The 83,856-nt window shown below is 52.0% G+C and carries 67 protein-coding genes, 1 tRNA gene and 4 pseudogenes; 44 read left to right on the top strand and 28 right to left on the bottom strand.

Annotated features, from left to right (window positions below; genetic code table 11):
• The 6 genes and pseudogenes from OGX91_RS04755 to OGX91_RS04730 form a co-directional block, all read right to left on the bottom strand.
• The coding region (locus OGX91_RS04755) for a DUF932 domain-containing protein (RefSeq protein ID WP_286625589.1) at positions 1–743 on the bottom strand (743 nt) is incomplete at its 3' end.
• Between the two features lie 115 nt (positions 744–858).
• Positions 859–1,109 (bottom strand): annotated as a pseudogene (locus tag OGX91_RS04750) (DUF905 family protein).
• Between the two features lie 190 nt (positions 1,110–1,299).
• Complete coding sequence (locus OGX91_RS04745) at positions 1,300–1,767, bottom strand: YfjT/YkfB family phage-associated protein (RefSeq protein WP_000727137.1); 468 nt, start codon at positions 1,765–1,767, stop codon at positions 1,300–1,302.
• Positions 1,768–1,863: 96 nt separating this feature from the next.
• The gene (locus tag OGX91_RS04740; protein ID WP_047660999.1) at positions 1,864–2,265 is read right to left on the bottom strand and encodes a hypothetical protein; all 402 of its coding nucleotides are present in this window, start codon (positions 2,263–2,265) and stop codon (positions 1,864–1,866) included.
• 205 nt (positions 2,266–2,470) lie between these two features.
• Positions 2,471–3,358, bottom strand: a complete 888-nt coding sequence (locus OGX91_RS04735; RefSeq protein WP_286625102.1) for a GTPase family protein — start codon at positions 3,356–3,358, stop codon at positions 2,471–2,473.
• Between the two features lie 167 nt (positions 3,359–3,525).
• Positions 3,526–4,629 carry a hypothetical protein gene (locus OGX91_RS04730; RefSeq protein ID WP_181618544.1) on the bottom strand — a complete coding sequence of 368 codons (1,104 nt, stop codon included), beginning with the start codon at positions 4,627–4,629 and terminating at the stop codon, positions 3,526–3,528.
• A 1,195-nt stretch (positions 4,630–5,824) separates the two neighbouring features.
• Here OGX91_RS04730 and OGX91_RS04725 point away from each other — a divergent pair.
• From OGX91_RS04725 to OGX91_RS04675, 12 genes and pseudogenes are all read left to right on the top strand, one after another.
• On the top strand, positions 5,825–6,400 hold the full coding sequence (locus OGX91_RS04725; RefSeq protein WP_181618543.1) for an inovirus-type Gp2 protein: 576 nt from the start codon (positions 5,825–5,827) through the stop codon (positions 6,398–6,400).
• 101 nt (positions 6,401–6,501) lie between these two features.
• Positions 6,502–6,708: a helix-turn-helix transcriptional regulator gene (locus OGX91_RS04720; RefSeq protein ID WP_181618542.1), complete on the top strand. Its 207-nt coding sequence runs from the start codon at positions 6,502–6,504 to the stop codon at positions 6,706–6,708.
• A gap of 302 nt (positions 6,709–7,010) precedes the next feature.
• Positions 7,011–7,268 carry a DUF7828 domain-containing protein gene (locus tag OGX91_RS24165; protein ID WP_502873340.1) on the top strand — a complete coding sequence of 86 codons (258 nt, stop codon included), beginning with the start codon at positions 7,011–7,013 and terminating at the stop codon, positions 7,266–7,268.
• 205 nt (positions 7,269–7,473) lie between these two features.
• Positions 7,474–9,165: a ShlB/FhaC/HecB family hemolysin secretion/activation protein gene (locus OGX91_RS04715; protein WP_181618541.1), complete on the top strand. Its 1,692-nt coding sequence runs from the start codon at positions 7,474–7,476 to the stop codon at positions 9,163–9,165.
• Positions 9,166–9,177: 12 nt separating this feature from the next.
• Positions 9,178–20,145, top strand: a complete 10,968-nt coding sequence (locus tag OGX91_RS04710; RefSeq protein WP_279277318.1) for a hemagglutinin repeat-containing protein — start codon at positions 9,178–9,180, stop codon at positions 20,143–20,145.
• The gene (locus OGX91_RS04705) at positions 20,135–20,515 is read left to right on the top strand and encodes a DUF6911 family protein (protein WP_286625583.1); all 381 of its coding nucleotides are present in this window, start codon (positions 20,135–20,137) and stop codon (positions 20,513–20,515) included. The genes OGX91_RS04710 and OGX91_RS04705 overlap by 11 nt, the downstream gene beginning before the upstream one ends.
• A 482-nt stretch (positions 20,516–20,997) precedes the next feature.
• Positions 20,998–21,353 (top strand): annotated as a pseudogene (locus OGX91_RS04700) (IS110 family transposase); the annotation flags it as partial.
• A 200-nt stretch (positions 21,354–21,553) separates the two neighbouring features.
• Positions 21,554–21,856, top strand: coding sequence for a DUF7828 domain-containing protein (locus OGX91_RS04695; RefSeq protein WP_181618538.1), 303 nt, complete (start codon positions 21,554–21,556; stop codon positions 21,854–21,856).
• Entirely contained in the window at positions 21,847–22,311 is a 465-nt protein-coding gene (locus tag OGX91_RS04690; protein ID WP_128317692.1) for a putative zinc ribbon protein, read from the top strand. The genes OGX91_RS04695 and OGX91_RS04690 overlap by 10 nt, the downstream gene beginning before the upstream one ends.
• 325 nt (positions 22,312–22,636) lie before the next feature.
• Entirely contained in the window at positions 22,637–22,798 is a 162-nt protein-coding gene (locus tag OGX91_RS04685) for a hypothetical protein (RefSeq protein WP_233606188.1), read from the top strand.
• On the top strand, positions 22,795–23,235 hold the full coding sequence (locus tag OGX91_RS04680; RefSeq protein WP_233606189.1) for a UCP030791 family putative phage-derived protein: 441 nt from the start codon (positions 22,795–22,797) through the stop codon (positions 23,233–23,235). Before OGX91_RS04685 ends, OGX91_RS04680 begins: the two co-directional genes overlap by 4 nt.
• A 159-nt stretch (positions 23,236–23,394) precedes the next feature.
• Positions 23,395–24,009, top strand: coding sequence for a DUF2913 family protein (locus OGX91_RS04675; RefSeq protein WP_249417862.1), 615 nt, complete (start codon positions 23,395–23,397; stop codon positions 24,007–24,009).
• 146 nt (positions 24,010–24,155) lie between these two features.
• Here the strand turns inward: OGX91_RS04675 and OGX91_RS04670 are convergent.
• The 3 genes and pseudogenes from OGX91_RS04670 to OGX91_RS04660 form a co-directional block, all read right to left on the bottom strand.
• Positions 24,156–24,413: pseudogene (locus OGX91_RS04670) on the bottom strand (transposase domain-containing protein); the annotation flags it as partial.
• Positions 24,414–24,513: 100 nt separating this feature from the next.
• On the bottom strand, positions 24,514–25,320 hold the full coding sequence (locus OGX91_RS04665) for a GIY-YIG nuclease family protein (protein WP_181618537.1): 807 nt from the start codon (positions 25,318–25,320) through the stop codon (positions 24,514–24,516).
• A gap of 1 nt (position 25,321) precedes the next feature.
• Entirely contained in the window at positions 25,322–26,230 is a 909-nt protein-coding gene (locus OGX91_RS04660; protein ID WP_286625581.1) for a hypothetical protein, read from the bottom strand.
• A gap of 468 nt (positions 26,231–26,698) precedes the next feature.
• On the opposite strand from OGX91_RS04660, the gene OGX91_RS04655 reads away from it, so the two are divergent.
• From OGX91_RS04655 to ubiA, 5 genes are all read left to right on the top strand, one after another.
• A complete protein-coding gene (locus tag OGX91_RS04655; protein ID WP_181618535.1) occupies positions 26,699–29,008 on the top strand; it encodes a tellurite resistance TerB family protein in 2,310 nt (769 codons plus the stop codon).
• Between the two features lie 3 nt (positions 29,009–29,011).
• Positions 29,012–30,328 (top strand): ATP-binding protein, encoded by a 1,317-nt coding sequence (locus OGX91_RS04650; RefSeq protein WP_128317696.1) that lies wholly within the window; start codon positions 29,012–29,014, stop codon positions 30,326–30,328.
• On the top strand, positions 30,325–32,523 hold the full coding sequence (locus OGX91_RS04645) for a DEAD/DEAH box helicase (protein ID WP_181618534.1): 2,199 nt from the start codon (positions 30,325–30,327) through the stop codon (positions 32,521–32,523). Before OGX91_RS04650 ends, OGX91_RS04645 begins: the two co-directional genes overlap by 4 nt.
• Positions 32,524–33,003: 480 nt before the next feature.
• Positions 33,004–34,020 carry a hypothetical protein gene (locus tag OGX91_RS04640; RefSeq protein WP_181618533.1) on the top strand — a complete coding sequence of 339 codons (1,017 nt, stop codon included), beginning with the start codon at positions 33,004–33,006 and terminating at the stop codon, positions 34,018–34,020.
• A gap of 402 nt (positions 34,021–34,422) precedes the next feature.
• Positions 34,423–35,337: a 4-hydroxybenzoate octaprenyltransferase gene (gene ubiA, locus OGX91_RS04635; RefSeq protein WP_286625577.1), complete on the top strand. Its 915-nt coding sequence runs from the start codon at positions 34,423–34,425 to the stop codon at positions 35,335–35,337.
• Between the two features lie 363 nt (positions 35,338–35,700).
• Here the strand turns inward: ubiA and OGX91_RS04630 are convergent, their stop codons facing one another.
• On the bottom strand, positions 35,701–35,937 hold the full coding sequence (locus tag OGX91_RS04630) for a hypothetical protein (RefSeq protein WP_062741039.1): 237 nt from the start codon (positions 35,935–35,937) through the stop codon (positions 35,701–35,703).
• 576 nt (positions 35,938–36,513) lie between these two features.
• Between OGX91_RS04630 and OGX91_RS04625 the strand changes: the two genes are divergently transcribed.
• The gene (locus OGX91_RS04625) at positions 36,514–37,167 is read left to right on the top strand and encodes a hypothetical protein (protein WP_286625573.1); all 654 of its coding nucleotides are present in this window, start codon (positions 36,514–36,516) and stop codon (positions 37,165–37,167) included.
• Between the two features lie 244 nt (positions 37,168–37,411).
• Here OGX91_RS04625 and OGX91_RS04620 read toward each other — a convergent pair whose 3' ends face one another.
• Complete coding sequence (locus OGX91_RS04620) at positions 37,412–39,013, bottom strand: hypothetical protein (RefSeq protein ID WP_181618530.1); 1,602 nt, start codon at positions 39,011–39,013, stop codon at positions 37,412–37,414.
• A gap of 1,106 nt (positions 39,014–40,119) precedes the next feature.
• Here OGX91_RS04620 and OGX91_RS04615 point away from each other — a divergent pair.
• A complete protein-coding gene (locus tag OGX91_RS04615; RefSeq protein WP_233606192.1) occupies positions 40,120–40,329 on the top strand; it encodes a hypothetical protein in 210 nt (69 codons plus the stop codon).
• Between the two features lie 98 nt (positions 40,330–40,427).
• Here the strand turns inward: OGX91_RS04615 and OGX91_RS04610 are convergent.
• From OGX91_RS04610 to OGX91_RS04600, 3 genes and pseudogenes are all read right to left on the bottom strand, one after another.
• Positions 40,428–40,606, bottom strand: a pseudogene (locus OGX91_RS04610) (IS30 family transposase); the annotation flags it as partial.
• A 267-nt stretch (positions 40,607–40,873) separates the two neighbouring features.
• Complete coding sequence (locus OGX91_RS04605; RefSeq protein WP_234662111.1) at positions 40,874–42,127, bottom strand: tyrosine-type recombinase/integrase; 1,254 nt, start codon at positions 42,125–42,127, stop codon at positions 40,874–40,876.
• Positions 42,128–42,313: 186 nt separating this feature from the next.
• A tRNA-Leu gene (locus tag OGX91_RS04600) sits at positions 42,314–42,398 on the bottom strand.
• Positions 42,399–42,628: 230 nt separating this feature from the next.
• Here OGX91_RS04600 and ahr point away from each other — a divergent pair.
• Positions 42,629–43,648, top strand: a complete 1,020-nt coding sequence (ahr, locus tag OGX91_RS04595) for an NADPH-dependent aldehyde reductase Ahr (protein WP_003839634.1) — start codon at positions 42,629–42,631, stop codon at positions 43,646–43,648.
• A gap of 30 nt (positions 43,649–43,678) precedes the next feature.
• Here the strand turns inward: ahr and idnK are convergent, their stop codons facing one another.
• Positions 43,679–44,200: a gluconokinase gene (gene idnK / locus OGX91_RS04590; RefSeq protein WP_040230318.1), complete on the bottom strand. Its 522-nt coding sequence runs from the start codon at positions 44,198–44,200 to the stop codon at positions 43,679–43,681.
• Between the two features lie 217 nt (positions 44,201–44,417).
• Between idnK and idnD the strand changes: the two genes are divergently transcribed.
• The 5 genes from idnD (at position 44,418) to OGX91_RS04565 (ending at position 50,293) form a co-directional block, all read left to right on the top strand.
• The gene (gene idnD / locus OGX91_RS04585; protein ID WP_199947433.1) at positions 44,418–45,461 is read left to right on the top strand and encodes an L-idonate 5-dehydrogenase; all 1,044 of its coding nucleotides are present in this window, start codon (positions 44,418–44,420) and stop codon (positions 45,459–45,461) included.
• 11 nt (positions 45,462–45,472) lie between these two features.
• Positions 45,473–46,237, top strand: a complete 765-nt coding sequence (idnO, locus tag OGX91_RS04580; RefSeq protein ID WP_040230320.1) for a gluconate 5-dehydrogenase — start codon at positions 45,473–45,475, stop codon at positions 46,235–46,237.
• Between the two features lie 104 nt (positions 46,238–46,341).
• Positions 46,342–47,661, top strand: coding sequence for a gnt-II system L-idonate transporter (idnT, locus tag OGX91_RS04575; protein WP_016155581.1), 1,320 nt, complete (start codon positions 46,342–46,344; stop codon positions 47,659–47,661).
• 51 nt (positions 47,662–47,712) lie between these two features.
• Complete coding sequence (gene idnR / locus OGX91_RS04570) at positions 47,713–48,711, top strand: DNA-binding transcriptional regulator IdnR (RefSeq protein WP_040230325.1); 999 nt, start codon at positions 47,713–47,715, stop codon at positions 48,709–48,711.
• A 79-nt stretch (positions 48,712–48,790) separates the two neighbouring features.
• The gene (locus OGX91_RS04565) at positions 48,791–50,293 is read left to right on the top strand and encodes a helicase HerA-like C-terminal domain-containing protein (RefSeq protein WP_121585399.1); all 1,503 of its coding nucleotides are present in this window, start codon (positions 48,791–48,793) and stop codon (positions 50,291–50,293) included.
• Between the two features lie 103 nt (positions 50,294–50,396).
• Here OGX91_RS04565 and lptG read toward each other — a convergent pair whose 3' ends face one another.
• The 3 genes from lptG to OGX91_RS04550 form a co-directional block, all read right to left on the bottom strand.
• Positions 50,397–51,479, bottom strand: a complete 1,083-nt coding sequence (gene lptG, locus OGX91_RS04560; protein ID WP_005134170.1) for an LPS export ABC transporter permease LptG — start codon at positions 51,477–51,479, stop codon at positions 50,397–50,399.
• Positions 51,479–52,579 (bottom strand): LPS export ABC transporter permease LptF, encoded by a 1,101-nt coding sequence (gene lptF / locus OGX91_RS04555; protein ID WP_040230328.1) that lies wholly within the window; start codon positions 52,577–52,579, stop codon positions 51,479–51,481. Before lptF ends, lptG begins: the two co-directional genes overlap by 1 nt.
• 62 nt (positions 52,580–52,641) lie before the next feature.
• Positions 52,642–52,692 carry a hypothetical protein gene (locus OGX91_RS04550; protein WP_212723231.1) on the bottom strand — a complete coding sequence of 17 codons (51 nt, stop codon included), beginning with the start codon at positions 52,690–52,692 and terminating at the stop codon, positions 52,642–52,644.
• A 153-nt stretch (positions 52,693–52,845) separates the two neighbouring features.
• On the opposite strand from OGX91_RS04550, the gene pepA reads away from it, so the two are divergent.
• The 4 genes from pepA (at position 52,846) to OGX91_RS04530 (ending at position 58,538) form a co-directional block, all read left to right on the top strand.
• The gene (gene pepA, locus OGX91_RS04545) at positions 52,846–54,357 is read left to right on the top strand and encodes a leucyl aminopeptidase (RefSeq protein WP_005134172.1); all 1,512 of its coding nucleotides are present in this window, start codon (positions 52,846–52,848) and stop codon (positions 54,355–54,357) included.
• A gap of 170 nt (positions 54,358–54,527) precedes the next feature.
• Entirely contained in the window at positions 54,528–54,971 is a 444-nt protein-coding gene (gene holC, locus OGX91_RS04540) for a DNA polymerase III subunit chi (RefSeq protein WP_182291083.1), read from the top strand.
• The gene (locus OGX91_RS04535) at positions 54,971–57,826 is read left to right on the top strand and encodes a valine--tRNA ligase (RefSeq protein WP_199947432.1); all 2,856 of its coding nucleotides are present in this window, start codon (positions 54,971–54,973) and stop codon (positions 57,824–57,826) included. Before holC ends, OGX91_RS04535 begins: the two co-directional genes overlap by 1 nt.
• Before the next feature lie 208 nt (positions 57,827–58,034).
• Entirely contained in the window at positions 58,035–58,538 is a 504-nt protein-coding gene (locus tag OGX91_RS04530) for a GNAT family N-acetyltransferase (RefSeq protein WP_088902783.1), read from the top strand.
• A gap of 26 nt (positions 58,539–58,564) precedes the next feature.
• On the opposite strand, the gene OGX91_RS04525 is transcribed toward OGX91_RS04530, so the two are convergent.
• The 3 genes from OGX91_RS04525 to rraB all read right to left on the bottom strand — a co-directional run bounded on the left by OGX91_RS04525 (position 58,565) and on the right by rraB (position 60,795).
• Positions 58,565–59,395 (bottom strand): hypothetical protein, encoded by an 831-nt coding sequence (locus OGX91_RS04525; RefSeq protein ID WP_040230335.1) that lies wholly within the window; start codon positions 59,393–59,395, stop codon positions 58,565–58,567.
• 164 nt (positions 59,396–59,559) lie between these two features.
• The gene (gene miaE, locus OGX91_RS04520; RefSeq protein ID WP_005134178.1) at positions 59,560–60,318 is read right to left on the bottom strand and encodes a tRNA isopentenyl-2-thiomethyl-A-37 hydroxylase MiaE; all 759 of its coding nucleotides are present in this window, start codon (positions 60,316–60,318) and stop codon (positions 59,560–59,562) included.
• A 51-nt stretch (positions 60,319–60,369) separates the two neighbouring features.
• Positions 60,370–60,795, bottom strand: coding sequence for a ribonuclease E inhibitor RraB (rraB, locus tag OGX91_RS04515; RefSeq protein WP_005134179.1), 426 nt, complete (start codon positions 60,793–60,795; stop codon positions 60,370–60,372).
• A gap of 163 nt (positions 60,796–60,958) precedes the next feature.
• On the opposite strand from rraB, the gene argF (OGX91_RS04510) reads away from it, so the two are divergent.
• The gene (gene argF / locus OGX91_RS04510) at positions 60,959–61,963 is read left to right on the top strand and encodes an ornithine carbamoyltransferase (RefSeq protein WP_286625565.1); all 1,005 of its coding nucleotides are present in this window, start codon (positions 60,959–60,961) and stop codon (positions 61,961–61,963) included.
• Between the two features lie 106 nt (positions 61,964–62,069).
• Here argF (OGX91_RS04510) and OGX91_RS04505 read toward each other — a convergent pair whose 3' ends face one another.
• Positions 62,070–62,522, bottom strand: coding sequence for a YhcH/YjgK/YiaL family protein (locus OGX91_RS04505; protein WP_005134181.1), 453 nt, complete (start codon positions 62,520–62,522; stop codon positions 62,070–62,072).
• A gap of 673 nt (positions 62,523–63,195) precedes the next feature.
• Between OGX91_RS04505 and arcA the strand changes: the two genes are divergently transcribed.
• From arcA to OGX91_RS04480, 5 genes are all read left to right on the top strand, one after another.
• A complete protein-coding gene (gene arcA, locus OGX91_RS04500) occupies positions 63,196–64,416 on the top strand; it encodes an arginine deiminase (protein WP_003025834.1) in 1,221 nt (406 codons plus the stop codon).
• Positions 64,417–64,425: 9 nt separating this feature from the next.
• Positions 64,426–65,358: a carbamate kinase gene (gene arcC, locus OGX91_RS04495; protein WP_040230342.1), complete on the top strand. Its 933-nt coding sequence runs from the start codon at positions 64,426–64,428 to the stop codon at positions 65,356–65,358.
• A 59-nt stretch (positions 65,359–65,417) separates the two neighbouring features.
• Positions 65,418–66,422: an ornithine carbamoyltransferase gene (gene argF, locus OGX91_RS04490; RefSeq protein ID WP_005134183.1), complete on the top strand. Its 1,005-nt coding sequence runs from the start codon at positions 65,418–65,420 to the stop codon at positions 66,420–66,422.
• A 55-nt stretch (positions 66,423–66,477) separates the two neighbouring features.
• Entirely contained in the window at positions 66,478–67,881 is a 1,404-nt protein-coding gene (locus OGX91_RS04485) for a YfcC family protein (protein WP_005134184.1), read from the top strand.
• Between the two features lie 144 nt (positions 67,882–68,025).
• Positions 68,026–68,505, top strand: a complete 480-nt coding sequence (locus OGX91_RS04480; protein ID WP_003839609.1) for an arginine repressor — start codon at positions 68,026–68,028, stop codon at positions 68,503–68,505.
• Here OGX91_RS04480 and OGX91_RS04475 read toward each other — a convergent pair.
• Positions 68,502–68,624 (bottom strand): hypothetical protein, encoded by a 123-nt coding sequence (locus OGX91_RS04475; RefSeq protein ID WP_085951582.1) that lies wholly within the window; start codon positions 68,622–68,624, stop codon positions 68,502–68,504. The two genes, OGX91_RS04480 and OGX91_RS04475, sit on opposite strands and share 4 nt — an antisense overlap.
• Between OGX91_RS04475 and pyrL the strand changes: the two genes are divergently transcribed.
• The 5 genes from pyrL (at position 68,604) to ridA (ending at position 70,615) form a co-directional block, all read left to right on the top strand.
• Positions 68,604–68,705 carry a pyr operon leader peptide gene (gene pyrL / locus OGX91_RS04470; protein ID WP_016155570.1) on the top strand — a complete coding sequence of 34 codons (102 nt, stop codon included), beginning with the start codon at positions 68,604–68,606 and terminating at the stop codon, positions 68,703–68,705. The genes OGX91_RS04475 and pyrL overlap by 21 nt on opposite strands.
• A complete protein-coding gene (locus tag OGX91_RS24085) occupies positions 68,686–68,739 on the top strand; it encodes a pyrBI operon leader peptide (RefSeq protein ID WP_106875647.1) in 54 nt (17 codons plus the stop codon). The genes pyrL and OGX91_RS24085 overlap by 20 nt, the downstream gene beginning before the upstream one ends.
• Positions 68,740–68,741: 2 nt before the next feature.
• Positions 68,742–69,677 carry an aspartate carbamoyltransferase gene (gene pyrB, locus OGX91_RS04465; RefSeq protein ID WP_003025818.1) on the top strand — a complete coding sequence of 312 codons (936 nt, stop codon included), beginning with the start codon at positions 68,742–68,744 and terminating at the stop codon, positions 69,675–69,677.
• 13 nt (positions 69,678–69,690) lie between these two features.
• Positions 69,691–70,152 (top strand): aspartate carbamoyltransferase regulatory subunit, encoded by a 462-nt coding sequence (gene pyrI / locus OGX91_RS04460; protein ID WP_003025816.1) that lies wholly within the window; start codon positions 69,691–69,693, stop codon positions 70,150–70,152.
• A gap of 76 nt (positions 70,153–70,228) precedes the next feature.
• Positions 70,229–70,615 carry a 2-iminobutanoate/2-iminopropanoate deaminase gene (gene ridA / locus OGX91_RS04455; protein ID WP_000047544.1) on the top strand — a complete coding sequence of 129 codons (387 nt, stop codon included), beginning with the start codon at positions 70,229–70,231 and terminating at the stop codon, positions 70,613–70,615.
• 91 nt (positions 70,616–70,706) lie between these two features.
• Here ridA and OGX91_RS04450 read toward each other — a convergent pair whose 3' ends face one another.
• The 5 genes from OGX91_RS04450 to mgtL all read right to left on the bottom strand — a co-directional run bounded on the left by OGX91_RS04450 (position 70,707) and on the right by mgtL (position 76,858).
• A complete protein-coding gene (locus OGX91_RS04450) occupies positions 70,707–71,993 on the bottom strand; it encodes a TRAP transporter large permease (RefSeq protein ID WP_005134186.1) in 1,287 nt (428 codons plus the stop codon).
• A 30-nt stretch (positions 71,994–72,023) separates the two neighbouring features.
• On the bottom strand, positions 72,024–72,533 hold the full coding sequence (locus OGX91_RS04445) for a TRAP transporter small permease (protein ID WP_005134187.1): 510 nt from the start codon (positions 72,531–72,533) through the stop codon (positions 72,024–72,026).
• A gap of 62 nt (positions 72,534–72,595) precedes the next feature.
• Positions 72,596–73,573, bottom strand: a complete 978-nt coding sequence (locus OGX91_RS04440) for a TRAP transporter substrate-binding protein (RefSeq protein ID WP_286625558.1) — start codon at positions 73,571–73,573, stop codon at positions 72,596–72,598.
• Positions 73,574–73,951: 378 nt separating this feature from the next.
• Positions 73,952–76,660 (bottom strand): magnesium-translocating P-type ATPase, encoded by a 2,709-nt coding sequence (mgtA, locus tag OGX91_RS04435; RefSeq protein ID WP_446715145.1) that lies wholly within the window; start codon positions 76,658–76,660, stop codon positions 73,952–73,954.
• 144 nt (positions 76,661–76,804) lie between these two features.
• Positions 76,805–76,858, bottom strand: coding sequence for a mgtA regulatory leader peptide MgtL (mgtL, locus tag OGX91_RS24080; protein ID WP_223237025.1), 54 nt, complete (start codon positions 76,856–76,858; stop codon positions 76,805–76,807).
• Between the two features lie 191 nt (positions 76,859–77,049).
• Here mgtL and treR point away from each other — a divergent pair, with 191 nt between their 5' ends.
• From treR to nrdD, 4 genes are all read left to right on the top strand, one after another.
• Positions 77,050–77,997, top strand: coding sequence for a trehalose operon repressor TreR (gene treR / locus OGX91_RS04430; RefSeq protein ID WP_155021472.1), 948 nt, complete (start codon positions 77,050–77,052; stop codon positions 77,995–77,997).
• Between the two features lie 156 nt (positions 77,998–78,153).
• Positions 78,154–79,572 carry a PTS trehalose transporter subunit IIBC gene (gene treB, locus OGX91_RS04425; RefSeq protein ID WP_005134195.1) on the top strand — a complete coding sequence of 473 codons (1,419 nt, stop codon included), beginning with the start codon at positions 78,154–78,156 and terminating at the stop codon, positions 79,570–79,572.
• A gap of 49 nt (positions 79,573–79,621) precedes the next feature.
• A complete protein-coding gene (gene treC / locus OGX91_RS04420; RefSeq protein ID WP_155021471.1) occupies positions 79,622–81,274 on the top strand; it encodes an alpha,alpha-phosphotrehalase in 1,653 nt (550 codons plus the stop codon).
• A 408-nt stretch (positions 81,275–81,682) separates the two neighbouring features.
• The gene (gene nrdD, locus OGX91_RS04415; RefSeq protein WP_005134198.1) at positions 81,683–83,821 is read left to right on the top strand and encodes an anaerobic ribonucleoside-triphosphate reductase; all 2,139 of its coding nucleotides are present in this window, start codon (positions 81,683–81,685) and stop codon (positions 83,819–83,821) included.
• Positions 83,822–83,856 lie beyond the last annotated feature (35 nt).

The following is an 83,856-nucleotide window of genomic DNA, read 5'->3' as shown; positions in this document are numbered from 1 at the left end:
TTAACCGCACGGGTGTGGGCCCGTTTACCTTTCGTTGTTCTGCCCGGCAGACCGCCTTTAATCAGGTTTTCCTGGATACGCTGGTAGGTGGTCCACAGGTCGGAACTTTCATCCTGCCAGCGTCGCGCAGACAGAATCTGTGCTTCCGTCACCGGCTGGTGCTCTTCCCCAAAGCGGTACGTCAGGGCGGCTCTGGCAAACGCCTGCTGTGCCGGCGGAGGAAGTAGCAGTGACTGCATGGCATCCCGCTTCTCCTCCACCCGGTCAAATATCCCCAGCACCTCATAAGCCCCTTCAATGACTTTATCCACCACATTCCCCTTGTGCGGTACGCGAACCTCACCAAAGGTTTCGCCACAGACAAGTCCGTTCTGGCAGACAAAGCGAAACAGGCCCGGCAGCATCTGGTATGAGCTGGAGCCGTCGTGGCTGTTAAGCAGGATGATTTCGGGGACCTGTTTACCGGTGATTTGCCCCTCACGCCGCAGACGCAGCATGTGCTTTGTGTGGTCGCGTTTATTCAGGTCGCGAACGCGGGTCTGGCAGGCAAAGAACGGCTGGAAGCCTTCCCGCTGCAGATTATCAAGCAGTGTGATGGTCGGGATATACGTATAACGTTCTGAGCGTGATTCGTGCTTTTCTTCACTGAATACGCTGGGCACATAGTGTGCCAGTTCATCACGGGTCAGTGGGCGGTCGCGGCGTACGAGACTGGCCGCACCAAAACGGCTGGCTAAGCGCATGGTTAATACCTCTGATATCGGGTTAAAGGGCATAAAAGCAGAAAGGCCATGCTCCGGAAGGTGCATGGCCTGTGGGGGACTGTGTTCTGTTGAAAAATGAGCAGGACTTCGCCGCTCAGTGGCTCAGTGGCTGTGGTGACACAGGAATACCGTCGCTGATGAGATAGCGGTTCAGCATCTCTCCGGCCTGCGGGGCAAAATTCCAGTCCCGCCATATCAGCATGCCACGGCAGTCGCGGATGACCAGACGAAAATGGGGCCCTGGTCGTCTTCGACGGTGACGTTGAGATAGCGTGCGGCCATGGCTTCCGCCTGTCGGCGGGTGAAGGGGCCGGGTGGCAGCGACGCATTATCAGTGGTCTGCATATCTGATCCCTGATGAGAAACAAAAGAAAACGCCCCGCTCAAATGAGCAGGGCGTCGGCGGTGTGAAATACTGATGCAGTGGTCAGGGCTGGCGGGTGTGTGCTGCCTGAACCGGGATATGCGTCATGGACTGAGGTTCCTGTTGTCGTGAGCGTGAATGAATTCAGAAAAAAGGCGTTACCTGTCTTTATTACGGCAGGGCATATTTCGGCAGACAGCCGCTGTCCCCGAACGCGGGAAGGACCTTCCCCGCACCGTTAAGCGTAAACACGGCTGCCTTTACGCCCTCCCCGGACACAATGACCCGCTTACCGGTGCGCAGTTTATCCCATGCCCATGCCACGTTGTCTGAGCCCACATGTGACTCGCTGTCACTGACGCTGACAGGCTCCTCATCGTCAATTTTCATGTCCAGCGACTGGCCGTTATCCATCCTGACCTGATGACCGTTTGCGTCGGTGAAGGTCAGGGTGGCCGCTTGTGAGCCGGTGTCTTCGCAGGTCAGGTAAAGCTGTGACTGTCCTTTCCCCAGAATTACAAACTCAGACACGCCCTGACCCCAGCCGCTGGCCCAGGTATCACGGTTACCGAAGGCCTGTGACACTGCCGGAGTCAGAGCAGATATCAGAAGAGTGAAAAGCAGTATTTTCTTTTTCATAGTATTCCCTGAGGGTGATGGTTAAGACGATACGGGTCTCTCCTGAAGACATTGAGACGCGTTAAGAAAGAGGGCTGATAAGTGATACTGGCGATATCACTGGCTGACGGTGAATGTGCCCTGATCGGTGAACACCCGGGCCTCAACAAAATTGCAGGCTTTACCAAAATCCAAAGTGTGACCAAATTTCCAGAAGACACTCTCAGCGAAGGTCATTTTACGGGGTGTGAACGGTTTATCTGTGGGCCACCAGCCGTCCACGTTCCGGCCCCTGTAGGCTATTTTTCGGTGTGTCAGCATCGGACATTTTCCCCGGTTAACATCGATTTTCTTTATCAGAACGGTGTCGGTTTTTGCTGTCACGGTGACATAGACGCAGCCATAGCACTCAGGACCGGCATGGCTGACCTTCACTGTAACGGGCGTATCACTGGCGGCCAGGGAAGGAAGTGAGGTGAACAACAGACTGGTGGTTAGTATCATAAAAAACCTTTTCATTACTTTTCTCCGGACGAATGCGCTCCTGCGATTCATCGCATTGATTTTTAATCAGTAAATGGCTGAATACAGTATCCCTGAGGAATTCTATAACCGGATATTTACCAGGGATAATGAATAAAACCGATCGGGTCGATCGACAAAATCGATCGTGACAGGGCAAAATTATTTATCGAAACGGAAGACAGGCTAATCGATGTGGAAGTCAGCCAAAGAAGAAGGACCAGACGGTCCGGGCCGCTCGGGCCACGGTGTGTGTGACGGTCTGGAGCGCGTAACGTGCAGCCTGTGGCAACGGGGCCAGGTCGATGACTGCGTCAATCACTTCCACCACGGCATCGCCAAAGCTGTTGCGGGCGGTAGTGATAATGCCGGGGGTGTGGTACCCGCTTTGCAGGTGAGGCACCAGCGGGCTGCGGGCCTGCTTTGGGAGACGGGTAATCATCGCCTCCACCAGACGGGGAAGGTGGTACCGTCCCCTGACTGACACCGGAAGAATATTCGTCTCTGCTGTTCCCATCTGACGGGCGACGGCCTGGCGCTTCTGCGTAATATGCTCACTCTGTGATACTGAAGGCTGTGCCGACAGCCAGTTCCACTGTTCAGCCGGTTCGGTTTTATCCACCTGGTTGAGGACCCACAACACTGGTGGCAGCGGTCCGCTGTATTGTGCGAACACCCCCTGATAAAAATGCTCTTCCACCGAGAATGCCCTGTCATCGGCCTTCAGCACCCACAGCACCATATCGAGTTGTGGCATGAGTTCGCGGTACAGCTCACGGTATTCATCGTCGCGGCTGATACTCTCCCCCACACCGGGCAAATCCACCAGCGTCAGGTAATGACTGCCGAAGCGCAGGCGCACACGCTGAGGCTGCCGGGTGCAGGCTTCCACGGCATTCACCGCACAGACTTCACTCCGGAACAACGCATTACACAGCGAGGATTTACCGACGCCGGTCTTGCCCATGATGCCAATCACGGGTTCATACGCGACGAGGCGGCTGAGCTCCCGGAGAAGATGCTGCCGCAGAATACGGGGGTAGCGCCGCAGATGTCGGCGGATCAGGGCATAGCCCGAAGGATGTTTCATATAAGCCTCGGCATAATAAAAGGGCCATCACGGATGGATGGCCTGACTGAAGTAAACGGGAGGGAATTCACTGAGGTGATATATAACTGAAATAAATTATAAAATGGCTGATTTATCAATTAAACAGGATATCGACCAGGACTGAGTGCCCAGGATGATATGTTGATTCAGTTTATGGTACGCATAAAAGGAATTTTGTTGACTTTTTTGGCAATTCTTAAAAAATATTCCCTGTGAATGGCTGGTGTGTTTTTCAGTTTGTCATAACCACTCTTTTTTTTAGTCGCACTGATTTCTGCCTCCCTGTCAGCAAGACGTCGTCGGTGGGGTCTGTTGATGTTATCTTCCCTTTCTGTTCTTCTGACCAGACGGGAAAATAATGTACAGGGCTCATGGTTATTATATCCGGTTGCTGTGACATCAGGGAACGGGTTCAGTATATCGGATATGAAAAAAGTTATTCCTCCTGGCGTGGAAGAACTTTTTTGTTCATTGATGACTTCACGCTGGAAGTTGAGTAAGAAATTAAAGTCAAAACCAGAAACACCCACCAGGCATTCAATGTCTTCAGGGATGAAAGAGTACCAGACCTCAATGATTTCCCTGATAAAGTCATGACTGACAGCCCCGTCCTGAATAAAAAATAACACATGGGTGAAAGGCTCAAAATTCTCGTCCAGCATGCCCAGTCTTACATGTCCGGCTATCCGGCTGTACATTGTGCGATGTTTTATTTTACTCATCATCGAGGAAAAGGCCATGTTAATTATGGTTAAATCTTCGGTGATGTGCTGAAGGAGTCCGTCCGTTTTTTCGTTGAGGTGAAAGCTGATTGGGATTATTGTGATTTTTCCGGATGTTTTATTTTTTATTTTGTCATATTCAGCCTGGATTTTAAGTAACACATCTTCTTTATGAATGAGATTTTTCTTCAGTTCTTCTTTATATTCCGGGGTTGCTTCGTAATGAAGTTTCAAATATTTATGCGTTCCCGCGAGAGAACGGAATGAGCCAGGGCGTAATGAATTCTCATATTTAAGAATGTCCGACAAAAGATTGCATGCGTAGCCGTCTGTTACCTGTGTTTTTCTTTTTTTAGTGGAAATTTCATCAGGCGGTATTTTTTCACATTCTGCATCATTAAAATTGATGAAACTGTATATGTCAGCCAGGTCCGCGTAACGTATGGGTTCCGATGGATACGTGGCATCTATCTCCCTTAGTTTCAGAAAGTTCACTTCATAAAAATCATTGAGTCCGTCTTTTCTCATGTTCTTCTTCCAGGTAACAGTTCTGTTTTTATACCTCTGAATTGTATCGTATAAAGCTCTGAATTAAGAAGTATGAGATCACAAATGTGACATAGTAAAACACAGCCTTTTCAATGTTATTCAGAGCTTATGATTGTTTGTTAATTCATTGTATTAATTGGGTTATAAGTCATAGACTTTCATTTTTTTTGCATTCGTTTTTTTTGGTTGTTTCGGATTGTTATGACATGATTTTAAGGTGAAAACGATTCTGACTGTCTTTTCAGGCGACTGAGGGTGTTCCGTTACTGCCGGTCAGCGTCTTACTGGGAGACTGTTTTTCCGACTGCGTTTACCTGGTCAGGGAGTATCTTATCCTGTCTGCAGTTGCAGAGCATTCTGTGGTCTGATGGTTATCTCCGGGAAGAATGCTGTTTTCCCCTCGAAAATAAATACGTTAGCCCGTCGCGAACTTGCTTTTTTCATGTATTTCCGGCCGCTCATGAAATATTTTTCCGGAGTAACCAAAAATTACTCTCTTACCTCTACATTTTTTCTGTGCCTGAAAACACCGGGGACGTAATCAGGAAGAAAAACCCGTACCGGCATAAATAACGGCAAAATACTATTGCAGTAAATATTACCGTGGCAGGGTGACCCGTTCCGGGAGTCAAACAGTATGCGTATACAAATCTTTCATGAGCACATGCCTGTACAGGTATCAAGTCGGGGAAGACAGAAATGGTGGCTAATATCATTAGAACACCATGGCGTGAATAACTTAAACCTGCGTGGTGAGTGTATTCTCTGGAGGTTACTGATTGTGTGAAAAGAAACATTAAGGTTATTAATGTTATTTTATAAAGAAGTGTTATTTGTCCACTTACTTACACCTTTGTATCCAGGAATACTGACTCTTCAGTAAGTACAACATTTCTTCGTCTACCGGATGATGATTTCTTTTCAGACATCCCGGTACGTTCAATGATTACTAACATCATTGTTTATTCTTTGCCGTAAATCATAATGATTGTCAGACTTTCCTGTGTGATGAACATCCATTCCATTGCACGATAAGAAATTACTGTTACAGCACGTGTGAAAAATGATACTCAAGAAACATACTTTAATGGCTGAAATCCTGAATCGGTATTCTGCATAAAAAATTAATCTCTCCCGTAATCTCATGACCAATAACTGTTATGGGATATTTATCATGGAATACGTAATCAACTCAAACCACAAACCAGACTATTCTCTTCAGTCAGTATTATTTAACCATCAGGACCGGTTATTTGACTGTCATTCGAAATTACTCATGCTTCGGGTGGATTTCGCGTACAGGAAAAACTCTGATTCATACGCGTATGGTGATATTCATCAACTGGCGGCTGAGATGACATGGCTGACTGAACAATGCGCAGAGATATCTGGTCTGGTGGGATATTCCTGGGTAATGGAATATGGGGAAGACCACCGTTACCACATTCATGCTGCGTTTTATATCAATGGTCAGAGCCACCGGAAGGTCTGGTGTTTCTGGGAAGCCATCCAGTCACGATGGGAGGAAATTACGTATGGTGATGGCTATGCGCACCGGTGTGAGCCTAAAGGACATTACCGGGTGCAAGGTGAACGAGTAATCAACTTTTCAGATCGCAGAGGAAGGGAGGGTATGCAGTACATCCTGAGCTATCTGGGTAAACAGTCGCAACGTACAGAGCGGCGGATTTACAGAGTCAGCGCAGTCCCTGCTCCGGCAGTCAGTGGCAGGCGGCGTAAGCGGAGCTGAACCCGACGATAAAAAAATACGTCGGACCGTCATCGTTTGAAGAAGTCTGCACCATTCGAATATCTGACTTCTTCTCCCTTACCATCAACGGAGAACAAACGATGACCACACCAGCCAACCTTCTTACCGATAAGTTTGTCGATATGGCATTCATTACACAGCTCACCGGTTTAACAGACAAATGGTTCTACAAGCTTATTCAGCTCGGCGAATTCCCAAAGCCCATTAAGCTGGGCAGAAGCTCCCGCTGGCTTGAAAGCGAAGTGGAAGCCTGGCTACAGCAACGCATTGCTGAGTCACGGGGTTGAACACTCATGCCGAAGAAACATAACCGTAAGACATGACAGGCACCGGTACGCTGGATTTGCCTGCAGTACCATCGACAATACAGTGGTGAGCGCATGTGTCCGTTCTGTTACAGCACGGTCAATGTTATAGCCGCCACCGCTAGCTGAGTCATCCCCCTCAGCATCACCCACTCATACACTTAAATCTATACCCCGCCTGATACCCAGCATGACGGTGCCCATACCGGGACGGCATATACCTGCGTGTCATATGGCGGAGAGGGCTATTACTATGTATCCAAAATCATTTCTTGCCCTCAATAATGCTGGTCGCCAGAACCGCACTACGCTTTCCTGACGAACGTTACACCTGCCATCACTGCGGCAGTGTCCTGGTGCTGAATTCTGAGTCTGAATGCCCGTGGTTTGCTCATACCGATGAACTGTCAGACCTCCGGTATGCATTATGTTCTGAAGCACAGTTGAATTACGCTGATTTTTTACCCGGTTTAACGCGCCACCACCACTTCGCTGTAGTCAGTTTTATACAGCCGAAAATACCGGATCACGGATCAAGGTAATATCCAGCAATTCTGACTGACAATTGCCTTCAGCACATCTGACGCCTGTCTGTTGTAGCATTACTTTTTTGCCATTTCAGCGGGACGAAAAAACATATTAGCCTTGGTTACCATATGCACAAAATTAATAATGTTATTTACAAAATCTTACTCATCCCTTATTTTCTCGTTCAGTTTTCATACATACCTCCCTTAAGGATAAGCAATGGGCAGGAAGCCAGTACGCGGATTTTCCGTCGTCACGCGCCTCTTCTGTATCTCCATTCTGGCGGTAGCGTGCGTGCGTGCCGCAGCGGCACCGCTCTCTCCGGCTGACCGCGATACCATTCAACAGCAGCAACAACAGTTGCTTGAGCAGAACCAGCGTCAGCGTGATGAACTGGAGCGCAGCACGCCGCTACCCCGCTCATCTGCGCCTGTCGTGCCCCCGACCACAGAAGGCCCGTGCTTTACCATCTCCCGTATTGAAGTGCGCGGTGCCACTCTGCTCTCTCCACGCGACGCCGACACAATTGCCGCACCCTGGCTGAATCAGTGCCTGGATATGACCCGGCTGACGCAGGCCACTAACGCTGTCTCCGACTGGTATATCAGCCAGGGATACATCACCAGTCGCGCTTTTCTGACCGAACAGGACCTCTCCTCCGGCGTGCTGACCCTCACGGTGCTGGAAGGCCGGTTACAGCAAATCCGTCTGGAAGGTGTACCGCAGCGGACGCTCGCCATGACGTTTCCCGGGCTGGAAGGAAAAATCCTTAACCTGCGCGACATTGAACAGGGTATGGAGCAATTAAACCGCGTGCGGCAGGTTCCGATGGAAATTGAAATTCAGCCTGGAGACAAACAGGGCTGGTCAATTGTCAATCTCACCGCCGCCCCGGAATTTCCGCTTATCGGTTCGGTAAGTTTCGACAACAGCGGGCAGAAAAGCACAGGGACCGGCCAGTTCAGCGGTGCACTGACCGGCAATAACCTGCTTGGGCTGGCGGATAAATGGTTCGTCAGCGGCGGGCGCAGCAGCGATTTTTCGGCTTCGCATGATGCGCAGAATTTTGCCGCGGGTGTCAGTGTGCCGTATGGCTACGGTCTGCTTGATTACAGCTACAGCTGGAGCAATTACCTCAACACCATTGATAACTATGGCTGGCCGTGGCGCTCAACCGGCGACAGCGAAACGCACCGGCTTACCGGCTCATGGATGATGTTTCGCAACGGCGATATCAAAACCGGTCTTACAACCGGGATCACCCACCGCATCAGTCGTAATTATCTGGATGACGTGCTGCTGGATTCCAGCAGTCGCAAGCTCTCCAGTGTGATGTTCGGTATAAATCACACGCAAAAAATGTTCGGCGGTGTGGCGACCCTCAACCCGTCTTTTACCCACGGCGTGCCGTGGCTGGGTGCGGAAGACGATCACGATAAACATGGCGATGTGCCGAAAGCGGAGTTCCGCAAATGGAGCCTCAACGGCAGCTTCCAGCGCCCCGTCGCGGCCGATCTCTGGTGGCTCAGCGGCGTCTATTTTCAGTGGTCACCGGACCGGCTATTCGGAGCCGAACAGCTCACTCTTGGTGGAGAAAGCTCTGTCCGCGGTTTTAAAGAACAGTATCTCTCCGGCAACAATGGCGGTTATCTGCGTAATGAGCTGAATTACTCGCTGTTTACCCTGCCGTGGATGGGGCAAATCAGCGTGATGGCGGCGCTGGATGGCGGCTGGCTGAAACACGACGACCAGGAGTACGCCAGCGGCACGCTGTGGGGCGCGGCAGTCGGGCTGACCAGCGCCAATCACTGGTTTTCAACACAGTTTACCGTGGGAACCCCCGTGAAATACCCGGACTGGCTGGCACCGGATCATCTCATTATTTATTACCGCGTGGCGGTGGCGTTTTAAGGGACAAAAACGATGGATAACAATCAGACTCGTTTTTCTCAGCGTGTACTGAGCTGGCTGCTGAGTACCCTGCTGGCAACGCAACCGCTGCTGCCCGCAGTGGCTGAGACCATTACCCCCACCGGTAACACGACGATGGACAAGGCCGGAAACGGTGTACCGGTGGTGAATATTGCCACGCCCAACGGAGCGGGGATATCCCATAACAAATACGGTGAGTATAACGTCGGCAAAGAGGGGTTAATCCTTAACAACGCCACCGGTAAGCTGAACCAGACGCAACTGGGTGGGCTCATTCAGAGTAACCCGAACCTGAAAGCCGGGCAGGAAGCGAAAGGCATTATCAACGAAGTCACCGGCGCTAACCGTTCACAGCTTCAGGGTTATACCGAAGTGGCAGGCAAAGCGGCGAACGTGATGGTTGCCAACCCTTACGGCATTACCTGCAATGGCTGCGGTTTTATCAACACGCCTCAGGCGACACTCACCACGGGTAAACCGGTGATGAACGCCGACGGCAGTCTGCAGGCGCTGGAGGTCACGAAAGGCAGCATTACCATCAATGGCGCTGGTCTGGACGGCAGCCACTCAGATGCCGTATCCATTATTGCCCGTGCAACGGAAGTGAACGCCGCGCTGCACGCGAAAGACCTGACGGTCATCAGCGGGGCTAACCGCGTCACAGCGGGCGGCCGCGTCAGCGCGCTGAACGGTGAAGGGGATGTGCCGAAAGTCGCCATTGATACCGGCGCACTCGGCGGGATGTACGCCAACCGTATCCGCCTGACCTCCACCGAAAGTGGTGTCGGGGTGAACCTCGGCAACCTCAATGCCCGCAGCGGTGATATTACGCTGAACAGCGCCGGTAAGCTGGTCCTGAAAGACAGCCTTGCCAGCGGCAACACAGCGGTCAGCGGGACGGAGGTCATACTGTCCGGGGATAACAAAGCCGGTGGCAATCTTAACGTTACCGGGACAACCGCGCTGACGCTGAATCAGTCCCGTCTGGTGGCGGATAAAAATCTGGCGTTGTCCTCGTCCGGGCAGATTATCCAGAATGGCGGGGAACTGACCGCCGGACAGAATGCCACGCTCAGCGCACAGCGACTGAACCAGACCGCAGGGGCAGTGAATGTCGCCGGAAATGTCACCCTCACCAGCACGGATGACGCCACGCTGAAAGGCCGTACCGTTGCCGGGAAAACGCTTACCGTCAGCACCGGCAGCCTGAACAACAGCGGCACGCTCGCAGCCGGGACAGATGCTGCAGTGAATACCGGTGCGTTGATGAACAGTGGCACCGTCCAGGGTAACAGTCTGAAGGTCACAGCCGCCGACCTGACCAGCACCGGCAATCTCAAAAGTGCCTCAGCGCTGAATATCAACGCCCGTGACATTGTGCTGTCCGGCGAGACCGTTGCGGATGGTACTGTGACCGTGAAAGGCAACGGTCTGACAACCACCTCCACCGCACAGACTCAGGGCAACAGCATCAGCGTGGAGGTACAGAACGCACAGCTTGACGGGATACAGGCCGCGAGAGATGGCTTCACGCTGAAGGCCAGTGACGGTCTGATTCACGGCGGAAAATCGTCCGCCTCCGTGCTTAACACGGAAAGCGGCAGCCTCAGCAACAGCGGCACGCTGACCGCTTCCGCGCTTGCGCTCAACAGCACCACGGTTATCAACAGCGGCCTGCTCCACGGTGAACGGACGCTCACGTTGTTCTCCCGTCTGCTGGATAACCGGGAGAACGGCGTGGCGTACAGCCCGGCCGCGCTCTCCCTTTCAATACCTGAACTGAAAAACGCCGGGATTATCACCAGTGATGCGGCACTTTCGCTGTCAGGCTCTCAACTGACCAACAGTGGAGAGGTAAGTGGTACTTCACTCTCTCTCGATTACGGCACGCTGAACAACGGTGCAGGCGGTCTGCTGCTGGCACAGGGTACAAACCGCATCACAGCGCAGTCACTGTCGAATGCAGGCAGCATCGCAGGTAACACGCTGATGCTGAATGCAGACCGTCTCACCAGTTCTGGCCTGTTACAGGGTGATACCACCCTGTCGCTGGCTGGCGGAATACTGGATTTACTGGCAGGCTCCCGCACACTCACGGGCGGAGATCTCACACTTTCAGGCACCACGCTGATCACTGCAGGGCAGACACAGGGGCAGAACGTCAGCGTTAATGTCCGTGACTGGCAAAACAGCGGCAGCGGGCTTGCAACCGGCAACCTTACCGCTTCGGCAGCCGGGATGCTCAGCAATACCGGCGATCTGATGAGTCAGGGCGACATCGCGCTGAATGCAGCCACAACAGACAACCGGGGCAGCCTGCTTTCGGCAGGCGACCTTTCCCTTTCGGGTCATTCTCTGGATAACCGCGGTACTGTCCAGGGTAACCATGTGACAGTTCGCCAGGACAGTATCACCAACAGCGGAACGCTCACCGGGGTCGCCGCACTCACGCTGGCCTCACGCCTGGAGATGGCGGCACCGTTGCTGACGCTGACAAACAGCAGGGGTGGAAAGTTACTCACGACCGGTGATCTGAACATCACCGCAGGCAGCACCAGTAACGCGGGCCAGTGGCAGGGATGGCGGATACTGATTAACGCCGGAACACTGACTAACAGCGGTGCAATTCAGGCATCAGAGCGGCTGGATGCGCAAATCAGCAACAGCCTCACCGTCCTGTCCGGCAGTAAAATCACCTCAAACGGAGAGCTGGCGTTATCGGCACTGACGCTGAGTAACAGTGGACAGTGGATAGCGCAAAACCTGACGCTGGATGCGGATTCGCTGACCAACAGCGGTGAGATAACCGGCGTGGATACGCTGGCGGTCACCCTGAACCAGACGCTGAACAACCAGGCCAGCGGTAAACTGCTGAGTGCCGGTCATCTGACGCTCAACGCGAGCGATATCACGAACGGCGGGCAGCTCCAGGGCCAGACGACCTCTGTCACCACGGGGCAACTGACCAACAGCGGACGGCTTCATGGGGAAGCGTTGACGCTGGCGGTCTCCGGAGAACTGAACAACAGTTCTGGTGGTGTGTTACTGAGCCAGAATGCACTGAATGTCACCGCAGCGACGCTGAACAACCAGGGCACGATACAGGGCGGTGGCGAGTCTTCCGTGAAGGCCACCACCCGCCTGCAGAACGACGGCAAAATCCTCTCCAGCAGTAAACTCACGCTGACTGCACCGGAACTGGCGAACAACAGCAGCGGACTGGTACAGGCCGTCACGCTGTTGCTGGATGTGGTGAACGCCGTCAATGGCGGACGCGTACTCGCGACCGGCAGTGCTGAACTGAAAGGCACATTGCTTAATAACAGTGGCACGCTTCAGGGCGCGGATCTGCTGATGAATTACAGGAACACGACCAACAGCGGCACGGTGCTCGGGACAACCGCCCTCACCGTTAAGGGAGACTCGCTGGCGCAGACCGACGCCGGTCGTCTGTACAGCGCAGGCAATCTGTTGCTCGACGTGCGGGACTTCAGCGGTCGTGGTCAGGTGGTGGCGCTCGGTGATACGACACTGAAACTGATTACAGCACTCGCTAACACCGGCACGCTGGCGGCAGGAAGAACGCTTTCCGTCACCTCACAGAACGCCGTCACGAATAACGGTGTGATGCAGGGGAATGCAATTACGCTCAGTGCCGGTGGCGCATTTACCAATAACAAAACGCTCACCACGGGTAGTGGCAGCAGTACCTTCAGTGCGCAGAACATCCTGCTGAATGCCTCCGGTTCGCTCCAGGCGGGCGGCGATGTCAGTCTGACAAGCCGGGGCAATATCACTGTAAACGGTTTTACTGGTACTGCAGGCAGTCTGACGATGAGTGCCACAGGGACGCTGCTCAATACTGCGCTGATTTACGCGGGTAACAACCTGAAGCTGTTTGCTGACCGCATTCATAACACGTATGGCGATATCCTGGCCGGAAACAGCCTGTGGATGCAGAAGAATGCCTCCGGTGCTGCGAATACCGAAATCATCAACCGTTCGGGCACCATAGAGACCACTCGCGGTGATATCACCATTCATACCGGGCATTTACTGAATGAGGCCGATGGTCTGACCATCAGTCAGTCTGAACGGGATTACCCGGATGCCATTCCTGCTGCAGACGAATATTACTTCGCTTATGACCTTAATGGCAGACGTTCGGATTTTGTGATTAGTCTCGCGGAATGGACTGACAATCCGGAAAATATTGTCTGGAGCTACTGGGGGGAAACCTGCGCGGGTAACAGTCAGCTTTGCCATGACAATTATAAGCACCGTCTTCTGGGTAACGATGTCCGTCGTTACGTTCTGAGTGAATCCGTAGTTTCAGTCTCTGCCACAGGAACCACTGCCCGAATTGCATCCGGGCGGGATATCACCATTAATGCCGGTACGCTGGATAACCGTGCCAGCCATATTCTTGCGGGTCGTAATGCCATCCTGGAGGGAGGCACCCTGAACAACCTGTCAGCTGAGGGGGGGCGGCGCACCACGTATGTGCAGGCGGAATACCGCTGTGAGTGGTTTTACTCTTCCGGCTGTGATGTCGTACCCGTACGTTATGATGGTTATAAGAAATATGGGGTATGGTACTCGCCAACGAACGTTAATGGTAACGTATATATTCCAGGAAGGGATCGCCTTGATTACCGATGGATCCCCTACGTTCTTGGTGAGCGGACAACCGAATTTGTCGCCGATAGCGGTGTATACCGCTCGGTTATCAGTGCTGGCGGTAATGTCAGTGCGAACTTCACCAGCAATATCAGTAATACCTCCGCCACTGCAAACGCAGGTGGATTCAGCAACACCATTAATGCACCGACGCTGAATACGCTCACTCCGAAGACACCTGGCAGTGGTCTGAATAGTGAGTCATTAACGACGGGTGGTAGTGCAGGTATCAGTGCCCCTGACTGGCCGGGCAATATCACTGACGACCTGAAAGAGATCGCTGGTGGTTCGTCACTTTCCGGTCAGAACGGCAGCGGCGGCAACTATCCCCTGCCCTCAGGCAACAACGGTTATTTCGTGCCCTCCTCCGATCCCGACAGCCCGTATCTGATTACGGTGAACCCGAAGCTCGATGGCCTCGGGAATTTGGACAACAGCCTGTTTGACGGGTTGTATGGACTTCTCGGGATAAACCCCGGTCAGGCACCGCATGCGGATGCGCGCTGGAGTGATGAAAAACAGTTCCTCGGCTCATCGTATTTCCTTGATCGCCTGGGCCTGAAACCGGAGAAAGACTACCGCTTCCTCGGGGATGCAGCCTTTGATACCCGGTACGTGTCAGATGCGACGCTGAACCTGACCGGTTCACGTTATATCAACGGCCTCGGCTCTGACCTCGAACAAATGCAGTACCTGATGGACAGTGCCGCCAGCCAGCAGAAAAATCTCGGACTACAGTTCGGCGTGGCGCTGACCGCTGAGCAGGTGGCACAACTCACGGGCAGTATTCTGTGGTGGGAATCCGCGACCATCAATGGTCAGACCGTGATGGTGCCAAAGCTGTACCTTTCCCCGAAAGATATCACCCTTCATAACGGCAGCGTTATCAGCGGGAACAACGTGCAGCTTGCGGGCGGCAATATCACCAACAGCGCAGGCAGCATCACTGCACAGAACGGTCTATCGCTCGACAGTGCCAGCAGTATCGACAACCTGAATGCGGGGCTGATAAGTGCGGGCGGCAGCCTGGACCTGAGCGCCATCGGGGATATCAACAACACTGGCTCGGCCATCAGTGGTAAAACCGTTTCACTGGAAAGCGTGGCTGGCAGTATCAATAATGTGACCCGCTCACAACAGTGGAATGTGAATGCCGGACGAACCCACCTCAGTGGTACTGATACCGGCCCTGTAGCGACGATTACCGCGTCAGACTCGCTGTCACTGGATGCCAGAAAGGATATCAGCATTGCCGGAGCGGAAATCACCGCCGGTGGTTCACTCGGTATGTCTGCGGGTAATGATATTAATATTGCCGCAAACCCGTTAAGCGAAAGCGACAGCCGCCACGGGGGGCGGTATGAAGCCAGCAACAGCCGCACCACACTGCAGGGCAGTTCGGTCAGTGCGGGCGGAAACCTGCTGATGGTGGCAGACAATAACCTGAATGTAACCGCTTCTTCGGTCTCTGCAGCTGAAAGCGCTCTGCTCTCTGCGGGTAACAACCTTAACCTGAACGCGGCACGTGAAGGTGAGTCCCATCGTAACGGTGGCACTGAAAACCACGAAAGCCATGCAGTGGTCGCCACCGTCACAGCCGGAGATAACCTCACCCTTGCCGCCGGTCGGGATATCACAAGCCAGGCCGCCGGTATTGCAGCCGAAAACAACGTTGCCATCCAGGCCGGACGTGACGTGAACCTGATGGCGGAGTCGGTCAGTGCCGGCGACAGCTATACGTCGAAGAAAAAGAAAGAGATTAACGAATCCGTTCGCCAGCAGGGAACGGAAATTACGTCCGGCGGAAACACCACCATCGTGGCCGGACGCGACGTGACCGCGCAGGCGGCTGACGTGTATGCCTCCGGAAACACGGCCGTGGTGGCCGGACGGGATATCACCCTCACCACCGCCACTGAAAGCGACTATGAGTACCGGGAGAAGAAGAAAACCTCCGGTGGCATGTTCAGTAAAAAGACCACCCACACCATCCATGAGGAAAACCACACCCGTGAGAACGGCACACAGCTTTCAGGGGAAAACGTGGTACTCAGGGCGGGCAATGACCTGACGATACAGGGTTCATCCGTTGCCGCTGAACGCGATGTGGCACTGAAGGCCGGGAATAACGTGACGGTGGAAGCTGCCACCAACACCGATACGTATTACGACATGAAGAAGACGAAGAAATCCGGCATCTTCTCCAGTGGTTCGGGTCTCGGTGTGACCATCGGTTCACAGTCGTCAAAAACCACCCGACAGGGGGCGGAGACCACCCAGAGTGATGCGCGCAGCATGGTGGGCACCTCCGGCGGTAACGTCATTATCAGTGCAGGAAATCAGGTGACACTGAGCGCCGCCGACGTGATTGCCGGACGGGCGAAGGACGACACGTCCCGTGCCACCGGGCATATCGATATCACTGGCAGTGACATTGCCATTATCCCCGGACGGGACACGGTCACCGAATTGGTGAAACAGGAGACAAAATCCTCCGGCGTCACCGTCAGCGTGAAAGCGCCGTTTGAGGACACGGTACGCAATGTGCGCGACACCGTGCGCGGGAAAGACAGCAGCGGTAACAGCACCGTTGATAAGGTGAAGTCACTGGGTGCGGAAGGTGCCGCCCTTGCCCTTGATGGTCCGGGGCAGATGGTCGCTGTCTCCGCTGGCAGCAGTAAATCGTCCTCTGAATCACACTACCAGGGTGAATTTAACAGCGGAAGCCAGCTTGCAGCAGCAGGCAATATCCAGATGACCGCCACCGGCAAACAGGGCGGTAACAGCGGCAATATACTGATTGCAGGCAGTCAGGTGAATGCCGGTGAAGCGGTGATACTGGATGCGAAGCGTGATGTGAACATCACCACTTCCACGGATACCGAAACATACAGCAACAGCAGTAAATCCAGTGGCTGGAACATCAGTTCAGAAATGCCGACCGCAGGCAGTGCCACCCGGGCCACCACCGGGGGCGGCAAACACGGCAGCCAACTTCTGCCGGGCGGGATGAGCCAGTCAGCAAATCACAGCAGCGGCACGCGCACCACGGAAAACGCATCCGTCATTCAGGGTTCGGATATTTACGTCAACAGCCGGGAAGGCAGCGTGAACATCAGCGGTAGTCATCTGACGGCCACAGAAGACCTGATGCTGTCAGCGGTAAAAGGCGACATTAACGTGACCGCCGGACGTGACACGTCTCACAATGAAAACAGCGGCAGCAGTAAAACCATCGGCACGCTGGGGGGAGACGGTTACAGCGCCACGGCAGGTTACAGCCGTGAGAAACACAGCAGCCGTGATGACGCGTCCACTGAAAGCGGGCAGCGCAGCCAGTTAACGAGCACAAACGGCAACATTATTGCCCAGGCCGGAGGCGACCTGTCCCTTTCCGGTACGGATGTCAGAGCCGGTAAATCGGTTTCACTCAGCGGTGAAAACGTGCTGTTTGACGTGAGCCGCGACACCCGTGACGGGGAAGCCCACAGCAGCAGTTCACAGTACGGGGTGACCGCCTCTGCCGGTGGCTGGGCCGTTGATGCGGCGAAGGCGGCTGAAACGGCTGCCCGCAGCGCGGAAAACGGCGACGATGCCCGACTCACTGCTATTAAGGCAGGTCAGGCGGGCACCACTGCCGCACAGGGCATGATGACGGACTCGGCTGTTGTGAAGGGCAAGGTTTCTGTTACGGCGGGCTCGTCCTCGCAGGACAGTTCATACCATGCCACGAATACGCAGGGCACCACCGTCAGCGCCGGTGAGAACGTCATCATTAACGCCCGCAACGATATCATCGGTCAGGGCGTACAGATTGGCGGGAAACAGGTGGTACTGGATGCGGGGCGGGATATTCTGCTGACCGCCTCACAGAACACGCACAACAGCCAGAGTAAAAACAGTGGCAGCCAGGTCAGCGCCGGCGTGGGCGTCAGCCTCATCGGTTCACAGAACGGTATCAGTATTGAGCTGGGGGTCTCACAGCAGAAAGGTAAGGAAAACAGCCAGTCACAGAGCAACAGTAACAGCGTTATCCGTGCGCAGGAGCAGCTGACCGTAAACAGTGGACGCGACACCACGCTGAAAGGGACAGCGCTGGCAGGCAACCATGTGGTGGTCAACACCGGGCGCGACCTGACCATCAGCAGCGTGCAGGATACGGCCTCTTACGACAGCAAGCAGTCCTCCTCCGGTGCGGGTCTGAGCCTGTGCATTCCTCCGCTATGCTATGGCGCGTCTTCCGGCAATGTCAGCACCTCGGGTGAAAACGTCGCTCAGAGTGGTAAGAGCGTCACTGACCAGAGCGGTATTTTCGCCGGAAAAGGCGGCTTTGATATCACGGTCGGAAACCACACCCAGCTTGATGGCGCGGTGATTGCCTCCACGGCAGACAGCGGCAAAAACAAACTGGATACGGGAACGCTTGGCTGGAGCGATATTCACAACGAGAGCAAAACCACCGGTGACAGCCACACCGTCGCAATTTCGGGCAGTATGGGCGGCAGCGGGAGCGGTGAAAACCGCAACGTGGCTCCGGCCATCGGTACCGGTCATGCGGAAGAGAGCAGCAGCGGCACCACGTCGTCTGCCATCAGTAACGGCACCCTCATCATCCGCGACAAGAATAACCAGAAACAGGATATTGCAGACCTGAGCCGTGACACCGACAACGCCCACCATGGCGTGGATGTAAACGGTGATGTGCAGAAGGTGAAGGATAACCTGGCGGTACAGAGTGAAGGTGCGGCGCTGGCGACCTCTGCACTGGACGTATATGGTAAGTATGCAGAGCAGAAGGCGAAGGAATCCAATGCCGCGCTGGAAGCGAAACTGACAGCGGAAGGTAAACTGAACGGCAGCATGACCGCCGGAGAGCGGGAAGCCACGCTGAAGGCGCACCCGGATTATCAGGGGACTGACTACGGTCCGGGGAGTGAGTTCTGGACGAAGGGCAGCGCGGCGGCAGGACTGCTGGCCGGTGCGCTTGGCGGTAATCTGAAGGCTGGCGCTGCTGCCGGAGCAGCTCCCCTGCTGGCTTCGCTGGTTAAGGATGTGAAAAACGACGCCGCCCGTGCGGCGCTGCATGGTATCGTGGCAGCGGCACTGACGCAACTGAGCGGTGGCAGTGGCTCAGATGGGCTTAAGGCGGGCGCGGCAGGGGCGGTCACTGCCTCGCTGACAGGTGAGCGTCTGGTGAAGGCGCTGTACGGCAAGGACAACGCCGGCGAACTGACGGCGGACGAAAAACGTCTGGTGAGCAGTCTGGTGACGATTGCAGGCAGTCTGGCTGGAGCGGCAGGTACAGATGGTGACCTGTCAATGGCCGCGATTGCGTCGAGCACAGCAAAAGTGGAAGTTGAGAATAACTATCTGAGCGTGTCTGAAAAGACAGAGCTTGAGATAGCGAAACAAAAACTCAGCAGTAACGACCCGGCCGAACGTGAAAAAGCACAGCAGACTATCAATGATCTACGTGAAAAAGATATTGCCAGTGATAAGGAAGTTATTGATGCGTGTGGAAATGGTAACGCGGGAAGCTCAGCGTGTGCTGGTGCAAGACTAAAAGCCATTGCGTCAAAAGAGGGGTATGAAGATGGCCCTTATAACTCGAAATATAGCCAACAGTATGCTGATGCGTATGGTCAGATAGTCAATCTCCTCGATATCACCAGTGTTGATGCACAGAATCAGCAGCAGGTGAAAGACGCCATGATTAACTATTTCATGGTCACTAAAGGGGTGGATCGTCATACCGCAGAAAGCTACACCGAAACGAAGCAGGGTCTGGAGATCATTGCTGCTTCGGTGACACCAATTTTGGGTTCTGCTGCGGCAAAACAATTAAGTAAAATCGTTGATGCTAATCTTAAGGTCGTGGCGAAAGGTAATGTTGATGGAGCTAAGTTCACTGATACTAATCAAACAGTAAGACCTTCACAGTTAGCAGACTTTAATAAACCGACCATAATCAATGATGTTGTGCAGGCCAAGATAGATAAGCGACCGGATAAAAACCTTCCCAATGGGAATATGGGAACAGCTCATGCAGAGATAGGTGTAATTCAGCAAGCTTATGAAAAAGGAATGACTAACGGCAAAGATATGCTTATGTCCGTAAGTGGGGAGAAAGTTTGCTCTTATTGTTTGAGTGACATAAAAATTATGGCTGAAAGGTCAGGGCTTAAGTCGTTAACATTATTTGAAGAGGCTACTGGCAGGACTTTATATTGGCAGTCAGGAACAAAGGGCTTCCGCGTAAAAGGAGCTAATGATGAATAGGTTGCTTCTTTCATGGTCGATATCACAAAAAGGTGGTACGAAGAAGCCTGATTGCTGGGAAGACATTGTTAACTTACTAGATAAAGTTCGCTTATTTAGTGGTTGTGTAACTGTCGACAAATTAGACAGCGAAGGTTATTTAATCTCAGAAGTACAAGTAAGAATGGAAAAAGGCTTTTATTTGATTACGTTTTTGAATGAAGATGATGAGGTTATGTCAATTACTGATTTAACACAGTCAGATGAAAAAGTGTTAATTCTCGGAGATTACTGGCCAGCAAGTCAGCTTACAAAAAACTTTGGTCTTGTTGTCAGGATCTTTAAGGAGTTCTTCGATACTGGTAACGTATCAACTGAACTTCTTAATTGAAATATAAATTCCAGACCTCAGCATCCTAAGTGGTGCTGTAGTTTGCTTATATGATGGTGGCGCGATAGACCTTGTGTCACGGCGGGGCGGTAGCGTCTGTGGCCTCAAAAACGCTTAACAGCGCAAAAAGTTGGCGGGCAGGAAGTACAGCAGGGAAAATAGGTTGTAACTCACGGAAATAACAGGGAAAAACTGTTATCGTCACAGCAACCTGCGTCGGAAATAGTTGTTGTTGAGAATAACTCGCTCAGCGCAACCCAGCAGAAAAGCCGTAGCGAAGAACTGGTTGCCTGTGGCAACAACAGTAGCTGTAAAGCCAGTGTTCGTGAGCAATATGCCAAAGAGTTTGACAAAGTTCAGGAACAGCTAAATTCCTGTTTAACTGCCAAGAAATGCGTGGCTGTTGCGAAGGAAATGAAGCAATGGCAGGCAAACATAAGCGCTTGTTCGATAAAGCATTACCCAAACGAAAACAAACTCAGAGTGCTGATATCCGCGGTCTGTTGACCCAGATACATCCGGCTCTGGAGCGTGTTCTCGGCCCGAGACTGGATCACCCGGCCGTGCTCGATCTGCTCCAGTGATATCCTTCGCCCGAAAAACTCGCTTTGCTGGGAGAGACAAAACTGGCGACCCAGCTCAGCTAACTCGCGCCCCGTCTGGGAAAGCGCCTTGCTGCTGACATCACCCAGACTATGACAGAGCAAACCGTCGTCGTTCCCGGCACGAATGCTGCTGTCGTCGTCCTACCGCGCTTGGCACTCCAGCTCATCAACTGCGTAAGCAAAGAGACGAGGTGGCCCTTGAGGTAGAACAGCGGGTTCTTGCTCACCCCCTACTGTTCTCTTAAGGATAAAAACAGTGCTCTTGGTAATCCCCCCATTTTTAATGGAGGCAATAAGTAGAGTCAGGCCATGCGTTGTATATGCTGCATCGGTGTGTAGCCATTCAACGCCATATTTGGTCGTTCGTGATTATTAAACCATTGCCACTGCGTGGCATAGTGATCCTACCCGCGAATAGTGGACACGCGGCTAAGTGAGTTGGACTGGAGCCAGAACCGCATTACGCTCTCCTGAGGAACGTTATAACTGTCATCACTGCGGCAGTGTCCTGGTACTGCATGCTGAGTCTGAACGCCCGTGGTTTGCGCATACCGATGCTGCACTCACTGAACGAGGCAGGCAAGACTGTCCATACATCCAGCCAGACATTGACGAAGTCCTGTTGATACGCCAGCTACAGCGTTACGTACCGGGTGCCATGCCGGTGACGGGACACGCTGTTCATCACTGCCCTGTACGTGTCTGCCACAAGGCCGGGGGGAACTCATGCTTATGATGTCATGCCATCTCGCCCTCAACAGCAAGGGGGCAATTACAGGAGCCAGGAGTGCGGTCAGCCAGCCTGGTGAGAGCTGGACCTGTCTGTCCTGTGGATGCCAGTTGAGACTGCATTCAGGTAACAGCGATACGCCTCCCTGGTTTGAGCATGACCAGCGGTCTGCAAATGTCTCTGCGCTGATGCACTGCCAGTATCGTCAGCACCGTGACGGCTTGCCGGGAGAACGCTTCAGAGTGATGTTGTACTCCGTCCATGAGCAGGACATCCGCCTGGTGATGCAGTCCTGGTACTGTGTCTGGTGTGGACGTCATTACAGGGGAGAGAAACACTGTGCGATATGTAACACGGGCCTGTACAGCGTCGAAGAAACCATCTGGCGGGAGAATTATACCTGTCCTGTAGAGAGTCCTGGTGACCGGCGCTCACTCCCTGCTGTACCAGGAGACTGGTGAAGATGGTTATCAAATTCAGACCAGCAGAACATGTGATTACTGCCGACGGGGAGTGGGTGGCTGTCAATGAACTCACTTTCCTGCATGCCAGACCCCTGCTCTGTGATTGCTGTCATATCCCCGGTGGTTGTTACGAAGAGTGATACAGGCTGGCAACTGATCCACCGTCCACGTTCAGAAGCCGACAGAAAGCGAACGGGGCGTTGTCGCTACAGAGCCTCCTCCCCGTTGTCGAAGGGGATTCAGGGATTTTAAGCGCCTGTGACCTGGCTGGCGTTACCCACCCACATTGACCATTCAGGCAAAATATCAGAGAGCATCCATTATGAATCATCATCCAGCCATCCCGACCATTGATAATGTGGCGGACGGGCTAAATGTACATGCTGTTTTGCAACAGGCTGTAGATCACTATCCCCGACTGGCGGCGTTCAGTTTTACCGTGTTGTTACCGCACAGTGAAACGGTGACCGATAACCGGCATTGATTCTGCGTTTCCATACCGAAGTCTGGCAGCGTATTGGCGAATATTCGTGGCAACGCCAGCAGGCCCGCCGTCATTCACCCCCCGCGGTGCTGCGCTGGCTGTGGGAGGCGGCTGGTAAACAGGAGAGCAGGATGGTGTTGCTAATGAACCTTGATACGACAGGTACAGTGCGAAATACATCGCTTACTGATAGCGTGCTGCAGGAGATGTGTGCGATCCTCAATGATGCATGGCAAGCGGTGGTGAAAGCAGAGAGCCGCATCGGTAACATATCGTCATTCGCTATCAGTCGCTCAGAGAGGGGGGCTTTCGCTACGCCATTTAGCCAGTTGAGGTCTGTCGTTCAGGGAATGACTTCTCCCGTTATGACGGCCAGAACTGGCATTGTTTGCCCGTCAATGCCGGAAATACACAGGCAGATGATAAATGGCGTCTGAGTTATTCCGGGGCAGGCATGCCACTTTAGCTTCGATTGATACGCTGGCGTCAGGGTCAGATCCGTCGATAATATCTCCCAGTAGCGTGTTGCTCATTGAACGAAGAGTGTGCCTGACGTCTCTTAATCCAATTCGACGCGTCCTCTTCTCCGGGGCCCTGTGACCCGATATAATTCCTGCATAAAAAATACTCTCCCCCCGGAACAAACCGTCGCTGAACTTGCTCATTTTGCCTGGTGTGCCCTTGTCGCATTACGCACTGCACAGCAGGATGGCCTGGCACGGTCCCCCCTCAGCATTCACACATTTTTGCTGCGCTGGCTAACGGTCGCATATAAGCAAAAACGGTTTTCGCGGGCCATTGCCTCTGATATTGAGGGATTACTGGCTCTGGGTCGCAATAAAGGTCTTACCGCTGGCTTATTTAGCCGTCTGGAATATTTGTGGTCATCCTGCACAGAGCCTCTGTCCGCGCAGTCGGATTTGTACCGGCTGACTTATGCTATTGAACAGCTTAAATCGCAGGGCTGGTTAAACGCGGTGGTGAGTGATGGGGACTGGAGCTGTGAAACTCTGAGCGAAGAATACAGTGATACTGCTGTACTGCTGGTAAGAAAGTCGGCACTGACCCGTGGGTTTTCGGATGAGGGCAAGCTGATTGCACGAATTGAATTTTTTGTGACTGGTAATCTGCCAGCCTGTATCGCGGTTTTTCAGGCACATGCACTTCCTGTCGCCATGCTAAAACCTGGCCGGATGGCATTATTGCCCTGACAGTAAACCAGGCTCTCCGTCGAAATCTGCAATCGGATTGTCGGAAGTGGTGAACCTGTCGTCAGCATCCCGCGCTTTTTATTTTAAAATAATGAATAACACTTTCTCCGTAAGTGTGCAGCGAGAACCGTATTGACGGGGATGTGTTATTCAGTCGGCAGTGCTACGCTCCAGGGGAGCAGTTCGCTGACCCGGTTTATCGGCCAGTCAGCAATGACGTCAAGGACATAGCGGAGGTAGCTTTCTGGCTCCACTCCGTTCAGTTTACACGTCCCGATCAGGCTGTACAGCAGTGCTCCACGCTCACCACCGTGATCGCCCCCGAAGAAGATATAATTTCTCTTGCCAAGACAGATAGCTTGTAGCGTTCATTCTGCCACGTTGTTGCCTGGCTTTGCCAGACCTGTACTGGCTTAATGGTTACATACGGCACTGGGGTTAAATAATCGATTTTTCAAACCTGTAGATGCGTAGCGCCACGGGCCCTAAAGATACGACCTTATGTCAGATAATGCCGTAAGCTCTTAGGCAGTGGCTCCTGATTGCATAGGTGTTCAGGGTATTGATAAATTCTCGTAATTCATCCGTATAAGAAAACCACTCTCTGCCAAGTCCCTTCTGATCCAACCTGTATTTTTTGAAGAAAAGATGTAATGCAGATTCTGTCTCAATACCCCCTGCAGGTATTATGGAGATAAGACGCAGGCTGGTATTATGTTGTTGCTTCAAGGTATCCACGCGTTGCCTGAGATTTCCTGATATTCCAATCTTGACTCTTTCCTTAGGTTCATCCAGTAAAAAGTACACATCTGTTTCACCATTGAGATAGGGCTCGTAATCCAGCCATGGAGCGGTGAATTCATTGTCATTACTGATATCAGGCGACAGAAGCAGGAGAAGCGCTGCCTGCCAGGACTGCTCCAGACATTTTTCCTGCTGTTTTTGCAAAAAGGGTTGCATCAGAGCAGTACAAACAAAGTGGGTTCCCAGCGGTATGTAAGATCCATGGCGCGAAGGAGCAAACTGTCCTGTTGGCATCCAGGCATGCCGAATTTCCAGCTTATCGCCAACCGTCTCCGGCATACTTCTCAGGCCGATCTCCTTGCCGTGATAGGAGGCCACTAGTTTCTGAGGCAAATACCATTTCAAAAAACTTAAAGGTAGATTGTGGGCATGCTGCTTTTCAGGCTGATGTTTTTTTATAAACGCCTGATATTCGACACTCCCCAGCGCTTGTGCAATAAATCGAATTTTTTCGCTATCGCTCTGTGCCTTTAGCCATGAATACGCTATTTTTCCGGCTTTGTTCATCTCATTTTCTTCCTTTCTTCAATGAGGTCAATGCGGCAAACGGGAGCTCGATACCAAAATCATGTTTATGACCATTTTGACTAAACGGCCACTTTTCTTCTCCCCCGCGATTAAGTAACTCTCTGTATAAGTGATTGAGCCCCACACGACCGTTGGGGGCTGCTTTTTTCTGATGGTAATCCAGCGCGCTGTAATTATTAATGCAACAAATCTTAACGGTACCGTCAAAACCCAATCCGATAAATTGCTTCACGAGGTAGGCCAGATAGCCGATCATATAGTCCTGAAACCATGGGCGTGAAAATACTCTGTCACGTGAATGTGGCAGGTAGGCATCATGAATATCTAAATCCCACTCCCGGCTTAAGATGGTGACTTGCTTGCCATTAAAGTGGTAATAGGCATAAAAGCGCACACCAAATACCCAAGGCTCCAGCCAGGGATTATTGGTCGAGATCTGTTTGTGGCGTCCTGCTAATACCCGGCTGGCCGTTTCATCATAAAATTCAATCAGTTCAATGATGTCTTTAACTGTCGTGGGTGGAGAATCCTCGCATTCACGTATTACAGCCGACATGACTTTACCGGATATTCGGGAAATATGGCCTTCAGCCATCTTACGTATCAAGCTTTCCGGCACATGGCGGTCAGGGTGAATGGCATTTTGCAATTCTGCGATATACGGTGCCAGAAGCTGGCTAAAAACACGCTTTTCTTCATGGCTGGCAAGGCCATAGCACGACATGTACTTATCGCTAAGCTGACCAAATACTGTGCTGAGTTCCGACCAGTTATGGCAGTTATAACGTAATGCCACTGCATCCCGAGCGTAGCTTAGATTGATATTGAGCGACCGTGAAAGGTATTTAGCGTGGGCTTTTGCTTCTGCGCATGTGGGGAGTCGTTTCATGGTTTAAGTCTCTTATCTGTCTTATGTGCTCACGAACCATAAGAATCAAAGACACTTAACCAAAAAGGATTTGATAAGTCTGCGCTGCATTCCGCTTTGGCCGTGAGCTGCCTGGTCGCGCTAACCTTGTGCTTAACGTATTGGAAAGTAGCACCATTGTCAACAGAACCGTTGACCATGCCGGGCTAACAGAGAGGTTAGACATGAAGCGAGGTGCGATACTGGCAGGCATCAGGTGAGGGTCTGGTACCACATTTCAGCCATGGTTTCTATATTATCGATGTTCGATTATGGACATATACGAAATTCATGCTCAGCAGGGGCCGTAGCAAGCGAAAAGCGGAGGTTAGGGAAGGTTGTGATTTGCTTTTAACCTTTGTAATTTAGAAGTATTATTTTGAGATTAATCCACTTCCAATCGCCATTCTTTCGGTGTTTGTGAAAAGCTATTTTTAAGGTTACTGCCTCATGGAGTTATGGATATTTATAGTAGCTATTTATTTGATTTATATTATTTTTTTCAAAAAGAAGAAAACTAAGTCCGCGGGCTCTTATACTTCCGCTCCTGTGAAAGCACCACCTAAAGAATGGCTTGCTAACAACAAAAAAAATCAGTCTGTAATGCAGAACGAGGACAGCGAAGATGACAATCTGACTACGTTTACACTAAGCGGCGGACGGAATGTCGAATACAGCATAACAGCCACTCAACGCCAGAATTTCTCAAAAACTACCGGTGCTTTGGCTCGCTGGATTTTACCGGAGGAGGTGATCACAGTCGGTGGGGTAGAGGTTACCGGTGGCTACTTCTATCTTGGGCAGCGAATGAACCCTGCCGGGCGTAACTCAGGCGGTTATTATGATGATAGTAGCGAGGCATCGCTAATTGACGCCACGCTTAAGATATACCCCACACCTTACATCTACGAAGATAGTTCATTAGGGTACTGGCCCAGCTTTTCCTCACTTTCACCTGAAGCACGTGGCGCGTACCTGAGTTGGCTTGCCAGCGACAGATGTGACACTTCTTGCCCAATTGGTTACGTTTTTATTTATCTGTATGGCCTGGAAAGACGGGCGCTTGTTGACAGCAGGGATAACAATATAGCTGACGATGAGTTCTATTCTCTTTTCAAAGAGATCTGCCATCTCAGATCGGTTTTCAATGAAAACCGATCTTTCCGGAACTACTCGTCCCAGTTACTTGAAGCGATGTCCATTCTTCGTCCGAACGAAAATCTTGCAGCAGCTCTTGGCAACGATTCTGAGTTCAGCAATAGCATGCAGTTCAGGCTAATCCTGGCAAAGACTGTTGAGGCAGGAGCTCCAGTGCCAGCTGAGCTGGCTCTGACGTGGGTGACAAATCATACTGAATACTCATTACGAACCCCCGCCCGCCGCTGCGCGAAAGAATTTGCTGCACTTTTTAAACGGCGTTACACCCTTAAATACGGTGAAGGGATGGTAGTGAAGCCGAATAAAGCGCGTCTGCGTTTAGATTACACGCCTGCGAGTCCCAGTTTGCGAGGTATTCAGCTTCCTGTTCCCGACTTGCCTGATCCAAGTGCATTGAAAGGCCCTGTTCAGAAGCTTATGACTCTTGCCGATATATGCACAGATGAACTGGATGCTTACAGTCGTTACCTTGGTAGAAAAGGCACTTCAGCAAATGATACCGCTGCAATTTTATTGCTACCTTCAGAAATCGTTAACGAAAGCGCAGATAAAATATTAAGTGCATTCAAACACTGGGCTGATGACGCGATCCTCAGTAAGGGTGGAGTAGTTTCAGTTGCTGACTACTGGTCACAGATGAATGCTACCTGTCCGGCGAAGATCAATAAAAAAGAGGCCGACTTGATGCAGGCCTTTGCACAGAAAATGGGGTATTGTCTGGCTCCTGACCCCTATTACCACCACGTAAAAGCAGATATTGATGGTGTTCTTGTTTTATTCCCTGCTGGTGAAGGTGGACGCTTCTCTCCTTCTCCTGAATTTATCACAGCTGTATTGACGCTCCGATTAGGTTCGGTAGTCGCCTTGATTGACAATTCTCTCGATCGAGCCGAACAGAAAGCGCTTGAAAATGCCATCAACAACAATGCCAGCTTCAGCGATGATGAAAAGCGCTCTCTGCACGCATATTTAACGTGGCAGCTTCATACTCCGGCGAATATGACGGGAATGAAAAGCCGGATTGAATTACTTGGTGCTGCGGAAAAATCAGCTGTAGGTAAGGTTATCGTTAGTGTTGCTTGCTCTGATGGCAGAATTACGCCTGCCGAAATCAAACAGCTTGAGAAGATTTATACAAGCCTGGGGCTGGATCCCTCATCCGTATCAAGCAATATCCATCAGCATTCCGCACCTGAAACTGCTCTCGTTTCATCTGTACCAGCTAATCAGTCGACGGCAGGGTTTACACTGGATGCCAACGTACTTGCCCGCCACGAATCTGCCACTGATGATGTTCGTAAATTACTGAACTCGATTTTCACTGAAGGAGAACCAGAACAACCAGAAAGCGCTCCAGCCCCATTAACCGGGGAAGGTGAACTTGACTCCGCTCATAGCCAACTTTATCGCAGGTTGCTGGAGAAAGAACAATGGTCCAGAAAAGAGGCGACAGAGTTGTGCAGTAACTGGAACCTGATGCTCGGCGGTGCGCTTGAGGTGATCAACGATTGGTCCTATGCGGTGGTTGATGCACCAGTGCTGGAAGATGCTGATGATCACATTTGGGTTGACCTGGAAATAGCCAAAGAATTAGAGGGTTAGTGAATGTCTGTAACACGTATAAGAGTGAAAGAGCGCGACGCTATTATTCAGTCACTTAAGTCGGGAGTAACGCCAAGGATAGGTATTCAGCATATCCAGGTTGGCCGCGTGAATGAGATAACCGCCCTCCATCAGGATATTGAACGGATTGCAGATGGCGGGGCAAGCTTCAGACTTATCATTGGTGAGTACGGTTCAGGGAAAACGTTCTTTTTAAGTGTTGTACGGTCTATTGCGTTAGAGAAGAAGCTGGTCACGGTCAGTGCAGACCTTTCTCCCGACAGACGTATTCACTCATCGGGAGGTCAGGCTCGTAATCTCTACTCAGAGCTTATGAAAAATATGTCCACCAGAAACAAACCAGATGGCAATGCGTTACTTAGCGTTGTGGAAAGGTTTGTTACTGAGGCAAGGAAGGAAGCTGATGCGAACGGCTCCCAGGTCTCATCCGTTATTCATAAACGCCTTGCTGCTTTGTCAGATATGGTGGGCGGATATGACTTTGCGAAGGTCATTGACGCATTCTGGCGCGGGCATGAGCAGGATAATGAAACCTTAAAATCCAATGCCATTCGCTGGTTGCGGGGCGAGTACACCACAAAAACTGATGCCCGTAATGATCTTGACGTCCGAACGATTATCTCAGACGCCTCGTTCTATGATTCTTTGAAGTTGATGAGCCTTTTTGTCTGTCAGGCAGGCTATGCCGGACTTTTAGTTAGCCTCGACGAGATGGTGAACCTCTTCAAGTTGAATAATACGCAAGCAAGAACGGCCAACTACGAACAAATTTTGCGGATCCTGAATGACTGCCTGCAAGGCTCCGCCGAAAATATTGGTTTTATCCTCGGGGGGACGCCAGAGTTTCTTTTCGATCCACGTAAGGGGCTCTACAGCTATGAAGCGCTCCAGTCGCGTCTGGCAGAAAACCGATTCGCACAGAAAGCAGGCGTAATTGACTACTCGTCTCCCACACTGCATCTTGCCAGCCTCACTCCTGAGGAACTGTATATTTTACTGAAAAATCTTCGTCATGTTTATGCTGGTGGAGATCCCGCAAATTATCTGGTGCCAGATGATGCTCTGACCGGGTTTCTGCATCACTGCAGCAAAACCATCGGAGATGCTTACTTTCGAACTCCCCGCAATACCATAAAAGGCTTTCTGGATATGCTGGCTGTGCTGGAACAAAACAGAACGATGAACTGGCAAGCGCTCATCGAGGGGGTGGCGATTGAAGAAGACAAGCCCAGCGATATAGATGACGCCATTGTGGAGGAAAGCGATGGCGATGATGGCCTGGCGAATTTCAGACTATGAGCAGCGCCTACAATAGTCTCGATCCCCGTGTCCGTAAGTGGGTTTATAAGCAGGGCTGGTCATCATTAAGGCCCTTGCAGGAAAGTTCTATTCCGGCAATTTTAGCCCGTGATCGTGATGTACTAATTAGTGCAGGTACAGCAGCGGGTAAAACAGAGGCTTTCTTTCTTCCTGCCTGTTCGGCGATTGCAGATCTCACTGGTGGATTTGGCATTATCTATATCAGTCCGTTGAAGGCATTGATTAACGATCAGCACCGTCGTCTTGAGAGCCTGGGTGAAGCCCTGGAAATGCAAGTGACGCCCTGGCACGGGGATGTACCACAAAGCAAAAAGAAGAAAGCACGGACAAGCCCGTCTGGTATCTTACTTATCACACCTGAGTCACTTGAGTCTTTGCTCATAAACTCATTGGGTTGGCTCAAACAGGCGTTTTCTTCAGTGGCATACATTGTTATTGATGAGTTCCACGCTTTTATTGGCTCTGAGCGTGGTATACAACTGCTTTCTCTGCTTAATAGAGTTGACCATGTGCTAGGACGCCAGTTAAATCCAATTCCCCGTGTCGCGTTGAGTGCCACTCTGGGAGAGCTGGAAAAAGTGCCAGAACTATTGCGCCCGGATAAGAGATTACCTTGTGAAACGGTAACAGACAGTAATAGCACAGCCACACTACAGGTTCAGGTTAAAGGTTATCTTGAGCGGGTGCCCGAAAAAGGAGAAGAGCTCCAGATCTCTGCTGAGCAGCTCGTCTGCGCGGATATTTTCAGGCTCTGCCGTGGCGATTCCCACCTAGTCTTTGCTAACAGTCGAAAGCGTACTGAAAGCATAGCGGCAACACTGAGCGACATGTGTGAAGCAAATGTCGTTCCTAATGAATTCTTTCCTCATCATGGTTCCCTTGCCAGGGAGTTACGTGAGACGCTTGAAGCCCGACTGCAGAAAGGGAATTTGCCCACAACCGCTGTTTGTACAATGACGCTGGAGCTGGGTATTGATATTGGTAAGGTGCAGTCTGTCATACAAGTGACACCTCCGCATTCTGTTTCCAGTCTGCGTCAACGCATGGGGCGTTCAGGGCGGCGCGATTCCCCATCGGTGCTGAGAATGTTAATTACTGAACCTGAACTTACCGCAACCAGCAGCATTGTGGATCATTTACGGCTGCAGTTGGTTCAGGCGATGGCAATGATCAGGTTGATGATCTCTAAACGCTGGTTCGAGCCTGCAGATGTCCGGCAGAAACATTACTCCACACTGCTACACCAGATCCTTGCTATTACTGCGCAATGGGGCGGAGTTCGTGCCGATCAGCTCTGGTCACAACTTTGCCAGACAGGTCCGTTCCGGAATGTGGATATAAATGACTTCAAAAGTCTGCTTAAACATATGGGGATATGTGGCCTGCTCACTCAACTTGCCAGCGGTGAAATAGTTGTCGGGGCTGAGGGGGAGAAGCTGACTAATCACTACACGTTTTATGCCGTATTCAATACACCTGAGGAGTTTCGCATTGTAACGGGAAACCGAACTCTTGGCACAGTGCCTGTAGACTCCCCACTTTTGCCTGAGCAGCACATCATCTTCGGCGGACGGCGCTGGAAAGTGACAGAGATCGAGGTTGAAAAAAAGGTTATCTATGTTGAGGCGACTAAAGGCGGGCAGCCACCACTATTCAGTGGTGGCGGGATGTCTGTTCATGATGTTGTTCGCCAGGAGATGCTCGCTATCTACAGGGAAAATGATTACCGTATCGCGGTAGGCAACAAGAGAGTCGATTATGCTGATGCCGCTGCCAGAAGCCTCTTTACGGAAGGAAGTAACAACTTCCAACGCTACAATCTACAAAATGACTGTTTTATTACCAGCGGTCAGAACTGCTACGTGATCCCGTGGATGGGGGATAAAATTGTCAATACAATTACGTCCCTGCTTATACGTTGTGGCTTTAAAGCCAGTTCATTCGCAGGTGTGATAGAGGTAGAAGATTCAAGCGTTGCGTCTGTCCAGCATGCACTTAAGAAAATGCTATTATCGGGGTTACCTTCAGAGTTTGAGCTTGCTGCAGTTGTTCCTGACAAGTATCTGGATAAATATGACGAGTATTTACCAGAGACTTTGCTTGCCAAAGGGTATGGGGCACAGGCGTATGATATAGAAGGAACGTGCATCTGGCTGCAGAAACACCTTCAGTAGACTGGATATTAGTCAGGGTATAAATAAGTGATTTATACCCTGATTTTTTTACTTCCCGGTGGACTTACTTGGCTTTAGTCCCGGAGTGTTGCCTGGAGTATCTTTATTATCTCGTCGGCGTTGATCCGGTTTTCCTGTCGATTTAGCAATTGGTTTTGGACCAGGTTTAAGACCCATGATAGTTATCCTTTTGAGATGTAAGAGGGAAGCCCTCAACATTGGTATATTGGATACTGAGAAATTTTTCAATGGGAGTGATAAACGGCCGAATGATTAACTCAATATTGTGAGCAACGTCTGTTTTTTGCACACTGTAGACTAACTCACGGAGTAGAAGGTTGCTCTGAGTGAGGAATGGACAGTTACACTCAGCACCAACGCCAATAGCCCCATTACGAGTATAAAGCTGTATTAATCAATGGGGAGCAGGTTAATGCGGGATTTTCGACTTATGGACTTGATTCAGGTGTCAAAATTAAAATGAGCAGTATAAAGATAGACAAGTACATTAGGTATGGTTTTTCGGTCGGGGTGATAGTTGCCATACTCATAACTACTTTCACAACCCCCAATCCCACATCTTACCAATATACAGTTTACCGAATAGTTCTGGCTCTGGCTGCTGGATGTATTGGTGCAGTTCTGCCAGGTTTCCTCGAAATAAAATTTAAAGGGTTGTTAAGAGCATCTGGCGCAGCGGCGATCTTCGCCATAGTGTATTTCATAAGCCCAGCTTTGCTTCAACAAAATCCTGAATCTGCAAGTAAACCTGTACCGCCTACATTGATTGATGCATATGCCGTTAATAGTTCCAATCGCGACAGATACCTCGAATTATTTCGAACAGGACAGTTCGGTCAGCGGGACAAGCTGCGCATCGGTTGTGTTGAGTGGAGTGAATCATCGTGCGTGGCTGCTGGTAATTTTTTGCGATTGTTAAGCGAAGCTGGCTGGGAAATCGATTCTGATGCTGTAATCAGAATGCAGCCATCCGTGCCAGTTGAGGGCGTATCGATTGTAAGCAGTGGCGATGATCTGGTCGGTTTGCCGAAAGTACCACCCCACATGGGCCGTTGGAGTCGATCAGACATTAGCTATGAAATTTTGACATCGGCATTTAAATTGATGGGAGTTCCGGTTTATTTTTCCAGTGACCCAACATTACAGCCAGGTACTACCGGAGTGTACTTTGGACCGAAACCGAAACTGGATGTACCAGTCAGGCAAAAAGATGAAATTGTACGACGTGAGCTTCTCCGCTACGTCGGTTTGGGAATGGCTATTCAGCAAGCCTGCTCTCAGCAGTCTGTCGAACATTGTGCGGGTGAACTCTTTACCTGGGAAACGTCTGTATCTTCGTTTCTAAGGCAGCAGCGATTCAACTCCGATGCCGTAAACAGATGGCTTGCCTTACCGCAGGCTAATGCGGCTTCGGCAACTGCAGACATGAAAATAAAACTAGATATGTTAATGCCATTTGTACTGGGCATCGAATAACTTTACCTCATGTGAGGATGAATGAGCGTTTAGTGGGCCGCCTGGCAGTTAGTACGATCTGTTTTCATAAGCCTGCGGAATCCAACTTGTGTTCTACGATGCTTTGTTTGGCGAAGAATCAGTGTTGAAGCATTGGTTTTAGACAACCAAAGCCACGATTTCCTCATGCGTCGAAAATGTAGACGCCTCTTGTATAGCACGAAGGCGATATTCAAACGCTCACACTTGTCAAGCCACTAAAGTCAGTTCTAGGCACAAAGCGGACCTGGTGACGAGCTGATGGTCCGCTTTGAGCGAGGAGCGGACATTCCGCCAGTGCACTTGAATGAAATCGTATGAGATTGGAAGCAGTAAACTATTGCATGTACAGTAACTGCTTTACGTCTACAAGGTATTAACAGTATGACTTCTCCAGGCTCTCCTGATTTGAGCGACATTAAACACGACGACTGGGTCGATCGTTGGTTTTCCCCTGTCTTCAGGCCTTACCTCAGACTGGCGCGTGTCGATCGCCCTGTAGGTATCTGGCTGGTATTATTCCCGTGTGTGGCAGCTTTGTTTCAGGCTTCGAACGGATGGCCTGCACTGAAAGAAACGCTTGTTTTTTGCCTAGGCGCTTTTCTGATGAGAAGCGCCGGCTCGACAGTCAATGATATTGCAGATCGTAACTTTGATGCGCATGTGGAAAGAACCCGTTTCCGTCCTTTGGCAAGCGGACAGATTTCAACACGTAAAGCCCTGTTTTTCTTTGTATCGCAGTTGTTATGTGCCGCATCATTGCTGTATTTCCTGTCACCATTTACACGCATTTTTGCTTTGGCTGTCGTGCCGCTGGTTATCATTTACCCTTTCTGCAAGCGATTTACCTACTGGCCTCAGGCCGTTCTTGGCGCAGCTTTCAACTGGGGCATGCTGATGGCATGGGCAGAGATTCAGGGAGAAATACCTTTCGCCGCGGTTTTAATTTGGCTGGGCGCGGTAGCATGGCAGATCGGGTATGACACTGTCTATGCCTACGTTGATGCAAAAGATGATGTACGGATAGGCATTCGATCGACAGCGTTACTGTTTGGCCAGCACGGAAAAAGCATCATAATGTTTTTCTATGCGGCTACCGTTCTGCTGTGGACATATGGCGGCTGGCTAATGCACATGAAACTCCCTTATGCCTTCTTCATGATGTTGATCACGGTGCATCTGTTCTGGCAGACCTGGCGCCTTGATTTAAAGCAGTCTTCTCTCAGCTTCAATCTTTTTCTTCATAACATTCTTACAGGCGTTTTGCTCGCGGTTGCTGCAATCGCTGGCACAATCTGAAAACTAAGGATAGCAGGCTAAGCTGAACTCACCTTTGATGTATGACGTGTTTGCCTGCTTCTCATAACAATGATGTCTGCTTCTGGCACTCAGGTGACCTACATAACGGCGATCACCGAGGCTCAACTGGACAGTAAGATGTTTTTGTCCAGTTATACCTGCCTGTGGCATTTATCTCAGTAATACCTGAACCACCTTCACGTAGCCACCACTAAATGTAGGGGTGATATTCGTTTTCGTTCTGGTGGATTTTGCGGTGATTCTGTCTATGGCAGTTTGCTCCCCTGCTATCTGACCGGCAGCGATGAGCGAGGAGTGGACACTGATATGTAAGTGGCGCTTAGACTGGCGCTATGTGGATTTTTATTGTTCTGACCTCACTGGCGGGAGAGATGTTTTTGCCACCGAAATCAATTTTTCCACTGCTTCCAGAGGGATGTTCTCTTCGTAGCAGGTCAGAAAGAATTCATGTGTAATGTCAGAGTAGAAGACTTCAGCAACTTGCCGTAATGGAGATGTCCCGCTGATAGATAATTCCAGATACATACCATCACGTATCACATCGCTTCCACGTCTCAGTTCAAACTTAATCTTAGACATATACGAATTCCTTTTTTAAAGACAAAGACATTTTGCGTTAGTGATATCAAAAACAATTTGGTCAGGATATAATTTTTCACCAGAGACTGCGCTACATAAGCGATTCTACGGAGAATACTGAATTAGTCATAACTTAACAACTTCCGCTCTTGGCACGCAGTGGACATTGCTGACTGAGCTGAAGGTCCGCTGTGAGCGAGAAGCGGAAGTTCGCAATTTGATAAAGGCATTACTTAAATTGTGGCGTGTTAAGCAACAGGGAGCAGGTCACATCAGCAACGGGGCTCTTCCGCTTCCTCGCTCATTCGCTAACTCCGTTCGGTCATGAGGCTGCGGCGAGCGTTACCAGCTAATCATGGTGAGAATATCCGCAGTGAATGCGGGAATGACTCACAAGAAATGCCCACCGTATTTCGATGAATTGACCACAAAGCACTGTCATAGAAGGGAACTACGAAAAGGAAGTGCTCTTACAAAGAAGGCTGTTATCTGATATAGGTTTATTTTCAGTCTCACTGCGTACGGATGTATGATAGTGGGGTAAGCTTACTGATACACTTTTATAAAATGGATCAAATGATGAAGTCGAGAGATTTAAAAACAATTCACGACCTGATTGTTACGAACTACCAGAAACATGATTTAGGTAATGGTCGTTATCTACACACATTCCAGCCAGCAACAACAGATACAACCTATCAATTCGAAGCTAACTTTGAAAACGAGCTAGTCCCTGGAGAAAGATACAACATAGGATTTACCGAAGCAGGTGGAGTTAAAATGGTAGATATATCTTGTGTATCGAAGTCCTCTGTAGTTAATCAATATATTAGCTATGAATGTGCAAAATTAGTTTCAAGAGAAAAGCATGATGAAAACAAAGGCAAGAATGATTCAAGAGTAAATTACGCTGTGCAAAATGATTACTATTGGGGGAAAAAATATGCATGGCGCGAGTTTGGATTAGTCATTCCCAAAGATGTATTTTACAAATACTTATTAGATTGTGTTAATCACCCTAATATACCGTGTACAGTTACAACGCCCGGCTATCCAATAGGTGATGACTCAATAGCATTTGCGGATAAAGGGCTCGAAAAAGCAATCGAGGATCTAATAAGTACAGCTACAAGAATTAAAGATGGTCCTTATTTCAAATCCCCTCTATATTTCAATGGTGATAAGAGGTTCACAATAAGGGGGATCAGCGCAATAACAGACAAAAAATAATTCAATGGCATGGGTTTAATGTAAAGAGATGACCTGCCCCCATAAAACTAACATACCATGTGCCAGCAATGTCCGCTGTTGGCACGAAGCGGACGATCTGCTAGAGCCGAAGGTCTGCAATGAGCGAGGAGCGGACGTTGGTAATTGTTATAACCGACTAGGGGACGTTACTAGCATTGCGGAGTGTTAATAAACGGGGAGCAGATCAGCGCACTACTTCATTTGGACCCAGCCCCCATCAATATCACACAAGGGAAGCATCGAGAGCTTGCCTAAATTCTGATGCATCACTTCTCATTACATGGTCAATTTTTTGAAATTCTCTTTTCAAGGCCACACGATATGAGTTCTTGGTCGGCATATCCGAGCCAATGATCACCGCAGTAAGAAATGATGAGGAGACATCCGCTAAATTAGCGTCACGCTGAATATTGATATGGCTACGGACGACGACCTCAAGTAAATATGTCTTGAACTGTGCAGAGATTTTCTCACTTGGAATGATGTCTCTTAGCATTGAGCCAAGCAACTTAGTGGCTTCCTTAGAAATATAGTGCCGATCAAAACCATCACCATCACGGGTAGCCTCAGGTATCTCAGAGTCCTTAATCCGTGCGCCCTGTTCAGCCCAATCTGTGGCAATGCTGACTAGGCGATAGAGAAGAAAGTGAAAAGGTGTCGGCCACTCTTGATAGCTTTCCTCATCCGGCGGCACAGCTATCTGCTTAAGGATCTTCTCCGCGAAGTAGACAAAATAGTGTAACCACATATGGTCTTGAAGACCCTGATGGATACCCTCATGAATCATGATTTCAAAAAGTGTTATTCCCGAATTGATTGGGCAGCGGAACCTGCCTGCGTCATGATAGGAACCTAGCGGTTTGTTAAGTTTCTCGATCAACTTATTATCTTCATCTAGCCGTCTGCATACAGCCTCTCCAATGGCCTTATCCAAACCGTTCTTCAGCGCCATCTCGGCGTCGGCAAAGAAAAATCGAAGCAATCTGTTATTTTCAGGAAGATATAACCTACTACCAACACTCTGGTTTTGATTGTTTTTCAACTCCACGTAGAGACGACTTCCAGGAGCATCGAGCAGTGCATCTATATAGTGGTCAATAAAATCGGAGCGTATAGCTTCATTGGATTGAAGAAGCCTAAGGCAAAAATGTGGATGCGCAACCGCCAGATGGATGGTTAGCTCTGGAGAGGTGACCAGATTCAAGAGGACTTCATGGGCTTGCGTGCTGGCATCATCACGAACCAGACTACACGACTTCAATTTTTGAAGTAAGGAATTCAAACGCTTTCGCCATGCAGGTAATACTATTGGTCTTTCACCTCGCAAAATAGCTGCCATATCAATTTGTTGCCTGTCGAAGCGATCAATCCAGCGCACGAGCAAAGACTGCCGCTTGGTCAAGGAAATTAGTTTCGGCAACTGAGGTTCGACTAATAATACCAACTCGTCATAGCGCCTAGTGAGATGCAAGTTTTCAATCAATTCACGGAATATGTGGACTCTACCTCGAGCAAGAGTAGGAAATCTTGTACGCCAAAAGAAATAGCAGGCAACGGATAATAGAAGCAGGTAAACCGCGCTTGAACTATCAAGCCCCCACTTCCACGCCCCTAAACTATAGTACAGTCCAAGCCTTTCTAAGGTCGGAGCAAAAACTAAATAATGAATGAGGAGAAAAACTCCGCCACCGACAAACCAATCTCTCCAAGTCATGCAGAAGCGAAGGCGAAGCCTGTTAGTAGGGGAAATCAACGCCCAGACGGCAGCGATTACCCCTAATATGGTGAGCAAGCTAGCAGTATCAGTTTGTGTCGGCGTTGTCATATGATCTTCGTTTTTTGTGTTCAGTATTTTTCTGACAAGTTTACATGCGTCAGATAAATTTGTAATACATAGCTCGTTTAAAAAATCATGGGTTGGGGTGCTCCAACATTTTTGTAGATAAAAAAAGGCCAAGCCCCGACCTGTCGAGTTCACTAAGCTCAGGTGTTGAATGTATCAATCCAGCAAACACATCGTATGCATTTTAAATTGATGCTGTCCCAAACAGACATTTTTGTTTTCCTGTCCTGCTTCCGGTAAGCCAACACATCATGATGCAAGCAGCACCCTCTTCTGGCACGAAGCGGACCACCTGAAGAGCCATAAGGTCTACTACGAGCGAGTAACTGACTTCGATTTAAATAAATTATAAGGCTTCAAATGTTATTGGCACAAATTTCTGAGATGCATACAGTCACACTAAGTGTTTAAACAAGGTTCTGGACTATGGCTAACCCATCAGTTAAGTTTGTTTCCAACCTGTCGTTTCCTCCCTGTCAGGAGCCACTTTTTCCGTGTTATTTTTTAAGGATAATTCATGAGTAATGGAGCACAATCATTTCTTAGTCAATTGCTAATTGCCATAACCTCTATATTTTTATGGTCATTTCTTTTTGCTGGGATTCTAGAGAGCTACAAAAAAGACCAAGGTCTTCAGGAGGAGATTATAAAGGATTACTTTAGGCCAATGATGGAATTACAAAGTTCTTGTTCATCTTCACATAATGAACTATTTATAATACCATGGAGAGATATCTGGTTCTTATCAGCTCATGTCTAATGAAATAGTACATATGACAATGACTCCTGATTCAAAATTAGGCCAACATTATGAAGCTCTCCCAATATCTATTATTAAAGCAAATACAGAGTTAAAAAAATAGTTGAAGACCTTGAAATAACGGTAAAAAAAATGCAAGACCGATTTATTCCTCAAGTACGAAGAGCTTGCATTAGTTACTGGTTCATATCCAGAGTTTAGGAGCTTAGCGAAAAATTATACGAATACGATTAACACCATCTATTCAGAAAGACAAAAAAAAGCTAAGGAAAATACAAAAAACATAGACCCTAATCAACTAATTCCATTAATGCGGAAATTTATTGCTATGGATCTATCCACCAATGCAAACAAATCCATGCTTGCCAGTGAAATAGATAACATATCTAAACTAACAACGCAGCATAGTTTGATAATGGCAGAGTATGAGGAGTTAATTTTCAAAGAAGATAATGATTTATTTCTAAGTCTTCATGATCTTTATGCAATCAAAATTAGTGAAAAGTATTCAGGTGGATTTATCAGTTGGATATTTTAAAACATGATAACTCATCAGATACGACGCTTACTATGTAGAACGCGTAAATCTGTTAAGGTTACCAATGTGTTAGGTAATGTCCGCTTCTGGCTGTGAGTTCAACCGATGGATGCAACATACTGATTGAACCTCTCTGCGGGTGGTTCATAGTCTAGCGTTTTTCTCGGCCTTTCGTTGAGCTGTCTGGCAACACTGTTAAGTATTCACTTGCTGTAACCGATAAGTCACTTCCTGTGGGAAGCTATTTTTTGAACAACCCATTCACATTTTCAGCAGATATACTTTTGAATCATAGCGCATTTGGTAATACAACGAATAAAAGCTGTAACATAAACCAACTGTGCCACTATTAGCGCAGCTGGTTCTTTCCAAAGATACCAATTTAACTTATCCAAAGCCCACACATTTCCATCTCCCTAGGCTACCCATATAGATGGCATACCATTGCATCGCCTCTCTAAATACTTCGAATAGTCATGGATGATAAGGCCAAACAACAAATCGCGTTAAATATCTCTCATGATGTGAGCGAATCCATGATCGATCATCGCCCAAGCTTGGCAAAATCAAATGGGCTCACAGCTTTCTCACGATTCGCATCAAGGAAATCTGCCCACCACTGCAACATCAGCCTACGCTCATCCAGATGCTCGGCCTTATGAATATAAGCCGCACGCACAGAGTTACGTTCCATATGGCTCATCTGCCGTTCCACGGCATCCCTCGACCACAATCCAGACTCAATCAATGAACTACAGGCCATTGTTCTGAAACCATGTCCACAAACCTCTACTTTCGTGTCATACCCCATAACGCGCAGAGCCTTGTTCACCGTGTTCTCACTCATCGGTTTGCGATGGTCGTGATCGCCAATGAAAACAAAATCGCGATCGCCACTAAGTTCGTGAACATGTTTAAGGATTGCTAAGGCTTGATTAGAAAGCGGTACCAGATGAGGCGTACGCATTTTTGAGCCACGCTGGGAGTGCTTTACCCCTTCAATCGCTTCTCGCTCCGCTGGGATCGTCCACATTGATGTTTCAAAATCAATCTCAGACCAACGAGCAAAACGCAATTCACTGGAACGGATGAAGACAAGAAGGGTTAGCTCAACAGCAAGGCGAGTCAAAGGTCTGCCGGTATAGTTATCAATACGCTGAAGCAGTTCAGGAATACGTCTCAACTCTAACGCAGGCCTATGCTGCCGGTTACTTGAAGCAACGGCACCGGCCATCTCCTGTGCCGGGTTATAATCAAGCAAACCACTCTGTACCGCATAACGCATAATGGCGGTGGTGCGCTGCTGTAGACGGGAAGCAACTTCAAGACGCCCTGACAACTCTACAGCTTTGATAGGCGCTAAAAGGTCGCGCGTTTTTAGTTCAGCAATATTACGCTTACCTATGGCTGGAAAGAGGTTATCCTCCAGGCTTTTAAGCACGCGTCGGCTATGTTCTTCCGACCACTTTTTATTTGTAGCATGCCACTCAATAGCAAGTTGTTCGAAAGTACGTGCTTCTTCCTGCTCAACCTTATCATTTTTCTTTTTGTCTCCCGGATCGATGCTGTTTGCCAAAAGTTTACGGGCTTCATCACGGCGAGCCCTTGCATCAGCGAGTGACACATCAGGGTAAACACCCAGAGCCAGCATCTTTTGCTTTCCGCCAAATCGGTACTGCAAACGCCAGTATTTAGAGCCATTTGGATGAACAAGAAGGTGCATACCGTTACCATCGGTCAGCTTATATTGCTTATCCGTTGGCTTGGCTGTTCTGACCTTGATATCTGTTAACGCCATGCTTATCCCCTCCCTGTTGGTACAAGCATTATCGAACCGGAAATACCATCATCTGTACCAACATATGTTGGTAGATGTACGTTGATGTCGGTTGACCTTGAGAGAGTTAATATAGCGGGAAAGGTACATAAATACTGGATTTCAGGCACAAAAAAAGACGTCCGTTGACGTCTATTGATGTTCCGATGGTGCCGAAGGCCGGACTCGAACCGGCACGTATTTCTACGGTTGATTTTGAATCAACTGCGTCTACCGATTTCGCCACTCCGGCACGGAAGGGATGCGGAAAACGTTGTGGATTATACCTGTCGTGCGCCGCCATGCAAGCGCCAGCGTGTGTCTGGCCTGCTAAGTGTTGAAAATTTCAGCATTACCTTGCACACGTGCAATCACCATCACAGTTTATCCCCCGCAACAACCACCTTAATCCCCCCTTCTGCGAAGCATCCCGTTTCCCCATGCTCTACACTTCCAGTTCAACACCACACTGAGGGAAACACGATGTCGATGATAAAAAGCTACGCCGCAAAAGCGGCGGGCAGCGAGCTCGAACTCTATGAATATGATGCGGGCGAGCTTAAGCCGGAAGATGTCGAAGTCCAGGTCGATTACTGCGGTATCTGCCATTCCGATTTGTCGATGATCGACAACGAATGGGGATTCTCTCAGTATCCGCTGGTTGCCGGGCATGAGGTGATTGGTCGCGTGGCAGCGCTCGGCAGCGCGGCGCAGGATAAGGGTCTGAAGGTTGGTCAGCGCGTCGGCATTGGCTGGACGGCGCGCAGTTGCGGGCATTGCGACGCCTGTATCAGCGGTAATCAGATTAACTGCCTGGAAGGCTCCGTTCCCACTATTCTCAATCGCGGCGGCTTTGCCGAGAAGCTGCGAGCCGACTGGCAGTGGGTGATCCCGCTGCCGGAGAGTATCGATCTGGCGGCAGCTGGCCCCTTGCTGTGCGGCGGTATCACCGTGTTCAAACCGCTGCTGATGCACCATATCACCGCCACCAGCCGCGTCGGGGTGATCGGTATCGGCGGCCTGGGACATATCGCCATTAAGCTGTTACACGCGATGGGTTGTGAAGTGACCGCATTCAGTTCCAACCCGGCGAAAGAACAGGAGGTGCTGGCGATGGGAGCGGATAAGGTGGTCAACAGCCGCGATCCGGATGCGCTAAAAGCGCTGGCGGGCCAGTTCGATCTCATCATTAACACGGTTAACGTCGATCTCGACTGGCAGCCCTATTTTGAAGCGTTGGCCTACGGCGGTAACTTCCATACCGTCGGCGCAGTGCTGAAGCCGCTGCCGGTACCGGCATTTACCTTAATTGCCGGGGATCGCAGCATCTCCGGTTCGGCGACCGGGACGCCATTCGAGCTGCGCAAGCTGATGAAGTTTGCCGGGCGCAGCAAGGTGTCGCCTACCACCGAGCTGTACCCGATGTCGCAAATAAACGAAGCAATCCAGCACGTGCGTGATGGCAAGGCCCGCTACCGCGTGGTGCTGAAAGCCGACTTCTGATGCCGGGCTCAGTCCCGCAAGGGGCTGGGCTTATTGCCCGTTACGAAACGCGAGCACCGCCTGGCGGCACTGTTCCGTCACATGCTCAATATCATGGTTCACGTCGATGCGGGCAATATCTTTCTCATCGTCCTGCGGACATTCCAGCGCGTCGAACTGACTTTTGAGTAGTCCCACCGGCATAAAATGGCCTGCCCGACGCTGCATGCGTGCCAGAATGGTCTCGTAGTCGCCGTCCAGCCACAGAAAATGCACATTCGGGCTACCCTGACGCAATATATCGCGATACTGTTTTTTTAATGACGAGCAGACAATAAATCCGGTCTCATTCTTTTTAAATAAACTGTATGACGCGTCATTTAATCGCGCCAGCCACGGCAGTCGGTCTTCATCGGTTAATGGAATACCTTCAGACATTTTATCAATATTTTTAGCGGGATGGAGATCGTCGCCATCAATGAATTTAGCCGATAATACAGCGGCAATTTTACTGCCAATTAAAGATTTACCGCTACCCGAAACGCCCATCAAAATATAACTTTCCCCAGCCATTGAAAAAACTCCAGATTCATATTCTATGGCGCGATACTACGCCTTCCACATTGCAGAACTCACCTTTTTTTGCCGCGACTGAGCAGATTTACAGGGCGCATCACGTTATGCGTAACATTGTAGTGTAACAATTTCTCAGCGTGATCTGTATCACAAATAATAACAATTAAAACCGTTTAAATGCTGCCGAGGTTACTACCTGACCAGTGAGGAATTTATGCAAGTCAAAACCCAATCCTGCGTTGTCGCGGGTAAGAAAACTGTTGCCATTACCGACCAAAATATAGAATGGAATAATAAAGGAACGCTGGTACAAATTACCCGCGGGGGAATTTGTGGTTCCGATTTACATTATTATCAGGAAGGCAAAGTCGGTAATTTTACCGTTAAAGCGCCGATGATTTTAGGCCATGAAGTTATTGGTAAAGTAGTGCACAGCGATTCAACAGAATTACATAAAGGTCAGTCGGTGGCGATTAATCCGTCGAAGCCCTGCGGCCACTGTAAATACTGTCTGCAGCATGAAGAAAACCAGTGCACGGAAATGCGCTTTTTTGGCAGCGCCATGTATTTTCCCCACGTCGACGGCGGCTTTACTCAGTTTAAAACTGTCGATACTGCGCAGTGCATCCCCTACCCTCAAGAGGCCGATGAAAAAGTCATGGCCTTTGCCGAACCGTTGGCGGTCGCGATCCACGCCGCGCATGAAGCGGGCGACCTGCAGGGCAAGCGCGTGTTTATCTCCGGCGTCGGGCCTATCGGCTGTCTGATTGTCAGCGCGGTAAAAACGCTCGGCGCGGCAGAAATCGTCTGTGCGGATATCAGCCCGCGCTCGCTCTCGCTGGCGCAACAGATGGGTGCCGATACGCTGATTAACCCGCAGCAGGACTCGCTCGACGCGTGGAAAAAAGAGAAAGGCTACTTCGACGTCAGCTTTGAAGTCTCTGGTCATCCGTCCTCAATCACCACCTGTCTGGAAGTGACCCGCGCGAAAGGCGTGATGGTGCAGGTCGGCATGGGCGGCGCGGTGCCGGACTTCCCGATGATGATGCTGATCGGCAAAGAGATCGCGCTCAAAGGCTCGTTCCGCTTTACCACCGAGTTCAACACCGCGGTGTCGTGGCTGGCGAATAACGTTATCGATCCGCTGCCGTTACTCAGCGCTGAATATCCGTTTACCGAGCTTGAACAGGCGCTGATATTCGCCGGGGATAAAACCCAGGCGGCGAAAGTCCAGCTCGTTTTCGAAGACATAAAATAAGGAATAGCATGATGAACGATCTTTTTTCACTGGACGGCAAAAACATTCTGATCACCGGTTCAGCCCAGGGTATTGGTTATTTACTGGCGACCGGGCTGGGTAAATATGGCGCACAGATTATCGTTAATGACATTACGCCGGAGCGTGCGGAGGCCGCCGTCGCCAAATTGCAGCAGGAAGGGATCCGCGCCGTGGCCGCGCCGTTCAATGTTACGCATAAACAAGACATTGACGCCGCCATCGACCATATCGAAAAAGACATTGGCCCGATCGATGTGCTGGTGAATAACGCCGGTATCCAGCGTCGCCATCCGTTTACCGAGTTCCCGGAGCAGGACTGGAACGATGTGATTGCCGTTAACCAGACGGCGGTATTCCTGGTCTCGCAGGCGGTAACGCGTCGCATGGTGGAACGTCAGGCCGGGAAGGTCATCAACATCTGCTCCATGCAGAGCGAACTGGGCCGCGATACCATCACGCCGTACGCCGCCTCGAAAGGCGCGGTAAAAATGCTTACCCGCGGAATGTGCGTTGAGCTGGCGCGCCACAATATCCAGGTCAACGGGATCGCACCGGGCTACTTCAAAACCGAGATGACCAAAGCGCTGGTCGAGGATGAAGCCTTCACTTCCTGGCTGTGCAAACGTACGCCAGCCGCGCGCTGGGGCGATCCGCAGGAGCTGATCGGCGCGGCGGTATTCCTCTCTTCCAAAGCATCCGATTTTGTAAACGGGCACCTGTTGTTTGTCGATGGCGGCATGCTGGTCGCCGTCTGATACCACACAACGCAACATCACGCAGCGCCCAGGCGCTGCCTTTTTGGCACATACACCCTAAATCATTCGAGTTGCAGAATGACGGGGATATAAGAGAAACGATTATGCCATTAATAATAATTGCGGCAGGCGTCGCGCTGCTCCTGGTCCTGATGATTGGCTTTAAAGTTAACGGCTTTATTGCTCTGGTCCTGGTGGCGGCGGTCGTTGGTTTTGCCGAAGGGATGGATGCACAGGCCGTTCTGCACTCAATACAAAACGGGATCGGTGGCACGCTCGGCGGGCTGGCGATGATCCTCGGCTTCGGCGCAATGCTCGGCAAACTGATTTCCGATACCGGTGCGGCCCAGCGCATCGCCACCACGCTGATTGGCACGTTCGGTAAAAAACGCGTGCAGTGGGCGCTGGTGATCACCGGTCTGGTGGTCGGTCTGGCAATGTTTTTTGAAGTCGGCTTTGTTCTGCTGCTGCCGCTGGTGTTTACGGTGGTGGCCTCGTCCGGCCTGCCGCTGCTGTATGTCGGCGTGCCGATGGTCGCCGCGCTATCCGTGACCCACTGTTTTCTGCCGCCGCATCCAGGGCCGACCGCGATTGCTACCATTTTCGAGGCCAATCTCGGTACCACCCTGCTGTACGGATTTATTATTACGATCCCGACGGTGATTGTTGCCGGGCCGCTGTTTTCAAAGCTGCTGACCCGCTTTGAGAAAGCACCGCCGGAAGGGTTGTTCAACCCGCATCTGTTCACCGAAGAAGAGATGCCATCGTTCTGGAACAGTATCTTTGCGGCGGTAATCCCGGTCATACTGATGGCGGTCGCCGCCGTGTGCGAAATTACGCTGCCGAAAACCAACAGCGTGCGGGTGTTCTTTGAGTTTATCGGCAACCCTGCGGTCGCGTTGTTTATCGCTATCGTACTCGCCATTTTTACCCTTGGTCGACGTAACGGACGTACGATCGAGCAAATTATGGATATCATTGGCGACTCTATCGGCGCAATTGCGATGATTGTGTTTATCATCGCCGGGGGCGGCGCGTTTAAGCAGGTTCTGGTCGACAGCGGCGTGGGGCAATATATCTCGCACCTGATGACCGGCACGTCGCTTTCTCCGTTGCTGATGTGCTGGACGGTTGCCGCCTTGCTGCGCATCGCGCTCGGTTCAGCCACCGTGGCGGCGATCACCACCGCAGGCGTGGTGCTGCCGATTATCAACGTCACCCATGCTGACCCGGCGCTGATGGTGCTGGCTACCGGCGCGGGCAGCGTGATTGCGTCCCACGTTAACGATCCGGGATTCTGGCTGTTTAAAGGCTATTTTAATCTCAGCGTGGGCGAAACGTTGCGCACATGGACGGTAATGGAAACGCTGATTTCCATTATGGGTCTGTTGGGGGTTCTGGCGCTGAACGCCATCCTGCATTAAGACGGTATTACCGGGGAGCACAGGTCTGCGCTCCCCGGCACTGGAGAGAAAATGAGGAACCACAGAATTTCTTTGCAAGACATCGCCACACTGGCGGGCGTGACCAAAATGACGGTGAGTCGCTACATTCGCTCGCCGAAAAAGGTCGCAAAGGAAACCGGTGAACGCATCGCGCAGATTATGGAAGAAATTAATTACATCCCCAACCGCGCGCCCGCGATGCTGCTTAACGCGCAAAGCTACACGCTCGGCGTGCTGATCCCCTCGTTTCAAAACCAGCTGTTCGCTGACATTCTGGCCGGTATCGAGTCAGTCACCTCGGATCATAACTATCAGACGCTGATCGCCAACTACAATTATGACCGGGAATCCGAGGAAGAGTCGGTGATCAACCTGCTGTCGTACAACATCGACGGCATTATCCTTTCCGAGAAATATCACACCCTGCGCACGGTTAAATTTCTGCGTTCAGCCAACATTCCGGTGGTCGAGCTGATGGATATTCAGGGCGACCGTCTGGACATGGAAGTAGGTTTCGATAACCGTCAGGCGGCGTTTGATATGGTCAGCACCATGCTGGATAAACGCCAGCGGCGCAAAATCCTTTATCTCGGTTCGAAAGACGACGTCCGCGATGAACAACGCTATCGCGGCTACTGCGATGCCATGACGCGTCGTGGTCTGGTGCCGCTGCGCGTCAATCCGCGCGCTATTTCGTCCATTCATCTCGGCACCCAGATGATGCGGGACGCGCTGGCTGCGCATCCGGATTTAGACGGCGTGTTTTGCACTAACGACGATATTGCGATGGGCGCGCTGCTGCTGTGCCGCGAGCGCGAGCTGGCCGTTCCGGAACAGATCTCAATTGCCGGTTTTCACGGGCTGGAAATGGGCAGGCAGATGATCCCAAGTCTCGCCAGCGTGATCACCCCGCGTTTTGACATTGGCCGTATGGCGGCGCAGATGTTGCTGAGCAAAATCAAGAACAACGACCATAACCACAACACCGTCGATCTCGGGTATCAGATTTATCACGGCAATACGCTTTAACTCATTTTCTCTCGCCATCGCATACTCTCTTTGATGGACATTGCCTATACTCCAGGCAGGATAAATGGAGGAAATCTCAATGAGCGCACCCCTGCTAATTGCCCGCACGCCGGACACCGAACTGTTTTTATTGCCAGGCATGGCCAACCGTCACGGGCTGATTACCGGCGCGACCGGGACCGGTAAAACCGTCACGTTACAAAAGCTTGCCGAATCGCTGTCCGGGATTGGCGTACCGGTATTTATGGCCGATGTGAAAGGTGACTTAACCGGCGTGGCCGAGGAAGGACAGGCCTCTGAAAAGCTGCTCGCCCGCCTGAAAAATATCGGCATTACCGACTGGCAACCGCATGCTAATCCGGTCACGGTGTGGGATATCTTCGGCGAAAAAGGTCACCCGGTGCGAGCCACGGTATCTGACCTCGGACCGCTGCTGCTGGCTCGTCTGTTGAATCTCAACGACGTTCAGTCCGGCGTGCTGGATATTATCTTCCGCATTGCCGATGACCAGGGCCTGCTGCTGCTCGATTTCAAAGACCTGCGGGCCATAACTCAGTACATCGGCGATAACGCTAAATCCTTCCAGAATCAGTACGGCAATATCAGCAGCGCTTCGGTCGGGGCTATCCAGCGCGGGCTGCTGTCGCTGGAGCAGCAGGGCGCAGCGCACTTCTTTGGCGAACCAATGCTGGATATCAAAGACTGGATGCGTACTGACGCCAGCGGCAAAGGGATGATCAATATCCTCAGCGCCGAGAAGCTCTACCAGATGCCCAAACTGTACGCCGCCAGCCTGCTGTGGATGCTCTCCGAACTGTACGAACAATTGCCGGAAGCGGGCGATCTGGAGAAGCCAAAACTGGTGTTCTTCTTTGATGAAGCGCATCTGCTGTTCAACGACGCCCCGCAGGTGCTGCTGGATAAAATCGAACAGGTGATCCGCCTGATCCGCTCGAAAGGGGTCGGCGTGTGGTTCGTCTCGCAAAATCCGTCGGATATTCCGGACAACGTGCTTGGCCAGTTGGGTAACCGCGTGCAGCACGCCCTGCGCGCGTTCACGCCGAAAGATCAGAAAGCAGTGAAAAGCGCGGCGCAAACCATGCGCGCCAACCCGGCGTTTGATACCGAGAAAGCCATTCAGGAGCTGGGCACCGGCGAAGCACTGGTTTCATTTCTGGATGCCAAAGGCAGCCCGTCGGTGGTGGAGCGGGCAATGGTGATTGCGCCCTGCTCCCGCATGGGACCGGTGACGGACGATGAGCGCAACGGGCTGATTAATCACTCTTCGCTGTACGGAAAATATGAGGAAGAGGTAGATCGTGAGTCCGCCTATGAGCGCTTACAGCAAGGCGTTCAGGCCAGCACCGGGCAGCAAAATACGCCTCCCGCCAACGGTAAAGCGGTCGAGGTTGACGACGGTATTCTCGGTGGGTTGAAGGATATTTTGTTTGGCAGCACAGGGCCGCGCGGCGGCAAGCGCGATGGCGTGGTACAGAGCGTGGCGAAAAGCGCGGCGAGACAGGTCACTAATCAGATAATCCGCGGAATGTTGGGAAGCTTGATGGGCGGGAGAAAACGCTAGCACCCGCGTTACGTTGCCGGATGGCGGCTTAACGCCTTATCCGGCCTACGGGTCATGGGCAGGCCTGATAAGCGCAGCGCTATCAGGCCTACGATTACTGTGATTACGACTTACGCAGCATCAGCCACAGGCTTATCAGGAAGAAGCTGGCGCTTGGCAGCAGCGCGCCGATAATCGGCGGAATACCATACACCAGCGTCAGCGGGCCAAAGATTTGGTCCAGCACATAGAACACAAAACCGAAGCTAATCCCCGTCACCACACGCACGCCCATCGGCACGCTACGCAGCGGACCAAAGATAAACGACAGCGCCATCAGCATCATGACCGCCACTGACAGCGGCTGGAACACTTTGCTCCACATATTGAGCTGGTAGCGTCCGGCGTCCTGTCCGCTCGACTTCAGGTACTTCACGTAATTATGCAGACCACTAATCGACAGCGCGTCAGGATCCAACGCCACGACGCCGAGCTTGTCGGGCGTAAGGTTGGTTTTCCAGGTGCCGCTCACGGTCTGCGAACCGGTGATTTGTTTCGGGTCGGTCAGGTTGGACTCATCCACCTGCGACAAACGCCAGACCTTCTGCTCCGGGTCAAACGTCGCGCTGGCGGCATAGCGAACGGACTGCAAACGACGCTTGTCGTTAAAGGCGTAGATGCTGATTCCACCTAGCTCAGCGTCGCCTTTCACCCGCTCGATGTAAACAAAGCTGTCACCGTCTTTCGCCCACAGCCCTTGCTGGGTAGAGAGCAGCGAACCGCCGTACATCTGCTGCGCACGGTAATTACGCGCCATCTGTTCACCCTGCGGTGCCACCCATTCGCCGATGGCCATCGTCAGCAGCACCAGCGGAATCGCGGTTTTCATCACCGACAACGCTACCTGCATACGGGTAAAGCCAGAAGCTTGCATCACCACCAGTTCACTGCGCTGGGCCAGCATGCCCAGCCCCAACAAAGCACCCAGCAGCGCCGCCATCGGGAAGAAGATTTGGATATCTTTCGGCGCGCTGAGCAGGGTATACAGCCCGGCGCCCATCGCGTCGTAGCTCCCCTGCCCGGCTTTTTTCAGCTGGTCGACAAACTTGATGATCCCGGAGAGCGACACCAGCATGAACAACGTCATCATGATGGTGGTAAAAATGGTTTTACCGATATAGCGGTCAAGTACACCAAAAGGCTGCATTATACCGCTCCTTTACGCATAAAACGGGCACGCAAGCGGCGCATCGGCACCGTATCCCAGAGGTTAAGCACAATCGCCAGCGCCAGATAAGCCAGGTTTACCACCCACATCCAGAACACCGGATCCAGCTTACCTTTGCCACCGTTCGACTTCAGCGACGTCTGCACCAGGAAGAACAGCAAATAAAGCAGCATGGCTGGCAGCATGGACAGTACGCGACCCTGACGCGGGTTAACCACGCTCAGCGGGACAACCATCAGCGCCATCATAAATACGGTGAATACCAATGTGATACGCCAGTGCAGCTCCGCGCGGGCGCGAGCGGTGTCGGTCGTCCACAGCGTACGCATGGTCATCTGGTCGGTATCGTTGGGGTCCAGCGCCACGGCCTGATGGCCGATAATCGCCTGGTAGTCCTGGAAATCGGTAATGCGGAAATCGCGCAGCAGCGCGGTCCCTTCAAAGCGCGTCCCCTGGTTCAGCGTCACGACCTGAGAGCCGTCACGCAACTGAGTCAGATGTCCGGAATCAGCCACCACCACCGAAGGACGGGCGTTGCCTTTCGGGCGGATTTGCGCGAGGAACACATCTTTGAAGCTGCTACCGTCAACACTTTCGATAAACAACACCGAACTGCCGTTCGTTGCCTGCTGGAATTGCCCCTGAGCGAGCGCCGCCATGCCGGGGTTCGCTTTCGCTTCCGCCAGCACTTCGTCCTGATGCCGGGAGGACCATGGCCCGGCCCACATCACGTTGACCGCCGCAATAATACTGGTAAACAACGCCAGCACCATCGCCGCTTTAACAAGCACAGCCTTGCTCAGCCCACAGGCATGCATGACCGTAATTTCACTTTCGGTATACAGTTTGCCCAGCGTCATCAGCAGCCCAAGGAACAGGCTTAAGGGCAAGATTAGTTGCGCCATTTCTGGCACGCCCAGCCCCAGCAGCGAGAGCACCAGATTCGCCGGGATATCACCGTCAACAGCCGCACCCAGGATCCTGACTAACTTTTGACAAAAGAAGATCAAAAGCAGGATGAATAGGATCGCAAGTTGGCTTTTGAGCGTTTCCCGAACCAGATATCTTATGATTATCACTTTAAATACGCCCGTAAAAACCCGTCTTTTGCCGGAATTTAGCTTGTTTCATGGCTTAAACGTCATTTATTCTCTTGAGTCGTCGAAATCGTCGCTAAGATCATTATACTCAACGGATCCACCTCTCAGAAATTGTTCTGACGTGCCAATGCCGTAATAACGTTAAGATTAACACGAAGTCACCGCAACAGCGGGTATGAGTTACGAAAGCTTGCAATTCTATCCGTAGCCACCGCTGTTGTCTTTAAGATTCAGGAGCGTAGTGCATGGAGTTCAGTGTAAAAAGCGGTAGCCCGGAGAAACAGCGGAGTGCGTGCATCGTCGTGGGTGTCTTTGAACCACGCCGCCTCTCTCCGATTGCAGAGCAGCTCGACAAGATCAGCGACGGGTACATCAGCGCACTGCTGCGTCGTGGCGAACTGGAAGGCAAACCGGGGCAAACCCTGTTGCTGCACCATGTTCCTAACGTTCTGTCTGAGCGAATTCTCCTCATTGGTTGTGGCAAAGAGCGTGAACTTGATGAGCGCCAGTACAAGCAGGTCATTCAGAAAACCATCAATACGCTGAATGATACTGGCTCAATGGAAGCCGTCTGCTTCCTGACTGAGCTGCACGTCAAAGGGCGCAATAACTACTGGAAAGTGCGTCAGGCCGTTGAGACGGCCCAGGAAACGCTGTACAGCTTTGACCAGTTGAAGACCAACAAAAGCGAGCCGCGTCGCCCGCTGCGTAAAATGGTCTTCAACGTACCGACCCGCCGTGAACTGACCAGCGGCGAGCGTGCTATCCAGCACGGTCTGGCGATCGCCGCCGGTATTAAAGCAGCGAAAGATCTCGGCAACATGCCGCCAAATATTTGTAACGCCGCCTATCTGGCTTCCCAGGCGCGTCAACTGGCAGACAGCTACAGCAAGAATGTTGTGACCCGCGTGATCGGCGAACAGCAGATGAAAGAGCTGGGTATGCACTCTTACCTCGCCGTCGGCCACGGTTCGCAAAATGAGTCGCTGATGTCGGTCATCGAGTACAAAGGCAATCCGTCCGAAGACGCGCGTCCGATTGTGCTGGTCGGTAAAGGGTTAACCTTCGACTCCGGCGGTATCTCCATCAAACCAGCCGAAGGCATGGATGAGATGAAGTACGACATGTGCGGTGCGGCGGCAGTGTACGGCGTGATGCGCATGGTGGCCGAGCTTCAACTGCCCATCAATGTCGTCGGCGTACTGGCGGGCTGCGAAAACATGCCGGGTGGCCGCGCGTATCGCCCAGGCGATGTGCTGACCACCATGTCCGGGCAGACCGTTGAAGTGCTCAATACCGACGCCGAAGGCCGTCTGGTGCTGTGCGACGTGTTAACCTACGTCGAGCGCTTTGAGCCGGAAGCAGTGATTGATGTCGCGACCCTGACCGGCGCGTGCGTGATTGCACTGGGCCATCACATCACCGGCCTGATGTCGAACCATAACCCGCTGGCGCATGAGCTGATCGGCGCGTCCGAGCAGGCTGGCGATCGCGCATGGCGTCTGCCGTTGGGTGATGAGTTCCAGGAACAGCTGGAGTCCAACTTTGCGGATATGGCAAACATTGGCGGGCGCCCTGGCGGAGCCATTACCGCAGGCTGCTTCCTGTCGCGCTTTACCCGTAAATACAACTGGGCGCACCTCGACATCGCCGGTACCGCATGGCGTTCCGGGAAAGCCAAAGGCGCAACCGGTCGTCCGGTGGCACTGCTGTCGCAGTTCCTGCTCAATCGCGCCGGGTTTAACGGCGAAGAGTAATACGCTATCGAGCCTGCAACATGTAGGCCTGATAAGCGCAGCGCCATCAGGCGTTGACGCACAATCGCCGGATGGCGGCGTAAACGCCTTATCCGGCCTACATACGGCAATAAATTGCAGGCCCGGCTCGCCGGGCTCTGCATTTAAATTCATCACAAGAAGCCCCATATATGAGAAACGCAACGTTCTATCTTCTGGACAATGACAACATCGTTGATGGCTTAAGCGCCGTTGAACAACTGGTGTGTGAAATTGCCGCAGAACGTTGGCGGGCTGGCAAGCGCGTGCTGATCGCCTGTGAAAACGAAAAGCAGGCTCTTCGACTGGATGAAGCCCTGTGGGCAAGACCAGCAGAAAGCTTTGTTCCACATAATCTGGCGGGTGAAGGCCCCAGAGGCGGCGCCCCGGTAGAGATTGCCTGGCCGGAAAAACGCAACAGCAGCCCGCGCGACCTGCTCATCAGTTTGCGCGTTGGCTTTGCAGATTTTGCCACCGCTTTCACAGAAGTGATAGACTTCGTTCCTTACGAAGATTCTTTGAAACAATCGGCACGCGATCGCTACAAAGCTTACCGCGTGGCTGGTTTTAACCTGAATACGGCAACCTGGAAATAATGGAAAAGACATACAACCCACAAGATATCGAACAGCCGCTTTACGAGCACTGGGAAAAGCAGGGCTATTTCAAACCTAACGGCGATGAAAGCAAAGAGTCCTTCTGCATCATGATCCCGCCGCCGAACGTCACCGGCAGTTTGCATATGGGTCATGCTTTCCAGCAAACCATCATGGATACCATGATTCGCTACCAGCGCATGCAGGGTAAAAACACCCTGTGGCAGGCGGGAACCGACCACGCGGGTATCGCCACCCAAATGGTGGTTGAGCGTAAGATTGCCGCTGAAGAAGGTAAAACCCGTCACGACTACGGTCGCGAAGCGTTTATCGACAAAATCTGGCAGTGGAAAGCGGAATCCGGCGGCACCATTACCCGTCAGATGCGCCGTCTCGGCAACTCCGTTGACTGGGAGCGCGAGCGCTTCACCATGGACGAAGGTCTTTCCAATGCCGTGAAAGAAGTCTTCGTTCGCCTGTATAAAGAAGACCTGATTTACCGTGGCAAGCGCCTGGTAAACTGGGACCCGAAACTGCGCACCGCCATCTCTGACCTGGAAGTGGAAAACCGCGAGTCTAAAGGCTCCATGTGGCACATCCGTTATCCGCTGGCCGACGGCGCGAAAACCGCAGACGGTAAAGATTACCTGGTGGTGGCGACCACTCGTCCGGAAACCCTGTTGGGCGATACCGGCGTGGCGGTCAACCCGGAAGATCCGCGTTATAAAGACCTGATTGGCAAATACGTTGTCCTGCCGCTGGTCAACCGCCGTATTCCTGTCGTTGGCGACGAACACGCCGATATGGAAAAAGGCACCGGCTGCGTGAAGATCACCCCGGCGCACGACTTTAACGACTATGAAGTCGGGAAACGTCACGGCCTGCCGATGATCAACATTCTGACCTTTGACGGCGACATCCGCGAAACCGCGGAAGTGTACGATACCAAAGGCGAAGAGTCCGACGTCTACTCCAATGAAATCCCGGCTGAATTCCAGAAGCTGGAACGCTTTGCCGCGCGTAAAGCGGTGGTTGCCGCCGTTGATGCGCTCGGCCTGCTGGAAGAAATTAAACCGCACGACCTGACCGTGCCTTACGGCGACCGTGGCGGCGTGGTTATCGAGCCAATGCTGACCGACCAGTGGTACGTCCGTGCCGACGTGCTGGCAAAACCGGCGGTTGAAGCGGTTGAAAACGGCGACATCCAGTTCGTACCGAAGCAGTACGAAAACATGTACTTCTCCTGGATGCGCGATATTCAGGACTGGTGTATTTCCCGTCAACTGTGGTGGGGTCACCGTATCCCGGCATGGTACGACGAAGCGGGCAACGTCTACGTTGGCCGTACCGAAGACGAAGTGCGTCAGGAAAACAACCTCGGCGCTGACGTTCAGCTTCGTCAGGACGAAGACGTTCTGGATACCTGGTTCTCCTCCGCGCTGTGGACCTTCTCTACCCTCGGCTGGCCGGAAAACACCGATGCGCTGCGTCAGTTCCACCCAACCAGCGTGATGGTTTCCGGCTTCGATATCATCTTCTTCTGGATTGCCCGCATGATCATGATGACCATGCACTTCATCAAAGATGAAAACGGCAAGCCGCAGGTTCCGTTCCATACCGTCTACATGACCGGTCTGATCCGTGACGACGAAGGCCAGAAGATGTCCAAATCCAAGGGCAACGTGATTGACCCGCTGGATATGGTCGACGGTATCTCGCTGCCGGAGCTGCTGGAAAAACGTACCGGCAACATGATGCAACCGCAGTTGGCTGAGAAGATTGCCAAACGTACCGAGAAGCAGTTCCCGAACGGCATCGAACCGCACGGTACCGACGCCCTGCGTTTCACCCTGGCGGCGCTGGCTTCTACCGGTCGCGACATCAACTGGGATATGAAGCGTCTGGAAGGTTATCGTAACTTCTGTAACAAGCTGTGGAACGCCAGCCGCTTTGTGCTGATGAACACCGAAGATCAGGACTGCGGCTTCAACGGCGGCGAAATGACCCTGTCTCTGGCAGACCGCTGGATCCTCGCTGAATTCAATCAGACCATCAAAGCGTACCGCGAAGCGCTGGATAACTTCCGCTTCGATATCGCCGCGGGCATCCTGTACGAGTTCACCTGGAACCAGTTCTGCGACTGGTATCTGGAGCTGACCAAGCCGGTGATGACCGGAGGAACTGATGCTGAACTGCGCGGCACCCGCAATACGCTGGTGACCGTGCTGGAAGGTCTGCTGCGCCTGGCGCATCCGATCATTCCGTTCATCACCGAAACCATCTGGCAGCGCGTGAAAGTGATTTGTGGCAACACCGCAGATACCATCATGCTGCAGCCGTTCCCGGAATATAACGCGGCGCAGGTAGACGAAGCGGCGCTGGCCGATACCGAATGGCTGAAGCAGGCGATCGTTGCCGTACGTAATATCCGCGCGGAAATGAACATTGCCCCAGGCAAACCGCTGGAGCTGCTGCTGCGTGGTTGCAGCGCGGATGCGATGCGTCGTGTAAACGACAACAAGAGCTTCCTGCTGAACCTGGCGCGTCTGGAAAGCATCACCGTGCTGCCAGCCGATGATAAAGGTCCGGTTTCCGTAACCAAAATCATCGACGGCGCCGAGCTGCTGATCCCGATGGCGGGCCTCATCAACAAAGAAGATGAACTGGCGCGTCTGGCGAAAGAAGTGGCGAAAATCGAAGGTGAGATTGCCCGTATCGAAGGCAAGCTCTCCAACGAAGGTTTCGTTGCTCGCGCACCGGAAGCGGTGATCGCCAAAGAGCGTGAGAAGCTGGACGGTTACGCAGAAGCGAAAGCGAAGCTGATTGAGCAGCAGGCGGTCATCGCCGCGCTGTAAAGCCGTTTGCCGGATGGCGCTTGCGCTTATCCGGCCTACAGGCACCGTCAACGTAGGTCGGATAAGCGTAGCGCATCCGATACCGCAGACAATAAAAGCCTCTGACGCATATGCTCAGAGGCTTTTTATTGAATTATCCTCGCTTGCGCTTCCCCTCACCGCAGTGGTATTAACTGCATATGTCTCACTTTTATGTCATGAGTTCGCTATGAGTGCCATTACCTCCGTCGCGGCAACGCTGCGCCGAATTTCTGCCGATGATAACGCCGCAATTGCCCGCGTTATCCGCCAGGTTTCCGCTGAATACGGCCTGACCGCCGATAAAGGCTACACCGTTGCCGACCCTAATCTGGACGAATTGTTCCAGGTTTACAGCCAGCCGGGCGCGGCCTACTGGGTGGTTGAGCAAAACGGTGAGGTCGTGGGCGGCGGTGGCGTGGCGCCGTTAGGGTGTAGCGAACCAGACATTTGCGAGCTGCAAAAGATGTACTTCCTGTCGAGCGCGCGCGGTCAGGGGCTGGCGAAAAAACTGGCGCTGATGGCGCTTGAACATGCCCGTGAGCAAGGTTTTAAGCAGTGCTATCTGGAAACCACGGCGTTTCTGACTGAGGCAATCCGCTTGTATGAGCATTTAGGCTTTGAGCACATCAGCGAAGCGCTGGGCTGTACCGGGCACGTAGATTGTGAAGTGCGGATGTTAAAGCCCCTCTGACCTTACGCCGAGGGGCTTTAGCCGCGTTACTGCATCTCGGCTGAGAGCATTAGTCGAATAACGCCGGCCGCGCGCGCGGTTGGCAGTTTCAGCACCTGTGACCATAAATCTTGCACCATTTCACAGACGACTTTCTCTTTGCCCACGCCTTTACTCGGATCGGCCATGATTTGGATATCCGGTCCAAAGCGCTGTACCAGCCCCGGACTGATGGATTGCAGATCCTGAAGCGCCAACTGTTTTTCTTCCGCCGTAACCGTATGTTTGTTCGGGCCATAGGCCGCGTGCATCATACTCATATCGCTGGCCATACGACGGTTCATGAGCTCGCGCGGAATAATACGCACCGGGTTAATCCCGCCTTTCACCGCCGGGAACAAAAAGCGAAAACATTCGTCATTGCCCACTTTTGCCACCGCGGCAATCTGTTCGAGATTAATCTTCATATACTCGATCACGTTGGCATCAGGCGCCTGCTGCAAACGTGCCATCTGTACCTGCAGGATCTGCGGCTGAATAGCGTCGATAATCTGTTGCTCGCTTTTCCCCGCCTCTTTCAGCTGCGTTGCCTGGGTGAGGATGTTCTGCCACAGCGCTGGCTCCTGCTCCTTAAGCACCTGATAAACGGGCATGGACAGCATCGCGTTTTCAAATTTCTGCGCATCAGTCAGACCATAATCCGGGCTTTCGCGTGGGATCAGGTAGTGCACATCAAACAGATTCCACGCGATAATCGCCACCACAAAGACCACCACGCCGGAGAGCTTGCCCAGCCAGCCTTTTTTGCGAAACATTCCCACGACGATAGCAATCACCGCCCCGATATAACCCGCCAACAATACGTGTGTCCAGTTCATTAACCATCCTTATGCCAAACAGTTGCTATTGCGGGGATATATTTCCCCTTCGTGTATTTTGATTATTACGGCAGCAGCGAGCGATTGCCAGCCACCAGATTTTGCTAACGGGGACAGGGGGGTTAAACCGCACGGCAATGTCTGCCGCGCGTCAGAGAAGGAGGCTAAGCGGGCACGCCGCTGTGAAAACGGAATTCATCGTCGGGAGAAGTAATCAGCGCGGCTTCTACTTCGCCAAAGAACCGCACCCGGCTACTGATATCGTCAGCAGAAACCTGCTGCGCCAACGCCAGATAATCCTGATAGTGCCGCGCCTCAGAACGCAGCAGTGACAGATAAAATGCCTGCAGATCGTCATCCAGATACGGTGCCAGCGCGGCGAACCGTTCACAGGACCGCGCCTCAATGTAGGCCCCGCAAATCAGCTTATCGATTAGCGTCAATGGCTCATGGGTGCGCACCTCTTTGAGCATACCTTTGGCGTAACGGCTGGCAGTAATTTTGACGTAGGGAATGTTGCGGCTCATCATCGCCTCACGTACCTGCCAGAAGTGGTGAAGTTCTTCTTTGATCAGTAACACCATGCTGTCGATAAGCTTGCGCCCCCACGGATCGTCGGTTTGCGGCATTACGCTTTTGCTAATCTGTTTATTGAGCGCGATAAAGTCCGGTTCATCCCCTTCTCTGAAAGCATACGCCTCATAGGGTTTCAGCCAGTCCAGCAGCGCCTGCGCTCCCTGTTTATCGGCGACATATTTACGCACCAGCAGCATAGCCGTTTGCGCCGCTTTCAGTTCGCAGACAAGGTGATCGGTCAGTAACAGAGGGAGATTCGCCGGGTCTCGCGCTTTATCAAGCCAGGCCTGGGGCGTTTTACAGTGCAGGAAGCTGTGGATCGGGGAGAGTATTTGCAGGTAATCCATACGTTGTCCTTGGCCTACGGCAGCAGATGCCACCGTAGGTCAGCAGATGACTTAGTGACGCACGCCGTCATCATCTTCGTCGACGAAGTCTTCATCGTCGCCGTCTTCACCTTCTTCGCCGTTAGGGTCTTCGAAATAGGTACCCCACCCGTCGTATTCCACTTCAAATTTTTCAGCCAGATTCATCAGCTGTTCAACCTGAGCGTCGATCAGTTCGGCATTCAGGGCGCATTCGCTGAGAATGTCACAGCAAATAACCGTGTCGCCTTCTTCCACTTCCAGCTCTTCAGGCTCGGTCACTTCATAACCCAGTTTGAAGGCTTCTACTGCCGCTTTTTCCAGGGTTTCAAAGTCATCCGCGGAAAGGTGATGTTCGATGGTGTACAGCGCGTCTGGATCGCTACCATCTTCGAGTAACTCTTCAATAATCAAGCGCGTTTCTTCACGCTGTTCTTCCAGTAGTTCCGGGTTTGCCATAGCTCGTTCCTCATAATGTCCTGCCGATACTCTTATTGTCACATACCGCTGACATTGCCTCCACCTTTCCAGGAAAGATTTGTTAAACAAGGTTGCAAGTGAATAAACATCCATATAAATTGAATTTTAATTCAATAAATGGCTTAAGCCATGTGAGGGAACCATGTCTACGTTTTATCAGAAGCACTTTTTGAAATTGCTCGATTTCACCTCTGCTGAACTCACGTCACTGCTCCAGCTCGCCGCGCAGTTGAAGGCGGATAAAAAAAACGGCACAGAGGTCGCTCAACTCACCGGTAAAAACATCGCGCTCATCTTCGAAAAAGACTCAACCCGCACCCGTTGCTCTTTCGAAGTTGCCGCATACGATCAGGGCGCGCGCGTCACGTATCTCGGGCCAAGCGGCAGCCAGATTGGTCATAAAGAGTCGATCAAAGACACCGCCCGCGTGCTCGGTCGTATGTACGACGGTATTCAGTATCGGGGCCACGGCCAGGAAATTGTCGAGACGCTGGCGGAATACGCCGGGGTTCCGGTATGGAACGGATTAACTAACGAGTTTCACCCCACCCAGTTGCTGGCAGATTTGCTCACAATGCAGGAACACCTGCCGGGTAAAGTGTTCAATGAAATGACGCTGGTTTATGCAGGCGATGCACGTAACAATATGGGTAACTCCATGCTGGAAGCCGCCGCGTTAACCGGGCTGGATCTGCGCCTGGTTGCGCCGCAGGCCTGCTGGCCAGAGGAAAGTCTGGTTGCAGAGTGCAAAGCGCTGGCACAGAAAAACGGCGGCAATATTACGCTGACCGAAGATGTCGTCGCGGGCGTGAAAGGTGCGGACTTTATCTATACCGACGTCTGGGTATCGATGGGCGAAGCGAAAGAGAAGTGGGCCGAACGTATTGCGCTGCTGCGTAAATATCAGGTTAATAGCGCGATGATGGCGTTGACCGGCAATCCACAGGTGAAATTCCTGCACTGCCTGCCAGCGTTTCATGACGATCAAACCACGCTTGGCAAACAAATGGCACAGGAATATGGTCTGCACGGCGGGATGGAAGTGACCGATGAGGTCTTTGAATCCCCCGCCAGCATCGTGTTTGATCAAGCGGAGAACCGGATGCACACCATAAAAGCGGTGATGGTGGCGACGCTGGCGAAGTGAGGGCATGGATGAAAAGAATGCCGGATGGCGATGCTAAGCATCTTATCCGGCCTACAACCGCGCTCCCGTAGGCCGGGCAAGGCGAAGCCGCCTCCGGCAAATACACTTATGCCACCAGCATTTTCACCACGGCTTTACGTACCAGCGCCGGAGCGCCGACCGCGCACAGCGGTTTATGCACTTCGCCCGGATAGAACACCACGAAGTCCCCCTCGTTAAGCACCACCGTTTTCTCTTCAGCCCCTTCCGGCAAAAAGGCGATGTCTTTATCCGCCAGCCAGTCGGTTTCCGGTGCGCCCGCAGGCTGCGTGCTAAAAGTCATGCCTTCCTGACCTTTGAGCAGGATCTGGATATCCAGATAACGGGCGTGATACTCGGCGCGACGCTGGGCAAACGGCTCCGTCATATCTTCGGCAATCAGATAAAACAGGCGATCGCCGTCAATGTCGTGCTTACCTTTTTCCGTCGCATCCGTCACGTGCGCTTTGATGTGTTCAATCGCCTGACGCAGCTCTTCCGGCAGCCAGGCATCCAGGTTGTGAATATTGCCGACAATCATCTCAAACCCCCTTAATTAAAACAACGTTTCATTTTTATAGTTATACGAAAAAACCACCTGCCATACTACTGCTATTTGCCGATATTTTGCGTCAACGCATGTTTATCGCTGATGGTGTTAAATAATTGCTAACTCTCAGCAACAGGTTATGCATAAACTTTGCATAACTTTCGGCTACCCTTTTTCAACCTGATCAGTAACATACTGTTATTAAAAGTTTTATTAGAAAAACCAGCTATCGATCACAGTTCACCTCTCCTTCGCTATCCTTCTTCATCGTCATATTTATTTTGAAATAAACTTTACCGCGCAAATAATAAAATCATATATTCGCATAATAATTCACAACACAGAAAAAAGCACAAATAAATCAATGCATTACTTATATTGTAGCACACTAAAAGTGTACATAAAATTAACACCGATAAATAACAAGACATATTCCCGCGTAGTAATTCAATTATTCATGTTTTTATTTTATTAATTCTCCGAGCCATATCATAAATTAAACATCAAAAGTCAAATATCGACCTGACTGTGAAATAAATCACGTTTCCTCATCAAATAAGATCTAAATATAGATTCCGAAATCAGCTGAAAAGTCATGACTGCAATAAATATTATTTGCAGGCACATCCTCTTTATTTTTTAAAATAGTATTAAAGGAATAATGATGGAAAAGCATTATGTCGGGTCTGAAATCGGTCAATTACGTAGCGTAATGCTACATCGCCCTAATCTCAGCTTAAAAAGGCTGACGCCATCAAATTGCCAGGAACTGCTTTTTGATGATGTTCTTTCGGTAGAACGTGCAGGAGAAGAACATGACATTTTCGCCAACACGTTACGTCAGCAAGGGATTGAGGTTCTGTTACTCACTGATTTATTGACACAAACCTTAGATGTCCAAGATGCCAAAGACTGGTTGCTGGAGACACAAATCTCTGATTATCGCCTTGGCCCCGCTTTCGCTACCGATATTCGCGCATGGCTTGCAGATATGCAGCACCGGGAGCTCGCCCGGCATTTAAGCGGCGGGCTAACCTACGGGGAAATTCCTGCTTCCATCAAAAATATGGTGGTCGATACTCACGATATTAATGACTTTATTATGAAGCCATTGCCAAACCACTTATTTACTCGCGACACCTCCTGCTGGATATATAACGGCGTATCCATTAACCCGATGGCAAAAACCGCACGCCAGCGGGAAACCAATAACCTGCGAGCAATTTACCGTTGGCATCCACAATTTGCCGATGGTGAATTTATTAAATACTTCGGCGATGAAAATATTAATTACGACCACGCCACATTAGAAGGTGGCGATGTGCTGGTGATTGGTCGCGGCGCGGTACTCATCGGTATGTCGGAACGCACCACGCCGCAGGGCATTGAGTTCCTTGCCCAGTCGCTGTTTAAGCATCGCCAGGCTGAACGTGTCATCGCGGTTGAACTGCCGAAACATCGTTCCTGTATGCACCTCGATACCGTCATGACCCACATTGATATCGATACCTTCTCCGTCTACCCGGAAGTGGTACGCCCGGATGTCCAGTGCTGGACCCTGACGCCAGACGGGCGCGGCGGCCTGAAACGCACCCAGGAAAGTACGCTGGTACACGCCCTCGAAAAAGCGCTGGGCCTCGACCAAATCACGCTGATCACCACCGGGGGCGACGCCTTCGAAGCTGAACGCGAACAGTGGAACGACGCCAACAACGTCCTGACGCTGCGCCCCGGCGTGGTGGTGGGTTACGAGCGCAACATCTGGACCAACGAAAAATACGACAAAGCCGGTATCACCGTTTTACCCATTCCTGGTGACGAACTGGGACGCGGACGCGGCGGCGCGCGCTGCATGAGCTGCCCACTGGAACGCGACGGTATTTAAGGAGACGTTATGGAAAACAAACCTACTCTGGTTGTGGCGTTGGGCGGCAATGCGCTGCTCAAACGCGGTGAACCGCTGGAAGCTGACATCCAGCGCAAGAATATTGAGCTGGCGGCAAAAACTATCGCTCAGCTTACGCAGCAATGGCGCGTGATTCTGGTGCACGGCAATGGCCCGCAGGTTGGACTTTTGGCGTTACAAAACAGCGCTTATGACCACGTCACCCCTTATCCGCTCGACATTCTCGGCGCGGAAAGTCAGGGGATGATTGGCTATATGCTGCAACAAGCGCTGAAAAACCAGCTGCCACAACGTGAAATTAGCGTCCTGCTGACTCAGGTTGAAGTCGATGCCCACGATCCAGCCTTCAGCAATCCGACCAAATATATCGGACCGATTTACGACGACGCTCAGGCTAAAACGCTTCACGCGGAAAAGGGCTGGATTTTCAAAGCCGATGGCAAAGCGTTCCGTCGCGTTGTGCCCTCTCCACAACCCAAACGTATCGTTGAAAGTGACGCTATTCGCACATTGATCGCCCGCGATCATCTGGTGATTTGCAACGGCGGAGGCGGCGTACCGGTGGTGGAAAAAGCCGATGGCTTCCACGGTATTGAAGCGGTGATCGACAAGGATCTCTCCGCCGCCCTGCTCGCCCGCCAACTCCATGCCGATGCGTTGCTGATCCTCACCGATGCTGACGCCGTGTACCTAGACTGGGGCAAACCTACCCAGCGCCCGCTGGCCCAGGTCACCCCGGAACTGCTCGGTGAAATGCAATTCGACGCCGGTTCAATGGGCCCCAAAGTCACCGCCTGCGCGGAATTCGTCTCTCACTGTCGTGGGATTGCTGGCATCGGTTCACTGGCCGACGGTTCGGCCATTCTCGCCGGCGACAAAGGCACGCTAATTCGTCCCGAAACCACCGACGCTCACGCTTAGGGCTTTTTTTGCCGGATGGCGGTTGCGCCGCCTTATCCGGCCTACATAAGGACATTTTCATGACTGTTAACCTGAAAAATCGCAATTTTCTCAAACTGCTGGACTACACCCCGGCGGAAATCCAGTACCTGATCGATCTGGCTATCGAGTTAAAAACGGCAAAAAAAGCCGGGCGCGAAAGGCAAACGCTGGTCGGTAAAAACATCGCACTGATCTTCGAAAAAACCTCCACTCGCACCCGCTGCGCGTTTGAAGTCGGTGCTTTCGATCAGGGCGCACAGGTGACCTACCTCGGCCCAAGTGGCTCGCAGATCGGTCATAAAGAGTCGATGAAAGATACCGCCCGCGTGTTGGGTCGCATGTATGACGGCATCGAATACCGCGGCTACGGCCAGGAGATCGTTGAAGAGTTAGGTAAATTTGCTGGCGTCCCGGTCTGGAACGGGCTGACGAATGAATTCCATCCTACGCAGATCCTCGCGGATCTGATGACCATGCTGGAACACGCTCCGGGTAAAACCTTACCCGAACTGAGTTTCGCTTACCTCGGTGACGCCCGCAACAACATGGGTAATTCGCTGATGGTCGGCGCGGCGAAAATGGGGATGGATATTCGTCTGGTCGCACCGAAATCCTTCTGGCCGGACGAGGCGCTGGTTGCCGAATGCCGCGAAATCGCCAGCGTAACGGGCGCACGCATTACGCTCACGGACGATGTTGCAGAAGGGGTATACGACGTCGATTTCCTCTACACCGATGTCTGGGTTTCGATGGGCGAACCAAAAGAAGCCTGGGCAGAACGCGTCAGCCTGATGACGCCCTACCAGATTAACCAGCAGGTCATCAATGCGACCGGCAATCCTAACGTGAAATTTATGCACTGCCTGCCTGCCTTCCATAACGAACACACCAAAGTGGGCCGTGAAATTGAAGCGGCTTATGGCCTGAAAGGGCTTGAAGTCACGGAAGAGGTATTCGAGTCAGCGCATTCCATCGTCTTCGACGAAGCGGAAAACCGGATGCATACCATCAAAGCGGTCATGGTAGCGACACTCGGCGACTAACCCCAGCGGGCATCTGTCGCCTGGCGGCATATGCCCAAGCTATCCGGAGAACATCATGGGCAAATTCAAATTTCCCAGCGCGTATACCATCCTGTTTATTCTCATTGCGCTCGTCGCCGTTATGACCTGGATTGTCCCGGCAGGGAAATACCAGATGGCGATGAATGCTACCCTCGGCAAAGAAGTGCCGGTTGCCGGTACTTATGCCCCGACAGAGGCGCATCCACAAGGCATAACCGCTGTTCTGCTGGCACCGATTGACGGGCTTTATAACCACGAAACCTACACCGCAGGTGCAATTGATGTCGCGCTGTTTGTCCTGATCATCGGTGGTTTTCTCGGCGTGGTAAACAAAACGGGCGCCATCGACGCAGGCATCGAACGCGTGACGGTCAGGCTGAACGGCAAAGAAGAGTGGATGATCCCCATCCTGATGGGGCTTTTCGCCGCCGGAGGCACGATTTACGGCATGGCGGAAGAATCACTCCCTTTCTACACCTTATTAGTTCCGGTCATGATGGCCGCGCGCTTTGATCCACTGGTTGCTGCTGCGACCGTGCTACTCGGCGCAGGCATCGGCACGCTCGGTTCGACAATCAACCCTTTCGCGACGGTTATCGCCGCAAACGCCGCCGGGATCCCCTTCACCCAGGGAATGCTGATGCGCATTCTGCTGCTGGTCATCGGCTATGTTATCTGCGTGGTGTGGGTCATGCGTTATGCGCGCAAAGTCCGCAATCACCCGGAGTTGTCGATTGTGGCGGATAAAATGGAGGAAAACCGCGCGCATTTTCTCGGCAATCGCGGCAATGCCAATCTTGAATTCACGGCCACGCGTAAGTGGATCCTGCTGATATTCGCTGCCGCCTTTGCGGTAATGATTTATGGCGTCGCGGTACTCGGATGGTGGATGGCAGAAATATCCGCAGTCTTTCTGGCTTCCGCGATTATCGTCGGTGTGATCGCCCGCATGAGTGAAGAAGCCTTCACCAGTACCTTCATTGACGGTGCGCGGGATCTGCTCGGCGTGGCGCTGATTATCGGCATTGCGCGCGGTATCGTGGTGGTGATGGACAACGGCATGATTACCCACACCATTTTGCACAGCGCCGAAAATTTAGTCTCCGGTCTTTCCACCACCATTTTCATCAATGTGACCTACTGGCTGGAAGTATTGCTCTCCTTCCTGGTCCCTTCCTCGTCTGGTCTGGCGGTGCTGACGATGCCCATTATGGCCCCGCTGGCCGACTTCGCCCATGTGCAAAGGGATCTGGTCGTCACCGCGTACCAATCCGCTTCCGGCATTGTGAATCTGATCACCCCCACTTCAGCCGTCGTGATGGGCGGGTTGGCCATCGCTCGCGTTCCTTATGTGCGCTACCTGAAATGGGTCGCCCCGCTGCTGCTGATTCTGACGGTGCTGAACATGGTCGTCCTGAGTATCGGCGCGATGCTGTAGCCGTTTTGGCCGTCGGATCCCGACGGCTTTTTTGAGCGTGCTCTCGTTTTTCTGCACAACCGCCCGTTTGAGCCGTTATTGATATAGCAAATGTGGTGAATTTCGCCATCACATTGATACAAATGATAAACTTAGGGTGTATTTATGAAGGAATTCGATGATTACTCGACCAAAGAGCAGAAACAATTGGCGATTTGTCAGCGCCTGATTAGCGAAAAAAGCTACCTGTCCCAGGAAGCGCTTCGCCGCGATCTCCAACACCATGGTTTTACCGGAATTAGCCAGTCAACGGTATCCCGTCTGCTGAAACTGCTCGGGGCTATAAAAATAAGAAATACAAAAGGGCAAAAAATTTATTCTGTAAATCCGCAGTCGCGCCCCGCTCCTGATGCTGCCCGATCGATTGCTGAAATGGTGGTCAGCGTGGAGCACAATAGCGAATTTATCCTCATCCACACGGCGGCAGGTTATGGCCGTGCCGTTGCCAGAATCCTCGATTACCACGCGTTACCAGAGATTCTGGGTGTCATCGCTGGCAGCAGTATTGTCTGGGTTGCGCCGCGAGTTGTGCAGCGCACGGGGCTGGTGCACAAGCAGATTAACTATCTATTTAAAATGAATTAAAATTCATAAGAACCGTTTGCGGTGAATAAATTGTGCATTTTCCGCTTGATCCCATAACGGAGCTGAGTATAATCGCGGACAATTTGCCGGGAGGATGTATGGTTCAGTGTGTACGACATTTTGTCTTACCGCGTCTGAAAAAGGACGCTGGCCTGCCGTTTTTCTTTCCGTTGATCATCCATTCCGAGCCCCTCAATTGAGGGGCTTTTTTTTTGCCCAGGCGTCAGGAGATAAACATGGCTAACCCGCTCTATCAAAAACACATCATTTCCATAAACGACCTCAGCCGCGATGACCTCAATCTGGTCCTCGCGACGGCGGCGAAATTAAAAGCCAACCCGCAGCCGGAGCTGTTAAAGCATAAGGTCATCGCCAGCTGCTTCTTTGAGGCGTCAACCCGCACCCGTTTATCCTTCGAAACCTCCATGCACCGCCTGGGCGCCAGCGTGGTAGGTTTCTCTGACAGCAGCAACACGTCGCTTGGCAAAAAAGGCGAAACGCTGGCCGACACCATTTCCGTCATCAGCACCTATGTCGACGCCATCGTCATGCGTCATCCGCAGGAAGGCGCCGCACGTCTGGCTACAGAGTTCTCCGGTAACGTTCCGGTACTGAACGCCGGCGACGGCTCCAACCAACATCCCACCCAAACGCTGCTGGACCTGTTTACCATTCAGGAAACGCAGGGTCGCCTGGACAATCTGCACATCGCCATGGTGGGTGACCTGAAATATGGCCGTACCGTCCACTCCCTGACCCAGGCGCTGGCGAAGTTCGAAGGTAACCGTTTCTACTTCATCGCCCCGGACGCACTGGCCATGCCGCAATACATTCTGGATATGTTGAACGAAAAAGGTATCGCCTGGAGCCTGCACGGCACTATCGAAGAGGTGATGGCGGAGGTCGATATCCTCTACATGACCCGCGTACAAAAAGAGCGTCTGGACCCGTCCGAATACGCCAACGTGAAAGCACAGTTTGTCCTGCGCGCCAGCGATTTGAACGGTGCCAGAGCAAACATGAAGGTGCTGCATCCGCTGCCGCGCATCGATGAAATCACCACCGACGTCGATAAGACGCCGCACGCCTGGTATTTCCAGCAGGCTGGCAACGGCATCTTCGCCCGCCAGGCGTTACTGGCACTGGTACTGAATAGCGAACTGGCACTGTAAGGGAGAAAAAGAGATGACACACGATAACAAACTGCAGGTTGAAGCCATCAAACGTGGCACCGTGATTGACCACATTCCCGCACAGGTTGGTTTTAAGCTGCTGACGCTGTTCAAACTGACGGAAACCGACCAACGTATCACCATCGGTCTGAACCTGCCGTCTGGCGAGATGGGCCGTAAGGATCTGATTAAAATCGAAAACACGTTCCTGACCGACGAGCAGGTAAACCAGCTCTCCCTGTACGCCCCGCAGGCAACGGTAAACCGCATTGACGATTACGACGTGGTGGGTAAATCACGTCCGAGCCTGCCTGAGCGTATCGATAACGTGCTGGTTTGCCCGAACAGCAACTGCATCAGTCATGCTGAGCCGGTTTCTTCCAGTTTTGCAGTGAAAAAACGCGCTGATGACATCGCACTCAAATGCAAATACTGTGAAAAAGAGTTTTCGCATTATGTGGTGCTGGCCAACTAATTGGGGTTGGTTATGAGATCCCGGCTCCCTATAATGAGCGGGAACATTCTATTACCGCTGTAATTCAGGAGAAATCATGAGCAAGACTATCGCGACGGAAAATGCACCAGCAGCAATCGGCCCATACGTTCAGGGCGTTGACCTGGGTAGCATGGTAATCACTTCCGGTCAGATTCCGGTCGATCCGAAAACCGGTGCCGTAGCGGAAGACGTATCCGCTCAGGCACGTCAGTCGCTGGAAAACGTAAAAGCTATCGTTGAAGCCGCAGGCCTGAAAGTGGGCGATATCGTAAAAACGACCGTCTTCGTTAAAGACCTGAACGATTTCGCTACCGTCAACGCCACCTACGAAGCATTCTTCACCGAACACAACGCGACCTTCCCGGCGCGTTCTTGCGTAGAAGTTGCTCGTCTGCCGAAAGACGTGAAAATCGAGATTGAAGCGATCGCCGTTCGTCGCTAAGTCTCCTTGTGCCGGATGGCGGCTTCGCCTTATCCGGCCTACGCAAGCGTAATTTACAGGCCCGGTAAGCGCGAGCGCCACCGGGCATGTATCACAGCACACCAAACAGTTTCGGCAGGAACAGTGAAATCGCCGGAATGTACGTCACGAGCATCAGCACCAGGAACAGCACAAGGTAGAACGGCAGCATCGCCTTTACCACCTGCTCTATTTTCTGCTTACTCACCGCACTGGCAACAAACAGCACCGACCCTACCGGCGGCGTAATCAGGCCGATCCCTAAGTTCACCAGCATAATCATGCCAAAATGGACCGGATCAATGCCGAGCGCGTTGGTCACCGGCAGCAGAACCGGCGTCAAAATCAGGATCAGCGGCGCCATATCCATCAGCGTACCGATCAGCAACAGCATGATGTTAATGCACATCAGAATGACGTATTTGTTGTCCGAAATACTGGTGAAGGCTTCAGTGATACGCATCGGCAACTGCATATAAGTCATGACGGCGCCGAACGCAGCGGCAAAGCCTATCAGGATCATGACGATCGTGACCGTTTTCACCGTGCGGAACATCAGTTTCGGCAGTTCAGACCATTTATAGTCACGATAGATAAACATGGTGACAAAGAAGGCCCACAGACAGGCAATTGCCGCTGATTCCGTCGCGGTAAAGATACCTGACAGGATCCCCCCCATGATGATCACCACCGTCATCAATCCCCACAAGGTATCGACGAAAATCTTCAGCGCCTGGCGAAACGGCACGCGTTCCCCTTTTGGGTAACCGCGTTTGTGCGCAAACGCGACGCACATTACCATCAGACTGAAACTTAACAGCAGACCCGGCAGGATCCCGGCGATAAACAGCGCGGCAATAGATACCGTACCGCCGGTTGCCAGCGAATAAATGACCGAGTTGTGGCTGGGCGGCGTAAGGATTGCCTGTACCGAACCGCTGGCGGTCACCGCCGCGGCAAAGTCGCGAGGATAGCCTTTTTTATCCATCTCCGGGATCATCACCGAACCGATGGACGCGGTGTCTGCCACGGATGATCCTGAGATCGCGCCAAAAAAGGTTGATGCCACAATGTTGACCAGTGACAAACCTCCGCGAATAAAACCAACAAAAATGTAGGCAAAATTCACTAACCGACGCGCAATTCCGCCTTCGGCCATGATTGCACCGGCCAGAATAAAGAACGGGATCGCCAGCAGAGAGAACTTGTTCACGCCGCTGGTCAGTTGGATCATCACCGCTTCCAGTGGGATATCAATGTACCAGGCGCCAATGATGGCGCTAATCCCTACCGCGTACGCTACCGGTACCCCAATCGCCAGCATGATGCCAAGCGTAAAGACGAGAATAAATGCATCCATCTGCTTTCCTTAATGAAATGGGGGCGGTAATTAGCTGGTCGAACCCAGCATGACAACGGGACGCTGGTACTGCGGGCCACGGCAGATCTTCTCAACAATAAAGAGCAGCGTGATAGCAGAGCCAATCGGCAGCGGAAGATAGTTTTGCCCAGCGCTTAAAAGCGGGAATTCCGCAACGGACTGCTTCCACAGCTCAAGACATAGATTGGTTCCATACCAGAGGATAAACAGGCTTATTGCCGCCAGCATGATATCCGCGACAATAAAGCAGCAACGACGGGCGCTTTCGCCCAGGCGGTCAGTGACCATACTCACTGCGATATGTGAGCCTGCGCGATAACTCACCGCAGCACCAATAAAGGTGAATGTCACCATGCAGAGAATAGCAACGGGTTCAGGCCATGACAGGGCATTGTTCAGGACATAACGTGCGAATATCCCAATCGGGATAATGGCAACCATCACCAATAATGCCACACCGGCAATCCACATTGAGACCCGATAAAGAAAATCCATTACCGATGAATAGCATTCACCCATAATCATCACCTCGAATTAATCAAAAGATTCAGGCGGAGGGTTGATATCCTCCACCTGATGAATTACTTCACATCCTGAATTCGTTTGATCAAATCCTGGTGGTCTTTACCGTAATTATCCCGCACTGACTGCGTGGCTTTATAGAAATAGTCCGTATCAATATCGTGGAACTGAACGCCGTTGGCTTTCATCGTTTCCAGCGATTTCTCATTATAGACTTGCCACAGTTTACGCTGTTCAACCTGTGCTTCTTTGGCGAGTTTAATAATGAGCTCCTGATCTTCTTTTTTCAACTTATCCCATTTCGCTTTCGAGAAAAGAAATAATTCAGGAATAATAAAATGTTTGCTCCAGGTGTAGTTTTTAACGACCGGTAAATAGTTGTGTGCAACAAACGTCGGTGGGTTATTTTCCGTTCCATCAATAACCCCGGTCTGCATGCCGCTAAAGACTTCGCTGACGCCCATCACAATGGAGTTCGCCCCCATCGCTTTTAAGGTGTCCAGCGCAATTGGACTGGCCTGAACACGAATTTTCATACCGTGTAAATCTTCCGGCTTCACGACCGGGTTTTTAGTGATCAGGTTACGCGTCCCCGCATCCATCCAGCCCAAAAACACCAGGCGTGATTTGTTACTTGCCGTCAGACGGTCGCCAATTTCCTGACCAATCATGCCGTCGAGAACCTTATGCAGATGGTCTTCATCACGGAAAATATATGGCAGGGTAAACACGTTAATTTCAGGGAGAATAGCGGCGACTGGCGTCATTGAGACACGAATAATATCGATAGCGCCTAATTGTGCCTGCTCAATCATCTGTTTTTCGTCGCCTAACACACCACCGGGAAAGGTTTTAATCTCCAGACGACCTTCGGTGGCGGCGCTAAGTTTTTCCCCCATATGTTTCACGGCAACAACGTTCGGGTAATCAGCCGGATGCACATCTGCGGCGCGAAAGGTTTGTGCCAGCGTTGCATGACTCGCCAGTAATACAGACGCGCCAATACACAGACTTAACAGGTTTTTTGTCAGTTTCATTTGTCCTTCTCCAGAAGTTCATAATATCCATTAACAGGAATAGCTTGCAGAGCAAATGACTGCCGGAATTAAAAACGGGCAGCAAGAAACTTTCTTAACGACGTTACCTGCGCAGACTAACTGGTGTAACAATTTATTTCGATGACTACGTTCACAAAAAATCGCAGACAGTTAAATTTTTTAGCACGCTGTTTCATTTTTGCAATGCAGATCGTTTTATTGATAAAAAAACAACGCAAGGAAGGCGATTTGATACTAACAACCCGCGTTAGCATTTCAATAAAAATAAAACACCAATATTTCGGGAGAATATCTTTCGAATGAAAAAGAGAAATGCAGGATGGTATTAACACCATCCTGCAGAAGAGAAGTTGAGGATTACTGCCAGCCGTAGCGGCGGCTATAAAACCCTTTCACTAATTGGGTCAATGTCATGTAGCCTGCCAGAATCGCAATCAGCCACGGGAAGTAGCTCAGCGGCAGCGCCTGCAATTGCAGGTAACTGGCCAGCGGCGAGAATGGCAACGCAATACCCACCACCATCACGACCAGCGTCATCAGCATCAGCGGCCATGCGGCGCGGCTTTGGATGAACGGCACGCGACGGGTACGGATCATATGCACAATCAGCGTTTGCGACAGCAGGCCCACCACGAACCAGCCCGACTGGAACAACGTCTGATGTTCTGGCGTATTGGCATGGAAAACGAACCACATCAGGCAAAATGTCAGAATGTCGAAGATCGAACTGATCGGTCCAAAGAAGATCATAAAGCGGCCCAACTCGGCGGGATTCCAGCGCTGCGGCTTTTTGATCTGCTCTTCGTCAACGTTATCAAACGGAATCGCCACCTGGGATACATCGTACAGCAGGTTCTGAATCAGTAAGTGCAGCGGCAACATCGGCAGGAACGGCAGAAATGCGCTCGCCACCAGCACGCTAAATACGTTACCGAAGTTAGAACTGGCCGTCATTTTAATGTACTTCAGCATGTTAGAAAAAGTACGGCGTCCTTCGATCACCCCTTCTTCCAGCACCATCAGGCTCTTTTCCAACAGGATGATATCCGCCGCTTCACGCGCAATATCAACCGCACCATCAACGGAGATACCAATGTCCGCCGCGCGCAGCGCCGGGGCGTCGTTGATACCATCGCCCATAAAGCCTACTACGTGACCTTCACGCTTGAGCAGGGTCACAATGCGCTCTTTGTGCATTGGCGTCAGGCGGGCAAACAGCGTGGTGCGCTGAGCCAGTTTTGCCAGCTCATCGTCGCTTAACCCCTCAATGCTGCTACCGATAACCACATCGCCCGCATCCAGTCCCACTTCATGACACACTTTCGCCGCCACCAGCTCGCTATCGCCCGTCAGAATTTTCACCGTAATACCGCTGGCCTTCAGCGCTTTGAGCGCCGGGGCGGTCGTTTCTTTCGGCGGATCGAGGAACGCGATATAGCCTTCGAGGATCAGATCGGATTCATCAATACGCTGGTAATCCCCCTCACGCGCGGGCAGGTATTTGGTTGCCACCGCCACCACGCGCAGCCCCTGGCGGTTCAGCGTATCGGTAACGCGTTTCACCCGACGCAGCATGTTGTCATCTAACGGAACAATCTCACCATTGTGGCGCACCTGGGTACACACGCTGAGTATCTCCTGCAACGCCCCTTTACATACCAGTTGATGCACATCGGTTTCTTCAGCGACCACCACCGACATGCGGCGGCGTTCGAAATCAAACGGGATCTCATCGATTTTTTGCCAGCGGGTAGAGAGCCGGCGGGCAGATTCTTCATCCACACCTTCGAGAACCGCAGTATCCAACAGGTTTTTCAGCCCGGTCTGGTAATGACTGTTCAGCCACGCGGAATACAGGACATGTTCGCTGGGCTTGCCGGAGATATCGGTATGATTCTCCAGCACAATTTTATCTTGCGTCAGCGTACCGGTTTTATCGGTACACAGAATATCCATCGCGCCAAAGTTCTGGATGGCGTCGAGGTGTTTGACGATGACCTTTTGTTTTGACAGCTTCACCGCCCCACGCGCCAGCGTTGAGGTGACGATCATCGGTAGCATTTCCGGGGTCAGTCCCACCGCCACAGACAGCGCAAACAGCGCCGCTTCCCACCAGTCACCTTTGGTATAACCGTTGATGATCAGCACAATCGGCGCCATCACCAGCATAAAGCGGATCAGCAGCATACTGACGCGGCTGATCCCTTTCTGGAAGGCATTCTGCTCGCTTTCCTGCTCACTGACGCGGCCCGCCAATTGCCCGAACCAGGTATTAGCTCCGGTCGCAATCACGATGGCCTGCGCCGTGCCGCTCACCACGTTAGTACCCATAAAGCACAGGGTATCGCATTCCAGCGGGTTGCTTTGCTGCGGGTCGCGGCTGGTCGCGACTTTCTCCACCGGCAGCGATTCGCCGGTCAGTGAAGCCTGAGCCACAAACAGGTCTCGCGCCTGCACCACGCGCAGATCGGCTGGGATCATATCCCCTGCCGCCAGTTTGATAATATCGCCAGGAACCAACTGGTCGATTGGCAGCTCAACCCAGCCGTTCTCTCCTTTCTCGTTGATGACGCGCAGCACCGTAGCGGTGTTGCTGACCATTGCTTTCAACGCATCCGCCGCTTTGGTGGAACGCGCCTCCTGCACAAAATTCAGCAACGTGGAGATAGCGACCATCAGCGCGATGACGCCCGCGGCAAACAGATCCTCGGTGGCATAGGAAATCGCACCGAGGATGGTCAGCAGAATATTAAACGGGTTGCGGTAGCAGACCCACAGATGTACCCACCATGGCGACGGCTTTTGCGTCGGCAATTGGTTTTCGCCATACTTTTCGCGGGCGCTCTCCACTTCTGCGGCGTTCAACCCTTCCGGGTGCGCGCCGAACGTTTTCCACAGCGCTTCTTCGTCCATCAGCGCCATTTTCAGGCAATGTTCGCTCAGTGAAGGCGGGATCGGCGTGCTGGCGACGGTCTGCGCATTGGGTAGCGGATCGCGATGCACCAGACGATGCGGTAAATGGCGGTTCAGCCGTGCAAACAGCTGGCGAGTCATATTTTTGAACATAGGCAGTCCCCCTGCACCAGTATCAACAGGCGCAGTAAATCCTTCAGGCGTGGCAAAGCCTTGCCTGATGGCAATCTAAAAATCGTAACAGGGGCGTCAGAACGTCACTGTCTTACAGTTCCGGTAAGACAGTGAAAGACAGGCTTACCGGAAAAGGTTGTTTCTCCATTTCGGGAGAGGGGTGGGATCGGGATCCATATAGCCTCCGGTAAGTGAATGATTTGCGCTGCGGATTATACGCAGAAAACCATAAGGTTTGTGACAATTATGGCGGTATGATAAACCATGGAAACTAAACCAAACGTATACCAGACTTTGCCCATTGCACTGCGCGTGAGTAAAGTTATTCTCTATTTGGCATAACTTCGCACGCAACACGGGAAAACAGGATGCAAAACCGGCTGACAATTAAAGACATCGCCCGCTTAAGCGGCGTGGGAAAATCAACCGTTTCCCGCGTCCTTAACAACGAAAGCGGCGTGAGCGAACGCACCCGCGAACGCGTTGAAGCCGTGATGAATCAGCACGGTTTTTCCCCTTCCCGCTCCGCGCGCGCCATGCGCGGACAAAGCGACAAGGTGGTGGCGATTATCGTTACGCGTCTGGACTCGCTTTCGGAAAATCTCGCCGTGCAAACCATGCTTCCCGCCTTTTATGAGCAGGGTTACGACCCGATCATGATGGAAAGCCAGTTTTCGCCCGAGCTGGTAGAGGAGCATCTGGGAATGCTCAAACGTCGCAACATTGATGGCGTGGTGCTGTTTGGTTTTACCGGCGTAACGGAAACCATGCTCACCTCCTGGCAGGACTCTCTGGTGCTGCTGGCAAGAGATGCCAAAGGCTTTGCCTCCGTCTGTTATGACGACGAAGGCGCTATTCATACCCTGATGCAGCGTCTGTACGATCGTGAACACCGCCAGATCAGTTTTCTTGGCGTTCCCCATAGCGATGTGACCACCGGCAAGCGCCGCCATGAAGCCTATCAGGCATTCTGCAAGAAACACAAACTGCACCCTGTCGCCGCGCTGCCGGGTCTGGCCATGAAGCAGGGCTATGAGCATGCCGCCGATGTCATTACACCGGAAACCACCGCATTAGTCTGCGCGACGGACACCCTCGCCCTTGGGGTCAGTAAATACCTGCAGGAGCAGCGGATTGAGAACCTGCAATTGGCGAGCGTGGGCAGCACACCGCTGATGAAATTCCTCCATCCGGAGATCATCACCGTCGATCCCGGCTACGCTGAAGCCGGACGACAAGCGGCCTCGCAGCTGATCGAGCAGATCAACGGCCGCAGCGAACCACGACAAATCGTTATTCCCTCCAGCCTCTCCTGATTGCTTTCTGAGCGTTAATTTGTGATCTTCGCTGCGTTTCGGGAACGTTCCCATTTTTAAATTTTTATCGACGATATACTCTGGCGCCAACAACGCGAGAGTTGCCGGATGGCGACCTAACGCGTCTTATCCGGCCTACGGGGAACACACGTCATCATGAGCAAAATAAAACAAGCAGACATCGACCGGCTGATTGAGCTGGTAGGCGGGCGCGACAATATCGCCACAGTGAGTCACTGCATTACTCGCCTGCGTTTTGTGCTGAATCAGCCTGCGAACGCCAGGCCGAAAGAGATCGAACAGTTGCCGATGGTCAAAGGCTGCTTCACCAACGCCGGGCAATTTCAGGTGGTGATTGGCACCGAGGTGGGCGATTACTACAAAGCGCTGCTGGCGACGACTGGACAAGCCAGCGCCGACAAAGAGCAGGCGAAAAAAGCGGCACGGCAGAATATGAAATGGCACGAACAGCTGATTTCTCATTTTGCGGAGATCTTCTTCCCGCTGCTGCCCGCGCTGATTAGCGGCGGCTTAATCTTAGGTTTCCGTAACGTGATCGGCGATCTGCCGATGAGCAACGGCCAGACGCTGGCACAGATGCATCCTTCGCTGAAAACCCTTTACGACTTCCTGTGGCTGATTGGCGAAGCGATCTTCTTCTATCTGCCGGTCGGGATCTGCTGGTCGGCGGTGAAAAAAATGGGCGGTACGCCGATCCTCGGTATTGTGCTGGGCGTAACCCTGGTTTCACCGCAACTGATGAACGCCTATTTGCTCGGTCAGCAGGTGCCGGAAGTGTGGAACTTCGGCCTGTTCAGTATCGAGAAAGTGGGCTACCAGGCACAGGTTATTCCGGCGCTGCTGGCGGGACTGGCGCTCGGCTTTATTGAAACGCGGATGAAACGCATCGTGCCGGATTATCTGTATCTGGTGATCGTCCCGGTGTGCTCGCTGATCCTTGCGGTGTTCCTCGCGCACGCCTTCATCGGTCCGTTTGGTCGCATGATCGGCGACGGCGTCGCGTTTGCGGTTCGTCATCTGCTGACCGGCAGTTTTGCCCCGATCGGCGCGGCGTTGTTCGGCTTCCTGTACGCCCCACTGGTGATCACCGGCGTGCATCAGACTACGCTTGCCATCGACATGCAGATGATCCAGAGCATGGGCGGCACGCCGGTATGGCCGCTGATCGCGCTGTCGAATATCGCTCAGGCCTCTGCGGTGGTGGGCATCATTATCTCCAGTCGCAAACACAACGAACGTGAAATCTCAGTCCCTGCCGCCATCTCCGCGTATCTCGGGGTCACTGAACCGGCAATGTACGGGATCAACCTGAAATACCGTTTCCCGATGCTGTGCGCGATGATCGGTTCCGGTCTCGCCGGGCTGCTGTGCGGCCTGAACGGTGTGTTGGCGAACGGGATTGGCGTCGGCGGTTTACCGGGCATCCTCTCCATCCAGCCGACCTACTGGCAGGTCTTTGGTATGGCGATGGCTATTGCGATTGTTATCCCAATGGTACTGACCTCATTTGTTTACCAGAGAAAATATCGTCTGGGCACATTACAAATCATCTAACTTTTCTTCGGGGCGCAGTTGCGCCCCAGCGTATTTCCAGGAAACAACCATGACTATTCCACACTGGTGGCAAAACGGCGTTATCTATCAGGTTTACCCCAAGAGTTTTCAGGACACCACCGGCAGCGGCACCGGCGATTTACGCGGCGTGACGCAGCGTCTCGACTATCTGCAAAAGCTGGGCGTCGATGCCATCTGGCTGACGCCGTTCTATATTTCGCCGCAGGTTGATAACGGCTACGACGTCGCGGATTACCTGTCTGTCGATCCGGCCTACGGTACGCTGGAAGATTTTGACGAACTGGTGGCGCAGGCAAAAGCGCGCGGTATCCGTATTATTCTCGATATGGTGTTTAACCACACCTCAACCCAGCACGCGTGGTTTCGTGAGGCGCTGGATAAAGACAGTCCGTATCGTCAGTTTTATCTCTGGCGCGACGGCACACCAGACAGCACGCCGAACAACTGGCGCTCCAAATTTGGCGGTAGCGCCTGGGGCTGGCACGCCGCAAGCGAGCAGTACTATCTGCACCTCTTTGCTCCGGAGCAGGCAGACCTGAACTGGGAGAACCCGGCGGTCCGCGCCGAGCTGAAAAAAGTGTGCGAGTTCTGGGCCGATCGCGGCGTGGACGGATTGCGCCTCGACGTGGTGAATCTGATCTCTAAAGATCAGGACTTCCCGAACGATCCCGACGGCGATGGGCGGCGTTTTTATACCGACGGCCCGCGCGCACATGAATTTTTGCGCGAGATGAACCGCGACGTCTTCACGCCACGCGGCCTGATGACGGTCGGCGAGATGTCTTCCACCACGCTGGAAAACTGCCAGCAGTACGCCGCGCTCGATGGCAGCGAACTGTCGATGACCTTTAACTTTCACCACCTGAAAGTGGATTACCCCAACGGTGAGAAGTGGACATTAGCCAAACCGGATTATGTGGCGCTGAAAACCCTGTTCCGCCACTGGCAGCAGGGCATGCATAATCAGGCCTGGAACGCGTTGTTCTGGTGTAACCACGACCAGCCGCGCATCGTGTCGCGTTTTGGCGATGAAGGTAAATACCGCGTTCCAGCCGCTAAAATGCTGGCGATGGTGCTGCACGGTATGCAGGGCACGCCCTATATCTACCAGGGTGAAGAGATCGGCATGACCAACCCGCACTTCAGCCAGATTACCGATTATCGCGATGTGGAAAGCCATAATATGTTTGCCGAACTGAACGGTCAGGGGCGAGATGCCAACGAATTGCTGGCGATCCTCGCCAGTAAATCCCGCGATAACAGCCGCACGCCGATGCAGTGGGATGCCAGCCAACACGCGGGCTTTACCGAGGGCGAGCCATGGATCAATCTGTGTGACAACGCGGCGGAGATCAACGTGGCGGCAGCGCTGAGCGATGCCGACTCGGTGTTCTATGCTTATCAGCGACTGATCGCACTGCGCAAAAGGGAGCCGGTTATCACCTGGGGCGACTATCAGGATTTGTTACCGGACAGCCCGCATCTGTGGTGTTACCAACGCGAGTGGCAAGGGCAGCGGCTGCTGGTCATTGCCAATCTGAGCGATACCTTCCAGAGCTGGCAGCCGCACCATACCGGGGGAAACTGGCAGGTGCTGATGCACAACTATGCCGAGGTCGCCAGCCAACCTGCAGACATGACGCTACGTCCTTTCGAAGCCGTCTGGTGGGTACAAAAGTAGCTTGCAATTGGCGTCAGGCCCGGCAGGTGTAGCGTTGCCGGGCTTCAGTGCTGACACAGCATTTACCCTACTGTTTTTGTTGAATAATTAATCAGATTTTTCTGCCCACAATTTACAATCGCTGTACTGCCCGTCATCTGTACGCTCCGATTTTTACTTTGCGCTACATCAAATAAATCGTAAACATCCTTGATGCAAATCACTACATATAGAACTTAAAATGCACGCCGACCCAATATGTTGTATTAATCGACTACAATTGCTACAACGACATTTCCCCGGTTAGCGGTGGAATTGTGGATAAAGTGGGTCAGGATTGCGGGAAGTCATTGGCCTGATAGATGAATAAACCCATGGCCGCTTCCCCAACCTCTGTGGATAACCTGTTCTTATAAATATGGAGTGATCATGACACCGCATGTGATGAAACGAGATGGCTGTAAAGTGCCGTTTAAATCAGAGCGCATCAAAGAAGCCATTCTGCGTGCAGCTAAAGCAGCGGGAGTCGATGACGCAGATTACTGTGCCACCGTCGCAGAAGTCGTTAGCAGTCAGATGAATGAGCGCAGCCAGGTCGATATCAACGAGATCCAGACCGCGGTAGAAAACCAACTGATGTCTGGTCCGTACAAACAACTCGCCCGTGCGTACATCGAATATCGCCACGACCGTGATATCCAGCGTGAAAAACGTGGCCGTCTGAACCAGGAAATTCGTGGTCTGGTTGAGCAAACCAACTCTGCTCTGCTGAATGAAAATGCCAACAAAGACAGCAAAGTAATCCCGACCCAGCGTGACCTGCTGGCTGGTATCGTCGCCAAACACTATGCGCGTCAGCACCTGCTGCCGCGTGATGTGGTTCAGGCGCACGAGCGTGGTGATATTCACTATCACGACCTCGATTACTCGCCGTTCTTCCCAATGTTCAACTGCATGCTGATCGACCTGAAAGGCATGCTGACGCAGGGCTTTAAGATGGGTAACGCGGAGATTGAGCCGCCAAAATCCATCTCGACCGCAACCGCCGTCACCGCGCAAATTATCGCGCAGGTTGCCAGCCACATTTATGGCGGCACCACGATCAACCGTATTGATGAAGTCCTCGCGCCATTCGTGACCGAGAGCTTTAATAAACACCGTAAAACCGCTGAAGAGTGGCAGATCCCGGATGCTGACGGTTATGCGCATTCCCGTACCGAGAAAGAGTGCTACGACGCATTCCAGTCCCTTGAGTATGAAGTGAATACCCTGCATACCGCTAATGGTCAGACGCCATTCGTCACCTTTGGTTTTGGCCTGGGGACCAGCTGGGAATCACGTTTGATCCAGCAATCCATTCTGCGTAACCGCATCGCGGGACTGGGTAAAAACCGTAAAACAGCCGTCTTCCCGAAACTGGTTTTCGCCATTCGCGACGGCCTGAACCACAAGTTTGGCGATCCAAACTACGACATCAAACAGCTGGCGCTGGAATGCGCAAGCAAGCGTATGTACCCGGATATCCTGAACTACGATCAGGTAGTGAAAGTCACCGGTTCGTTCAAAACCCCAATGGGCTGCCGTAGCTTCCTCGGCGTCTGGGAAAACGAGAACGGCGAACAGATTCACGACGGGCGTAACAACCTCGGCGTTATCAGCCTCAACCTGCCGCGTATCGCGCTGGAAGCCCATGGTGACGAAGCCACCTTCTGGAAACTGCTCGACGACCGTCTGATTCTGGCACGTAAAGCGCTGATGACCCGTATCGCACGTCTGGAAGGTGTGAAAGCCCGCGTTGCGCCAATCCTGTATATGGAAGGTGCCTGCGGCGTGCGTCTGAAAGCGGACGATGATGTGTCTGAAATCTTTAAAAATGGCCGCGCGTCTATCTCGCTGGGTTACATCGGCATTCACGAGACCATCAACGCGCTATTTGGTGATAAGCACCTGTATGACAGCGAAGAGCTGCGCGCCAAAGGTATCGCCATTGTCGAACGTCTGCGTCAGGCTGTTGATCAGTGGAAAGACGAGACCGGCTACGGTTTCAGCCTGTACAGCACGCCGAGCGAAAACCTGTGCGACCGTTTCTGCCGTCTCGATACCGCCGAATTTGGCGTGGTGCCAGGAGTGACCGATAAAGGTTACTACACCAACAGCTTCCACCTCGACGTGGAGAAAAAGGTTAACCCGTACGACAAGATCGATTTCGAAGCACCGTACCCGCCGCTGGCAAGCGGAGGCTTCATTTGCTACGGCGAATACCCGAATATTCAGCACAACCTGAAAGCGCTGGAAGACGTCTGGGATTACAGCTACCAGCACGTGCCGTATTACGGGACCAACACGCCAATCGATGAATGCTACGAGTGCGGCTTTACCGGTGAGTTCGAATGCACCAGCAAAGGCTTCACCTGCCCGAAATGTGGTAACCACGACGCCGCGCGCGTGTCGGTCACCCGCCGCGTCTGCGGTTATTTAGGCAGCCCGGACGCCCGTCCGTTTAACGCCGGTAAGCAGGAAGAAGTGAAGCGCCGCGTTAAGCATTTAGGTAATGGGCAGATAGGTTAATCCGCTGCCACGTTAATGCCCGGTGGCGCTGCGCT

Origin of the sequence: Citrobacter sp. Cpa228 (genome assembly GCF_030333085.1) — a bacterium.
Classification (GTDB): Bacteria; Pseudomonadota; Gammaproteobacteria; order Enterobacterales; family Enterobacteriaceae; genus Citrobacter; species Citrobacter pasteurii.
This window is presented reverse-complemented; position numbering and strand designations above follow the sequence as displayed.

Coding starts and splice junctions, on each gene's coding strand:
- OGX91_RS04745 (WP_000727137.1), bottom strand. CDS start 1,767: ATGAAAAAGAAAATACTGCTTTTCACTCTTCTGATATCTGCTCTGACT.
- OGX91_RS04740 (WP_047660999.1), bottom strand. CDS start 2,265: ATGAAAAGGTTTTTTATGATACTAACCACCAGTCTGTTGTTCACCTCA.
- OGX91_RS04735 (WP_286625102.1), bottom strand. CDS start 3,358: ATGAAACATCCTTCGGGCTATGCCCTGATCCGCCGACATCTGCGGCGC.
- OGX91_RS04730 (WP_181618544.1), bottom strand. CDS start 4,629: ATGAGAAAAGACGGACTCAATGATTTTTATGAAGTGAACTTTCTGAAA.
- OGX91_RS04725 (WP_181618543.1), top strand. CDS start 5,825: ATGGAATACGTAATCAACTCAAACCACAAACCAGACTATTCTCTTCAG.
- OGX91_RS04720 (WP_181618542.1), top strand. CDS start 6,502: ATGACCACACCAGCCAACCTTCTTACCGATAAGTTTGTCGATATGGCA.
- OGX91_RS24165 (WP_502873340.1), top strand. CDS start 7,011: ATGCTGGTCGCCAGAACCGCACTACGCTTTCCTGACGAACGTTACACC.
- OGX91_RS04715 (WP_181618541.1), top strand. CDS start 7,474: ATGGGCAGGAAGCCAGTACGCGGATTTTCCGTCGTCACGCGCCTCTTC.
- OGX91_RS04710 (WP_279277318.1), top strand. CDS start 9,178: ATGGATAACAATCAGACTCGTTTTTCTCAGCGTGTACTGAGCTGGCTG.
- OGX91_RS04705 (WP_286625583.1), top strand. CDS start 20,135: ATGATGAATAGGTTGCTTCTTTCATGGTCGATATCACAAAAAGGTGGT.
- OGX91_RS04690 (WP_128317692.1), top strand. CDS start 21,847: ATGCTTATGATGTCATGCCATCTCGCCCTCAACAGCAAGGGGGCAATT.
- OGX91_RS04685 (WP_233606188.1), top strand. CDS start 22,637: ATGAATCATCATCCAGCCATCCCGACCATTGATAATGTGGCGGACGGG.
- OGX91_RS04665 (WP_181618537.1), bottom strand. CDS start 25,320: ATGAACAAAGCCGGAAAAATAGCGTATTCATGGCTAAAGGCACAGAGC.
- OGX91_RS04660 (WP_286625581.1), bottom strand. CDS start 26,230: ATGAAACGACTCCCCACATGCGCAGAAGCAAAAGCCCACGCTAAATAC.
- OGX91_RS04655 (WP_181618535.1), top strand. CDS start 26,699: ATGGAGTTATGGATATTTATAGTAGCTATTTATTTGATTTATATTATT.
- OGX91_RS04650 (WP_128317696.1), top strand. CDS start 29,012: ATGTCTGTAACACGTATAAGAGTGAAAGAGCGCGACGCTATTATTCAG.
- OGX91_RS04645 (WP_181618534.1), top strand. CDS start 30,325: ATGAGCAGCGCCTACAATAGTCTCGATCCCCGTGTCCGTAAGTGGGTT.
- OGX91_RS04640 (WP_181618533.1), top strand. CDS start 33,004: ATGAGCAGTATAAAGATAGACAAGTACATTAGGTATGGTTTTTCGGTC.
- ubiA (WP_286625577.1), top strand. CDS start 34,423: ATGACTTCTCCAGGCTCTCCTGATTTGAGCGACATTAAACACGACGAC.
- OGX91_RS04630 (WP_062741039.1), bottom strand. CDS start 35,937: ATGTCTAAGATTAAGTTTGAACTGAGACGTGGAAGCGATGTGATACGT.
- OGX91_RS04625 (WP_286625573.1), top strand. CDS start 36,514: ATGATGAAGTCGAGAGATTTAAAAACAATTCACGACCTGATTGTTACG.
- OGX91_RS04620 (WP_181618530.1), bottom strand. CDS start 39,013: ATGACAACGCCGACACAAACTGATACTGCTAGCTTGCTCACCATATTA.
- OGX91_RS04615 (WP_233606192.1), top strand. CDS start 40,120: ATGGATCTATCCACCAATGCAAACAAATCCATGCTTGCCAGTGAAATA.
- OGX91_RS04605 (WP_234662111.1), bottom strand. CDS start 42,127: ATGGCGTTAACAGATATCAAGGTCAGAACAGCCAAGCCAACGGATAAG.
- ahr (WP_003839634.1), top strand. CDS start 42,629: ATGTCGATGATAAAAAGCTACGCCGCAAAAGCGGCGGGCAGCGAGCTC.
- idnK (WP_040230318.1), bottom strand. CDS start 44,200: ATGGCTGGGGAAAGTTATATTTTGATGGGCGTTTCGGGTAGCGGTAAA.
- idnD (WP_199947433.1), top strand. CDS start 44,418: ATGCAAGTCAAAACCCAATCCTGCGTTGTCGCGGGTAAGAAAACTGTT.
- idnO (WP_040230320.1), top strand. CDS start 45,473: ATGAACGATCTTTTTTCACTGGACGGCAAAAACATTCTGATCACCGGT.
- idnT (WP_016155581.1), top strand. CDS start 46,342: ATGCCATTAATAATAATTGCGGCAGGCGTCGCGCTGCTCCTGGTCCTG.
- idnR (WP_040230325.1), top strand. CDS start 47,713: ATGAGGAACCACAGAATTTCTTTGCAAGACATCGCCACACTGGCGGGC.
- OGX91_RS04565 (WP_121585399.1), top strand. CDS start 48,791: ATGAGCGCACCCCTGCTAATTGCCCGCACGCCGGACACCGAACTGTTT.
- lptG (WP_005134170.1), bottom strand. CDS start 51,479: ATGCAGCCTTTTGGTGTACTTGACCGCTATATCGGTAAAACCATTTTT.
- pepA (WP_005134172.1), top strand. CDS start 52,846: ATGGAGTTCAGTGTAAAAAGCGGTAGCCCGGAGAAACAGCGGAGTGCG.
- holC (WP_182291083.1), top strand. CDS start 54,528: ATGAGAAACGCAACGTTCTATCTTCTGGACAATGACAACATCGTTGAT.
- OGX91_RS04535 (WP_199947432.1), top strand. CDS start 54,971: ATGGAAAAGACATACAACCCACAAGATATCGAACAGCCGCTTTACGAG.
- OGX91_RS04530 (WP_088902783.1), top strand. CDS start 58,035: ATGAGTGCCATTACCTCCGTCGCGGCAACGCTGCGCCGAATTTCTGCC.
- OGX91_RS04525 (WP_040230335.1), bottom strand. CDS start 59,395: ATGAACTGGACACACGTATTGTTGGCGGGTTATATCGGGGCGGTGATT.
- miaE (WP_005134178.1), bottom strand. CDS start 60,318: ATGGATTACCTGCAAATACTCTCCCCGATCCACAGCTTCCTGCACTGT.
- rraB (WP_005134179.1), bottom strand. CDS start 60,795: ATGGCAAACCCGGAACTACTGGAAGAACAGCGTGAAGAAACGCGCTTG.
- argF (WP_286625565.1), top strand. CDS start 60,959: ATGTCTACGTTTTATCAGAAGCACTTTTTGAAATTGCTCGATTTCACC.
- OGX91_RS04505 (WP_005134181.1), bottom strand. CDS start 62,522: ATGATTGTCGGCAATATTCACAACCTGGATGCCTGGCTGCCGGAAGAG.
- arcA (WP_003025834.1), top strand. CDS start 63,196: ATGGAAAAGCATTATGTCGGGTCTGAAATCGGTCAATTACGTAGCGTA.
- arcC (WP_040230342.1), top strand. CDS start 64,426: ATGGAAAACAAACCTACTCTGGTTGTGGCGTTGGGCGGCAATGCGCTG.
- argF (WP_005134183.1), top strand. CDS start 65,418: ATGACTGTTAACCTGAAAAATCGCAATTTTCTCAAACTGCTGGACTAC.
- OGX91_RS04485 (WP_005134184.1), top strand. CDS start 66,478: ATGGGCAAATTCAAATTTCCCAGCGCGTATACCATCCTGTTTATTCTC.
- OGX91_RS04480 (WP_003839609.1), top strand. CDS start 68,026: ATGAAGGAATTCGATGATTACTCGACCAAAGAGCAGAAACAATTGGCG.
- pyrL (WP_016155570.1), top strand. CDS start 68,604: ATGGTTCAGTGTGTACGACATTTTGTCTTACCGCGTCTGAAAAAGGAC.
- OGX91_RS04475 (WP_085951582.1), bottom strand. CDS start 68,624: ATGTCGTACACACTGAACCATACATCCTCCCGGCAAATTGTCCGCGAT.
- pyrB (WP_003025818.1), top strand. CDS start 68,742: ATGGCTAACCCGCTCTATCAAAAACACATCATTTCCATAAACGACCTC.
- pyrI (WP_003025816.1), top strand. CDS start 69,691: ATGACACACGATAACAAACTGCAGGTTGAAGCCATCAAACGTGGCACC.
- ridA (WP_000047544.1), top strand. CDS start 70,229: ATGAGCAAGACTATCGCGACGGAAAATGCACCAGCAGCAATCGGCCCA.
- OGX91_RS04450 (WP_005134186.1), bottom strand. CDS start 71,993: ATGGATGCATTTATTCTCGTCTTTACGCTTGGCATCATGCTGGCGATT.
- OGX91_RS04445 (WP_005134187.1), bottom strand. CDS start 72,533: ATGGGTGAATGCTATTCATCGGTAATGGATTTTCTTTATCGGGTCTCA.
- OGX91_RS04440 (WP_286625558.1), bottom strand. CDS start 73,573: ATGAAACTGACAAAAAACCTGTTAAGTCTGTGTATTGGCGCGTCTGTA.
- mgtA (WP_446715145.1), bottom strand. CDS start 76,660: ATGTTCAAAAATATGACTCGCCAGCTGTTTGCACGGCTGAACCGCCAT.
- treR (WP_155021472.1), top strand. CDS start 77,050: ATGCAAAACCGGCTGACAATTAAAGACATCGCCCGCTTAAGCGGCGTG.
- treB (WP_005134195.1), top strand. CDS start 78,154: ATGAGCAAAATAAAACAAGCAGACATCGACCGGCTGATTGAGCTGGTA.
- treC (WP_155021471.1), top strand. CDS start 79,622: ATGACTATTCCACACTGGTGGCAAAACGGCGTTATCTATCAGGTTTAC.
- nrdD (WP_005134198.1), top strand. CDS start 81,683: ATGACACCGCATGTGATGAAACGAGATGGCTGTAAAGTGCCGTTTAAA.